General features: G+C 73.6%; 92 protein-coding genes (1 of these 92 cut by a window edge). 48 read left to right on the top strand and 44 right to left on the bottom strand.

Annotated features, from left to right (window positions below; genetic code table 11):
* Positions 1–988 carry the 5' portion of a helix-turn-helix domain-containing protein gene (locus ACFYWQ_RS11245; RefSeq protein WP_389515057.1) on the bottom strand. It extends 341 nt beyond the left edge of the window, so only the first 988 of its 1,329 coding nucleotides appear in the window; its start codon is at positions 986–988; its stop codon lies beyond the left edge, outside the window.
* Positions 989–1,228: 240 nt separating this feature from the next.
* On the opposite strand from ACFYWQ_RS11245, the gene ACFYWQ_RS11240 reads away from it, so the two are divergent.
* Both ACFYWQ_RS11240 and ACFYWQ_RS11235 read left to right on the top strand, forming a co-directional pair.
* Positions 1,229–1,849, top strand: coding sequence for a hypothetical protein (locus ACFYWQ_RS11240; RefSeq protein WP_389515055.1), 621 nt, complete (start codon positions 1,229–1,231; stop codon positions 1,847–1,849).
* A 1,253-nt stretch (positions 1,850–3,102) separates the two neighbouring features.
* Entirely contained in the window at positions 3,103–3,606 is a 504-nt protein-coding gene (locus tag ACFYWQ_RS11235; protein ID WP_389515053.1) for an ATP-binding protein, read from the top strand.
* 150 nt (positions 3,607–3,756) lie between these two features.
* On the opposite strand, the gene ACFYWQ_RS11230 is transcribed toward ACFYWQ_RS11235, so the two are convergent.
* On the bottom strand, positions 3,757–4,824 hold the full coding sequence (locus tag ACFYWQ_RS11230; RefSeq protein WP_389515051.1) for a DUF2637 domain-containing protein: 1,068 nt from the start codon (positions 4,822–4,824) through the stop codon (positions 3,757–3,759).
* 325 nt (positions 4,825–5,149) lie between these two features.
* Positions 5,150–6,007: a (2Fe-2S)-binding protein gene (locus ACFYWQ_RS11225; RefSeq protein ID WP_389515049.1), complete on the bottom strand. Its 858-nt coding sequence runs from the start codon at positions 6,005–6,007 to the stop codon at positions 5,150–5,152.
* Between the two features lie 160 nt (positions 6,008–6,167).
* Between ACFYWQ_RS11225 and ACFYWQ_RS11220 the strand changes: the two genes are divergently transcribed.
* On the top strand, positions 6,168–6,989 hold the full coding sequence (locus ACFYWQ_RS11220) for a GntR family transcriptional regulator (protein ID WP_389515047.1): 822 nt from the start codon (positions 6,168–6,170) through the stop codon (positions 6,987–6,989).
* 910 nt (positions 6,990–7,899) lie between these two features.
* Here the strand turns inward: ACFYWQ_RS11220 and ACFYWQ_RS11215 are convergent.
* Positions 7,900–8,658, bottom strand: a complete 759-nt coding sequence (locus ACFYWQ_RS11215) for a hypothetical protein (RefSeq protein WP_389515045.1) — start codon at positions 8,656–8,658, stop codon at positions 7,900–7,902.
* A 578-nt stretch (positions 8,659–9,236) separates the two neighbouring features.
* The gene (locus tag ACFYWQ_RS11210; protein WP_389515043.1) at positions 9,237–10,928 is read right to left on the bottom strand and encodes a PucR family transcriptional regulator; all 1,692 of its coding nucleotides are present in this window, start codon (positions 10,926–10,928) and stop codon (positions 9,237–9,239) included.
* 451 nt (positions 10,929–11,379) lie between these two features.
* Here ACFYWQ_RS11210 and ACFYWQ_RS11205 point away from each other — a divergent pair, with 451 nt between their 5' ends.
* The 4 genes from ACFYWQ_RS11205 (at position 11,380) to ACFYWQ_RS11190 (ending at position 16,580) form a co-directional block, all read left to right on the top strand.
* Entirely contained in the window at positions 11,380–12,270 is an 891-nt protein-coding gene (locus ACFYWQ_RS11205; RefSeq protein WP_389515041.1) for an FAD binding domain-containing protein, read from the top strand.
* The gene (locus ACFYWQ_RS11200; RefSeq protein WP_389515039.1) at positions 12,270–12,878 is read left to right on the top strand and encodes a (2Fe-2S)-binding protein; all 609 of its coding nucleotides are present in this window, start codon (positions 12,270–12,272) and stop codon (positions 12,876–12,878) included. The genes ACFYWQ_RS11205 and ACFYWQ_RS11200 overlap by 1 nt, the downstream gene beginning before the upstream one ends.
* Before the next feature lie 2 nt (positions 12,879–12,880).
* Positions 12,881–15,277: a xanthine dehydrogenase family protein molybdopterin-binding subunit gene (locus ACFYWQ_RS11195; protein ID WP_389515037.1), complete on the top strand. Its 2,397-nt coding sequence runs from the start codon at positions 12,881–12,883 to the stop codon at positions 15,275–15,277.
* 151 nt (positions 15,278–15,428) lie between these two features.
* A complete protein-coding gene (locus ACFYWQ_RS11190) occupies positions 15,429–16,580 on the top strand; it encodes an XdhC family protein (RefSeq protein WP_389515035.1) in 1,152 nt (383 codons plus the stop codon).
* Here ACFYWQ_RS11190 and ACFYWQ_RS11185 read toward each other — a convergent pair.
* Together ACFYWQ_RS11185 and ACFYWQ_RS11180 are read right to left on the bottom strand one after the other, a co-directional pair.
* Positions 16,532–17,929 (bottom strand): lanthionine synthetase LanC family protein, encoded by a 1,398-nt coding sequence (locus tag ACFYWQ_RS11185; RefSeq protein ID WP_389515033.1) that lies wholly within the window; start codon positions 17,927–17,929, stop codon positions 16,532–16,534. The two genes, ACFYWQ_RS11190 and ACFYWQ_RS11185, sit on opposite strands and share 49 nt — an antisense overlap.
* Positions 17,930–18,098: 169 nt before the next feature.
* Entirely contained in the window at positions 18,099–18,539 is a 441-nt protein-coding gene (locus tag ACFYWQ_RS11180; protein WP_389515031.1) for an SRPBCC family protein, read from the bottom strand.
* Between the two features lie 934 nt (positions 18,540–19,473).
* On the opposite strand from ACFYWQ_RS11180, the gene ACFYWQ_RS11175 reads away from it, so the two are divergent.
* Positions 19,474–20,469, top strand: a complete 996-nt coding sequence (locus ACFYWQ_RS11175) for a glycosyltransferase family 2 protein (RefSeq protein ID WP_389515029.1) — start codon at positions 19,474–19,476, stop codon at positions 20,467–20,469.
* Entirely contained in the window at positions 20,466–21,059 is a 594-nt protein-coding gene (locus ACFYWQ_RS11170) for an HAD-IIIA family hydrolase (protein ID WP_389515027.1), read from the top strand. The genes ACFYWQ_RS11175 and ACFYWQ_RS11170 overlap by 4 nt, the downstream gene beginning before the upstream one ends.
* Before the next feature lie 84 nt (positions 21,060–21,143).
* Here ACFYWQ_RS11170 and ACFYWQ_RS11165 read toward each other — a convergent pair whose 3' ends face one another.
* The 5 genes from ACFYWQ_RS11165 to ACFYWQ_RS11145 all read right to left on the bottom strand — a co-directional run bounded on the left by ACFYWQ_RS11165 (position 21,144) and on the right by ACFYWQ_RS11145 (position 29,477).
* Positions 21,144–22,592: a family 43 glycosylhydrolase gene (locus ACFYWQ_RS11165; RefSeq protein ID WP_389515025.1), complete on the bottom strand. Its 1,449-nt coding sequence runs from the start codon at positions 22,590–22,592 to the stop codon at positions 21,144–21,146.
* Between the two features lie 279 nt (positions 22,593–22,871).
* The gene (locus ACFYWQ_RS11160) at positions 22,872–23,774 is read right to left on the bottom strand and encodes a PaaX family transcriptional regulator C-terminal domain-containing protein (protein ID WP_389515024.1); all 903 of its coding nucleotides are present in this window, start codon (positions 23,772–23,774) and stop codon (positions 22,872–22,874) included.
* 53 nt (positions 23,775–23,827) lie between these two features.
* Positions 23,828–25,222: an MFS transporter gene (locus tag ACFYWQ_RS11155; RefSeq protein WP_389515022.1), complete on the bottom strand. Its 1,395-nt coding sequence runs from the start codon at positions 25,220–25,222 to the stop codon at positions 23,828–23,830.
* Between the two features lie 300 nt (positions 25,223–25,522).
* Positions 25,523–26,314 carry a S1 family peptidase gene (locus ACFYWQ_RS11150; protein ID WP_389515020.1) on the bottom strand — a complete coding sequence of 264 codons (792 nt, stop codon included), beginning with the start codon at positions 26,312–26,314 and terminating at the stop codon, positions 25,523–25,525.
* 343 nt (positions 26,315–26,657) lie between these two features.
* Positions 26,658–29,477 carry an AAA family ATPase gene (locus tag ACFYWQ_RS11145; protein WP_389515019.1) on the bottom strand — a complete coding sequence of 940 codons (2,820 nt, stop codon included), beginning with the start codon at positions 29,475–29,477 and terminating at the stop codon, positions 26,658–26,660.
* A 681-nt stretch (positions 29,478–30,158) separates the two neighbouring features.
* Here ACFYWQ_RS11145 and ACFYWQ_RS11140 point away from each other — a divergent pair.
* The 3 genes from ACFYWQ_RS11140 (at position 30,159) to gcl (ending at position 35,524) form a co-directional block, all read left to right on the top strand.
* Positions 30,159–31,835 carry an AMP-binding protein gene (locus ACFYWQ_RS11140; protein WP_389515018.1) on the top strand — a complete coding sequence of 559 codons (1,677 nt, stop codon included), beginning with the start codon at positions 30,159–30,161 and terminating at the stop codon, positions 31,833–31,835.
* On the top strand, positions 31,832–33,487 hold the full coding sequence (locus ACFYWQ_RS11135) for an AMP-binding protein (RefSeq protein WP_389515016.1): 1,656 nt from the start codon (positions 31,832–31,834) through the stop codon (positions 33,485–33,487). Before ACFYWQ_RS11140 ends, ACFYWQ_RS11135 begins: the two co-directional genes overlap by 4 nt.
* A gap of 252 nt (positions 33,488–33,739) precedes the next feature.
* A complete protein-coding gene (gene gcl / locus ACFYWQ_RS11130; RefSeq protein ID WP_389515014.1) occupies positions 33,740–35,524 on the top strand; it encodes a glyoxylate carboligase in 1,785 nt (594 codons plus the stop codon).
* Positions 35,525–35,760: 236 nt separating this feature from the next.
* Here gcl and ACFYWQ_RS11125 read toward each other — a convergent pair whose 3' ends face one another.
* The 4 genes from ACFYWQ_RS11125 to ACFYWQ_RS11110 form a co-directional block, all read right to left on the bottom strand.
* Positions 35,761–36,378 (bottom strand): TIGR04222 domain-containing membrane protein, encoded by a 618-nt coding sequence (locus ACFYWQ_RS11125; RefSeq protein ID WP_389515012.1) that lies wholly within the window; start codon positions 36,376–36,378, stop codon positions 35,761–35,763.
* Between the two features lie 235 nt (positions 36,379–36,613).
* Positions 36,614–36,862 carry a hypothetical protein gene (locus ACFYWQ_RS11120; protein ID WP_389515010.1) on the bottom strand — a complete coding sequence of 83 codons (249 nt, stop codon included), beginning with the start codon at positions 36,860–36,862 and terminating at the stop codon, positions 36,614–36,616.
* A 659-nt stretch (positions 36,863–37,521) separates the two neighbouring features.
* Positions 37,522–38,439: a 2-hydroxy-3-oxopropionate reductase gene (locus ACFYWQ_RS11115; protein ID WP_389515008.1), complete on the bottom strand. Its 918-nt coding sequence runs from the start codon at positions 38,437–38,439 to the stop codon at positions 37,522–37,524.
* A gap of 29 nt (positions 38,440–38,468) precedes the next feature.
* Positions 38,469–39,308, bottom strand: coding sequence for a TIM barrel protein (locus tag ACFYWQ_RS11110; RefSeq protein WP_389515006.1), 840 nt, complete (start codon positions 39,306–39,308; stop codon positions 38,469–38,471).
* A 332-nt stretch (positions 39,309–39,640) separates the two neighbouring features.
* Here ACFYWQ_RS11110 and ACFYWQ_RS11105 point away from each other — a divergent pair, with 332 nt between their 5' ends.
* The 8 genes from ACFYWQ_RS11105 to ACFYWQ_RS11070 all read left to right on the top strand — a co-directional run bounded on the left by ACFYWQ_RS11105 (position 39,641) and on the right by ACFYWQ_RS11070 (position 47,018).
* Positions 39,641–39,892, top strand: coding sequence for a hypothetical protein (locus ACFYWQ_RS11105; RefSeq protein ID WP_389515004.1), 252 nt, complete (start codon positions 39,641–39,643; stop codon positions 39,890–39,892).
* Positions 39,889–40,257, top strand: a complete 369-nt coding sequence (locus ACFYWQ_RS11100; protein ID WP_389515003.1) for a helix-turn-helix domain-containing protein — start codon at positions 39,889–39,891, stop codon at positions 40,255–40,257. The genes ACFYWQ_RS11105 and ACFYWQ_RS11100 overlap by 4 nt, the downstream gene beginning before the upstream one ends.
* 523 nt (positions 40,258–40,780) lie before the next feature.
* Entirely contained in the window at positions 40,781–41,293 is a 513-nt protein-coding gene (uraD, locus tag ACFYWQ_RS11095; protein ID WP_389515002.1) for a 2-oxo-4-hydroxy-4-carboxy-5-ureidoimidazoline decarboxylase, read from the top strand.
* A 2-nt stretch (positions 41,294–41,295) separates the two neighbouring features.
* Positions 41,296–41,727, top strand: a complete 432-nt coding sequence (gene uraH, locus ACFYWQ_RS11090; RefSeq protein WP_389515000.1) for a hydroxyisourate hydrolase — start codon at positions 41,296–41,298, stop codon at positions 41,725–41,727.
* A gap of 4 nt (positions 41,728–41,731) precedes the next feature.
* On the top strand, positions 41,732–42,661 hold the full coding sequence (gene pucL / locus ACFYWQ_RS11085; RefSeq protein WP_389514998.1) for a factor-independent urate hydroxylase: 930 nt from the start codon (positions 41,732–41,734) through the stop codon (positions 42,659–42,661).
* Between the two features lie 114 nt (positions 42,662–42,775).
* Entirely contained in the window at positions 42,776–44,155 is a 1,380-nt protein-coding gene (locus ACFYWQ_RS11080; protein ID WP_389514996.1) for an 8-oxoguanine deaminase, read from the top strand.
* 301 nt (positions 44,156–44,456) lie between these two features.
* Positions 44,457–45,836 (top strand): nucleobase:cation symporter-2 family protein, encoded by a 1,380-nt coding sequence (locus ACFYWQ_RS11075; protein ID WP_389514993.1) that lies wholly within the window; start codon positions 44,457–44,459, stop codon positions 45,834–45,836.
* A gap of 354 nt (positions 45,837–46,190) precedes the next feature.
* Complete coding sequence (locus tag ACFYWQ_RS11070; protein WP_389514991.1) at positions 46,191–47,018, top strand: glycoside hydrolase domain-containing protein; 828 nt, start codon at positions 46,191–46,193, stop codon at positions 47,016–47,018.
* A 164-nt stretch (positions 47,019–47,182) separates the two neighbouring features.
* Here ACFYWQ_RS11070 and ACFYWQ_RS11065 read toward each other — a convergent pair whose 3' ends face one another.
* Complete coding sequence (locus ACFYWQ_RS11065) at positions 47,183–48,619, bottom strand: MFS transporter (protein WP_389514989.1); 1,437 nt, start codon at positions 48,617–48,619, stop codon at positions 47,183–47,185.
* Between the two features lie 110 nt (positions 48,620–48,729).
* On the opposite strand from ACFYWQ_RS11065, the gene ACFYWQ_RS11060 reads away from it, so the two are divergent.
* The gene (locus tag ACFYWQ_RS11060; RefSeq protein WP_389514986.1) at positions 48,730–49,164 is read left to right on the top strand and encodes a winged helix-turn-helix transcriptional regulator; all 435 of its coding nucleotides are present in this window, start codon (positions 48,730–48,732) and stop codon (positions 49,162–49,164) included.
* Position 49,165: 1 nt separating this feature from the next.
* Here ACFYWQ_RS11060 and ACFYWQ_RS11055 read toward each other — a convergent pair whose 3' ends face one another.
* Positions 49,166–49,819 carry a hypothetical protein gene (locus ACFYWQ_RS11055; RefSeq protein ID WP_389514984.1) on the bottom strand — a complete coding sequence of 218 codons (654 nt, stop codon included), beginning with the start codon at positions 49,817–49,819 and terminating at the stop codon, positions 49,166–49,168.
* Between the two features lie 172 nt (positions 49,820–49,991).
* On the opposite strand from ACFYWQ_RS11055, the gene ACFYWQ_RS11050 reads away from it, so the two are divergent.
* Positions 49,992–50,237, top strand: a complete 246-nt coding sequence (locus tag ACFYWQ_RS11050) for a hypothetical protein (protein ID WP_389514982.1) — start codon at positions 49,992–49,994, stop codon at positions 50,235–50,237.
* Positions 50,234–52,198, top strand: a complete 1,965-nt coding sequence (locus ACFYWQ_RS11045; RefSeq protein ID WP_389514980.1) for a zinc ribbon domain-containing protein — start codon at positions 50,234–50,236, stop codon at positions 52,196–52,198. The genes ACFYWQ_RS11050 and ACFYWQ_RS11045 overlap by 4 nt, the downstream gene beginning before the upstream one ends.
* A gap of 9 nt (positions 52,199–52,207) precedes the next feature.
* Here the strand turns inward: ACFYWQ_RS11045 and ACFYWQ_RS11040 are convergent, their stop codons facing one another.
* From ACFYWQ_RS11040 to ACFYWQ_RS11030, 3 genes are read right to left on the bottom strand one after another with little or no spacing between them, the layout of a single operon-like run.
* Positions 52,208–52,813: a histidine phosphatase family protein gene (locus tag ACFYWQ_RS11040; RefSeq protein ID WP_389514978.1), complete on the bottom strand. Its 606-nt coding sequence runs from the start codon at positions 52,811–52,813 to the stop codon at positions 52,208–52,210.
* A 3-nt stretch (positions 52,814–52,816) separates the two neighbouring features.
* On the bottom strand, positions 52,817–53,023 hold the full coding sequence (locus tag ACFYWQ_RS11035; protein ID WP_389514976.1) for a DUF397 domain-containing protein: 207 nt from the start codon (positions 53,021–53,023) through the stop codon (positions 52,817–52,819).
* Entirely contained in the window at positions 53,020–53,871 is an 852-nt protein-coding gene (locus tag ACFYWQ_RS11030) for a helix-turn-helix transcriptional regulator (RefSeq protein WP_389514974.1), read from the bottom strand. The genes ACFYWQ_RS11035 and ACFYWQ_RS11030 overlap by 4 nt, the downstream gene beginning before the upstream one ends.
* A gap of 157 nt (positions 53,872–54,028) precedes the next feature.
* On the opposite strand from ACFYWQ_RS11030, the gene ACFYWQ_RS11025 reads away from it, so the two are divergent.
* Complete coding sequence (locus tag ACFYWQ_RS11025; protein WP_389514972.1) at positions 54,029–54,475, top strand: ATP-binding protein; 447 nt, start codon at positions 54,029–54,031, stop codon at positions 54,473–54,475.
* A 36-nt stretch (positions 54,476–54,511) separates the two neighbouring features.
* Here the strand turns inward: ACFYWQ_RS11025 and ACFYWQ_RS11020 are convergent, their stop codons facing one another.
* Entirely contained in the window at positions 54,512–54,970 is a 459-nt protein-coding gene (locus ACFYWQ_RS11020; RefSeq protein WP_389514970.1) for a hypothetical protein, read from the bottom strand.
* A 59-nt stretch (positions 54,971–55,029) separates the two neighbouring features.
* Entirely contained in the window at positions 55,030–56,238 is a 1,209-nt protein-coding gene (locus tag ACFYWQ_RS11015) for a pyridoxal phosphate-dependent aminotransferase (RefSeq protein WP_389514968.1), read from the bottom strand.
* An 81-nt stretch (positions 56,239–56,319) separates the two neighbouring features.
* Here ACFYWQ_RS11015 and ACFYWQ_RS11010 point away from each other — a divergent pair, with 81 nt between their 5' ends.
* Positions 56,320–56,952 carry a winged helix-turn-helix transcriptional regulator gene (locus tag ACFYWQ_RS11010; protein ID WP_389514966.1) on the top strand — a complete coding sequence of 211 codons (633 nt, stop codon included), beginning with the start codon at positions 56,320–56,322 and terminating at the stop codon, positions 56,950–56,952.
* Between the two features lie 115 nt (positions 56,953–57,067).
* Here ACFYWQ_RS11010 and ACFYWQ_RS11005 read toward each other — a convergent pair whose 3' ends face one another.
* From ACFYWQ_RS11005 to ACFYWQ_RS10995, 3 genes are all read right to left on the bottom strand, one after another.
* The gene (locus tag ACFYWQ_RS11005; protein WP_389514964.1) at positions 57,068–57,892 is read right to left on the bottom strand and encodes a hypothetical protein; all 825 of its coding nucleotides are present in this window, start codon (positions 57,890–57,892) and stop codon (positions 57,068–57,070) included.
* 44 nt (positions 57,893–57,936) lie between these two features.
* Entirely contained in the window at positions 57,937–59,199 is a 1,263-nt protein-coding gene (locus ACFYWQ_RS11000; protein WP_389514962.1) for a VWA domain-containing protein, read from the bottom strand.
* Positions 59,200–59,305: 106 nt separating this feature from the next.
* A complete protein-coding gene (locus ACFYWQ_RS10995) occupies positions 59,306–61,030 on the bottom strand; it encodes an IucA/IucC family protein (protein WP_389514960.1) in 1,725 nt (574 codons plus the stop codon).
* Between the two features lie 73 nt (positions 61,031–61,103).
* Here ACFYWQ_RS10995 and ACFYWQ_RS10990 point away from each other — a divergent pair, with 73 nt between their 5' ends.
* Positions 61,104–62,735, top strand: coding sequence for an IucA/IucC family protein (locus ACFYWQ_RS10990; protein WP_389514958.1), 1,632 nt, complete (start codon positions 61,104–61,106; stop codon positions 62,733–62,735).
* 73 nt (positions 62,736–62,808) lie between these two features.
* Here the strand turns inward: ACFYWQ_RS10990 and ACFYWQ_RS10985 are convergent, their stop codons facing one another.
* The 7 genes from ACFYWQ_RS10985 to ACFYWQ_RS10955 form a co-directional block, all read right to left on the bottom strand.
* On the bottom strand, positions 62,809–64,872 hold the full coding sequence (locus tag ACFYWQ_RS10985) for a DUF2264 domain-containing protein (protein ID WP_389514956.1): 2,064 nt from the start codon (positions 64,870–64,872) through the stop codon (positions 62,809–62,811).
* A gap of 22 nt (positions 64,873–64,894) precedes the next feature.
* Positions 64,895–65,953: a LacI family DNA-binding transcriptional regulator gene (locus tag ACFYWQ_RS10980; RefSeq protein WP_389514954.1), complete on the bottom strand. Its 1,059-nt coding sequence runs from the start codon at positions 65,951–65,953 to the stop codon at positions 64,895–64,897.
* Between the two features lie 53 nt (positions 65,954–66,006).
* Entirely contained in the window at positions 66,007–67,656 is a 1,650-nt protein-coding gene (locus tag ACFYWQ_RS10975) for an extracellular solute-binding protein (RefSeq protein ID WP_389514952.1), read from the bottom strand.
* Between the two features lie 72 nt (positions 67,657–67,728).
* Complete coding sequence (locus ACFYWQ_RS10970; RefSeq protein WP_389514950.1) at positions 67,729–68,616, bottom strand: carbohydrate ABC transporter permease; 888 nt, start codon at positions 68,614–68,616, stop codon at positions 67,729–67,731.
* The gene (locus ACFYWQ_RS10965) at positions 68,613–69,467 is read right to left on the bottom strand and encodes an ABC transporter permease (RefSeq protein ID WP_389514948.1); all 855 of its coding nucleotides are present in this window, start codon (positions 69,465–69,467) and stop codon (positions 68,613–68,615) included. The genes ACFYWQ_RS10970 and ACFYWQ_RS10965 overlap by 4 nt, the downstream gene beginning before the upstream one ends.
* Before the next feature lie 318 nt (positions 69,468–69,785).
* On the bottom strand, positions 69,786–70,805 hold the full coding sequence (locus ACFYWQ_RS10960; RefSeq protein WP_389514946.1) for a hydroxyacid dehydrogenase: 1,020 nt from the start codon (positions 70,803–70,805) through the stop codon (positions 69,786–69,788).
* Between the two features lie 100 nt (positions 70,806–70,905).
* Positions 70,906–71,532 carry an SGNH/GDSL hydrolase family protein gene (locus ACFYWQ_RS10955; RefSeq protein WP_389514944.1) on the bottom strand — a complete coding sequence of 209 codons (627 nt, stop codon included), beginning with the start codon at positions 71,530–71,532 and terminating at the stop codon, positions 70,906–70,908.
* A gap of 621 nt (positions 71,533–72,153) precedes the next feature.
* On the opposite strand from ACFYWQ_RS10955, the gene ACFYWQ_RS10950 reads away from it, so the two are divergent.
* The gene (locus tag ACFYWQ_RS10950) at positions 72,154–74,892 is read left to right on the top strand and encodes a Tat pathway signal sequence domain protein (RefSeq protein WP_389514942.1); all 2,739 of its coding nucleotides are present in this window, start codon (positions 72,154–72,156) and stop codon (positions 74,890–74,892) included.
* A 147-nt stretch (positions 74,893–75,039) separates the two neighbouring features.
* On the top strand, positions 75,040–76,164 hold the full coding sequence (locus ACFYWQ_RS10945) for a substrate-binding domain-containing protein (protein ID WP_389514940.1): 1,125 nt from the start codon (positions 75,040–75,042) through the stop codon (positions 76,162–76,164).
* A gap of 15 nt (positions 76,165–76,179) precedes the next feature.
* On the opposite strand, the gene ACFYWQ_RS10940 is transcribed toward ACFYWQ_RS10945, so the two are convergent.
* Positions 76,180–77,016 (bottom strand): hypothetical protein, encoded by an 837-nt coding sequence (locus ACFYWQ_RS10940; RefSeq protein ID WP_389514938.1) that lies wholly within the window; start codon positions 77,014–77,016, stop codon positions 76,180–76,182.
* 157 nt (positions 77,017–77,173) lie between these two features.
* Here ACFYWQ_RS10940 and ACFYWQ_RS10935 point away from each other — a divergent pair, with 157 nt between their 5' ends.
* Together ACFYWQ_RS10935 and ACFYWQ_RS10930 are read left to right on the top strand one after the other, a co-directional pair.
* On the top strand, positions 77,174–78,088 hold the full coding sequence (locus tag ACFYWQ_RS10935) for a HipA family kinase (RefSeq protein ID WP_389514936.1): 915 nt from the start codon (positions 77,174–77,176) through the stop codon (positions 78,086–78,088).
* 8 nt (positions 78,089–78,096) lie between these two features.
* A complete protein-coding gene (locus ACFYWQ_RS10930; protein WP_389514934.1) occupies positions 78,097–78,381 on the top strand; it encodes a SelT/SelW/SelH family protein in 285 nt (94 codons plus the stop codon).
* Between the two features lie 3 nt (positions 78,382–78,384).
* Here ACFYWQ_RS10930 and aceB read toward each other — a convergent pair whose 3' ends face one another.
* Positions 78,385–80,010, bottom strand: coding sequence for a malate synthase A (aceB, locus tag ACFYWQ_RS10925; protein WP_389514932.1), 1,626 nt, complete (start codon positions 80,008–80,010; stop codon positions 78,385–78,387).
* Between the two features lie 270 nt (positions 80,011–80,280).
* Positions 80,281–80,880, bottom strand: a complete 600-nt coding sequence (locus ACFYWQ_RS10920; protein ID WP_389514929.1) for an NTP transferase domain-containing protein — start codon at positions 80,878–80,880, stop codon at positions 80,281–80,283.
* A 185-nt stretch (positions 80,881–81,065) separates the two neighbouring features.
* Here ACFYWQ_RS10920 and ACFYWQ_RS10915 point away from each other — a divergent pair, with 185 nt between their 5' ends.
* Positions 81,066–81,380 carry a DUF5955 family protein gene (locus ACFYWQ_RS10915; protein WP_389514926.1) on the top strand — a complete coding sequence of 105 codons (315 nt, stop codon included), beginning with the start codon at positions 81,066–81,068 and terminating at the stop codon, positions 81,378–81,380.
* Between the two features lie 186 nt (positions 81,381–81,566).
* Here the strand turns inward: ACFYWQ_RS10915 and ACFYWQ_RS10910 are convergent, their stop codons facing one another.
* Complete coding sequence (locus ACFYWQ_RS10910; protein ID WP_389514923.1) at positions 81,567–82,364, bottom strand: IclR family transcriptional regulator; 798 nt, start codon at positions 82,362–82,364, stop codon at positions 81,567–81,569.
* Positions 82,365–82,647: 283 nt separating this feature from the next.
* Between ACFYWQ_RS10910 and allB the strand changes: the two genes are divergently transcribed.
* From allB to ACFYWQ_RS10895, 3 genes are all read left to right on the top strand, one after another.
* The gene (gene allB, locus ACFYWQ_RS10905) at positions 82,648–83,985 is read left to right on the top strand and encodes an allantoinase AllB (RefSeq protein WP_389514921.1); all 1,338 of its coding nucleotides are present in this window, start codon (positions 82,648–82,650) and stop codon (positions 83,983–83,985) included.
* 45 nt (positions 83,986–84,030) lie between these two features.
* Positions 84,031–85,155 carry an allantoicase gene (gene alc, locus ACFYWQ_RS10900; RefSeq protein WP_389514919.1) on the top strand — a complete coding sequence of 375 codons (1,125 nt, stop codon included), beginning with the start codon at positions 84,031–84,033 and terminating at the stop codon, positions 85,153–85,155.
* Between the two features lie 777 nt (positions 85,156–85,932).
* The gene (locus ACFYWQ_RS10895; RefSeq protein WP_389514917.1) at positions 85,933–86,967 is read left to right on the top strand and encodes a BTAD domain-containing putative transcriptional regulator; all 1,035 of its coding nucleotides are present in this window, start codon (positions 85,933–85,935) and stop codon (positions 86,965–86,967) included.
* Positions 86,968–87,090: 123 nt separating this feature from the next.
* Here ACFYWQ_RS10895 and ACFYWQ_RS10890 read toward each other — a convergent pair whose 3' ends face one another.
* The gene (locus ACFYWQ_RS10890) at positions 87,091–88,050 is read right to left on the bottom strand and encodes a fatty acid desaturase family protein (protein WP_389514915.1); all 960 of its coding nucleotides are present in this window, start codon (positions 88,048–88,050) and stop codon (positions 87,091–87,093) included.
* A gap of 119 nt (positions 88,051–88,169) precedes the next feature.
* Entirely contained in the window at positions 88,170–89,279 is a 1,110-nt protein-coding gene (locus ACFYWQ_RS10885; RefSeq protein WP_389514913.1) for an amidinotransferase, read from the bottom strand.
* Positions 89,280–89,675: 396 nt separating this feature from the next.
* On the opposite strand from ACFYWQ_RS10885, the gene ACFYWQ_RS10880 reads away from it, so the two are divergent.
* Positions 89,676–90,824, top strand: coding sequence for an NAD(P)/FAD-dependent oxidoreductase (locus ACFYWQ_RS10880; RefSeq protein WP_389514911.1), 1,149 nt, complete (start codon positions 89,676–89,678; stop codon positions 90,822–90,824).
* A gap of 87 nt (positions 90,825–90,911) precedes the next feature.
* Positions 90,912–91,826 (top strand): DMT family transporter, encoded by a 915-nt coding sequence (locus tag ACFYWQ_RS10875; RefSeq protein ID WP_389514909.1) that lies wholly within the window; start codon positions 90,912–90,914, stop codon positions 91,824–91,826.
* Between the two features lie 264 nt (positions 91,827–92,090).
* Here the strand turns inward: ACFYWQ_RS10875 and ACFYWQ_RS10870 are convergent, their stop codons facing one another.
* Positions 92,091–93,080: an aldo/keto reductase gene (locus ACFYWQ_RS10870; RefSeq protein ID WP_389514907.1), complete on the bottom strand. Its 990-nt coding sequence runs from the start codon at positions 93,078–93,080 to the stop codon at positions 92,091–92,093.
* A gap of 34 nt (positions 93,081–93,114) precedes the next feature.
* Positions 93,115–93,858 (bottom strand): 2OG-Fe dioxygenase family protein, encoded by a 744-nt coding sequence (locus ACFYWQ_RS10865; protein ID WP_389514905.1) that lies wholly within the window; start codon positions 93,856–93,858, stop codon positions 93,115–93,117.
* A 372-nt stretch (positions 93,859–94,230) separates the two neighbouring features.
* Between ACFYWQ_RS10865 and ACFYWQ_RS10860 the strand changes: the two genes are divergently transcribed.
* From ACFYWQ_RS10860 to ACFYWQ_RS10810, 11 genes are all read left to right on the top strand, one after another.
* The gene (locus tag ACFYWQ_RS10860) at positions 94,231–95,091 is read left to right on the top strand and encodes a hypothetical protein (protein WP_389514903.1); all 861 of its coding nucleotides are present in this window, start codon (positions 94,231–94,233) and stop codon (positions 95,089–95,091) included.
* 4 nt (positions 95,092–95,095) lie between these two features.
* The gene (locus tag ACFYWQ_RS10855; protein WP_389514901.1) at positions 95,096–95,671 is read left to right on the top strand and encodes a nitroreductase family protein; all 576 of its coding nucleotides are present in this window, start codon (positions 95,096–95,098) and stop codon (positions 95,669–95,671) included.
* 157 nt (positions 95,672–95,828) lie between these two features.
* Positions 95,829–97,025 (top strand): cytochrome P450, encoded by a 1,197-nt coding sequence (locus ACFYWQ_RS10850; protein WP_389514899.1) that lies wholly within the window; start codon positions 95,829–95,831, stop codon positions 97,023–97,025.
* A gap of 123 nt (positions 97,026–97,148) precedes the next feature.
* Positions 97,149–97,886, top strand: a complete 738-nt coding sequence (locus ACFYWQ_RS10845; RefSeq protein WP_389515929.1) for a GntR family transcriptional regulator — start codon at positions 97,149–97,151, stop codon at positions 97,884–97,886.
* Positions 97,887–98,173: 287 nt separating this feature from the next.
* Entirely contained in the window at positions 98,174–99,178 is a 1,005-nt protein-coding gene (locus ACFYWQ_RS10840) for a sugar ABC transporter substrate-binding protein (protein ID WP_389514897.1), read from the top strand.
* On the top strand, positions 99,175–100,293 hold the full coding sequence (locus tag ACFYWQ_RS10835) for an ABC transporter permease (protein ID WP_389514895.1): 1,119 nt from the start codon (positions 99,175–99,177) through the stop codon (positions 100,291–100,293). Before ACFYWQ_RS10840 ends, ACFYWQ_RS10835 begins: the two co-directional genes overlap by 4 nt.
* Complete coding sequence (locus ACFYWQ_RS10830; RefSeq protein ID WP_389514893.1) at positions 100,290–101,114, top strand: ATP-binding cassette domain-containing protein; 825 nt, start codon at positions 100,290–100,292, stop codon at positions 101,112–101,114. The genes ACFYWQ_RS10835 and ACFYWQ_RS10830 overlap by 4 nt, the downstream gene beginning before the upstream one ends.
* A gap of 100 nt (positions 101,115–101,214) precedes the next feature.
* Positions 101,215–102,363, top strand: coding sequence for an ROK family glucokinase (locus tag ACFYWQ_RS10825; RefSeq protein ID WP_389514891.1), 1,149 nt, complete (start codon positions 101,215–101,217; stop codon positions 102,361–102,363).
* A complete protein-coding gene (locus ACFYWQ_RS10820) occupies positions 102,360–102,953 on the top strand; it encodes a sugar kinase (protein ID WP_389514889.1) in 594 nt (197 codons plus the stop codon). Before ACFYWQ_RS10825 ends, ACFYWQ_RS10820 begins: the two co-directional genes overlap by 4 nt.
* Before the next feature lie 164 nt (positions 102,954–103,117).
* Positions 103,118–106,051: a DEAD/DEAH box helicase gene (locus tag ACFYWQ_RS10815; RefSeq protein ID WP_389514887.1), complete on the top strand. Its 2,934-nt coding sequence runs from the start codon at positions 103,118–103,120 to the stop codon at positions 106,049–106,051.
* 1,268 nt (positions 106,052–107,319) lie between these two features.
* The gene (locus tag ACFYWQ_RS10810; RefSeq protein WP_389514885.1) at positions 107,320–108,591 is read left to right on the top strand and encodes an SWIM zinc finger family protein; all 1,272 of its coding nucleotides are present in this window, start codon (positions 107,320–107,322) and stop codon (positions 108,589–108,591) included.
* Between the two features lie 466 nt (positions 108,592–109,057).
* Here the strand turns inward: ACFYWQ_RS10810 and ACFYWQ_RS10805 are convergent, their stop codons facing one another.
* Genes ACFYWQ_RS10805 through ACFYWQ_RS10795 form a run of 3 tightly spaced genes read right to left on the bottom strand, consistent with a single transcriptional unit; the run spans position 109,058 to position 113,276 of the window.
* Positions 109,058–110,401, bottom strand: coding sequence for an NAD(P)/FAD-dependent oxidoreductase (locus tag ACFYWQ_RS10805; RefSeq protein ID WP_389514883.1), 1,344 nt, complete (start codon positions 110,399–110,401; stop codon positions 109,058–109,060).
* Positions 110,398–111,846, bottom strand: a complete 1,449-nt coding sequence (locus ACFYWQ_RS10800) for an NAD(P)/FAD-dependent oxidoreductase (RefSeq protein WP_389514881.1) — start codon at positions 111,844–111,846, stop codon at positions 110,398–110,400. Before ACFYWQ_RS10800 ends, ACFYWQ_RS10805 begins: the two co-directional genes overlap by 4 nt.
* Positions 111,843–113,276 carry an FGGY family carbohydrate kinase gene (locus tag ACFYWQ_RS10795; protein WP_389514879.1) on the bottom strand — a complete coding sequence of 478 codons (1,434 nt, stop codon included), beginning with the start codon at positions 113,274–113,276 and terminating at the stop codon, positions 111,843–111,845. Before ACFYWQ_RS10795 ends, ACFYWQ_RS10800 begins: the two co-directional genes overlap by 4 nt.
* Before the next feature lie 343 nt (positions 113,277–113,619).
* Between ACFYWQ_RS10795 and ACFYWQ_RS10790 the strand changes: the two genes are divergently transcribed.
* Entirely contained in the window at positions 113,620–114,849 is a 1,230-nt protein-coding gene (locus ACFYWQ_RS10790) for a cytochrome P450 (protein WP_389514877.1), read from the top strand.
* The last annotated feature ends 157 nt before the right edge of the window (positions 114,850–115,006 follow it).

Below are 115,006 nucleotides of genomic sequence, written 5' to 3'. Positions count from 1 at the left end.
GGTCCATGGCGTAGGCGTGGCCCGGCGCGGGCTCCGCGCGGCCGACGACGCGGACCCGCAGCGCGGTCAGGACCACGGCCGTGGAACTGCGGCCCTGCACCGAGATCTCCACGATGGTCTCCCGCCCGTGCACGGCCCCCTGCGCCGCGGCCCACGCCGCGGCGTCCTGCGGCGCCGGGGGCGGCGGGACCCGCGCGGGCGGCTCGGCGAGGACGTAGTCGTGACCGCAGCCGAACGCCCAGGCGTGGGAGTCGGCCGTCCAGGCGAGGGGGACGGCCGCGTCCGTGGCCGTGGCCGTCGGCGCGGTGGCGTCCGGGGCGGACGGGGACGGCCCGCCGGTGCCGGGCGTGGGCGCGGGCGTGCGGGAGCGGGTGGGGGAGCCCGCCGGTGTCGGGGACGTGGAGGGTGTGGGGGAGGGGCGGTGCGGGGCCGCCGGGGCGGTCGTCCGGGACGGGCCGGCGCCGGACGGCCCGGCCCCGGCCCCGGCCCCGGCCTCGGTGGCGGGCGGGCGGTCGGCGGGCAGCCCGGACAGCGCGCCGAGCGTGGCGACGAGGGCGCACGCCAGACCGCCCAGCAGCACCGGGACGTGACGGCGGTGCCGGGCGGGGGCGGGTGCGACGGCGGTGTCCGCGGTGCGGCGCGGAGCGTCGGGCAGGTCGGGCAGGTCGGGCACGTCGGTTTCCGCCGCCGTCTCGGGCAAGGGCGGGGAGTTTGCCGTACGGGGCCGCTGTCGCGCCGCCACCGCCGCCATCCACCGGCGGTGCAGTGCGAGCCGCTCCTGCGGTGACGCCCCGCAGAACTCCGCCAGCCGCTCCACGGGCGCGAAGTCCTGGGGTACGGCCTCCCCGGCGCAGTAGCGGTGCAGTGTGGAGGTGTTCATGCCGAGCCGGCGCGCCAGGGAACCGTAGCTCCGCCCCGTCCGCACCTTCAGCTCCGTCAGCAGGGCCGCGAACTCCGCCACTTCGTCCGTACGGTCACCGGTCGACACTGTTCCCCCGCGCTCGCCCAGACCCGCCCCGGCCCGGGACGGCATCCCAGGCACTCATGTACCTGCACGTCAGACGGCCTGGGACGGTTCCATGCCGACCGGCCGGGCCCCGGAGCTTGCCGTCGGCCGGCGCGACCGCCGATGCTCTGGGTGTCGCCGCCGAACAGGCCCGGACCGACCCTCCGCGCCACCGGCGCGACGCCCTCACACCCACGCACCCACTCCGCACGGGGGACACCCATGTCCAAGCGCATCCGCACAGGCGCCCTCACCGCCCTCGCCGCCGCGGGCCTCACCCTCGGCACCGTCCTCGCCGCACCGGCCGGCGCCGTCCCGAGGACGCCCGGCTTCCTCGCGGCCCGGGACCTGCCGCCGCACCCGTCGTCGGCCTGGACGGCCGGCCGGATCACCCGCGGCGTGCCCGAAGCGGTGGAGGCGGACCGCTGCCTGGGCCGTGCGCTGCCGGGCCACGCCGCCGCCTGGCACCGTGAGTTCCGCACCGACCTGGACACGGGCGCCCGTCAGATCACCGTCGTACTGAAGGACACCCGCGCGGCGAAGAGCCTGGTCTCGCGCCTGAACCGGGACATCACTTCCTGCCCGGCGCGGATCGAGCGGGCCGACCCGGAGACCGACGCCGCCCGCAGGGACTACGGCACGCTGGACGTGGAGGAGGGCGCCCGTGTGCACGGGCTGCACACCGAGACCTCCTGGGGAGCCTCCGACATCCGGCTCCTCTCCGTCGGCCGGGACGGCCGGACCGTGACGGTCGTGGACTGGGGACAGATGGGCGACTTCGGCGACGCACCGGTGAAGGCCTTCAAGAAGACGACCACCCGCGCCGTCGACAAGCTCCACTGACCGGACGGCCACCGAAGAATCCGGACGGTTGCCGAGGAGTCGGGACGGTTGCCGAGGAGTCGGGACGGCCACCGAGGAGTCCGGACGGTTGCCGAGGAGTCGGGACGGCCACCGAGGAGTCCGGACGGTTGCCGAGGAGTCGGGACGGCTGCCGAGACGGGGACGGTCGCCGAGGAATCGGGACGGCTGCCAAGACGGTGACGGCTCCCGAGGAATCGGGACGGCTGCCGAGGAATCCGCACGGCCGCCGAGACGGTGACGGCTGCCGAGGATTCCTGACGGCCGCCGAGACGTGGACGGTCACCGCGAAATCCGGACGGCCGGCGACAAGGGGGACGGCCACCGCAGTAGGACAGGGCCGCCGCCCTCCCGCCAACGGGGGGCGGGAGGGCGGCGGCCCGTACGGGCGACGTCGACGGGTGCGGCCCGGTCGGGCACCACCGGATTCCGGCCAACTTCGCGAGCCGTGTCGGGGCGGCGGCGCGGAGGGGGGTGTCGGCGGGCCCGGCGCGCGGGCGGGGCCTCCGGCGCCCGCCGGGCCCGCCCGCCGGCGCCCGCGGAGTTCCTGGCCGAGGTCTCGCGCCCCACCTCTTCCCGGACTACGGCCGGAGCGGCAGACACGCATCGGCCGGGCGGCCCACCCCGGGCGGTCGGCACGTCCACGGGCACCTAAGCGCGACGACGCGCGGGACGGCCGCGGCCGGCGGCCCTCCCGTACCGGCGGCGCCGGTGCACTCCCCGCACGGGCACGCCCGGGCCGTCGTACGGCGGTTGCGTCGCGCGGGCCGGGGCCGCCGCCGGGCACGGCGGTGAGACGGCCGTACCCATCCGGCGGCCCCCCGGGCCCTCCGCGCAACCGCCCGTCCGTCCGCGGCCACCGCGTCGACCAGGCTCTTCCCGCGACGAGCCGTGGACGGGGGAGCGGAGGGGCCGCCCTCGGACGTCGGCCGGGCCCAAGGCCGGTGGCCCCGCGGCCCGCCCCCTCCGCCCGCCTTCCCGGGGGACGGCACCGACGGCACCCGGGCCCGGCGGCGAACGCGGCGAACGCCGCGCAAACGGCGCACGCACCGCCGTGCCCCGCGCCGGCGGTCCCGGCCGGGGCCCGGAGGAGTGGCCGGGCGAGGGCCCGGGGCCGTGGCCGAACACCTGGTCGTCGACGATCCGGCATGACTGCCCCCGGACCCACGGGGCAAGCATCCCCATGAACGTGTTCGAGCAGGGGGGAACCGACAATCGGCACGCGGGCGGGGGTCATGAAGAGGCAGGCACGAGGCAGCGGTGCGACCGTGATCGCGGACACCTCGGCGAAGCAGACGGCGGAGGACGGGCCCGACGGGGCAGACGGGGCCGACGGAGCCGAGGGGCACGCGCGGGCGTCCCAGTTGCGGCGCAGACTCGGGCGGGCGGATCTGAGAGCCGTCCCCGAGACGCGGCGGGCGCTGCGCGAGATGCTGCGGCACTGGGGCCGGGCGGGACGCACGGACATAGCGGAACTACTCACCAGCGAACTCGTCACCAACGCGCTCGTCCACACCGATCACGACGCGGTGCTGACGGCGACCGTGGGACCGGCCGGCCTGCGGGTCGAGGTACGGGACTTCGTCTCCCGCCCTCCGCAGCCGCGCCCGGCGGCCACCGACGGCGCCACGCACGGCCGGGGCCTGCTCCTGGTGCAGTCCCTCGCGGACGCCTGGGGTGTCCGGGCCCACGGGGTCGGCAAGGCGGTGTGGTTCGAACTGGAGGCGGGAGCGGCCTGAGACGACGGGCACGGCCTGAGACGACGGAAACGGCCTGAGACGACAGGAACGGCCTGAGACGACAGGAACGGCCTGAGACGACGGGACCGGGGCAACGGGAAGGGGGCGCGGCCCGCATGGCCGCGCCCCCTTCCCGTTACCGCTCACCGATCAGCCGAACTGCTGCTCCAGGTCCTTGAGCTTGCGCTCCAGGGAGTCCAGTCGCGGCAGGGCCATGGTGTCGTCCTCCGCCGTGAGGTCGACGGTGAGTGCGTCGGAGCCGTGGCGGACGGGCTGGAGGGAGGGGCGCGGCCGGACCGGCAGCTGCTCGGCCGAGTTGGCTATGGCAGGCTCCGCGGGAACGCGCTCGGAGGTGGCCCGCTCCAGGGTGGCCTGGGCCTCCAGCTGGCGGGTGCCGCCGCCACCGCCGCCACCGCGGCCGGGCCAGCGGCCGTGGCCGCGGCTGATCGCCTTCAGCTGGGCCCGCTCGACACGCTGCTGCTCGCGACGGCGCAGCTTGGTCTCCTCCTTGCGGGCCTTGTCGTCGCGGACCTCCTCGACGGCCTCGTCCAGGCTGCGCACGCCCTCCAGGAGCATCAGCGACCACGCCTTGTACGTCTCACGGGGGGCCCGCAGCCAGCGCACCACGCGGATCTGCGGCAGCGGACGGGGCACCAGGCCCTGCTCGCGGAGCGCGGCGCGGCGGGTCTGCTTCAGCGCGCGGTCGAAGAGCACCGCGGCGGACAGGGACATGCCCGCGAAGAACTGCGGAGCGCCGTCGTGACCGAGGCCGCGGGGCGCGTGGACCCAGTTGAACCAGGCGGCGGCACCCGCGAACGTCCACACCAGTATCCGGGAGCCGAGCGCCGCGTCACCATGGCTGGCCTCGCGCACCGCGAGGACGGAGCAGAACATGGCCGCGCCGTCGAGGCCGAAGGGGACCAGGTATTCCCAGCCGCCGGAAAGGCTCAGGTTCTCGCGGCCGAAGCCGACGAGTCCTCGGTAGGAGAGCGCGGCCGCCACGGCGGCGCAGCAGAACAGCAGGACGTAGGAAGCGATTCCGTAGATGGCTTCCTTGCGCCTGCGCCGCTCCTCGCTGCGCTCCCACGAGTCGTCCGCGCTGGTGTCCTTCCCCGAGGAGTTCTTGCCGCGCCGGAGCACCGCCACCGCCGCCAGCATGCCCAGGAGCAGTACGGCGCCCGGAAGCAGCCAGTTCAGCGATATGTCGGTCAATCTCATCTGGGGTCCCTTGCATTGGGATAGGGCGTAACGCCCGCCATAGTGGACCAATCCCGCCTGCCCTCAGGGGGTTTCGGGGCAAGAGGCCGCCAAGGAGGTGCAAGGGGATGCCCAGGGCGACGTTCTGCTCGAACTGCCGCGTGAGGGGCGGGAGTTGAGTTCTAATAAGACTACCCGCACGGGTGGTTCCGCGGAAAGTTCCTGCGCCGGGTGAGGGGATTGTGAAGTGCCTGTGACCGAGCGGGAGTCTCGTTCGGGTGATCTTACGGGAACCTGACGAGGGAGTCGCCCCCGGGGCGTCCCCGGACGTTTTCCTGAGGGGTGTTCAACTCGCGGCGACGGCGGTGAGCTTGGAGACGCGGTCCGCGTCGCAGGTGCGCGGGCAGGTGGCGCAGGTGTCCGCGGGGCGCACCGTGTAGAACATGCAGCAGCTCGCCCGGTCGCGGGTGGGCAGCGCCTGCCCGTCCGGTCCGGTCAGCTCACGGAAGGCGGCCGATCCGACGTACGGCCGGGTCGCCCCCGGCAGCAGCAGTTCGAGCTCGTGCCGCGCCCGCTCCTGCTCGCCCTCGCCGAGCAGATGGGCTATGTACCAGAGCCCCTCCACGACCTCGTCCGTGATCATGCCCCACAGGGCGCGGCCGCGCCGCCGCGCACGCGGGGCGAAGCCGGCCAGGACCGGCTCGTGGTGTTCGGCGACCGCCGCCCGCACCTCGGCCCGCAGCGCCTCCTCGTCCGCGACCACCCGCGCGCCGGGCAGCGCCGCGGCGGGGTCGCCCGGCAGGCAGGCGAACGAGGCGGGCGCGCGGACCGCCATCCGCATGCCCTCACCGGTGCGGTCGTACGACACGTGGGTCACGGGGAAGCGGGGCACGCGGCGGTGCAGGAACCACGGGACGGTGACGAGAAGGCAGGCGGGCCAGGCGTACCGGTGCAGTCCGAAGCTCGCGACGACGTCCGGGCGGGCCTTCTGTCCGTAGTCGCGCAGCACCTGGGCGTCGTCCCAGGCCAGGAAGGACTCCAGGGCCGGTCCGCCCTCGGCGAGTTCGGAGGCCGCGACCCAGCCGCCGCCCCGGGGCGCCGGGTCCCCGTCCTCCAGCTCCAGGACGGTGAAGCCCGGGAAGACCTCGGAGAGGCGCCGGTAGGCGTCCGTCACGGCCGAGGGGGCCGAAGGGCGTACGGGCATGCCGGGACCACCGATCCATGAGTGTCGAAGAGGTAAGCCTTACCTTACTCATTGTGGTGTGGATTTGAACTGGCGGCCAGGGGGCCTAAGGTGCTTGACGGGCGAGTAACAACCCGTCGTAATGACCCCAAGTACCGAAACGTCCCTCAGGAGGACCCCCGTGGAGCGGAGCGCGCAGGGCTTTGCCGGGACGGGGATCCCCGAAGGGTGCGGCGGACCCGCCGGCGTACCGGGCGTCCCGCGCGCGGCGGAACGCGAACGGGACGTGGCCGACGACCCCGTCGGGAACGTGTCCGCGCCCGGCGCGGTGCGCGGTGAGCACACGCACGGCGAGGTGCTCCTCCCGCGGCCGCGTCCCGTCGTCCAGCGCGCCTCCGTGCGCGGCCAGATCCTCGACGCCCTGCGCACGGCGCTCGTCACCGGCGATCTCACCCCGGGCGAGGTGTACTCGGCGCCGGTCCTCGGTGAACGCTTCGGGGTGTCCGCGACCCCGGTCCGCGAGGCCATGCAGCAACTCGCTCTGGAGGGCGCCGTCGAGGTGGTGCCCAACCGGGGCTTCCGGGTGGTCGTGCGAGGCGCCCGCGAACTGGCCGAACTGGCCGAGGTGCGCGCGCTGATCGAGGTTCCCGTGATGCTGCGGCTCGCCCGCACGGTCCCCGCCGACCGCTGGGCGGACCTGCGCCCGCTCGCCGAGGACACCGTCCGCGCCGCGGCCTCCGGCTGCCGCGCCGCCTACGCCGAGGCGGACCGGGCCTTCCACCGCGCCGTCCTGGCCCTGTCCGGCAACGACCAGCTCGTCGGCGTCGCCGAGGACCTGCACCGCCGCTCGCAGTGGCCGCTGGTCGGCGGCCCGCCCTCCCGCGGCCGCGCGGACCTCGTCGCCGACGCGGCGGAACACACGGCCCTGCTGGAGGCGCTGACGGCGGGCGACCTGGACGTGGCGCAGACCCTGGTGCGGGAGCACTTCACCGGGTCGAGCTGAACGCGCCGCCGACGGCGCCCCGGAGCGCTCGACGCGGTGAGTAACGCCATGCCCGCGTTCGCCGTGCTCGCCATCGGTCGGCCCTGAGCCCGCGACGCGGTGAGTAACGCCATGCCCGCGTTCGCCGTGCTCGCCATCGGTCGGCCCTGAGCCCTTGACGCGGTGAGCGCGGCCGCGCCTGCGTTCGCCGTACCCGCGTTCGGTGCGCCCTGGGCTCTCGGCGCGGTGAGGCGTGGTGAGCACCGCCATGCCCACGTTCGCCGTGCACGCCTCCGGCGCGTCCGCCTGCGGCGCGCTGCCGCCGGGTGGCCGCTGCCGGGCACTGTCCGCGTGGGGGCGCCGTGATGTCCCGTCGTGGTGCTCGCGCGGCGTGCGGGTGGGAGTGCGGGCAGGGCGCCGCCCGGCAGGGTCCGGCGGCCGCCGCACCTGCGGCGGCGGGTCGGTGTCGGGGTCGGCCGGTGGCCCCGTGCACGCCTTCGGCGCGTCCGCCTCGCCGTGCCCGCCGCACGACCCGCGTCCGCGTCACGGCGGACGCCCGCGCCTGTCTCGCGGCGGGCGCGGGTCGTGGGTGGCCGCTGCCGGGCGCCGTTTGCGCGGGGTCGCCGTGATGTCCCGTCGTGGTGCCCCCGCCGCGGGCGGGTGGGAGCACGGGCAGGGCGCCGCCCCCCCACGGCCCTGCGGCCGCCGCACCCGCGGCAGCGTGCCGCGGCCGGGGGCGGCCGACGGCGGGGCCTTCCGGGTGACCGCGGGCGGCCCGGCGCACGCGTCGAAGGCCGCCCGGATGCGAGAGGGACGGCGGCGCGGGTGCGTGGGCCGGGGCTGCCCGGGTGCGTGCGCCGGGGGCTGCCCGGGGCGTGGGCCGGGGCTGCCCGGACGCCTGCCGGGGCTACCTGGACGCCTGCCGGGGCCGCTACGCCGTCGCCGCCGGCGGGAACAACTCCCGTGCCAGCCAGGTCGGGACGCCGCCGAGCAGACGGAACAGCCGGCGGGCCTCCTCCCGCAGCCGGGACGCCTCCGGCTCGGTCTCCGCGTCCGCCAGGGAGGCCAGGGCCGGTGCCGTGCCCACCAGGTAGCCCAGCTCCTCCCGGATCCGCAGGGACTCGGCGAAACCGTGCCGTGCCTCGGACAGGTCGCCGTCGCGCAGGGCGAGGCCCGCGAGGTGGCGCCAGGTGAAGGACAGCAGCAGGGCGTCGGAGTGGGCCGCGGCGGCCGTGTGGGCGCGCCGGTAGGCGGTGCGGGCGGCCTGCGGGGAGCGGGCGATGTTCTCGGCGAGCAGGCCGCGCCGGAAGTCCAGCAGCGCCCGGCCCGGCGCCTCCGGAGGGATCAGCGCCGCCGCCCGCCCGAGCGCGGCCCGCGCCTCGTCGACCCGGTCGCGCACCCCGTGCACGGTCGCCGCGTACGCCAGGTGCCCGCGTTCGCAGGCGGCGGCGCCCCGCTCCTCGTCGGAGTGCGCCAGCGCCTCGGCCGACCGCAGGGCGTCCTCCGCGTCCTGCCAGCCCTGCTCGGTGTACAGGCACCGCTCCACGAGCAGTGCGGCCCGCTGGATGGCGCCCGCCGCGGTGCCCGGCGGGAGCAGGGCCGCGGCGTCGGCCCAGCAGCCCCGCGAGCGCAACCGCCATACCGCGGTCCGGAGGGGATCGTCACCAGCGGTCGTTCCGTTACCAGACATGGCGGTGTACGCCACGTTGCCCTCCCCAAGGTCCGGTCCTTCGGCTCAGCCCGGGGTCACGGGACGTGGCGCGCGCTCCCCGGGAGGGGGCGTCCTCGGCGGTGTCGCCGGCCGCCGGTGCACCGCACCGGCGCCCGCCCGCGCCCCGAGGCCGCACGCACCAAGCCCCGCTCACCGGCGTCACCAGGCACCGTCCCTCCTCGTCGGCCTGATCCGGAGGGCAGGCCCAAGCGCGCCGTCGAGCTGTGAGTGGTGGCCGCATCTCAGCACGACTGGCCCGGCCGGGCCAAGGGGGCGGGTGAAGGATTTCACAAAGTCGTGGGACTCCTGGGGCCCACAGGTTTCGGCCCCACGGCCGCCGGTCCGTGAGCCGATGCGTCAGTCGGTCCGTCCGCCGGTCCGTCAGTCGATCCTTCAGCCGACCGTCAGCCGGTCCGTGAGTCGATCCTTCAGCCGACCGTCAGCCGGTCCGTGAGCCGACCCGTCAGCCGGTCCGTCAGCCGGTCCGTGAGTCGGTCCTTCAGCCGACCGTCAGCCGACCCGCCAGTCGGTCCGTCAGTCGGTCCTTCAGCCGACCCTCAGCTCATCCGCAGCGCCAGGAAGAAGTCCAGCTTGTCCTCCAGCCGTGACAGGTCACGGCTCGTCAACTGCTCGATCCGGCCGACCCGGTAGCGCAGCGTGTTGACGTGCAGGTGGAGCCGGGAGGCGCACCGCGTCCAGGAGCCGTCGCAGTCGAGGAAGGCCTCCAGCGTGGGGATCAGCTCCGCGCGGTGGCGGCGGTCGTAGTCGCGCAGCGGGTCCAGCAGACGGGCGGTGAAGGCCCGCCGGACGTCGTCGGGCACGAACGGCAGCAGCAGCACGTGGGAGGCGAGCTCCTGGTGGCCCGCCGCGCACACCCGGCCGGGGCGGGCCGCCGCCACCCGGCGGGCGTGCCGCGCCTCCTCCAGGGCGCCGCGCAGCCCCTCCGCCGAGTGCACCGCCGCGCTGACGCCCACGGTGACCCGGCCGTCGTCGTCCAGGCCCGCCGACAGCGGTTCCCGGACGGCGGCGAGGAGGACGTCGGCCAGAACGCCCGGCTCCGGGCCGTCGTGCTCGGTGGAGACCGCCGGGAGCGGGACCAGGGCGACGGCCTCGTCCCCGATCTGGGCGACGGCGATGCGGTCGGAGGGCTCGGGGCCGGTGGTGCGCGGGTCCACCAGGACCTCCTCCAGCAGCGCCTGGGCGACCGGACCGCCCTCGATCTCCCCGCCGTCCCACTCGGCGCGCGCCACCACCACCTGCCAGTGCGGGGCGGCCCCGAGGCCCGGCAGCAGCACCGGCGCCGCCACCCGCAGCCGCGCCGCGATCTCGGCGGGGGCCGCGCCCGTCTGGACCAGCTCCAGCACCTCCTGCGCGAGCCGCCGGCGCACGGTGCGCGCCGCGTCGCGCCGGTCCCGCTCGACGGCGATGAGCTGGGTGACGCCCTGGAGCAGGTCGAGCCGCTCCTCCGCCCAGTCCCCGGCGTCCGCCTCGACGGCCAGCAGCCAGTCCGACAGCACCGTCTCCCGCACGTCCCGCACGTCCCGCGTGTCCCGGGGAGCGCGCGGGGAGCGTCCGCCGGAGCGGACGGGGAAGAGGGAGTACGTCCTCTGGCCCACGACCACCCGGTGCGGGCCGTGGCGGCCGGTGCGGGCGGCCGCCAGGTGCTCCGCCGCGAGCTGCGCGCACACCTCCGGGGCAGGCCCGGGGCCCGACACCTTGGGGCCGGCGATGAGCCGCCCGGTGGGGGAGAGGACCCAGGCGCGCAGGTCCAGGTCGGAGCCGAGCAGGTCCAGGACCACGTCGGGGCCGCCGCCCGCCGGACCCGAGGTCATCATCCGCCGGTGCCGGTCGACGACGGCCGCGAGGTCCCCGGCGCGCTCGCCGGACACCTGCCGGACGACGTGCTCGGTGATCGTCGCGAACGCCACCGACTCGTGCACCGCGAACAGCGGCAGCCGGTGCCGGGCGCAGGCGGTGACCAGGTCGTCCGGCACCGCGCCGAGCTCGGCCTCGCCGGCGGCGAGCGCCGTCACGCCGGCCTGCACCAGGATGTGCACGAAAGGATCCGAGTCCGCCGCGTCCCGCCGCCACGCCAGGCCCGTCAGCACCAGCTCACCCCCGGAGAGGTAGCGGCTCGGGTCCCGCAGGTCGGTGGTCATCACACCCCGTACGGTGCGGTCCAGCTCGTCCTCGCCGCCGAGCAGCCGCAGGCCCAGCGCATCGGTGTCCAGCAGTGCGCGCAGCCGCATTCTCGTCGCCGCCGTTCCTTGTCTCGAAATCCACGAAATCCACGAGGTCCACGAGGTCCACGAGGCCCACGTAGTCCACGAGGTCCACGAAAACCACCCCGTAGTCCACGGAAACCACGATGAGGCGTGAGGGGCCGGCCGGCCGGGGGCCGCCGGGTCGAGGAGGTCCGCCGACGGTTCCGGGCCCTCATCAGCCGCATTCTGTGCTTGCCGGGCTGTTTCCCACGTTTCCACAGGAAAGCCGGGAGGTTACTGATGGCCTCCGTTCATACGAATCTACAAGATGACCGCCCCGACCAGCGAACTCCTTCATGGTTTCGGTGACTGACCCCGGCGGAGTACACGGCGGTGTACTGACTCCACAGCGCGTGAACAGGTCATGAACGAGCCGGGTCCGCCGCACCCGACTCTGGCTCGATCCGAACCCCCGAGACCAGGAAGAGAGCCGGTCATGGACTTCCTTCGCCCCGCCAGCTGGGAGGAGGCGCTCGCCGCGAAGGCCGAGCACCCCACCGCTGTGCCGATCGCGGGCGGCACCGATGTGATGGTCGAGATCAACTTCGATCACCGGCGGCCCGAGTACCTCCTCGACCTGGGCCGCGTCGCCGACCTCCAGGAGTGGGAGGTCGGCGAGGACGCCGTGCGGCTCGGCGCCTCCGTCCCCTACACCAGGATCATGGAGAACCTGCGGGCGGAGCTGCCCGGCCTGGCCCTCGCCGCCCACACCGTGGCCTCCCCGCAGATCCGCAACCGCGGCGGCGTCGGCGGCAACCTCGGCACCGCCTCCCCGGCCGGGGACGCCCACCCCGCGCTGCTCGCGGCCGGAGCCGAGGTCGAGGCCGAGTCGGTGCGCGGCAGCCGCCGTATCCCGATCGACGCCTTCTACACCGGCGTGAAGCGCAACGCGCTGGCGCCCGACGAGCTGATCCGCGCCGTCCACATCGAGAAGGCCGACGGACCCCAGCAGTTCTCCAAGGTCGGCACCCGCAACGCCATGGTCATCGCGGTCTGCGCCTTCGGCCTGGCCCTGCACCCGCGGACCCGCACGGTCCGCACCGGCATCGGCTCCGCCGCCCCCACCCCGGTCCGGGCGACGACGGCCGAGGAGTTCCTGAACGCCGCGCTCGACGAGGGCGGCTTCTGGGACAACGGAAAGACCATCACCCCGTCGGTCGCCCGGCGGTTCGCGGACCTGTGCGCCGCCGCCTGCAACCCGATCGACGACGTCCGGGGCACGGCGCGCTACCGCCGGCACGCGATCGGCGTCATGGCCCGCCGCACCCTGACCTGGACCTGGGAGTCGTACCGCGGCACCCGCCGCGCCGTCGAGGGAGCCGCGTGATGCGTGTCCACTTCACCGTCAACGGACGACCGCAGGAGGCGGACGACGTGTGGGAGGGCGAGAGCCTCCTGTACGTGCTGCGGGAGCGCCTGGGCCTGCCCGGCTCCAAGAACGCCTGCGAGCAGGGCGAGTGCGGCTCGTGCACGGTCCGTCTCGACGGCGTGCCGGTGTGCGCGTGCCTGGTCGCCGCCGGGCAGGCGGAGGGCCGTGAGGTCGTCACGGTGGAGGGCCTGGCGGAGTACGCCGCACAGCGCTCCCGCACCACCGGCGCCCACGGCGGCGGCACCTCCCTCGACGAGGCCAGGCGCCGGGATGCCGAGAGGGACGCGGGAGCCCGGACCGCCGAGGGGGACACCGGCGCGCGGACCGGCGAGGGCACGGAACTCTCCCCCGTCCAGCAGGCCTTCATCGACGCCGGCGCCGTCCAGTGCGGCTTCTGCACACCCGGTCTGCTGGTCGCCGCCGACGAACTGCTGGAGCGCACCCCCGACCCGTCCGACGCGGACATCCGCGAGGCGCTCTCGGGCAACCTGTGCCGCTGCACCGGCTACGAGAAGATCATGGACGCGGTCCGCCTGGCGGCCGCCCGGCAGGGAGAGGCGGTCTGACGATGTCTCCCGACGGCACCCCCATCGGCGCTCCCACCAAGATCACCCAGGGTTCGCGGACCCGCGGCGGCATCGGCGAGTCCACCCTCCGCCCGGACGGCACCCTCAAGGTCACCGGCGAGTTCGCGTACTCCTCCGACCTGTGGCACGAGGACATGCTCTGGGGCCAGATCCTGCGCTCCACGGTCGCCCACGCCGAGATCGTCTCCATCGACACGGGCGAGGCGCTCGCCACCCCGGGCGTGTACGCCGTCCTGACGTACGACGACCTGCCGGCCGAGGTGAAGCACTACGGCCTGGAGATCCGGGACACCCCCGTCCTCGCCCACGGCAAGGTCCGCCACCACGGCGAGCCGGTCGCCCTCGTCGCCGCCGACCACCCGGAGACGGCCCGCCGCGCCGCCGCCAAGATCAGGGTCGAGTACCGCGAACTGCCGGTCATCACCGACGAGGCCTCCGCGACCGCCCCGGACGCGGTCCTGGTCCACGAGAACCGCACCGACCACCACTGCACCCACGTCCCGCACCCCAACATCGTCCACCGCCAGCCGATCGTTCGCGGCGACGCCGACGCTGCCGCCCGGCGGGCCGACGTGATCGTCCGGGGCGAGTACACCTTCGGCATGCAGGACCAGGCCTTCCTCGGCCCCGAGTCCGGTCTCGCCGTGCCCGAGGAGGACGGCGGCGTCCACCTCTACATCGCCACCCAGTGGCTCCACTCCGACCTGCGCCAGATCGCCCCGGTCCTCGGCCTGCCCGAGGAGAAGGTGCGGATGACGCTGGCCGGCGTCGGCGGCGCGTTCGGCGGCCGCGAGGACCTGTCGATGCAGATCCACGCCTGCCTGCTCGCCCTGCGCACCGGCAAGCCCGTCAAGATCGTCTACAACCGATTCGAGTCCTTCTTCGGCCACGTCCACCGCCACCCGGCCAAGCTGTCCTACGAACACGGCGCCACCCGCGACGGCAAGCTCACCCACGTCAGGTGCCGCATCGTCCTGGACGGCGGCGCGTACGCCTCCGCCAGCCCCGCCGTCGTCGGCAACGCCTCCTCCCTCGGCATCGGCCCCTACGCCGTCGACAACGTCGACATCGAGGCCGTCGCCCTCTACACCAACAACCCGCCCTGCGGCGCCATGCGCGGCTTCGGCGCGGTCCAGGCCTGCTTCGCCTACGAGGCGCAGATGGACAAGGTGGCGAAGGAACTGGACCTGGACCCCGTGGAGTTCCGGCAGCTCAACGCCATGGAACAGGGCACGCTCATGCCGACCGGCCAGCCCGTGGACTCCCCGGCACCGGTCGCCGAACTCCTGCGCCGCGTCAAGGCGATGCCGATGCCGCCAGAGCGCCAGTGGGAGAGCAGCGAGGGCGCCGACGTACGGCAGCTGCCCGGCGGTCTGTCCAACACCACGCACGGTGAGGGCGTCGTCCGCGGCGTCGGCTACGCGGTCGGCATCAAGAACGTCGGCTTCTCCGAGGGCTTCGACGACTACTCCACCGCCCGGGTCCGCATGGAGGTCGTCGCGGGCGAGCCCGTCGCCACCGTGCACACGGCCATGGCGGAGGTCGGCCAGGGCGGTGTCACCGTCCACGCGCAGATCGCCCGCACCGAACTGGGCGTCGACCAGGTCGCCATCCACCCGGCCGACACCCGCGTGGGCAGCGCCGGCTCGACGTCGGCCTCGCGTCAGACGTACGTCACCGGAGGGGCCGTCAGGAACGCCTGCGAGCTCGTCCGCGAGCGGGTGCTGGAGATCGGGCGCCGGAGACTCGGCTCCCACCACCCCGCCTGGGCCACCGCCGAACTGCTCCTGGAGAGCGGCAAGGTGGTCACCGACGGCGGCGAGGTCCTGGCCGACCTGGCCGACGTGCTCGGCGACGAGGCCGTGGAGGTCGAGGCGGAGTGGCGGCACCGGCCGACCGAGCCCTTCGACCCGCGCACCGGCCAGGGCGACGGACACGTCCAGTACTCCTTCGCCGCCCACCGGGCCGTCGTCGAGGTCGACACCGAGCTCGGCATGGTCAAGGTCGTCGAGCTGGCCTGCGCCCAGGACGTCGGCAAGGCGCTCAACCCGCTGTCCGTCGTCGGCCAGATCCAGGGCGGCACCACCCAGGGCCTGGGCATCGCCGTGATGGAGGAGATCATCGTCGACCCGGAGACCGCGAAGGTGCGCAACCCCTCCTTCACGGACTACCTGATCCCCACCATCCTCGACACGCCGACCATCCCCGTCGACGTCCTCGAACTCGCCGATCACCACGCCCCGTACGGGCTGCGCGGCATCGGCGAGGCCCCCACCCTGTCGTCGACCCCGGCCGTCCTCGCGGCGATCCGCGACGCGACGGGCCTGGAGCTGAACAGGACGCCGGTCCGGCCGGAACACCTCACCGGAACCGCGTGACCGACCCTCCGGGCGGCGCGACGGACAGGTCACGCCCCGCGCGCCGCCCGGAGCGCACGGACGGATCGTTCGCCTCGGGCCGGCCGGCCGGGCGTGCGTCGGCCCTGCCGTGGAACACCGTCCACAGGACCGCAGACAAGGAGACCGAGACATGCTGGACATCGCCGAGGAGCTGAACCGGTGGGTCGAGCAGGGCCGTGACTTCGCCGTCGCCACCGTCGTGGCCGTCGGCGGCAGCGCACCCCGCCGGCCGGGGGCCGCGCTCGCCGTGGACACCGACGGCACGGCGATCGGCTCGGTCTCCGGCGGCTGTGTGGAGGGCGCGGTGTACGAGCTGTGCCGGCAGGCCCTGGAGGACGGCGAGCCGGTGCTGGAGCGCTTCGGCTACAGCGACGACGACGCCTTCGCCGTCGGCCTGACCTGCGGCGGGGTCATCGACGTCCTCGTCACTCCGGTCCGGGCCGCGGACCGGGTCCGCCCGGTGGTCGCGGCCGCGCTGGCCGCCGCGGCCCGCGGCGCGGCGACGGCGACCGCCCGGATCACCGCGGGCCCGCCGGACCTCGTCGGCCGCGCCCTGCTGGTCCGCCCCGACGGCTCCCACGACGGCGGGTTCGGCGCCCACCCCGAGCTGGACCGCACGGTCGCCGCGGAGGCCCGCGCCTTCCTGGACGCCGGCCGCACCGGCACCCTGGAGATCGGCGCGCAGGGCTCCCGCTGCGGTGCCCCGCTCACCGTGTTCGTCGAGTCCTCCGTGCCGCCGCCGCGGATGATCGTGTTCGGCGCGATCGACTTCGCGTCGGCGCTGGTGCGCGTCGGCAGGTTCCTCGGCTACCGCGTCACCGTCTGCGACGCGCGCCCGGTGTTCGCGACGCGGGCCCGCTTCCCCGACGCCGACGAGATCGTCGTCGCATGGCCGCACACCTACCTGGAGCGCACCGGCGTGGACGGCAGGACCGTCCTGTGCGTCCTCACCCACGACGCCAAGTTCGACGTCCCCCTGCTCCGGCTCGCCCTGCGCCTGCCCGTCGCCTACGTCGGCGCCATGGGGTCGCGCCGCACCCACCTCGACCGCGAGGAACGGCTGCGAGAGGCCGGCGTCTCCGAGCTGGAGCTGGCGCGGCTGCGGTCACCCATCGGCCTCGACCTGGGCGCCCGCACGCCCGAGGAGACCGCGCTGTCGATCGCCGCGGAGATCGTCGCCGCCCGGCGGGGCGGCAGCGGGGTCCCGCTGACCGGCGCGCACACGCCGATCCATCACGACGTGACGCCGCTGCCGCCGGGGCGGATCGGATCGGTCGCCTGAGGCGGCACCGCGATCCGGCGCACCGTCGGCTGGTCCGGCCAGGCGAACGCGTAGTGCGGATCGCCCGACTCGCTCAGCCGGACGAAGCGCAGCAGCTCCCGCACGATGCCCGCGGTGCCCGCGCCCCAGCCGGTGCGCGCCTCCAGCGTGCTCGGGGTGACCCGGTGCTCGACGTTCGACCAGCGCGCCCCGCCGGCGTCCCGGGTGGCGCGGGCGAGCAGGTCCGCGACCAGGACACGGGCGAAGCCCGGGGCGTCGCCCTGCTCGGCCATCCGGTCGCAGGCCAGCGCCAGGACGCCCGCCGTGCCGCAGCAGCGGGCGTTGTTGTCCCAGAACCCGGGCCGCAGCCGCCGCGGCAGCCCGGAGTGCGTCACGGTGTGCCAGCAGCGGTCCGCCGACGCCTGCCAGGAGGGCTCGGCCCAGACGTCCCGCAGCAGCCGGAAGACCTGCGCGTCACCGGCCGGCCCGTGGCACCAGCCGTAGCTGTACCGCTCGATCAGGTCGGGCAGGTACTGCGGATCGGAGTGCGGCACGAGGAAGCCCTCCGGGCCCGCCTCGTCGCGGGCCACGAAGCCCGCCGCCCCGGCCCGCGCCAGCTCCGTGAAGTCCGCGCGGCCCGTGGCCGCTCCCACGGCGGCCAGCGCGTACACGATCCCGAGCGTGCCGTGCGAGAGGTGGTGCAGCCGCGCCTCCACACCGGGCCGGTGCGCCCACTGCACGCCCCCCGCGCTCTCCTCGGCCGTCCGCGTGTACGGCTCCAGCGCGAGCACCGCCAGCTCGGGGTCGCCGGCCGCGAGCGCGCCGAGGCCGATGCCCGCGTTGCCGCCCATCAGCTCGAACAGCTCGCCCCAGCGCGTCCCGTCGAAGCGCTCCCGCACCCGGGCCAGGGCCCGGTCGGCGGCCCGGCCGGACGCGGCGTCGCCCAGCTCGCGGTGGACGGCCCGCAGCACCAGCGCCACCCCGGTGCGCCCGAAGTACAGCGAGTCGTCCCGGCACTCCTCGGCCGCGACCGCCAGACCGCGGGCCGCGCGCAGGGCGGCGTCCCCGTAGACGTCGTCCCCGAAGTGCCGACGCGCCTCCAGCAGCGTCGGCACGATCCCGGCGGTGCCGTCGTAGAGCATCGCCTCGACCTCGGTGTCCGAGGGCCGGTCCGGCCAGCCGAGGCCGCCGTCCGCCGTCTGCCGCGCCACCCCCAGCAGCCAGCGCAGCCCCTCCACCGCCAGCGTCTCGACCTCGTCCACCGCCAGTGTCCCGACCTCGTCCACCGCCAGTGTCCCGACCTCGTCCACCGCCGGTGTGGCGTCCTCGTCCACCGCCGGTGCCGCCCCGCCCCTGTCCACCGCTGTCATGGCTCCACCCTGGCATGGGCCACGACACCTGCCCAGGGGGCCGGTCCGGGAGCCGCCGGGGGCGCGACGCGGCACGGAGCGGCACGCGGTGGCGCGGGCGGCACGGGCCGACACCGATGCCGATGCCGGTGAGCGGGGTCGTCGGCACCGCGTCACGGTCGGCACCGCGTCACGGTCGGCGCAGCAGACGGTTGGCCGCCCGCCCGAACACCGCCCGGCCCGCGGTCCGCAGCAGCGGATCGCACAGGGACGGCAGCGGCCGCAGCCGGAGCTCCTCGCGCCAGATGACCCGGGTCCGGCCGCCCGGCCCGGGCCGCACCTCGATCTCGGCCCAGCCCCGCACCACGCGGCCGCGCTTCTCCAGCCGGCACAGACCCGGCTCGTCCTCGGCCGGAGGACACCAGACGGTGACCTCCATCCGGTCGTCGACGGCGAACGGTCCGACCCCGGAACGGGCCACGAACACCGTGCCCACGCGGGTCGGCCCGGGGGTGACCACGGTGACGCGGGTGAGCGGCACCACGTCACCGTGCCGGGGCCACTCGGTGAGCCGGCGCCAGGCCTCCTCGAGGGGGAGCGGCGCCGTACGTTCGAACTGGAAGGTGACCACGTAGCGATCGTAGGGACTCCGGGCGGCCCGGCGGCAGGTTCCCCGACGGGTCACGCACATGGCCCAGCCGGGTGCCGGCGGCCGAGCCCCGACGAGCCCGCCTTCCCGGACACGGACGCCCGACGAAGACGTACGGGTGCCCCGGCCGGGTCGCCCGTCCCGCGGGGTCGGCGACGCACCGCCGGCCGTGACCTCCAGGGGCCCCACCGGCCCCCTCGGGGCGTCCGGCCGACTCCCGCCGTCAGGGTGTCCGATCGGCCCCCGCAGTCGAGGGCGTCCGACTCGCGCCGGCCGGGGCGTCCGGCCGGCCCTGCCCTTCGGGGTGTCCGCCGGCCTCTGCCGTCAGGGTGTGCGGCCGCCTCTTCTCCCGAGGCCTCCGGCCGGCGCTCCCCTCCATGGGGATCGAACGGCCCCGCCGTCAAGGGCGTCCGACCTCCCTGCCGTCACAGGAGCCCGCGTGGTGCCGCGCCCGCCGGTCCGCCGCCACGCGCGCCGCGGGCGTTCCCCGGAGTGCCGCTCGCCGGGAGCGGGCGCGCGACGACCCGCCCGCCCGTGCGCACGCCACCGGCCGCGGCCTCCGCCGAGCGGACGGACGGGACGGCGCTCGGCGCGGTGGGGCGGCGGACCAGCGCGGCGGCTGAGCCGGACCGGTGCGGACCGGCGCGGTGGCTGAGCCGGACCGGTGCGGACCGGCGCGGTGGCTGAGCCGGACCGGTGCGGACCGGCGCGGACCGGCGCGGCGGCTGAGCCGGACCGGCGCGGACCGGCGCGGCCGCTGAGCCTGACTCGCCCGGCCGCACCTGCCGCCACCCACCCCGCCGAACACTCCCGCACCCCGCCGCACCGCGTGGCGCGGGTTTGAGGTGGTGGTCATCTGGGACCCGGAGAGTCCGGAGCCGTCCAGCCGCCGTCCGGGGCGGAGGAAGGCGTACGCATGACCGCCTACACCGTCGTGATCCCGACCCGCGCGCGGGCCCCGCTCGCCGACTGCCTCGCCGCGCTCGCCGCCGCCAAGGGGCCCGCGCCGGCCGAGATCGTCCTCGTCGACGACCGGCCCGAGCCCGGACCGGCCCCGCTGGAGCACCCCTTGAGCGTCCTGGGAGACCTGCGCGAACGCACCACCGTGCTGCGCGGCGCCGGCAGCGGGCCCGCCGCCCGGAACGCCGGCCTGCGCCTGGTCCGTACGCCGTGGGTCGTCCTGCTGGACGACGGCGTCCAGGTCGGACCCCACTGGGGCGAGCAGCTGGCCGACGACCTGTCCGACGCGACCTTGGACACCGCCGGGGTGCAGGGCGTGCTCGCCGTGCCCCTGCCGGGCGGGCGTCGCCCCACGGACCGGGAGCGCACCACCGCGGGCCTCGCGCGCGCCCGCTGGATCGCCGCCGACATGGCCTACCGCACCGAGGCGCTCAAGCAGGCCGGCGGTTTCGACGAACGCTTCGGCCACCCCTTCCGTGAGGACACCGACCTCGCCCTGCGGCTGCTGGACGCCGGGTGGCGCATCCGGCAGGGGCGGCGCACCACCCGCTGTCCCGTTCCGCCCGCCGACCGCTGGGAGTCCCTGCGCGCCGAGCGCGGCAACGCCGACGACGCCCTGATGCGGCGACTGCACGGGCCGGGCTGGCGGCACCGGGCGTTCGCGCCGCGCGGCCGGATCCGCTCCCACCTCGCGACCAGCGCCGCGGGAGTGGCGGCCGGCGCGTACGCCGTGTCCGGCCACCGCCGGGCCGCGGCGGCCGCCGCGCTCGGCTGGGCGCTGGGCACCGGCGCGTTCGCGTGGGCGCGCATCGCGCCCGGCCCGCGCACCCGCGACGAGGTCACCGCCGTGCTCACCACGAGCGTGCTCATCCCGCCCGTGGCCGCCTGGCACCGGATGAGCGGCGGCTGGCGGCACCGCAACGCCGCGCCCTGGCAGGAGGTGGCGCCGTGAACCGCGTCCGCGTCGTGCTCCTCGACCGCGACGGCGTGCTCGTCGAGGACGTCCCGCACAACGCCGACCCCGGCCTGGTCCGCCCGGCCCCCCACGCCCGCGAGGCGCTCGGCCTGCTCCGCGCGCGGGGCGTGCGCACCGGCGTCCTCACCCATCAGCCGGGCGTCGCCCGCGGCCTGCCGACCGAGGCCGGCCTGCGCCGCGTCGACGAACGGATCGACGGCCTCCTCGGTCCCTTCGACGTCTGGGCGGTCTGCCCGCACGGCCCCGACGACGGCTGTCACTGCCGTCCGCCGCAGCCCGGTCTGGTGCTGTGGGCCGCCGGGCGCGTGTGCACGCCGCCGGAGCGGATCGCCGTGATCGCCGGCGCCCCGGACGCCGTCGAGGCCGCGTGCCGGGCCGGAGCCCACGGCATCCTCGTCCCCGCCCCGGCGGCGGACCCGCAGGAGACGGCAACCGCCGCGCACGTCGCCCCGGATCTCCTCACCGCCGTGCGCGCGGTGCTGACCGGTCCGCCGAGGCAGCATGTGCTGGCGGACGAACGGGCGATCGCACGGGCGTACCGGGAGGCCGGGGCCGAACGGCCCTGAACCCGCCGTCAGCAGCCCGTGCGCACGGCTCGGCTGAGCGTCCCGGCGGCTGCCCGCGGGCTCGGGCCCCGGAAGACCGCCGGCTCACTGGGCGTAGTACGTGGCGTCCGCCCGGTCCGTCGCGGTGCTCGGCGTCTGTACGTACAGCAGGTAGTCGTAGTGCCGGATGTAGCGGCCGGCGTAGTTGTACGACTCGTAGGAGACGCCCGCCGCGTCGGCGAGGCCCGCCCGCCGGTGGAACGTGGCGTCGGACGCGAACTGCGCCGTGCCGTCGTTCTTCTCCAGCCACACCTCGAAGTTCCGGTGCCGCAGGTAGTAGCCGGGGAAGTTGGCCGACTCCAGGGACACCGTGCCGCTGCCCGCGAGGCCGGTCACCACCCGGAACTGCGAGTCCGCGAGCGGGCTGACGTCCGCCTCGACGCGGGCGCGGTACTCCCAGTGGCGGACGAAGCGGTCGGGGACGTTGTACGAGGAGAAGCGCTGCGGGGTGACCCCGTCGGCGACCGGGATGCCGAAGTCGGGGGTGCCGTCGGCCTTCCAGTACAGCTTCTGCACGCGGGTACGGCGGTTGGGGTCGGCGAGCGGGTCGCCGGTGATGTCCTTGTAGCTGCGGTCGTGGTAGACGAGGAGGTCGGAGCCGCCGTCCTCGGACACGGTGAACGAGTTGTGGCCCGGCCCGTACTGCGAGGTCGCGTCGTTCGACCGGAACACCGGTGACGAACTCTTCGACCAGACGGCGGGATCGGTGAGGTCGGCGGTCGAGGACGCGGTCAGCATCCCCAGGCAGTAGTTGGCGTCGGTCGCGCTCGCCGAGTACGTCAGGAACACCTTGTCGCCGTGCTGGATCAGCGCAGGGCCCTCGTTGACCTTGTAGCCGACCGTCTCCCAGGACAGCGTCGGCCGGGAGATCTCCGCCGGGGTGCCGGTGATCGTCCAGGGGTTGGCCAGCCTGGCGACGAAGAGGCTGGTGTTGTTGTCCTCGGCCGGGTTGCGCTGCGCCCAGGCGAGGTAGCGGACGCCGCCCACGACGAAGGTGGTGGCGTCGAGGGAGAAGCTCTCCCAGGCGGTGCTGATCTGCCCCTTCTCCGTCCAGGTCGCGGTCAGCGGGTTGGCTCCGGTGCCCTCCAGGACGTACATGCGGATCGCCCACACGTCGTCGGTGGCGCCGGCCGCGAAGTACACGTACCACTTGCCGTCGATGAAGTGGATCTCCGGTGCCCAGATGTGGGCGCCCATGACCCCGCTGGTGTGCTTGGTCCAGATGGTGACCTCCTGGGCCGTCGACAGGCCCTGGAGGGTCGTCGCCCGGCGCAGCACGATGCGGTCGTACTCGGGGACCGTCGCGGTGAAGTAGTAGTAGCCGTCCGTGTGTCTGACGATGTGCGGGTCGGCCCGCTGCTCGGCGATCGGGTTGGTGTACGTCACGGCGGGGGAGTCGGGGACGGCGGCCCGGGCGGTGGCGCCCGGGCCGGTGAGGGCGGCCGTGAGGGCCACGAGGACGGCCAGGAGCAGCCGGACGGCGATACGTCGCAAAGGAGTTCTCCAGGGGGAGGGGAGGAGGGGGTCAGGTGGTGGGGACGAGCCGCCACTCCTCTGTCCGTGGTGTCGAACGCGGTTCGCGAATCCGGCCAGAACTTAGGCGTTGGGCATGCCCTCGTCAATAAGCTCGACACGACACGACACGCCCCGGTGCCCCTGTGGGACGCCCGCGGCACCCGCGGCACCCGCGGCACCCGCGACGCCCACGACGCCCGCGACGCCCACGACGCCCGCGACGCCCGCGACGCCCGCGACACCCGCAACACCCGCGGGTCAGTGCGCCCGGCGCACCCCGGTGGTCTCCAGCAGGGCGCGGGCCGTCCGGCGGGCGGGCTCCGCGGTCTCCTCGGCGACCCGCCGGAAGGTGTCCTGGGCGGGGCGGGCCGGCCAGGCGGGGGGAAGGTGCCGGGCGGGGAGCCGGGGGTCGGTGCGGATGGTGCCCAGCCACTCGCTGACCAGGCGCAGCCGCGTGCCGATCGGGTCGTCCCCGGCCCCGTCGCTCAGACGGGCGGTCCACCGCTTGTCGAAGGTGACGTAGCGGGCGGCGATGCTCTCCAGGTCCCAGGTGTCACGGACCATCAGGGCGATGTCGGTGGCCTCGTCGGCCCGGGCGTGGAAGATCTTGACGTGGGCGGTGAGTCCCAGCTCCGCGACCAGGGCGGAGACGTCGACGTCACCGGGCGCGATCCACAGCCCGCTGTACAGCGCGCCGAACCCGGACCAGGTCAGCCGCGAGCGCAGGTCGTGGCGCTGGCGCTTCCAGGAGTCGGGCAGGGAGAAGCCCAGCAGGGTCCAGGAGCCGTCCCAGTCGTCGTTGACGGCGCCCTGCGTCCAGATGCGGGTGCGGCCGTCCTCCAGCACGCGGGTCGCCTGCGGTGTCAGCCCGAAGTACATCCTGCGGCCCTCCCGCTGGCGCCGCAGCATGCCCCGGTTGACCATGCGGGTCAGCGTGGAGCGCACGGCCTGTTCGCCGACGCCGACGCGGCCCAGGACGTCGATGATGCTGCCCGAGTAGACGCACAGGTCCCCCTCGTCCAGCACGTGGTTGCCGAAGAAGGCGAGCAGGAGCGACTGCGGGCGCGGCTGCGGCCCGTCCGCGGTGTCGCCGTCGCCGCCCGGGGCGTCGTCGCCCGCGCCGCCGTCCTTCGAGGGGTCCAGGATGTCGTCGTCCTCCACGGTGGCAAGCGTACGGCCGTCCACCGGCGGCGCGGCGGGCGGCCGTACGGCGTTCACCGGCCGTCGGCGGTACGGGTGCCGGGCAGCACGGGGAGGTCGGCGGGGGTCTCCTCGGCGTGGGGGGCGGCGGGCTGTTCGGCGGGGTCGGCGAGGGAGGTCCGGCTGGTTTCCCGTACGCGCCAGACGGTCAGCGCGGTGACGACGGCGCCCCCGCACAGCAGCAGGGCGACGGGCGTTCCGCTGCCACTGCCGGCCACCAGGCCGCCGGCGATCATCGGGGAGAAGCCGGCGCCGATGAGGGTGGCGCCCTGGTAGCCGAGGGACGCGCCCGTGTAGCGGACCCGGGTGCCGAACATCTCGGTGAGCAGGGCGCCCAGCGGGCCGTACATCGTGGACTGGGCGACGCCGTGCCCGAGGACCACGGCGAGGATCAGCAGCCCGGGCGACCCGGAGTCGACCAGCGCGAGGACCGGGAAGGCGAGCACCGCGGAGGCGACGGCCCCGGCGAGGACGACCGGGCGGCGGCCCACCCGGTCGGACAGCGCGGAGGCGCACGGCAGGACGACCAGCGCGACACACGCCGACACGGTGAGCGCGGTCAGCACCTGCGGGCGGGCGTAGCCGATGCCGGTGGCGTACGCGATCAGGTAACTGGTCAGCAGCGACTGGGCGGTGAAGGCGCCGATGCCGACACAGCAGGCCAGCAGGACGGGACGCGGGTGCCGCAGCACCTCCAGGACCGGCAGCCGCGCCTCGCCGCGTTCCTTCTTCACCTCGGTGAACAACGGGCTCTCCACCACCTTGAGCCGGACGAAGAGCCCGACGCCGAGCAGCACCACGCTCAGCAGGAACGGCACCCGCCAGCCCCAGGCCACGAACTCGTCCCGGGGCAGGGCCACCACGAGGGTCACGACGACGGTGGACAGCAGGGAGCCGAGCGGGGCCCCCATCTGCGTGAAGCTGGACCACAGGCCGCGGCGCCGCTCCCCGGCGTGCTCGACGACCATCAGGGTGGCGCCGCCCCACTCGCCGCCGATGGCGACGCCCTGCACGACGCGCAGGGCGATCAGCAGGACCGGCGCCCACACACCGACCGTGCCGTACGTGGGCAGCAGGCCGATGAGGAAGCTCGCGCCGCCCATCAGGCCCATGGTGAGCAGCAGCATGGACTTGCGGCCGAGCCGGTCGCCGAAGTGCCCGAAGACGACGCCGCCCACCGGGCGGGCCACGTATCCGGCGGCGAAGGTGCCGAAGGCGGCGATGGTGCCGACGGCGGGGTCGGCGCCCGGGAAGAACAGCTCGCCGAAGACGAGGGCGGCGACCGTGCCGTAGACGAGGAAGTCGTAGAACTCCACGGCGGTGCCGAGCAGCCCGGAGAGGGCGACCCGGCGGAGCTGGCGGAGGCGTTCGGGGCTAGGAGGCGGTGGGGCGACGGGGGACGGGGACATCGCGGTCTCCCTTGACCGGGGGAAGGACACCGCGAAAGTAGGCTCAGAATCGACTGCCGTCAAGAAAGTGCACAACATCGAACTCGCGTCGGGCCCGCCTCGGAACCCCGCGAACACCCCTCGGGCCCGCGTCGGGCCCGCGTCGGGCCCGCCTCGGACGCGTGCCGGCACACGCGTCAGGTCGCCGAGGAACCGTGCGCGGACATGGAGAGGGGGGGGGGGGGGGGGCGGGGGGGGGGGGCCCCCCCCCCCCCCCCCCCCTGGTCGTGCACCTGAGGGGTACTCAGGAGTTCTTCCGGGTCACGAGGCGACCTGTGCCGCCACGAGGCTGGAGAAGGTGGTCAGCCGGGTGTACACACCCGGGTAACCGGCCTCCGCACAGCCCTCGCCCCAGGAAGTGATGCCTGCCAGGACGCCCCCGATGAGCAGGGGACCGCCGCTGTCGCCCTGGCAGGTGTCTACGCCGCCGGAGGTGTATCCGGCGCACACCATGTCGCTCGCGACGAAGTCGGAGCCGTAGGAGCCGCTGCAACTGGAGTCGGACACGATCGGGACGGTCGCGGTCCGCAGCTGGTTGGAGGAGCTGCCGCCCGAGGAGGTGGTCCCCCAGCCGAGGACGCGGGCCGTGGTGCCGGCCGCGTACACGCCGGTCTGGCTGGAGGTCACGTACGACGCCGGCGTGTACGACATCGACGTCGACAGGGTCAGCACGGCCACGTCGTCACCGTTGGTGGCGTCCGTGTAGTCCGGGTTGATCCAGATCTTGCTGACCCGGCTGACCGTGCCGTTGGTGCCGTTGAGGTACGTGCGGCCGCCGACGACTCTCACGCTGCTGGTGGTCTCGCCGACCATACAGTGCGCGGCCGTGACCACCTTGGTGGGAGCGACGAGCGTGCCGCCGCAGAACTGGTTCTGCGAGGCGTCCGTGATCTGCATCATGAACGGGTACGCCGTCGTGGTGGTCGTCGTACCACCGACGATCGGCTGGGGGGCCGCGACAGCGGTGGGGGCGCTGAGCAACGCCGTCGCGGCGGCGGCAGCGGTCGCGGCGACGACGGCCGCGGTCTTCTTCGCACGGGTGAGCCCGAACATGGATCTCCTTGCTGGGGGAGTTGCCGGTGGGGGGTCGCGCGGGTGTGGGGGTGTACACGGGGGCGGGCGCCCTTCCCACTCGGATGGAGCCGGGAGTGGGTGAGGGGCCGTTCCCCGTGTGACCGGGCGAGCGGCACGCCCCTTACGCTAGGGGCCGGACCCTCGTCTCCCAATGAGGGAACCCCCTAGGGGAGTTGGGGAGGGAAAACCCTCGGTCGCCGCTCGGCGAACCCCGCGCGACACACCGCGCGCGGCAAACCCCCGCGCGGGAGACCACGCGCGGCGAACCCCGCGCGGTCCACCCGTGCCGTGAGCCCGCGCTGGCAGTTAACCCGCGCAATCGCTACTTCGCGTGACGCCCCGCCGCCAGTCGGACGATGTCCACCCGCGAGCGGATCCCCAGCTTGCGGTAGACCCGGGTCAGGGTCGCCTCCACCGTCTTGACGCTGATGAACAGGCGCGCGGCGATCTCCCGGTTGGTCGCGCCCTCCATGACCAGCGCGGCGACCTGACGCTCCATCGCGGCCAGCCCCTCCAGCGCGTCCGGAGCGGGAACCGGCGCGGGCGGCTCCACCGGACCGGCCCCGCCCGCCGCGGCCACCGCCGCGTCGACCTGCCGCAGCCACGGCAGCGCCCGGCACCGCCGGAACAGCCGCGCGGCCTCCTCGTACGCCGTCGGTCCGGGCCGCCCGGTGCGCAGCCGGGCCAGCGCGAACGCGGCCCGCGCCTCCTCCAGGCCGTACCCCAGTCCCGCGAGCCGGTCCTGAGCGGACGTCAGACGCGCCACCGCGCCCTCCCGGTCGCCGCGCGCGGCCCGCACCAGCGCCTCCGCCCGGTCCAGCACGGCCAGCACACCCTCGCGGCCCAGCCGCAGCGCGTGCGCGCGGGTGACGTCGATGAGGTCCTGCGCCTCGCCCGGCTCACCGATACGGACCAGGGCCTCGGCGAGATCGCCCTGCCAGCGCCCGCGTGCCGGGTCGGTGATGCCCATGCCCTGCTCCAGCTCCCGCACCCGGCGCAGGCTGGCGACCGCGCCCGCCGCGTCCCCGGCCACCGACTGGGCGTAGCCGAGCGCGGCCAGGGCCCGGGAGAGGTACATCTGGTCGCCGTCCTCCTCGGCCCGGTCCGCGGCCTCCCGGGCCAGCGCCAGCGCCCGGTCGACATCGCCGCCGGAGGCCTCCGCGAGGGAGGTGAGCATGGCGGAGGCGCCCAGGCCGATACCGGAGTCCCGGGCCAGGCGCAGGCTGTCGCGGGCCAGGTCCAGGGCGCGTCCGCAGTGCCCGGAGCGCAGTTCGGTGTCCGCGAGGAAACGCTGGAAGTGCACCTCGCTCTCGACCATGCCGCGCCGGCGCACCTCGCGCAGCAGCGCGGTGATGGTGGAGCGGGCCTCGGGCAGCTGGTCGCTCATCAGCAGCCAGCGGAAACGCGCGGTGCCGGCGCCGTTGTGGTGGCAGGCCACGTAGGGGTCCTGAGGCTCCTTCAGCGCGCGCTTGATGGTCGCGGGCGCGTCCGGATGGCCCATCAGGGTCTCGGTCGAGGCCTGGAAGGACAGCGCCATCAGCTCGGTGCGCCGGTCACCGCCGCGCGCCGCCAGGTCGGCGGTGTGCGCGGCCTCCTGCCGGGCCTCGGCGAAGTCGCCCTCGACGACCAGCTTGCGCCAGGCCAGCCGGTAGTGGACCAGGGCGAGCAGCCGCGGGTCGTCGCCGGCGTCGGCCAGGGCCTGCGGGAACGCGGCGTCGACCTCGCCGAGGGACTGCCCGGCCGCCTCGATCACCACCTCCCACGCCCGTACCCGCTCGGCGGGCACCGTGGCCCGGGACAGCACCTCGCGCGCGACGTCCCTGGCGAGGTCCACCTCGCCGGCGGTGATGGCGTCCTCCGCGGCCTGCAACCGGTGCCCGTCCGGGCCGGGGGTGCCGTCCGGCGGGGCGTGCCGGGCCGCGAGCAGACCGAGCGAGGCCGCCACCGAAGGGGCTCCCCGGTCCCGGGCCAGCGCGGCGGCCTCGGCGAGCCGGGCGGCCACCTCCGGGTCCGTGCCGGTGGTCGCCAGGGCGAGGTTGCGGGCCCGTTCGATCGGATCGGAGGCCGCCGTGGACAGCGCGGCGTGCGCGGCCCGCCGTTCCTGCGCGGGCGCCTCCGCGTACAGCGCGGCCGAGATCAGCGGATGCGCGAACCGTACGGCGGGCCCCTCCGGTTCCGTCGCCAGCAGCCCCAGGGACGCCGCCCGGGCCGTCTCGGCCTCGGCGTTCTCCCGGCCGGCCGCGTGCAGCAGCGCCAGGGTGGGGCGGGCGCCCGCACTGGCGACGAGCAGGGTGCGGCGGGCCTCGTCGGAGAGCATGTCCAGACGGCTGAGCACCAGGGCGCGCAGCGAGGTCGGCACCGGCAGCGGCTCACCCGGACGCGGCGGGGTCGTGCTCTCGCCGAGGGCGCGGCCCAGTTCCAGGGCGAACAGCGGGTTGCCGCCGCTGGTGCGGTGGATCTCGCGGACCGTGGAGCGGGGCAGGTCGGTGTACCCGCGGTGGTCGAGCAGGGCGGAGACCTGGGCGCGGGAGAGCGGGTTGAGACGGACGGCGAGGGTGTCGGGCGGGGACGCGCGTAGATGGCGGTCGTACTCCTGACCCTCGGTCCGGACCGCGCAGAGCAGCTGGACGGGCGTGTCGCCCAGCCGGCGGGCGGCGAAGCCGAGGAGCTCGGCGCTGGCGGAGTCCAGCCACTGGAGGTCGTCGGCGACCACGAGGACGGGACCCGCGGCGGCGAGGGCGCGCAGCGCGGACAGCACGGCGAGCCGCAGGGCGAGGCCGTCGCGTTGCAGGGTCGATTCGCCGCGGCCGGTCAGGGCCGCCTCCAGCGCGGTGCGCTGGGCGGCGGGCAGCCGGTCGGAGACCTCGTCGAGGACCAGGCCGAACAGATCGGCCAGGGCCAGGAAGGGGAGGTGGGATTCGGACTCGGTGGCCGAGCAGCGCAACACGGTGCGGGCCGTCTCGCCGTAATCGGCGGCCAATGCCCGCAGCACGGTCGATTTCCCTATTCCGGCGGGGCCGTGCAGCAGCACGCTGCCGCCGCGCGCCAGCTGCTCACGGGCCGCCGTGAACAGCTCCTCCCGGCCGACGACCAGGTCGGGGCGGCGGCTGGCAGACTCCTTGAAGTCCCGTCGCACGGTCACCGCTCCCTCCGAGTGTCGTGTCCGGGGCAAATTCTAGGCATTGGCGCATTGAAATTCGGAAGGACGGCATGGTGAGGGAGACAACAACCGGCGCATGGGGCAATTCATCGAGGCGCGCCGCGAATGGACGGTCGTCAGGAACGGGCGCGCCACGGCCCTGACCGGCCGAGCTCGGCCCGCCCGCTCGCCCGGCCCGTCCGCTCGCCCTGCTTGCCTGTCCCGTCCGCCCGTCCGCCCGTCCGCCCGTCCGCCCGTCCGCCCGTCCGCCCGTCCGCCCGTCCGCCCGTCCGCCCGTCCGCCCGTCCGCTCGCCCTGCTTGCCTGTGCCGTCCGCCCGCCCGCTCGCCCTGCTTGCCTGTCCCGTCCGTCCGCCCGTCTTGCCCGCTCAGCCACCGGGCCGCCTGCCGGTACGCGCGGCTCGCGTGTCCTGCCGCCTGCCGCCTGCCGGTAGGCCCACCTCGCGCGCCGGGCCGCCCGCCGCCTCGCCCACCTCGCGCGCCGGGCCGCCCGCCCGGCCACCGCCCGCCCGGTCACCGCCCGCCCGTACGCCCTGCTCGCCCGTCGGCGTGACCGCCGCTCGCCCGCTGGCGTGCCCCCCCCGTTCAGGGGTGGTGGGATCCGTGTCACGGCTTACACGATGGCGGGGAGCCGCCGGGCGATGGTCCGGCACCTAGGAGGACAGATGGCGACGACGACGGCGACGGAACAGTTCCGCAGGGCCAGGGACTTCCTGCTGGAGCACCGCGAGGACTACGCCACGGCCCACCGGGACTTCGCCTGGCCCCGGCCCGAGCACTTCAACTGGGCCCTGGACTGGTTCGACGCCATCGCGGACGGGAACGACCGCACCGCCCTGCACATCGTCGAGGAGGACGGCTCCGAGGTCCGGCTCTCCTTCGCCGACCTCTCCGAACGGTCCGACCGGGTCGCCAACCTGCTGCGCGGGCGCGGTGTCGAACCCGGCGACCGGATCCTCGTCATGCTCGGCAACCAGGCCGAGCTGTGGGAGACCGCGCTGGCCGCGATGAAGCTGCGCGCCGTCGTCATCCCCGCCAACCCCCTGCTCGGCCCCGCCGACCTGCGCGACCGCGTGGAGCGCGGGCAGGTCCGGCACGTCGTCGTACGCGCCGCGGACACCGGCAAGTTCGACGACGTGCCCGGCGACTACACGCGCCTCGCCGTCGGCGGGGTCCCGGAGGGCTGGCAGCCGTACGAGGACGCGTACACCACCTCCGCCGAGTTCCTGCCGGACGGCCCGACCCTCGCCGGCGACCCGCTGATGCTGTACTTCACCTCCGGGACGACGGCCCGCCCCAAACTGGTCGAGCACACCCATGTGTCGTACCCGGTCGGGCACCTCGCCACCATGTACTGGATCGGGCTCCGGCCCGGCGACGTGCACCTGAACATCTCCTCGCCCGGCTGGGCCAAGCACGCCTGGTCCAACCTCTTCGCCCCGTGGAACGCCGAGGCGACCGTCTTCCTGCACAACTACACGCGCTTCGACCCGGCGCGGCTGATGGCCGAGATGGACCGCGCCCGCGTGACGACGTTCTGCGCCCCGCCGACCGTCTGGCGGATGCTCATCCAGGCCGACCTCACCCAGTTGCGCACCCCGCCGCGCGAGGCCGTGGCGGCCGGGGAGCCCCTGAACCCCGAGGTCGTCGAACAGGTACGGCGGTCCTGGGGCGTGACGGTCCGGGACGGCTTCGGCCAGACGGAGACGGCCGTGCAGATCGCCAACAGCCCCGGCCAGCCCCTCAAGACGGGCTCCATGGGCCGCCCCAGCCCGGGCTACCGGGTGGAACTGCTCGATCCGGTGTCCGGCGCGCCCGGCGCGACGGAGGGCGAGATCGCGCTCGACCTGTCGCACCGGCCGGTCGGCCTGATGACCGGATACCACGGCGACCCCGACCGCACGGCGGAGGCGATGGCGGGCGGCTACTACCGCACGGGCGACATCGGCACCCGGGACGAGAACGGGTACATCACCTACATCGGGCGCAGTGACGACGTCTTCAAGGCGTCCGACTACAAGATCAGCCCCTTCGAGCTGGAGAGCGCGCTGCTGGAGCACGAGGCCGTCGCCGAGGCGGCCGTCGTCCCGGCCCCCGACCCGCTGCGGCTCGCCGTGCCCAAGGCGTACGTCGTCCTCGCCGAGGGCTGGGAGCCCGGTCCCGACACCGCGAAGGCGCTGTTCGAGTACTCCCGCGAGGTCCTCGCGCCCTACAAGCGCCTCCGCCGCCTGGAGTTCGCGCCGCTCCCCAAGACCGTCTCCGGCAAGATCCGCCGCGTCGAACTGCGCGAGGCCACGGCGGCCGGCTCGGCCGCGGAGTACCGCGAGGAGGACTTCCGATGAGCCCGATGAGCCCGATGAGCCCGGTGAGCCCGGTGCCCCCGGCGGCCCCGCCGGCCTCCTACGCGCACGGCACCGGCACGACCCCGCTGCTCGGCGACACCATCGGCGCCGACCTGGACCGGACGGCGGCGCGGTGGCCGGACCGGGAGGCGCTCGTCGACGTGCCGTCCGGCAGGCGCTGGACGTACGCCGAGTTCGTCGCGGACGTGGACCGGCTGGCCTGCGCCCTGCTCGCGAGCGGCACCGCCAAGGGCGACCGGGTGGGCGTCTGGGCGGTCAACTGCCCCGAGTGGGTGCTCGTGCAGTACGCCACCGCCCGGATCGGCGCGATCATGGTGAACATCAACCCGGCCTACCGCACCCACGAGGTCGAGTACGTCCTCCGCCAGGCCGGGGTCACCCTCCTGTTCGCCTCCCCGGGCCACAAGTCCAGCGGCTACCGGGCGATGGTCGGACAGGTGCGGGGCAGGTGCCCGGACCTGAGGGAGGCGGTCTTCTTCGGCGACCCGGGCTGGGACGCGCTGCTCGGCCGCGCCACCCCGGCCCACCGGGCGGATCTGGCGGCGCGCGGCCGCGAGCTGTCCTGCGACGACCCCATCAACATCCAGTACACCTCGGGCACCACCGGCTTCCCCAAGGGGGCGACCCTCTCCCACCACAACATCCTCAACAACGGGTACTTCGTGGGCGAGACGATCGCCTACGGCGAGCGCGACCGGATCTGCGTGCCGGTTCCCTTCTACCACTGCTTCGGCATGGTCATGGGGAACCTGGCGGCCACCTCGCACGGCGCGTGCGTCGTGATCCCGGCCCCCTCCTTCGACCCGAGGGCCACGCTGGAGGCCGTCCAGCGGGAGCGCTGCACCTCCCTGTACGGCGTCCCGACCATGTTCATCGCGGAGCTGAACCTCCCCGACTTCGCCGCCTACGACCTGTCGTCGCTGCGCACCGGCATCATGGCGGGCTCGCCCTGCCCGGTCGAGGTGATGAAGCGGGTGGTCGCCGAGATGAACATGGCGGAGGTGTCCATCTGCTACGGCATGACGGAGACCTCGCCCGTCTCCGTCCAGACCCGCCGCGACGACGACCTGGAGCACCGCACCGCCACCGTCGGCCGCGCGCTGCCGCACATCGAGGTCAAGGTCGTCGACCCGGCCACCGGTGTCACCCGGCCCCGGGGCACCGCGGGCGAGCTGTGCACCCGCGGGTACAGCGTGATGCTCGGCTACTGGAACGAACCCGAGCGGACCGCCGAGGCCGTCGACGCCGGACGCTGGATGCACACCGGCGACCTCGCCGTGATGCGCGAGGACGGCTACGTCGAGATCGTCGGCCGTATCAAGGACATGATCATCCGGGGTGGGGAGAACGTCTACCCGCGCGAGATCGAGGAGTTCCTCCACGCACACCCGAAGATCGCGGACGTCCAGGTCGTCGGGGTGCCGCACGAGACGTACGGCGAGGAGGTGCTGGCCTGCGTCATCCCCGCGGACCGGGCCGACCCGCCGGCGCTCGACGAGGTGCGGGGCTTCTGCGAGGGCCGGCTGGCCCACTACAAGATCCCCAGCCGGCTCCAGGTGCTGGACGCCTTCCCGATGACCGTCTCCGGGAAGGTGCGCAAGGTGGAACTGCGGGAGCGGTACGGCGCCTGATCCGCCGCCGGCCCGTCGGGACCGAGCGCGTCGACGTCCGTCCGGCGCGTTCGGTCCCGCGTTCCCGGTGTGCGCGCGGACCGCTCCGTGGAGGCACATGCCTTTCGTCCGTCTCTTGACGGTCTCCCCCCACCCCCCTACATTGCTTCCAGATAGTAGAAACTGTTTTCCGCAATGCGAAATTCGTAGCGGAGGTGCTCGCCGCGGGGCGCGACGGGAGAGCGCATCCGACAGCCGAAGCTGGAGTACTCGATGGCTCGAATGACCGCTGCCCGCGCGGCAGTCGAAATCCTCAGGCGCGAGGGCGTCACCGCCGCGTTCGGTGTCCCCGGCGCGGCGATCAACCCGTTCTACGCGGCCCTGAAGGCCTCCGGCGGCATCGCCCACACGCTCGCCCGCCACGTCGAGGGCGCCTCGCACATGGCGGAGGGATACACCCGCGCCCGGCCGGGCAACATCGGCGTCTGCGTCGGCACGTCGGGACCCGCCGGCACCGACATGATCACCGGCCTGTACTCGGCCATCGGCGACTCCGTCCCGATCCTGTGCATCACGGGCCAGGCCCCGACCTCCGTGATCCACAAGGAGGACTTCCAGGCCGTCGACATCGCCTCGATCGCCAGGCCGGTGACCAAGATGGCGGTGACCGTCCTGGAGGCCGCCCAGGTGCCCGGCGTCTTCCAGCAGGCGTTCCACCTCATGCGCTCCGGCCGCCCCGGCCCGGTCCTCGTCGACCTGCCGATCGACGTCCAGCTCACCGAGATCGAGTTCGACCCGGACACCTACGAGCCGCTGCCCGTCTACAAGCCGGCCGCGACCCGCGCCCAGATCGACAAGGCGCTCGGCATGCTGAACGCCGCCGAACGCCCGCTGATCGTCGCGGGCGGCGGTGTCGTCAACGCCGACGCGTCCGACCTCCTGGTGGAGTTCGCCGAACTCACCGGCACGCCGGTCGTGCCGACCCTGATGGGCTGGGGGACGATCCCCGACGACCACGACCTGAACGCGGGCATGGTCGGCCTCCAGACCTCGCACCGCTACGGCAACGCGACCTTCCTGGAGTCCGACTTCGTCCTCGGCATCGGGAACCGCTGGGCCAACCGCCACACCGGGAAACTGGACGTCTACACCGCCGGCCGCACCTTCGTCCACGTCGACGTCGAGCCCACCCAGATCGGCAGGATCTTCGCCCCCGACTACGGCATCGCCTCCGACGCCAAGGCGGCCCTGGAACTGTTCGTCGAGGCGGCCCGCGAGCTGAAGGCGGCGGGCGGGCTGCCCGACCGCTCCGCCTGGGCCGCCGCGGCGCAGGAGAAGCGGGCCACGCTCCAGCGCCGTACGCATTTCGACGACATCCCGATCAAACCGCAGCGCGTCTACGAGGAGATGAACAAGGCCTTCGGCCCGGAGACCCGGTACGTCTCCACCATCGGCCTCTCGCAGATCGCCGGCGCCCAGATGCTGCACGTCTACCGGCCGCGCCACTGGATCAACTGCGGCCAGGCGGGCCCCCTCGGCTGGACCGTCCCGGCCGCCCTCGGCGTCGCCACGGCCGACCCGGAGGCCACCGTCGTCGCCCTCTCCGGGGACTACGACTTCCAGTTCATGATCGAGGAACTGGCGGTGGGCGCGCAGCACAAGATCCCCTACGTCCACGTCCTGGTCAACAACTCCTACCTGGGCCTCATCCGCCAGGCGCAGCGCGCCTTCGACATCGACTTCCAGGTCAAGCTGGAGTTCGAGAACGTCAACTCGCCGGAGCTGGGCGTCTACGGCGTCGACCACGTCAAGGTCGCCGAGGGCCTCGGCTGCAAGGCGATCCGCGTGACCGACCCGAACGACCTGGCCGCCGCCTTCGAGCAGGCCGGGAAGCTCGCCGCCGAGTTCCGGGTGCCGGTCGTCGTGGAGGCGATCCTGGAGCGCGTCACCAACATCTCCATGAGCGTCACCAACGACATCGGCAACGTCGTGGAGTTCGAGGAGACCGCCACGGAACCGGGGCACGCCCCGACGGCGATCAGGACGCTGAAGGTCTGACGCGCGGCGTTCTGGAGCCGTAGCGGGGGGCGTGGGAGCGGGGGAACGGGAGCGGCTCGTCGGGGGACGGGCCGCTCTTCCGCATGCCCTTCCCGTGGCGGGCGGGTTCAGACGCGGTCCGGGGCGTGCGCGCTCCTCACTCCGGGCCGCCGCCCCCGCTGCCGCAGGAGTACGGGGTTCCGCATGCCCTTCTCGTGGCGGGCGGGTTCAGACGCGGTCCGGGGCGTGCGCGCTCCTCAGTCCGGGCCGCCGCCCCCGCCGCCGCAGGAGTACGGGGTTCCGCCCGTGCCGCCGCCGCGGGGCGACCGGGAGTGGAACCCCTTGCCCGCCACCGGGACCCGGCCGACCAGTCCCGCCCGCAGGGCGAAGCGCGGGACGAGCACCCGCAGGGCCGCCTCGCCGTGCAGCGCGACGGCGAGCAGTCTGTCGTGGTCGGTCAGGCCGCGCCGCTCCGCGGGCAGGGCGTGCCGCTCCCGCAGGGCACGCACATGGCGGCGGGCGGCGCGGGTGGGGCCGAGCAGCGGGTAGCGCAGCAGGCCGGCCTCGGCCAGGGGGACGCGCATCAGGGCGACCGCCAGGCGGACGTCGGGCCGTCGCACCAACTGCCGCAGCCCGCAGGGCTCGGCGAGGGACGCGCGCACGGCGTTCTCCAGCGGCGGGAGGGGAGGCGGCGACTGTCCCGGGACCGTGTCCGCGACGAGCGGTTGCGGCGCCCTCATCGTCCCCGGCCGGCCCGCTTCCACCGCACCGCGCAGATGGAGGCCGACCACGGCGACCGTGACGGCGGCGCGCGGGCCGCCCCGCAGCAGCGCGACCTCGTGCGGCTGGAGCCGGATGTCCGTGTCCCCACTCATGGCAGACCCCCTGGAGCGGAGCCCGCCGCCCCCGTGCAGGCGGGCCCCGCGTGACCAGGATGTGCCCGGGTACGGGGGGAGTTGAAGCCCGCTGAACCGAGTTCAGAGGTTGATTTGAGGTTCGGAGGCACCGACTTGAGGCTTGGAACGCCGACTTGAGGTTCGCAACGCCGGCTTGAGGCTCGGAGCGCCGACACGAGGTCCGGACCGCCCCGGCCCGTGTCCCTCCGGCCGCCTACGGCTCGTGGTGCTGTTCGTGGTGTTCCGACAGCCCCGGCCAGTCGTCCGGGCCGCCGCCCTGCCACTCGATGAGGTCGCTCTCCTCCACCTCGATCCGGTCCAGGTCGGCCAGCCGGAGGATCTCGACGACGTCGTCGAGGTGGGTGGCGAGTCCCAGGGTGACGTCACCTGCGGTGACCCGGCGCGAGCCGTCCAGGGCCGGAGGGTGGACCACGATGTGCGGGTACTGCGTCGTATCGCCCATGCCTTCAGGCTGCTGCGGGCCGGGCCGGCGCGCACGCGGAGGGAGCCGGAGCGCGGAGAGGGTGTGGCCGTCCGGCGGCGCGAGACCGGGCGCGACGGGACGTTCGCGCCGCCGGACGGGGTATGGGGAGGCCGTCGAGGGGCCGGGACCGCGGCGGATGCGACGGAGCCGGGGTGTCCTCCCTCTGGCCGGAAGGGCACCGCGGGTCCTTCACCACCGCACTGGCTCGCACACCGCCGCGGTCCTCGCCCCGCCCGCCGCGCACCCCGCGATCACCCCTCATGCGGATCACGCGGTGGCGGCGGGTCGCGGGGGGGGGGGGGGGGGGGGGGGGGGGGGCCCGCGCGGGGGGGGGGGGGGGGGGGGGCGCGCCCGCCCGCGCGCGCCCCCCCCCCCCCCCCCCCCCCCCCGGGCCGGGGTTCAGTCCTCGTGCGGGGCGCGGACCGCTGTGGCGCGGGCGAGGGCGGTGGGTACGCGCTTCGACATCGTGGACCTTCCTGCAGAGGAAGCGGAAAGATTCTTCCGCTTCGTGGAGCCTAGGTTCGGGGTGAACCGGAGGTCAACAGTCTGTTGACGTCCGGTGGGTGGTTCCGGGCGGCGCCGCCGCCTCGGGCGCGACAGGACAGGTGTCGGCGGGGCGCCGCCCGGAGAGCGGGGTGTCAGACCTGGGCGCCGGACAGGCGCTCCACGGCCCGCAGCAGTGCGGAGTGGTCCAGGCCGCCGTCGCCCTGCGCGCGCAGGCTCGCCACGAGCTGGGCCACCACGGCGCCGACGGGCAGGGCCGCGCCGACGGCGCGGGCGGCGTCCGTGACGATGCCCATGTCCTTGTGGTGCAGGTCGATACGGAAGCCCGGCCTGAAGTCGCGGTCCAGGAAGTTGTCCTTCTTGCGGGTCAGCACGGTCGAGCCGGCCAGTCCGCCGTTCAGGACGTCCAGCGCCGCCTTCAGGTCCACGCCCGACTTCTCCAGGAAGACCACGGCCTCGGCGCACGCCTGGATGTTCACGGCGACGATCAGCTGGTTGGCGGCCTTCACGGTCTGGCCCGAGCCGTGCGGACCGCACAGCACGATGGTCCTGCCCAGCGCCTCGAAGACCGGTCGGGCCTCGTCGAAGTCGGCCCGCTCGCCGCCGACCATGATGGACAGCACCGCCTCGACCGCGCCCGCCTCACCGCCGGACACCGGCGCGTCCAGCACGCGGATGCCCTTGTCCCGCGCGGCCTCCGCCAGGCGGACGGAGGTCTGCGGGGTGATCGAGGACATGTCGATCAGCAGCGCGCCGGAGCGCGCGTTCTCCAGGATGCCGTCGGGGCCGTACGCGATGGCCTCGACCTGGGGGGAGGCGGGCACCATCGTGATCACGACGTCGGCGTCCCGGACGGCCTCGGCGATCGAGCCCGCCGCGGTGCCGCCGGCGGCGGCCAGGCGGTCCAGCTTCTCCCGCTCCAGGGTGAAGCCGGTGACGTCGTAGCCCGCCTTGATCAGGTTCTCCGACATGGGGGAGCCCATGATGCCGAGGCCGATCCAGGCGATCGTCGGGCGGGCCGGGCGGGAATCCACTGCAAGGTTGTTGCTCATGGTGAGGGGGCCTCTCGGTGACGGGATGTTCAGCGGGCGGCGCGCGCCGCGGCCGGGAGCCAGTCGAACGCCTCGGAGCTCGGACGGTCGCCCGGCTTGTACTCCAGCCCCACCCAGCCCTCGTACCCGGCCTTCGCCAGCTGGTCGAGGAGGTCCTCCAGGGGGAGCGAGCCGGTGCCGGGGGCGCCGCGGCCGGGGTTGTCGGCGATCTGGACGTGCCCGGTCACCGCCGCGTACCGCTCGATCACCGACGGCAGGTCCTCGCCGTTCATGGACAGGTGGTAGAGGTCCATCAGGAACCGGGCGTTGCCGAGGCCGGTGGCCTCGTTGACCCGGTCCACGACCTGCACGGCGGCCGGTGCCGACACCAGCGGGTACTGCGGTGACTCGGGGCGGTTCAGGGCCTCGATCAGCAAGGTCGCGCCGATCCGGTCGGCGGCCCGCGCGGCGAGCGCCAGGTTCTCCAGGGCCAACGCGTCCTGCTCGGCCGGGTCCACGCCGTCGACGCGGTTGCCGTACAGCGCGTTGAGCGCCGTGCAGCCCAGCGACCCGGCGAAACCGGCGGCCACGTCGATGTTGGCGCGGAACCGCTCCGACTCCTCGCCGGGGACCGACAGGGCGCCGCGGTCGGGTCCGGGGAGCCGCCCGGCGTAGAAGTTCAGGCCGGTCAGCCGTACGCCCGCGTCCTCGATGGCCGACCCCAGGGCGTCGAGTTCGAACCGCTCTGGCGTGGGGGAGTCGATCCAGGGCCACCACAGTTCGACCGCGGTGAAGCCGGCCGCGGCGGCGGCCGCGGGGCGCTCCAGGAGCGGGAGTTCCGTGAAGAGGATCGACAGGTTGACGTTGAAGCGCTGGTCTGCGAATCCCATCGGGTGCCGCGCTCCTTCCGTGTCGCTTACCGGGTGGGTCTTGATGGGGCCTGCTTTCCGCAATGCGGAATAAGCTTTCTGCTTATTGGAAGATTGCCGCCGGGTGTCATGGCTTGTCAAGGGGTGCGGGCGGCACTCGCGGGCCGTGCGTGCCCTCGGGGGCTGTCGCCGGCCGGAGGCTGCCGGGTCCGAGGGGCCGATGGCCGCGCTGCGTGGTCCGTTAAGGTCGGGGTCCGGGCGTCGGGAACCGGTTCACGACCGCGTGCCGGGCCCGGATCCGCCCTCCCGCCGGAGGGCGTCACGACGCGCAGGTCAGAGAGGTGTGCGGCGCGATGCGTCTGAGAGTTGAGTTCACCACCGAGCCCTTCGACCTCGACGAGGCTCCCGCGCACGCGCTGGTCGCCCGCGAGGTCGTCGAAGCCGCCGACCTCGACGCCGTCGACGTCGGCCCGTTCGGCAACACCGCGGAGGGCGGCGCCGACGCGGTCCTGAACGCCGTGGACGCCCTGCTGCGCCGGACCCTGGAGGCCGGCGCCACCCGGGTCACCCTCCAGGTCAACGTCCTCGGGGAGGGCGAGAAGTGACCGGCGCCGGGGACGAGCCCTTCATCACGGCGGTGAAGCCGCTGGTCGACGCCATGGGCGGCGAGATGCTCCCGCCGGACGAGGCCGGCCCCGACGATGTCGTCCTGGCCTGGGCGGGCGCCGACGTCGTCGCCGTGCGCCTGCCGCAGCTCGCCGACTCGCTCGACCACATCCTGGCCGCCATGGAGCGCAAGAAGGGCAAGCCCCTGGCCGACCTGGACCGCAAGGCCAAACAGGAGGTCGTGCGGACGCTCGAGGCGCGCGGCGCCTTCTCCGTCCGGCATGGCGTGGAGACCGTGGCGAGCGCGCTCGGAGTGAGCCGCTTCACCGTCTACAACTACCTCAACCGGGAGAAGGGCAACTGAGCGCGGGCGCGCTGCCGGGGGCCGGTGCTGGGGCCGGCGATGGGGTCGGCGGGGAGGCCGGTGGCGCGGGCAGTGCGCTCGGTGGTGGGGGTGGTGGCGCGGGCAGTGCGCTCGGTGGTGGGGGTGGTGGCGCGGGCGGTGCGCTCGGTGGTGGGGGTGGTGGCGCGGGCGGTGCGCTCGGTGGTGGGGGTGGTGGCGCGGGCGGTGCGCTCGGTGGTGGGGATGGTGGCGCGGGCGGTGCGCTCGGTGGTGGGGATGGTGGCGCGGGCGGTCCGCTCGGTGGCGGGCCGGTGGCGTGGGCGGTGCGCCCGGTCGCACCGGCGGCGGCAGGGGCGACGACCCCCTGCGCGCGGCCCCGGACACGCGCCCGGAGGACCGGCCGGGCGCGGCTGCGAAGCCCCGTTGCGGCCCCCGGGTTTCGTTACCCGGAATTTTCAACAAAGTGTTGACGGGGTGTTTCTGAAGGGCGTTAGCTAGCCGCAGCCCGTTCAGCACGAAGGCCCACGCGGCCACGGAGGCTCCCGTGACGTCGACTTCCCTGCCCCCGGGTCTGGCCCGGTTCAACGAACTCGAGGAGTCCGCGGCCTCCGCCGCGCTCCACGAGGCGTGCGCCTCGACGGCCTGGGCCGGCCGGCTGCTCGCGGCCCGCCCCTACGCCACCGCCGACGCCCTCTACGCCGCCAGTGACGCCGCCATGGCCGAGCTGACCGCGCGGGACCTGGCGGAGGCGATGGCCGGGCACCCGCCGATCGGCCGCCCCAAGCCGGGCGACCCGGCCTCGGCGCGCGAACAGCGCGGCATGGCCGGCGCCTCCGACGAGCTCAGGGCGGAGATGCTCGAACTCAACCTGGCCTACCAGGAGCGGTTCGGCCACGTCTTCCTGATCTGCGCCACCGGCCGCACCGGCGAGCAGATGCGCGACGCGGTCAAGGAGCGGATCGGCAACGCGCCGGAACAGGAGCGGGAGATCGTCCGCACCGAGCTGGGCAAGATCAACCGCATCCGGCTCGCCCGACTCGTCGAAGAGGACGCCTGACCATGAGCACCAGCACCACCGCCTCCGTGTCCACGCACATCCTGGACACCAGCGTCGGCCGCCCCGCCGGGGGCGTCGCCGTCCGGCTCTCCGCCCGCACCGGGCGCGAGGCCGACTGGCGGGCGCTCGGCGGTTCCACGACCGACGCGGACGGCCGGTGCAAGGACCTCCCGGCGCTGCCGGAGGGAACCACCCACGTACGGCTCGACTTCGCCGTGGAGCCGTATTTCGAGAAGAACGAGAAGAACAGCAAGAACGAGAAGAACGAGAAGAAGAAGCAAGCCGATGCGCAGCAGGACGCCCCCGCGAATCGGGACAGCGGTGCCGTGTTCTTCCCCGAGGTGGCGATCACCTTCGCCGTGAACCCCGGCGAGCACTACCACGTACCGCTGCTGCTCAACCCGTTCGGCTACTCCGTTTACCGAGGGAGCTAGCTAGATGACTGCCCATCCCCGCCCCGACCGCCCTGTCGTCCTGGGACAGAACCAGTACGGCAAGGCCGAGAACCGAGTCGTCAAGATCACGCGGGACGGCGCCACCCACCACATCAAGGACCTCAACGTCTCCGTGTCGCTCAGCGGCGACATGGAGGAGGTCCACCACTCCGGCTCGAACGCCAACGTCCTGCCGACCGACACCACCAAGAACACGGTGTACGCGTTCGCCAAGGAGCACGGCATCGAGTCCGCCGAGCAGTTCGGCATCCACCTCGCCCGCCACTTCGTCACCTCGCAGGAACCGATCCACCGGGCCCGCATACGCATCGAGGAATACGCCTGGGAACGGATCGAGCACGCGGGGGAGAGCGCGCACTCCTTCGCCCGCAAGGGCCAGGAGACCCGGCTGACGCAGATCACCTACGACGGCTCGTCCTGGGAGGTCGTCTCCGGCCTGAAGGACCTCGTCGTGATGAACTCGACCGACTCCGAATTCTGGGGCTTCGTCAAGGACAAGTACACGACCCTGCCCGAGGCGTACGACCGGATCCTCGCCACCGAGGTCTCCGCGCGCTGGCGGTTCAACTGGACCGACGACGGGCAGCCGGCGCCCGACTGGGACGCCTCCTACGCCCAGACGCGCACGCACCTGCTCGCCGCCTTCGCCGAGACCTACTCGCTCTCCCTCCAGCAGACCCTCTACGCGATGGGCACGCGGATCATCGACCACCGCGGTGAGATAGACGAGGTCCGCTTCTCCCTCCCGAACAAGCACCACTTCCTGGTCGACCTGGAGCCGTTCGGGCTGAAGAACGACACCGCCGACGGTGCCGTCTACTTCGCCGCCGACCGCCCGTACGGTCTGATCGAGGCCACCGTCCTGCGGGACGGCTGCGAGGCGCGGATCCCGGTGGACCTCACCAACCTGTAGCCCCCTCCTCTCGGCACCCGTGGCCGGGGAGCGCGTCCCCGGCCACGGCACTCGACACCCCAGGGTCCTGCCGTGCCCACTCCACTGCCGAACCTCAGCGAACAAGGACGAACCATGGCAGCAGACCGGCGTATCGTCATCGAGAACTGTGCGATCGCGACCGTCGACGCCCACGACACCGAGTACGCGGACGGTCACCTCGTCATCGCCGGCAACCGCGTCGAGTCGCTCGGCGCGGGCAGGGCCCCCGAAGACCTGACGGACGTCGACCGCCGTATCGACGCCACCGGGCACCTGGTCACCCCCGGTCTGATCAACACCCACCACCACTTCTACCAGTGGATCACCCGGGGCCTGGCCACGGACCACAACCTCTTCGACTGGCTCGTCGCCCTCTACCCCACCTGGGCGCGCATCGACGAGCCGATGGTCCGCGCGGCCGCCGAGGGATCGCTCGCAATGATGGCCCGCGGTGGCGTCACCACCGCCATGGACCACCACTACGTCTTCCCCCGGGGCACCGGCGACCTCTCCGGCGCGATCATCGGCGCCGCCCGCGACATGGGCGTGCGCTTCACCCTCGCCCGCGGCTCCATGGACCGCAGCGAGAAGGACGGCGGCCTGCCCCCGGACTTCGCCGTCGAGACCCTGGAGGGCGCCCTCACCGCCACGGAGGAGACGGTACGGCAGCACCACGACGCCTCCTTCGACGCGATGACCCAGGTCGCCGTCGCCCCCTGCTCCCCGTTCTCCGTCTCCACCGAACTGCTCCGCGAGGGCGCCGGACTGGCCCGCCGCCTCGGGGTGCGCCTGCACACCCACGGCTCGGAGACGGTCGAGGAGGAGAAGTTCTGCCACGAGCTGTTCGGCATGGGCCCGACCGACTACTTCGAGTCCACCGGCTGGCTCGGCGAGGACGTGTGGATGGCGCACTGCGTCCACATGAACGACTCCGACATCGCCGCCTTCGCCCGCACCGGGACGGGCGTCGCCCACTGCCCGTCCTCCAACGCCCGCCTGGCCGCCGGCATCGCCCGCGTCCCCGACATGCTCACGGCGGGCGTCCCGGTCGGCCTCGGCGTCGACGGCACCGCCTCCAACGAGTCCGGCGAACTCCACACCGAACTGCGCAACGCCCTCCTCGTCAACCGCCTCGGCCCCCACCGCGAGGCCGCCCTGAACGCCCGCCAGGCGCTGCGCCTCGGTACCCACGGCGGCGCCCGGGTCCTGGGCCGGGCGGCCGAGATCGGCTCCCTGGAGCCGGGCAAGCTCGCCGACCTGGTGCTGTGGAAGCTGGACACCCTCGCCCACGCCTCCATCGCCGACCCGGTGACCGCCCTGGTCTTCGGCGCGGCCGCCCCGGTCACCGCCTCCTTCGTGAACGGCCGTCAGATCGTCCAGGACGGCCGCCTGCTCACCGCCGACGAGGACGCCATCGCACGCGCCACCCGCGCGGAGGCGCGGCGGCTCGCCCGGATCGCCGCCCGGGACTGAGCGGCCCAGGACTCCGGCCGAGGGGGACGGCCCTCGACCGGACGCCGTGACCGGGGCGCGCGTGGACGCGCGCGCCCCGGGCCGGCTCACCCGCCGTCCCGTACGCCGGGACGACGCACCTCCGTCCCCCCACCCCGGGACGGCCCACCTCCGTCCCCCCTCCCCCCGGGCCGGTTCCCCCCGCCGTCCCCCGATCCCGGGGCGGTCCCCTCCGCCCCGCTTTCCGGTCCCGCACGACCGCGCACCACCTCCCAGAAACCCACGCCAGAGCTGCCGTGTATCCGACCGGAGGAGAGCCGCCGTGTCCGCCCACCCTGTCGACGAGAAACTCCCCGCCCTGAAAATGGCGACGAGTGGCCTTCAGCACGTGGCCGCCATGTACGCGGGGGTCGTCGCCCCGCCCCTGATCGTCGGCGCGGCCATCGGCCTCACCGGCACCGACCTCACCTTCCTCACCGGCGCCTGCCTCTTCACCGCCGGCCTCGCGACCTTCCTACAGACCCTGGGCATCTGGAAGATCGGCGCCCGGCTGCCCTTCGTCAACGGCGTCACCTTCGCCGGCGTCGCCCCCATGACGGCCATCGTCGCCTCCACCGAGGACAAGTCCGACGCCCTGCCGGTCATCTTCGGCGCGGTGATCGTCGCCGGACTGCTGGGCTTCCTCGCCGCCCCCGTCTTCTGCAAGGCGGTCCGCTTCTTCCCGCCCGTCGTCACCGGCACCGTGATCACCCTGATCGGCGTGTCCCTGCTGCCCGTCGCCTTCGGCTGGGCCCAGGGACCGAACCCGGCGGCGGACGACTACGGGTCGTCGACCTACCTCGCCCTGGCGGGCATCACCCTGCTGCTCGTCCTGCTCCTGCGCCGTTTCACCCGGGGCTTCGTCAAGCAGATAGCCGTCCTGCTCGGCCTGGTCGCCGGGACGCTGGTCGCGATCCCGTTCGGCGTCACCGACTTCGGCCCCGTCGCGGACGCGGACGTGGTCGGCTTCCCCACCCCCTTCCACTTCGGCGCACCGCAGTTCCAGCTCGCCGCCATCCTGTCGATGTGCGTGGTGATGGTGGTGTCGATGACCGAGTCCACGGCGGACATGCTGGCGCTGGGCGAGATCGTCGACCGTCCCGTGGACGAGCGGACGATCGCTGCGGGCCTGCGCGCCGACACCCTCGGCTCCGCCCTCAGCCCCGTCTTCAACGGCTTCATGTGCAGCGCCTTCGCCCAGAACATCGGGCTCGTCGCCATGACGCGGATCCGCAGCCGCTTCGTCGTGGCGGCCGGCGGCGGCTTCCTGGTCCTCATGGGCCTGTGCCCGGTGGCCGCCTCGCTCATCGCCGTCGTACCGCGCCCGGTCCTCGGCGGGGCGGGCGTGGTCCTGTTCGGGTCGGTGGCGGCGAGCGGCATCCAGACCCTCGTCCGGGCCGGTCTGGACAAGGACAACAACGTCCTGATCGTCGCCGTCTCCCTCGCCGTCGGCATCGTCCCGATCACCGCGCCGGAGTTCTACCACGCCTTCCCGGAGACGGCGAGGATCGTCCTGGACTCGGGCATCTCCACCGGCTGCGTGGCGGCCGTCCTGCTCAACCTCGTCTTCAACCACCTCGGCACGAGCCGCGACGCCCAGGACGTGACCCATCCGATGGAGGCGGGGGAGGAGATCGCGGGGGTGACGGCGAAAGCGCTCTGACGGCCGTCGGCCGGAGCCCGGGACGCCCGCGGGCCGGGAGCGGGGCGCCCGGCTCCCGAGCCCGCACCGCGGAGCGCCCGGCCCTGCGCCCGGCCCTGCCCAAGGCCGGACCGGGCGCTCCGCGGTGGGCTCGGGCGGGGACTTGGGCAGGGCCGACGTACTCCGGCTCACAGCTCTTGGATAGGGTCGGACCGCTTCGGACACCGGAGCCGTACCGCGCCACCGCAGGCGGCACCGAGCGCCGCGACCGCACCCCGTGGAGTGTCACCGCACCCCACGGGGTGCGACAGCACGCGCCGGCCGCCGCGGGCGCACCAGCCGCGGCCGTGGGCCGCGCGTCGAATGGGGTGGGGAATGTCAAGTCACCGGCTGTCCAGAAGAGGCCGCTACATCGCCTGGTCGACGGCGGGCGTCGTCGTGGTGGCCGGCGCCGGGATCGCGGCGCAGACCTCGATGGCGGCCACGGCCTGGCCGGCGCAGAAGACCTACACGGGCCGGGCGTTCGACACCTGCACGGCGCCCTCCCTCGCGGCGATGAAGGCCTGGAACACCGGCTTCTACGGCGCCGCCGCCGTCTACATCGGCGGCAAGAACCGCGGCTGCGCGCAGCCCAACCTGACCGCGTCCTGGGTGAAGTCGGTCAACTCCCTCGGCTACAAGCTCATCCCGCTCTACGTCGGCGCCCAGCCGCCCTGCCAGACCGGCACGAACCCGGAGAAGTTCACCGCCTCCACGGCGGCCTCCCTCGGCGCGAGCAACGCCACCGACGCCGTCGCCAAGGCCGCCGCGCTCGGCATGAAGGCCGGCAGCGCCGTCTACCTCGACATGGAGCCCTACGACATCACGGACACGGCGTGCAACGCTGCCGTCCTGACCTATGTCCGCTCGTTCACCAAGACCCTGCGCGCGAAGACCTACCGCGCCGGCTACTACGGCTTCAGCAGCTCCAGCGCCAAGGCCATCGCCACCGTGACGAACAAGACGGACCTGCCGGGCAACCTCTGGTACGCGCTGTGGGACAAGAAGAACACCACCACCACGGACTGGCCCTGGGACCCCAAGCTGTTCACCGATCACAGCCGCGGCCACCAGTACATCGTCAACAGCAAGGAAACCCGCGGCGGCTACACGATCACGGTCGACCGCAACGCCTGGGACGCCCCCGTCGCGATCGTCGGCTGACCTGACACCGACGGCCGGCAGTCACCGGCCGGCCGTGTCACCGGCCGGCCGTGTCACCGTCGGGGGTACGGCGGGGCGGAGCGGGTCCGTCCCGCCCCGCCCCGCCGTACCCCGGTGTCCCCGTCCCGGACGCTCCACCGCACCCGTGCTGCGGGACCACCCGCTCACTCCGCGGTCCGGCGCTCCCGCAGGACCGTCACCGCCAGCCCCAGCGCCGCCAGGGAGACGACCGCCGCGACCCGGAACGCCAGCCGGTAGCCGTCGGCCGTGGCCGGGACCGGGTCGGCGCCCGTGCCGAGCAGGTGCTCGGTCCGGCCCGCCGCCAGCGTCGACAGCACCGCCAGGCCCAGCGAACCGCCGACCACCTGGGTGGTGTTGAAGAGCCCGGAGGCCAGTCCGGTGTCGTCCTCCCGCACGCCCGCCATGGCGAGCCCGGTCAGCGCGGGCATCGCCGCGGCGAAGCCGACGGCCAGCAGCAGCATCGGCGGCAGGACGTCGGCCGCGTACGAACCCCCGGCCGGGACGCGGCCCAGCAGTGCCGTTCCGGCGGTGATCAGGACCAGCCCGGCCAGCAGCACCCGGTACGCGCCGAACCGGGCGATCGTGCGCGCGGACAGGCCCAGCATCAGCAGACCGAGCGCGACCGGCGCCGGCAGGAACGCCAGGCCCGTCGCCAGTGCGCCGTACCCGAGGACGCGTTGCAGGTACAGCGCGCCGATGAACTGGAAGCCGTACATCGTCGCGATCATCAGGATCTGCACGGCGTTCGCCCCGCTGAGCAGCCGCGAGCCGAACAGCCGCAGCCGCAGCAGGGGGCGGGCGGCCCGGGCCTGGCGCAGCACGAACGCGACGAACAGGACGACGGCGAGCAGCGCCAGGAGCACGGTGCCGGTGGCGCCCCGGTCGCCGGCGCCGACGATGACGTAGACGGTGAGCATGAGCGCGCCGGTGACGAGGGCCGCGCCGGGGTAGTCGGCGCCCTTGCCGAACCCGGCGCCGTGCTCCGGCGCGAGCACGCGGACGGCCGCGAGCCACGCCAGTACGCCGATCGGCACATTGATGAGGAAGATCCAGTGCCAGTTGAGGAGTTGGGTCAGCGCCCCGCCGAGGAACGTGCCGAGCGCGCCGCCCGCCGCGCCGAGCGCGCTGAACACCGCGATGGCGCGCGCCCGTTCGCGCGGCTCCGGGAAGAGCGCGACCAGCATGCCGAGGACGACCGCCGAGGTCATCGCGCCGCCCACGCCCTGGAGCGCCCGCGCCGCGATGAGCGTCGACCGGCCGGTGGCGACCCCGCACAGCACCGACGCCGCCGTGAAGACGGCCAGGCCCGCCGTGAACATCCGCTTGCGGCCCACGAGGTCGCCGAGCCGGCCGGCCAGCAGGAGCAGACCGCCGAAGGCGATCAGATAGGCGTTGACCACCCAGGCCAGACCGGGACCGCTGAAGCCCAGGTCGCTCTGGATCGCCGGCATCGCCACGGTGACGACGTTGCCGTCCAGGATCGTCATCAGCGTGCCCGCGCACAGGACGACGAGGGACGCCCAGCGGGAGTGCGTCCGGGAGGGGGGTGTCGGGGTCTGGGACTCGACCGTGGTGGACATGGCCTGCCGGCCTCCGCATTCTCCGTAGGAACCGTACGTGCCCTAGGTGCACGTCTTGTAACGGAGAACATCGTGGGTGACCATGGGGGCAGGTGTAAGGAGGCAGTCGGATGTCCCGGAGGAACACCGGTGTTACCCCGCAGGTGGTGAACGCGCATGCCTGCCCGGTGCGCGAAGTCCTTGACAGGGTCTCGGGCAAATGGAGCGTGCAGATCCTCGTCGCCGCCGCGCAAGGACCCATCCGCTTCACCGAGTTGGAGCGCGGCATCGAGGGCATCAGTCGCCGTATGCTCACCCTCACCCTGCGCAACCTGGAGCGCGACGGCCTCGTCACCCGCACCGTGCACCCGACCGTGCCGCCGAAGGTCGAGTACGCGCTCACCCCGGTCGCCCACGAGTTGTACGACACCCTGCAACGCCTGACCGACTGGGCCGAACGCAACCGGGTCTACATCGCGGAGTCCCGCGCGGCCTACGACACCGAGCACCGGCCGGACCTGGTCGACGCGCAGCCCGCCCGCCCGGCCGGGCAGCCGACCACGTAGCTCACGCCCGGCGGGGGGACGCCAGTACGTAGCGCGCTCTGGTGCGCGGGTCGGTGTGCTCGCCCGTCTGCCAGCCCGCCTCCTCCAGGGTCGCCGCGCAGCCCTGCAGTGCCGCGTCGTCCGGGCCGTGCACGGCGACGGCCTCCGGCTGCGGGGTCGCCCGCACCCGGTATCCGTCGCCGCCGTCCGGCCCGGCGGGGCGGTGTCCGGCGGCCTCCAGCGCGAGCGCGGAGGCCCGCACCAGATGCGTACGCTCCCAGCCGCACGGCCGGTCCACGGAGCCGTCCGGGTTGGTCATCCTGCGCAGTTCCAGCAGTCCCTGCCAGGCGCTGCGCACCTCACGCGCGCGCGACGGCCCGCCGTCCGGCCGCTCCTCACCACCGACGCGCGCGGCGAACACGCCGGTGTCCGCATCAGGAATTCCCGACGCGGGAGCCGCGGACCCGTCCCCACTCGGGGGAGTCCCGTCCGCCCCCTCCCGTGTCCGGTGCCCCGCCGGCGTCAGGAAGTGCTCGTGCGGCGGGCGCGGGTGCCGGAAGGCGAGCCCCCGCGCGACGAGCGCCGCGAGCTGCGCCTCCGTACCCCTCAGGCGCCCGGTGACGGGGTCGGCGGCGTCGATCACCCGCCGCTGGGCGGCGGTCGGCGGTCGGGTCATGGGCGCTCTCATTCCGGTGCCGGGGACGGTCGGTGCCGTCCCCGGCACCTCGAAGGCTCACTGACTTCGTCAGTTACCCATAGTGTTGTACATGTATCTTTGCGTGCATGGAGTTGCTGCGCGTAACCGGGTGTTGGCGATGGTGTCGGACGGCTCCGTGACTGTCGTGCGTGTGACGCACGAGGATCGGCTGGCCCGCTTCGGTGTCGGCTGGCTCAAGCGGCTGTTCGCCGTGTACGGCGTCACCGTGGAAGTGCTGCACCCCAAGAAGCTCGGCGGTCGGGACGAACTCCTCGAAGACTTCGTCTCCCTCGTGACGACGTTCGCCGGACGCCTGTACGGGATGCGTAGTGGGGAGAACCGTATGCGACTGCTGGCCGAGTCCGGCCAGCGCAGCGACCAGGACCGTGCCGCGTGAGCCGGAAGCTGCCTCTCGCCGACGGTGAGACCTCCCGCACCGCGTGCGCCCGCGCCCTCCTGCGCACGGGTGTGGACGAGAAGACCCGCGAACTCCTCACCGCTACCGCTCTGATGGAGCGTGTGGGCTGGTGCACGGGCCTGGTGACCGGGATGACCGGCACGCTGCTGGCCGAGCACTGGAACACCACCGATGTCGATGTCCTCGCAGCCGGGCAGGACGCGGGCGGGAGGAGGCTGCCGTCAAATGCGTGGATGGCGCTGCGGCGCCTCGGCTGGACCACCGCACCCGACGAGGGCGTGAAGGTCAACGACCGGATCGTCCGCATGGCCCAGGAGCAGGCCGGGCGCGTTCTGCGTTCGGCGAAGTGGCGGGCCGACGTGGTGGGCGGTGTGCTGGCCTCGTGGCCTGCCGACCCGAAGAAGCGCACCCCCCAGGAGTGGGACCAAGTGCGGGCCGCTGTACCGGGCGGTGAGTACCTGCCGTCCGGCCTCGTCCGTTCCCGCACCCGTCAGATCACCGCCTTCGAGCGTGAGCACGGGCGTCTGGCGGCCGACGTGTTCGAGCTGGAGCCCACCCCGCGTGTGCCACGCATGCTGCTGCTCGCCGCGTGCGACAGGCAGCAGGCCACCATCGAACGCTCCGCGACCGAGCCGACGAAAGCCCTCCTGCGGCTGCAACTCCCCACCCGGCCCGACCCGCAGAAGTACGAGGACTGGACGTGGGTGGAGTGCCCGATCGCGCTCCCGCCCACGGTTCCGGCCAACGCGGTGGTCCACCTGCCGACGCTGCGCGTCGCGGGTGGCCGAGTACGCGCCGACCTCGCCTACACCCACCCCGTCCCCAAGACCCGGCGCACCGGGCACACGGTCGCGCTCGGCGTGGACTGGGGACTGAACACCCTCCTCAGCGCGGGCGCGGCCCGACTCCATGATGACGGACGTATCACCGCCCTCGGCTCCGGCGCCCGGTTCCGGGCCGCCGGGGTGCTGGCCAAGCAGTACCGGCTGCGCCGCATCAGCGAACGCCTCCACGCCAAAGCCGACCACTACACGCGGCTCGCCGATCCCGCCCTGGACGCCAAGAACGCTGTGCTGGCGCAGGAGATCCGGCGCGTGTCGGAACGCCGGTCCAACCTCAACGACGCGTTGGCATGGGCTGCTGCGCGCTGGACAGTCGATCAGGCCGCTGCGGCCGGGGCCACGGTCATCTATCTGGAAGACCTTCGGTCGATGGAAGCCGGGGGCATGGGCCGCACCCAGAACACGCGCATGTCCCAGACCGTGCGCGGTCAGGTCGCCGACCGTACACGGCACCTGGCAGGCGAGGTCGGCATCGCGGTCGTGACGGTGCCGCCGAGGAACACCTCGAAGCACTGCCCGCACTGCCTCACACCGCTCAGGCACCGCAAGGCCCCCGACCGGCCCACCGTGTCGGGCTGGAAATGGGCCATCTGCCCCAGCCGTGACTGTGGCTGGCAGGGCGACCGCGACCAAGGCGCCTGGCGACGGATCGCCGCACGCGGCCTCGCCCACCAGACCAAGACCGTCGTGGGCCGCGCGAGCGGCACCATGGTGATCCGCTCAGTGGTGGACACGATGGAGGCCGCGGCCGTCATCACGGCCACCCCGAAGACCAGCCGGACGGACCGGTCGAAGACCGGCCCCACCCGGCCGCGAACCAACCGCCTCATGCCCAGGCGACGTGAGGTTCCCTCCCCGGTACGGCCCTCGGGCCGCGCCGGCCAGCGTCCGGAGGGACACGCACCAACGGACCGGCGGCGGCTGCCCCGCGCAGCCCGCCGGCACCAGGGCGTGACCACGATCAGCACACCCACCACCGGCCACCGGCCACGCGGAGCAGCACTCGGCGCGGGATTCCATCTCCACGCTCACGCTGCCCCACCACGGTGGGCAGAACCCGTGTCAGACCTTACGGTTCGCACAGGTTCGCTCAGCTGATCAGAGACGCTACGACCCGGGTCTGACATTCCAGGCGGCGATCACCGGCCGCGCGTGCTCCGTGCCCAGCCGGCACAGCGTCCCCGTGGCCAGCTGGAAGTGGGCGCCCGCGGCGGGCGGCAGCCCGAGCCGCCGCGCGGTGAGGACGCGCAGGAAGTGCCCGTGCGCCACCAGCACCACACACCCCTCGGTGTTGGCGAGCGCCGCGTCCACCTTGGCCAGCATCCGGTCGGCGCGCTCCCCGACCTGCTCCGGCGACTCCCCGGGATGCTCCGGCGGCCCCGGCGCGACGCCGTCCGTGAACAGGAACCAGCCCGGCCGCTCCCGCTGGATCTCGACGGTGGTCACGCCCTCGTACCCGCCGTAGTCCCACTCCCGCAGATCGGGGTCGACCCGCACATCGTGCACCCCGAGCCCGATCAGCTCCGCCGTCTCCCGCGCCCGCTGCGACGGGCTGACGAACGCGGCCCCGATCCGGTGCGAGCGGATCATCGGCACCAGCCGCCGCGCCTCCTCCCGCCCGTGCTCGGTGAGCGGGACGTCCGTCGATCCGGTGTGCCGCCCGGACCGCGACCACTCGGTCTCACCGTGCCGGACGAGAAAAAGATCACCCATGCGTCACAGGTTCGCACAGGTCCCGGTGTGCGCGACGAAGGCGGCCCATTCGTGGGACCCGAAGGAGAGTCGGGGGCCCTGGTCGTTCTTCGAGTCGCGTATGTGGACGGTGCCGGGGACGAAGGCGACTTCGACGCATTCGGGGCCGTCGTTGCTGCTGTAGCTGCTCTTGAACCACTCCAGTGGAGCTTCGGACGGGGTGGGCGTCATGTTTCCTCTCCCAGGACTTTCTCAATGAAGGCCAGTGACTCGCGGGGCGTGAGAGCCTGCGCCCGGATCATTCCATAGCGCATCTCCAGGATCTGGACCTCCCTGGTGTCGCTGATCAGGTGGCTGTGCAGCTGGGCCTCCGAGTGCCCCACCGTCTTGCCCTCACTGAGCTTCAGCAGTTGCAGCGAACCGGCCATGCCCGCGTGGTCCTCACGGTCCGTGGGCATCACCTGGATCTCGACATGCCTCAGCGCGCTGATCTCCAGAAGATGTTCGAGCTGCTGGCGCAACACCATTTTGCCCCCGATGGGCCGTCGCAGTGTCACCTCTTCCTGGACGAAGCTGAGGAGCGGTGAGGGCAGGCGCTCGAAGACGGACTTCCGTGCCATCCGCGCGGCGACGTGACGGTTGATCTCGTCCTCTGTGTACGTCGGCCGCCGCATCGCGTACAGGGCCTCCGCGTACTCCGGGGTCTGCAACAGACCGTGGATGTGGTGGCTGGCGTAGGCACCCAAGTCAACTGCCTGCGCCTCCAACTTCGCCAGGTCCCGCACCTTCTTCGGATACCGGGCCTCCTCCACGTCCTTCCGCAACCCGGCGATCAAGCCGCCCGCCCCGAGCACCTCGTCCGCCGCCTCCAGGAACTGCGGCTTCGGTGCCCGCCGTCCCCGTTCCACCGAGGACACCTGCTCCTCGCTGTACCGGATGGCCGTGCCCAACTCGGCCTGTGTCAGCCCCTTCCGCTCCCGGCACATCTTGATGACCTTGCCGACGGTCCGCAGTACCGCCGTCGACTCCTCGTCGCCGGTCTGCGGCTCCTCGGCGTCTCCCTGTCCCGTCGCGCCCATCCTCGGACACCTCCTCGTGCCGTTGGTCCCCAACTCCGCACCGGCCCGGCGCGTCACGCGTCGCCGTCCGGACAGAGCCGTACAGCGATCGGACAGTGACGCTGCGTACCGCCGTCGTTGCTGTTCAGAGTAGAGTCGCGCGACCACGCTGAGTGACATGAACGTGGAGATTGCCCAGACCGCCCCCACCACCCGTCACTTCACCGTCCACCTCTCCGCCACCCCCAGAGGTGCCCGCCTCGCGCGCCGGCTGGCAGCCGGACAACTCGACGCCTGGGGCTGGCCCCACGCCACGGACGCGAACGGCACGGTCGCGCTCCTCGTCGCCGAACTCGCGACGAACGCCGTACGGCACGGCCGGGAAGGCGGCCGCGACTTCAGGCTCCGCCTGACGCTCCACCCGGAGGACGCCACCCTCCGCATCGAGGTCACGGACGCCCGCCCCGACCACCGCCCACCCACTCCCGGCGCGCTTCGACCACCCGCCGCCGACGCGGAGTCCGGCCGGGGCCTCCACCTCGTCGAGGCCCTGTCGAGCCACTGGGGAGCGACCTGGGGGGACGGGTACACCAAGACGGTGTGGTGCGAGGTCGCGCTCGGGTGAGTGCCGGTGCCGTCCGTCATCCAGTGGCGCTTGAGGTCAGCGCCCCCGCCGCTGCCTCCGTTCGGTCCGCCGCTGTCTCGCGAGGCAGCGTTCTTCCTGCTGTCTGGCGACGTTGCGCGCCTTGCGCTGGGCGGCCGCGCAGTACCGGCGTGCGGCCAGGGGCGTCACCGAGCCGAACGTGAGCAGGGCGGCGGCCAGCAGCCAGTACCCCGTCGACGTACCGGTGGAGAAGACCGCCGCGCAGCCGGCGGGAGCGCCGGCGCAGAAACCCAACGTCGGTCGCCAGTCCTCCGCGTAGAGACCCAGTGCCGCGGGGATCGCCAGCAGGAACGGCGGGACGAAGAAGGCGGCGAAGTACCCACCGGCTCCGTCCGGTACCGCGCAGCCACCCCTCGGCGAAGGAGCGCAACCCGTCTCCAGCAGCCCCGCCGGCCCCCAGCTCACGGCGAACATCCCCACCGCGTTGCACACGGCCCCCACCCATGTCCACTTCATGGCCAGATCGTAGGGGCGGAGGCTGACGGTGGCGGCGCGTCGTGCACGGCACGGGAGCCCTACTGCCGGTACCCGCCCAGGAAGCGGCCGATCCGGCCGATCGCCGCCTCTAGGTCCTCCGCGTGCGGCAGGGTGAGGATGCGGAAGTGGTCGGGGGTGGGCCAGTTGAAGCCGGTGCCCTGGACGACCTGGATCTTCTCGCGCAGGAGCAGGTCGAGGACGAACTTCTCGTCGTCGTGGATCCGGTGCACCTTCGGGTCCAGGCGGGGGAACGCGTACAGGGCGCCCTTGGGCTTCACGCAGGACACGCCCGGGATCTCGTTGAGCCGCTCGAAGACGACGTCCCGCTGCTCGCGCAGCCGGCCGCCCGGCGCGGTCAGTTCGTCGATGGACTGGCGGCCGCCGAGGGCGGCCTGGATGGCGTACTGGGCGGGGGCGTTGGGGCACAGGCGCATGGAGGCCAGCATGGTGAGGCCCTCCAGGTAGTCCCTGGCGTGCTGCTTGGGGCCGGTGACGACCAGCCAGCCGGAGCGGAAGCCCGCCACCCGGTACGTCTTCGACAGGCCGCAGAAGGTCAGCACGACCAGGTCGGGCGCGAGCGCGGCGGCCGAGTGGTGCACGGCGTCGTCGTAGAGGATCTGGTCGTAGATCTCGTCGGCGAGGACCATCAGGCCGTGCCGGCGGGCCAGGTCGAGGATGCCCTCGACGATCTCCTTCGGGTAGACGGCGCCCGTGGGGTTGTTCGGGTTGATGATCACGACGGCCTTGGTGCGGTCGGTGATCTTCGACGCCATGTCGTCCAGGTCCGGGTACCAGTCGGCCTGTTCGTCGCAGAGGTAGTGGACCGCCTTGCCGCCGGCGAGCGTGGTCACCGCCGTCCAGAGGGGGAAGTCGGGGGCGGGGATCAGGATCTCGTCGCCGTCCTCCACCAGTGCCTGGACGGCCATGGAGACCAGTTCCGAGACGCCGTTGCCGAGGAAGACGTCGTCGACGTCGACCTCCAGGCCGCGGGTCTGGTAGCGCTGGGCGACCGCCCGGCGGGCGGAGAGGACGCCGCGGGAGTCGGTGTAGCCGTGGGCCTGCGGAAGCATCCGGATCATGTCCTGGATGATCTCCTCCGGCGCCTCGAAGCCGAAGAGCGCGGGGTTGCCGGTGTTCAGGCGGAGCACGCTGTGGCCCGCCTCCTCCAGCGCGTTGGCGTGCTCGATCACCGGGCCGCGGATCTCGTAGCAGACCTCGCTGAGCTTGTTCGACTGCCGGAACTCCATGCGCCCCTCCGGTATCTGGTGTTGCTTGGTTTTACCAAGTTCCAGCTTGGAAAGTCCAATGACATGTCTAGACTGCGTCGCATGTCACCTCGCCGAAGCTACGACCAGTACTGTTCCGCCGCCCGCGCGCTCGACGTCGTCGGCGACCGCTGGACCCTGCTGATCGTCCGGGAGCTGCTCGCCGGCCCGCGCCGCTACACGGACCTGCACGCCGACCTGCCGGGCGTGAGCACGGACGTACTCGCCTCACGGCTGAAGGACATGGAGCGCGACGGGCTCGCCGGCCGGCGCCGGCTGCCGCCGCCCGGGGCGGCCTACGTGTACGAACTCACCGGACGCGGACGGGAGTTGCTGCCCGTCCTGCAAGCGCTCGGGGCGTGGGGGCAGGCGGAGCTGGGGGAGCGGCGGCCCACCGACGCCGTCCGCGCCCACTGGTTCGCGCTGCCCCTGCTGCGCGCGCTGGAGGGGATGGAGGCGGGGATCGTCGAAGTCCGGTTGGAGGAAGGGGACTTCCATCTGCGCGTCGGCGCCGAGGAGGAGGCCGTGTACGGCGACGGGCGCGCGCCCGGGGAGCCCGACGCCCGCCTCACCGTGGACGGGGAGACCTGCACGGCGCTGGCGCGGGGCGAGGTGCGCCTGCTCGACGCGGTGCGCGACGGGCGGATCGCCGTGGACGGCGACGGCATCCTGGCCAAGGCGCTGCGGGAGGGATAGGCGAGAGGGGCTCAGAAGCGTGTGACCGGTGGTGTGGGCCGGACGGACGGAAGGCCCACCGCGGGTGTCGCGGTGGGCCTTCCGAGGGGACGTCAGGTGCTGCCTTCGGGGGGAGTCAGGCGCCCGGTGGCACCCTGGCCGGGCGGCCCGACCCGCGGGTGAGCGCGTAGCCGCCGATGCCGGCGAGCGCCGCCAGCACGCCGCCCACCGCCGTCCACACCCAGCGGTCCGACCACCAGCCGGACGACCAGCCGTCGTCCGGTTCGAGGCTCGACAGCACGGCGGAGTCCGAGTCGTCGTCGTCCTCCTGCGCCGCGGAGGTGACCGCGACGCCCGGCACCAGCGGCTCGGCCAGCCAACCGTCCACCGCCGCCGACCCGCCGATGTCCTTGGAGTCCACCCGCAGTTCGGCGCTCACCGGCAGACCCAGGTCGGCCGCCTTCAGGCCGACCGCCGTGAGACGGACGTAGTACGTGCCCGGCAGCGGGTCGTTCGCCCACTCCTCCGACCAGGAGCGGACCGTGCGCAGCACGCAGGCCACCTCGACGGACGCCGCGCCCTGGGCGGCGGTGCGCGTCTGGGCGCCGTACTGGCAGGCCTGACGGCGCCGCAGACCGTCGTACACGTCGATCTGCCAGGTCTGGGCGACGTGCGCGTCCGGCAGCTTCACCGTCGCCCGCACGGTGGGGCGCTGTTCCGCGTCCGCGGGGAACGACCAGTACAGGTAGTCGCCGGTGGAGGCGCTCGCGGTGGCGGTCTGCCCCTGCTCGACCTCCGTCGCCGTACGGAACGACGTACCGGCCGAGGTCGGCGCGGAGGCGTCGTCGGACGGGCTCGCCGAGGGGGTGGAGTCGGCGGCGGCCGGACCCGCGGCCAGCCCCAGCCCCAGCCCCAGCCCCAGCGCCAGCAGTGCGGTGCTCAGCACCCTTGTGCTCCGCACCCGTGTCATCCGCGCTCGTGTCATCCGCACCCGTGTGATCCCCATCAGTTGGTCCTCCACACCGCGACGCGCCAGCGCGACAGCCAGCCCCACAGCAGACCGGCGACGAAGCCGGTCAGGATCAGTGCGCCGAGCAGCCACCAGCCGCGGCCCAGGCCGAAGGAGGCCACGTCGTCCGCCTGCGACGGGCCGTCGACGACGTCCACCGTCAGCTCCAGCGGCAGGCCGGGCGTGGTCTTCACGCCGGCGCCGGCCGAGAACGAGTTGGTCACCTGGAGGCACACCGTCTCGGCCGGCGCGTCGTCCTCGTCGCTCTCCGCCGTCGGATGGCGCAGGCCGGTCGAGATCACGTCCGTACGGCCGTTGCCCGCCGCCTCGCCGCGCACGATCTCCCGGCCGTGCGTCGTGACGGCCCGCAGCAGCACCCCGTAGTCGGGGTTCACGGTCCGGTCCGCCGACACGCTCACCGAGGCGCGCAGCTCCTGGCCCGGCTCGACCTCCACCCGGTACCAGCGCTCCTGGCCGAACTCCTCGCGGTCGGTGAACAGACCCGACGTCAGCGTCGGCGCCTTCGCGCAGGAGTCCGCGCCCTGCGTGGCGACCGGGGTCACCACGGGGTCGGCCGCGCGGTCCACCAACTGGTTGACCTTGTCGGTGAGTTCGTCGGTGTGCTCGACCGAGGTGTAGGTGCCGCCGGTCGCCTCGGCGATGCAGCTGAGCTGCTGCCGCATCTTGGTGTTGGGCACCAGGCCCAGGGTGTCGATGGTCAGGCCGATGCCCTTGGCCGCGATCTCGCGGGCCACCTCGCACGGGTCGAGCGGCGCGCAGGTGTCCTCGCCGTCACTGATCAGCACGATGCGCTTGGAGCCGGTGCCGCCGTCGAGGTCGTCGGCCGCCTTCAGCAGCGCGGGGCCGATCGGCGTCCAGCCGGTGGGGGACAGGGTCGCCACCGCCGTCTTGGCCTCGGTACGGTCCAGCGGGCCGACCGGGTAGAGCTGCGCGGTGTCCTTGCAGCCCGTCTTCTGGTCGTCGCCGGGGTAGTTGGCGCCCAGCGTGCGGATGCCGAGCTGGACCTCCTCGGGGGTCGCGTCCAGCACCTCGTTGAACGCCTGCTTGGCCGCGGCCATCCGCGTCCCGCCGTCGATGTCCTTGGTCCGCATCGAACCACTGACGTCGAGAACCAGGTCGACCTTCGGCGCGCTCGCTGTGGTCTCGTCGGCGACCGCCCCGGCCGGGAACGCTATCCCGGCCGCGAGCGCGGCGAGCAGGGCACCCACGCCCGCCGCCAGCCGTTGTGTTCTGATCATCGGCGGATCCTATTGATCAGAGGTGTCCGCCCACAAAACGGGGACCGTAAACGGGGACCGCAAACGGGGACCGCAAACGGGGACCGCAAACGGGGACCGCCCCGCGTCAACCCTGACTGTGAACCAGCGGGTTGGGCAGCAGCGTCCACCGGTCGCCGGCCACCCCCGGCGACAGCCGCATCAGCGTGAGCGCCTTCACCGGCAGCGGCTCCCCGCGCAGCGCGCCGAGGTCCGGTGTGGACGGCACCTCCCGCACCGCCGTCCCCAGCACCGACCGCAGCGCGTCCCGGCCGCCGGCCGTGCCCGCCAGCGCGCCCGCCACCAGCGAGCCGAACAGCTTGCGCCGCAGCGCCGTCACGTCGTCCGTGAGGATCCGCTCCGGCAGGTCCCGCACCGGCAGCCCGTGGCGGGCCAGCCGGGCCGGGCTGACACGGATGTCGGCGAGATCCCGGTAGACCAGCCGCAGCGGCTCACCCGACGCCGACAGCACGACCAGCAGGTTCTGCCCGTGCGCCTCCAGTGCCACGCCCATCTCCAGCAGCCGCAGCCCCACGGTGAGCGCGAGCGCGGCGAACCGCGCCGTCCAGTCGGGCGACGCGGTGAGGCGCGTGGTGGTGAGGGCGCCGACCGGCACGACGTGCTCGCCCGGCCCCGCGTACGCGGCCGGCGGCTCGCGCAGTACGGCCGCGAGGTCGGGGGAGTGGGCGGTGACCGCGCCCAGCGTGCGGGTGACGTGCAGCAGCCCGTCGGTGCGCTCCGCCAGTTCCTCGCCGAACGCCGACAGCGCCGCGGAGGCGCTGATCGAGCCGATGGAGATGTCCCGCACCGAGGACGTCAGCCGGGTGCTCAACGCGGTCTTCACATGCTGCCCGTCCGGCAGCGCGAGCGTCCGCAGCGACATCAGCGGATGCGCCGCCAGCCCCTCCGGAGACGACCGCTTGAGCACGTGCTGCGCCTGCCACGGGTGCACCGGGATCACCAGCCGCTCACCGTCCCGCAGCGAGGACGGCCACAGCCCCGACACCAGGCACTCCCCGGCCGGCACCGGCAGCAGCCCCAGCCGTACCGAGGACGGCCGGTGCTCCGGCGCGTACGCCAGCTGCTCGGCCACCGAGAAGCCCGGCCGGGCCCGGCAGTTCGGGTGGTACGGGTGCCCGTCCACCACCCGCTGCTCCCACTCCCAGTCGTGCACGGCCGGCTCGGCGGTGTGCGTGGTCCGGTCGGTGGTGTGCGCGGTCCGGTCGGTGGTGTCCGAGGCCGGCTCGGCGGTGTGCGCGGTCCGGTCGGTGGTGTTCGCGGTCGACCCGAGGGTGTCCGCGGTCGACCGGGCGGTCTCCGGGGTCGGTCCGGCGGTCTCCGCGGTCGACCCGGTGGCGTGGGAGGTCCACTCCATCGAGTGAGGGACCGACGTCCCCTGCGCGGCCCGTGACAGTGCCAACGACGCCGCACTGTGGCCGAGTTCGGCCGCGAAGCCACTGCCGTGCGGCACCGCGAGGTCGCCCATCAGGCGCGCCGGATCGTCGTAGCCGACCCCCCGCCCGTGCCCCGCGCCGGACAGGTGGACGACCGTCACATAGGCGGCCGTCGTGTACGGGTCGGGGCGCGGGCCGTGCAGCCGGCGGCCGTCGGCCAGGTGCAGCACGAGGCCCTCCCGGACCTGTTCACGGCGGACGATCCACGGCAGTGGCTCATGGGCGAGCGCCCGCCACAGGCGGGTCAGCACCGCCGCGCGGGCGCCGGGCAGCGCGGCCGCGAACCGCGGTCCGAGCGCGGGACGCACGGCGGCGAGCTCGGCGCCCAACTCGGCGTCCGCGGTGGGGGGATGGTGCACGGGGGTCTCCTCGGGTACGAGTAGGACGTCGGGGCGGGCCGCGACGACAGCGATACTGAACGTCTCCGCCCGCATGAACCGTAGGGAACGAGTACAACGCGTGGACCTCATCCCCCCGCCCGTCGAGGCCGTGGCGCCGGCCGACCGCACCGCCCCCCGGGGCCCGGAAGCCCTCGCCGACGCCCACGCGGCCGCGCCGCTGCTGAACTGCCTGCTGCGCGAGGTGGCCGAGCCGCTGCCGGAGCGTGACGGACGGTTCGCGCACCGGCTGCCCTCCGGCCGTACGCTGCGCGTCCTCGGCGCCCGCCGCCCCGCCGAACCCGAGGTGTACGCGGCCGGCGCCTGGCAGCGCCTCGACCACACCGCCCTCGTCGCCCTGGTCGCCGAGGAACTGCGCCGGCACACCGGACTCGCCAACGACGAGCTCCCCGCCGAGATGCTCGCCAGCAGGGACGCGGTGGCCGCCCTGCTCACGGCACGCGCGCGGGCCGTCCCGCCCGCCGACCCCTACCTGCGGTCCGAGCAGTCCCTCGTCACCGGCCACCCCCACCACCCCGCACCCAAGGCGCGCGGCGGCGGCCCGGCCGCCGACTGGCTGCCGTACGCCCCCGAGGCGCACGCCCGGTTCCCGCTCGCCCTCCTCGGTCTGCGCGAGGACCAGGTCGTCGAGGAGGGGGACACCTCCGCGCTCGACGCCCTCGGCGAGGCCCCGCCCGGCTACCGGCTGCTGCCCGCCCACCCCTGGCAGCTCGACCTCGCCGCCCCCGCCCTCGCGCCCGCCTTCGCCGACGGCCGTCTGGTCCGGCTCGGCGCCACCGGGCCCGAGGCGTGGCCGACGGCCGCCGTGCGCACGCTGTACGCACCCGGACAGGACCTGTTCCTGAAGTTCAGCCTCGACGTGCGCATCACCAACGACATCCGCCGGCTGTGGCGCCACGACCTGCTGAAGCTGCGGCGGACCGACGCGGCCGTCACGGCGGCCTTCGCCGCCCTCGGCGGTCCGGCGGCCTGGCTGAGCGACCGCGGCTACCGCACCGCCGCGTTCGCCTTCGAGGAACTGGCAGTCCTGGTCCGCGACGGCCTGCGCGACCACGTCCTGCCCGGCGCGACGCCCCTGCTCGCGGCGAGCCTCGTGGAGGGGCCGACCGCCGGCCGCCCCGGCGGCCCGCTCTCACTCCACGGCTCACTCCACGGCTCACTCCACGGCTCACCCGGCGGCTCCCCCGACGGCCTGCCGGTCGTCGGGGCGGACCCGGGGGCCTGGTGGGAGGCGTACCTGGCCGCCGTCGTCCCCCCGACGCTGGCCGTCTTCGACGACCACGGCGTCGTCCTCGAGGCCCACCTTCAGAACACGCTCGTCGCCGTCGACGCCGCCGGCCTTCCGGTGCAGGCCCTGTTCCGGGACGCCGAGGGCGTCAAGCTGTCGGCGGACGTGCCCCGCGCCGCGGGCTGGGAGCGGCTCGTGTACTGCCTGGTCGTCAACCACCTCACCGAGATCGCGGCCGTCCTCGCCGAACGGCACCCGGGCCTGGACCCCTGGCCCGCCGCCCGCCGCGAACTGGCCCGGCACGACCTCCCCGAGGTCCACGCCCTGCTCACGGCACCCACCCTGCCCGGCAAGACGAACCTCCTGCTGCGCTGGACGGACGCGGACGGCGCCGACGCCCGCTACCTGCCCCTGCCGAACCCTCTGGCCGGCGCATGAGCTGACACCCCTGCCGGGCACCGGCACGGGCATCCGCCGGCGCGGTACCGGTGCCCCGGCGGGGAGAGCCGACCTACGACGACCGCGACCGCGCGGCGCCGGGTGTCGCGGAGGGCGCCGTGAGTCCGTGGCCGGGCACGTACTCGGTCGTGCCGTCCGGGAAGCGGACCTCCACCGTGCCGTCGTCCCCCACCCGCACCCCGGCACCGGCGTGCGCGGCAGGGAGGTCCGCGCACAGGGCCGGGTCGGCGGTGAGGACCACGAGGGTGGCCAGCAGCAGGGAGCCGCCGGGGTGACGTCGGGTCAGGACCGGGACGGCCGAGTGACGGCCGTAGGCGTTGTGCCCCTCGGCACGGACGACGTCGCCGTGACGGTCGTCGGTGGTGAGCGTGTCCGTCCAGCCCGACAGGGCTGCCACCACGCTGGTGAGGCCGTCCTCGCGGTGGACGACGGCCCAGTCCGGGCCCGTCCGCGCGGTGGGAGGCGCGTCGTCGTCGGCGACCGCCCAGCCGCCTTCGCGCACGAGGCTGCCGGCGGGTGCCTGGACGTGGTGCAGCCGTACCTCCCAGGGGCCGTGCACGACGCCGGCGGTGGTGATGCGCCGCCGTGCGTCCCCCGCGTCCCCTACGTCCCCTGCGTCCCCCGCATCCCGTGTGTCCCCTGTGCCCTGTGTGGCGGTCGCGGGCGTGTGCCAGGACGCCGCCCGGCGTCCCTCCGCGTACAGCCGATGGATACGGCCCCGGCGGGACGGCCCGGAGCCGTCCAGCAGGGCGATGTGGTTGTCGGGGCCCGGCGCCGAGCCGTCGGGCGGGGTCTCGGGGGCGGTGGCGGTGGAGTAGGCGAGGCGGTCGTAGTGCGGGGTGCCCTCGGCGGCGGCGGGAGCCGGCGGGAACCGGTCGCTGCCGTGGTTGACGAGGCGGACGATGCCGTCGGCGGCCGTGGAGTGCAGCAGCCAGCCGGGGCCGGGCAGGGCCAGACGGCGGTCGGCGGTGTCGACCGGGCCGGGTTCCTCGCGGGCCGTCCACACCGGGTGGCCGGCGGGCAGGAGCAGGCCGAGGAAGGCCTTGCTCGCCCAGTAGGGGGAGGCGGGGCCGGAGTAGGGCTGGGTGACGGGGAGGAAGGGGCGGTACCAGCCGAGGCTCAGCAGGCCGTGCTCGTCGGGCACCCCGTGGTCGGTGAAGTGCTTCAGCGCACCCGAGGCCAGGCGGCGGGTGCGGCCCGGCGGAAGCGGGGTGGCGTCGGCGAGGGCCCCGGCCCACAGGGGAGCCGCGGTCGCGTAGCGGTAGGTCAGGGAACGGCCCTGGTGGACCGGAGCCCCGTCGGAGCCGAAGAAGTGCTGGTGGGTCTCGAGGAAGCGGCGAAGGCGCGAGCGGTGGGTGGCGACCAGGGCGGGGTCGGCGCGCGGTCCGGCGATGCGCGCCCAGAGCACCGGGTAGAGGTGCAGCGCCCAGGCGTTGTAGTAGTCGAACTTCTGCCCGTCGCCGTCGGTGTACCAGCCGTCGCCGCGGTACCAGTCGTCCAGGCGGGCCAGGCCCGCGTCGATCTCGGCGCGGCGGTGCGGCGCGCCGACGGAGGCGAGGAACTCCTCGGCGACGACCTGGAAGAGACGCCAGTTGGAGTCGTTGGCGGTCGCTCCGACGAAGCCGCCGAGCCAGGCGGCGGTGTTCCGGCGTACCCGGTCGTCCAGGCGGTCCCACAGCCAGGGGCGGGTCTCGTGCAGGGCGATGGCGACGGAGGCCGCCTCCACCATGGGCTGGGACCGGTCGGTGACGGGCGGCCAGTGCTCGGGGTGCGCCGGGTCGGTGCCGGCGGCGAGGCCGGCGGCGTAGCGGTCGAGCAGGCCGGCGACGGTGGTGCTGCCGGGCCGGTCGCGGCCGTCGGCGCCGGCGATGCGGAAGGCGGCCAGCAGGAAGGAACGGGCGTAGCCCTCCACGCCGTCGGACCAGGCGCCGGAGTGGCCGGTGCGACCCGGCAGCCGGTACTGGGCGAGGCCGGGGGAGGCGTACGGGCGCAGGGCGTCGAGCAGACGGTCGGCCGCGGCTTCCCAGTGGGCGCGCGTGTAGCCGGTGAGGGGGGAGAGACGGTGGTCGGGCGCGGGCAGGAGGTCGGCGTCGGCCGACGGACGCGGCGCGGTCATGCGGAAAGGGGATCCTTGTCGGTCAGAGGTCGTGTCCCGCGGAGGGCGGCGGGGCGACGCTGTCGCGTACGACGATGTGGGTGCCGAGCAGATGACGGGTGCCCGCGGCCCGGTCGGGGTCGCGCAGGGCGAGGCGTACGGCGGCGCGCCCCAGCTCCTCGGAGGGGGTGCGGACGGTGGTCAGCGGCGGGTTGAAGTCCTCGGCGAGCGGGATGTCGTTGTACCCGACGACGGAGATGTCGTCCGGCACGCGCAGTCCGGCCTCGCCGACGGCGCGGATGACGCCGGCGGCGACCATGTCGTCACCGGCGAAGACCGCCGTGACGTCCGTCCCGCCGGCGAGCAGTTCGGTCATGGCCCGGTGCCCGGCGCCGCGCCCGAGTCCGCAGTCGACGACGTGGGCGGCCCCGGGCGGCAGGCCGTGCTCGGCCAGCGCCTTGCGGTAGCCGCTCACCCGGGCGTCGAGCGAGGTGTTGCCCGGCAGGCCGCCGAGGAAGGCGATCCGGCGGTGGCCCGCCGAGAGCAGATGGGCGGTGATGGCGTGGGCCCCGGCCTCGTTGTCGAACTCGACGACCAGGGCGGGGATGCCGGGGTCCGGCACCGGGCGGCCGCAGAGCACGAGCCGGGCGCCGGCGGCGTCCAGGGCGTGGGCGTAGTGGGCGACGCGCTCGCGGTAGGAGTCGTCCTCGACCACGCCGCCGACCAGGACCACGAGCCGGGCCCCCTCCTCGCGCATGAGCTGGACGAACTCCAGCTCGCGCTGCGGGTCGCCGCCGGTGGCGCCGACCAGGCAGAGCCAGCCGTGGGCGGCGGCCTCCGCCTCGATGCCCTCGGCGACCTGGGCGTAGAAGGGGCTGGTGACCTGGCGCAGGACGACGGCGACCATCTTGCGGCCGCCGCCGACCAGGGCGCGGGCGTGGGCGTTGGCGACGTAGTCGAGGGCCTTCGCGGCCCGCAGGACGCGGGTGCGGGTGGCCGGCGGGACCGGATAGTTGCCGCTCAGCACACGGGAGACCGTGGCGACGGAGACGCCCGCCCGTTCGGCCACCTCGCGGATCGTGACCCGTTCCTTCGCCGCCATGCCGTTTCCCGTCCCCTTCGCCGCCTGCGTGTCCGTGAGTGCCCGGCGCCCGCTCATGCGTTGGCGGCGAGTTCCTCGGCGTACTCCTCGGCCATTCTGTCGCCCCCCTGGGCGCGCCACTTCTTGACGGCGTCGTCGTAGGCGGACATCGGAGCCCGTCCGGCGATCACCGAGGTGATCGTGTCCTCCACGCCGGCCTTGAGGGTGGTCCCCTGCTTGGTGTTGGTCTCGGACTGGAGGCCGTAGGAGGCGTCGCGGATGGCGAGCGGGACCACCTTCCGCTGCCAGGAGTGCACCGCGCGCACCGCCTCCGGCCTGCCGGGCACGAACAGCACCTGCGGTCCCTCGGCCAGGTAGCGGAAGGGCAGGTTGGTGACGTTCTCCACCTCGCCCAGCTCCGTGTACTGGGGGGAGTTGTCCTTGCCGCGGGTGAAGTGGGTGCCCTCCACGCCGTAGTGGACGAGCTCCCACTCCTCGGTGCCGAAGGGCGCGGCGAGGTAGTCCAGGATGCGCAGCAGCAGCTGGATGCGCTCCTTCCCGGCCTTCTTCAGGATCGTGTAGCCGAAGGAGCGGCGGGCGGCGACGATCCCGCCGGGAGTGCCGTCGACGCTGTACGGCAGCGCGGGCGCCGGGGTGAGCAGTCCCTCGGAGTCCGGGTAGAGCGTCTGGTAGGCGCCGAAGCCGTTCTGCATGGAGGCCACGGTGCCGTTGAGGAAGAGCGTGAGCAGTTCCGGTGTGCCCATCGAGGCGGCGTCGGGGTGGTAGGAGCCGTTCTTGCGCAACTGGGCCTGGTAGGCGATGGCGGCCTTGAAGCGCTCGTCGGTGTAGTTGGGGCGGAAGGTGCCGTCCTTGTCCGCGGCCCAGCCGATGGGGGCGTTGTGCGCGGCCGAGTGCACCGCGTTGCCGAACAGCGAACCGGTGGCCGCGCCCAGGCCGTAGGTCTTGCCGCGCGTGGCCTTGCCCGCGACGGCCGCGAAGTCCTGCGCGGTCCAGCCCTCCTTCATCCCGGCGTCCGTGAGCAGGCCCTGGTTGACCCAGAGCGTGGAGCCGGGCAGCGGGCGTTCGAGGGGCACGCCGTAGATGCGGCCGCCGACGCGGCCCATGTCGCGCCAGGCGTGCGTCGGGATGCCGGCGAGGTTGGGGTAGTCGGAGACGGCGTCGCCCGACAGGTAGGGCGTCAGGTCCTGGGCGCGCCGCTGCACGAACTGCGCCTCGCGGGGCAGGACGAACCCGGAGAACATGCTGATGATGTCGGGCAGCGACTCGGGGTCGCCCGCCATCACCGTCGCCATCTTCTTCTGGTAGTCGTCCGTGGGCACGACCGTGTACTCGATCGTGACGCCCAGGGCCTTCTCCACGGCCCGCCAGTACTGGTTCTGCGCCGCGCCCTTGGGGGGCGTCCCGAAGGTGACGGACATGACCCGGACCGTCGAGCCGTCACCGGGCGTCCGGGCCACCGACCGGGTCAGGTCGGCGGGGTAGGAGGTGTAGCCGGGCTGCACGCCCTCGTCGGTGGGGGCGAGGTCCGGCTGGGCACCGGCGGTCGCCCGGTAGGCGGGCCAGGCGGCGAGCTTCTTGCCCGCGTTGGAGGTGTCGCCACCGCCCGAACCGGTGGAGCAGGCGGTCAGCAGGCCGGGGACGGCGGCCGCGGTGCCGGCCGCGGTCATGGAGCGCAGCAGGGTGCGTCGGGACATGCCGGTCATGACGATGACCTTTCTGGGGAGCGGCTCTGGAGGGTCGTACGGACCCCGCGTGCGGCGCGAGGTGATGTGCCGTCAGCTCTTGATGGCGCCGGTGAGGACGCCCTTGGTGAAGTACTTCTGGAGGAAGGGGTAGACGAGCAGGATCGGGACGGTCGCGATGACCAGGACCGCCATCTGGATCGTCTGCGGGGCGCTGACGGCGCCCTCGCCGGTGGTCGTGTCGGTCAGTTCGGTGCCGGCGATCACGTAGGTGCGCAGCACCTGCTGGAGGGGCCAGTGGTCGCTCTCCAGGTAGAGCGAGGCGTAGAACCAGGAGTTCCAGTAGGCCACCGCGTAGAAGAGACCTACGACGGCGAGGGCCGCCTTGGACAGGGGCAGCACGATCGTCCACAGCACGCGCCAGTCCCCGGCGCCGTCCAGGCGGGCGGCCTCGTACAGCTCCTCGGGGATGCCCTGGAAGAAGCCGCGCAGCACGACGAGGTTGAAGACGTTCACCAGCACCGGCAGGACCAGTGAGCCGTAACTGTCCAGCAGGCCCAGCTCCTTGACGAGCAGGAAGCCGGGGATCATGCCGGGCGGGAAGAGGAAGGTGAACAGGATGAGCAGGAGGGCGGGCCGGGCGCCGAAGACACCGGGACGGGACAGGGCGTAGGCCAGGGTGACCGTGCAGGCGAGGCTGAGCAGGGTGCCGACGACCGTGACCCCGGCGCTCACCCCGAGCGCGTGGGTGACGATGCCGCCGTCGAGGATGTCGCGGTAGGCCTGGAGCGTCGGGTCGGTCGGCCACAGCACCCAGCCGCCGTTGGCGACGACCTCGCGCTGGGAGGCCAGGGACGTCGACAGGATGACGAGGAACGGCACGCAGACCAGCAGGACCACCGCGACCAGGGCCACCGCCTTGCCGGCCTGCGTGAGGGGCTTGGGCTTCTCCATCCACCCCGGGCGGACCTGCGCGCTCACTTGTAGACCCCCTGTTCGCCGAGGCGGTGGGCGACCTTGTTGGCCGCGTAGACGAGCACCGCGCCGACCAGGCCCTTGAACAGGCCGGCCGCGGCGGCGAAGCCGTAGTCGCCGCCGACGATGCCCTGGTAGTAGACGAAGGTGTCGATGATCTCCGCGGCCTCCGGGCCGACGGCGTCGCGCTGGAGCAGCATCTGCTCGAAGCCGACGGAGAGGATTTCGCCGAGCCGCATGATGAGCAGCAGCACGACCACCGGGCGGATGGCGGGCAGCGTGACGTGCCAGAAGCGCCGCCAGGGGCCCGCGCCGTCGATCGCGGCGGCCTCGTACTGCTGCTCGTCGACCTGGGCCAGCGCCGCCAGGAAGATGATCGTTCCCCAGCCCGCGTCCTTCCAGACGACCTGGGCGACGACCAGCGGCTTGAAGGCGTCGGGATTGCCGATGACGTCGACGGTGTGGAGGCCGGCGTCACCGAGGTAGCTGTTCACCATCCCGGTGTCACCGAGCACCTGCTGGAACAGCGCGACGACGATCACCCACGAGATGAAGTGCGGCAGATAGGCCACCGACTGCACGAAGCGGCGGACGCTGGACCAGGTGAGGCTGTGCAGCAGCAGGGCGAGGGCCAGCGGGACGGGGAAGTAGAACACGATCTGGAGGAGCGCGATCCACAGCGTGTTCGCCACCGCGTCCCAGAACGCCCCGTCCTGGAACATCCGTTGGAAGTTGCCGAAGCCGACCCAGGGGCTGCGCCAGATCCCGTCGAACGGCACGTACTCCTTGAAGGCGATGACGTTGCCGACCAACGCGCCGTAGTGGAACACCAGGAAGTAGGCGATCCCCGGCACCATCAGCAGGAACAGCGTCCGGCTACGCCTTGTGTGAAAACCTTTTCGCTCGATCGGAGCGCCTGTCGAACGACGGGAGGAGTGCTTCACCGTCGATTTCCCAGGGCGCTCACGTAGCAACGCTGCCACGTAGCCTCCTCGGCTGCGGGTACGGAGTGGAAGGAAATTAAAACGTTTCCAGTGGCCGGTCAACACTTCTGACAGGGTTCACCGGATCGTGGGTGGCGGCCCGGGGCTGTGACCGGGGCAGGCGGCCCGCGCGGAGGGTGCCGCGCGGAGGGTGCCGCGCGGCGGTCGGGTGCGGGCCGGTGCCCGCCGCCCCTACGCCCGGAGGTGGGCCTCCTGCGCGGAGACGGCGTGCAGCGGTGCCGATCCGGCCGCGAGACGCCGGAGTTCGCCGAGCACGAGGCGCCCCATCGCGCGCCGCTCGCCGCCCACCGTGCCGGCCACATGGCCGGTGAGGACGGCGTTCGGCAGTGTGTAGAGCGGTGACGTCGGCGGTGGCGGCTCCTCGGCCGTCACGTCCAGTACCGCGAAGAGATCGGGACGTTCGGTCAGTACGTCGATCAGGGCGGCCTCGTCGATCACCGCACCGCGGGCGGTGTTGACGAGCGTCGCGCCCCGGGGGAGGAGCCGCAGCAGCTCACCGGAGATCAGCCCCTCCGTGCGGCCCGTGATGAGCGGGGTGTGCACGCTGACCACCCGGCAGCCCGCCATCAGGTCGGCGAGGGCGCCGACGGGCGTCACCCCCGCCTCGCGCAGGAGGGCGGCGTCCTGGTACGGATCCCACGCCCTCACCTCGGCGTCCAGCCGGCGCAGCCGGGTGGCCACCTTGCGGGCGACCGACCCGAAGGACACGAGGCCGACGGTCTGCCCGTAGATGCCCGGAATCCCGTCCAGCGGCGGCAACGCCCGTGCGGCGGCGATGTCCCGGGCCCGGCGGTGGGCGTCCTTGAGGGCGAGCACCGTCTGCGCGTACACGTACTCGGCGACGGGCTCGTTGTTGGCGTCCGCCGCCGACACGACGACGAGGTCCCGTTCCCAGACGGCGTCGGTGACCAGCTTGCGGACCGAACCCGCCGCGTGCACCACCGCGCGCAGGGCGGGCAGCGCGTCGAGCACCTCCGCCGTCAGCGCCGGCGCGCCCCACGAGGTGATCAGGACCTCCACCAGGCGGCGCCGCGGATGGGACAGGAGGGCTCCCGCGTCCGCGTCCTCGACGACCATCTCCACCACGCCGGTGAGTTCCTTCCAGCCGACGCCGCCGAAGAGGTCGTCGCGGAGCGCCGGGGTGAGCAGCGCGGCCGCCCGGGGGCGCCGCGGCGTCGCAGCCGATGACATGGGGTGTTCCTCCATCAGTCGTCAGTCCGTCAGTCCGTCAGTCCGTCAGATCCTCGGGGATCCGTCAGATCCGTCAGATCCGTCAGATCCATCAGATTCGTCAGGGGAGGGCGACGAGCCGTGTCCACGCCTCGGCGAGCAGGGCGTGGCCCCACGCCGTCGGGTGGATCCCGTCCTCGGTCACCTTCACCGGGTCGCCGGCCTCGCGCGCCGCCTGGTTCAGCAGACCGTCCGCGGCGAGCAGCGCCGCGTCGTACTCGGCGGCGAGGCGGCGCACGACCTGGATCCGTGCGTCGAGGTCCTCGCGCCAGGTCCACTGCTCGTCCCGGACGGGGACGAGGAAGGGCTCGATGAGGAGCAACCGCGCTCCCCCGTCGCGTGACCGGTCGAGCAGGGCGCGGTAGTCCCGCTCGAAGTCCCCCGCGGAGGTGGTCACCCCCGAGTCGTAGCGGCGCCACGTGTCGTTGATGCCGACCATGACGGACAGCAGGTCGGGACGGAGGTCGACGGCGTCGGCCGTCCAGCGCGCCCGCAGGTCGGTGACCCGGTGTCCGCTCACCCCGCGGTTGACGACGGAGAGGGAGGGGAGGGCGGGACGGAGCCGGTCGGCGGCCATGGCGACGTAGCCGTGACCGAGGTCGTCCGGATCGTCGGTGTCGCGTCCGGCGGCGGTGATGCTGTCGCCCTGGAACAGGACGCGGGCCGTCGCGGAGAGCTGTGTGGGCATGCCTCGTCCTCCGAGGATGGTGAGTGGAGCCGTACCGGCGCCGGTCGGTCACCGGACCACCGGGTGCAACCGGGTGCAGCAATTTGAACGATTCAGCAGCGAGTGACGTGCGCATTCTGCACGTTCCGGCGGCGGCGGACAACCGTGTGGTGTCGTGGTGACGGGTGCCGATGGGTCGTCATGTCCTCTGCGACAGGCGCTTTTCCGGTCCGGAAGGCGGTCGTCGGTCCGGAAGGAAGTCGTCGGCCGTGATCCGGAGGAGAGCCGGCGTGAGGTCGGAGAGTGCAGTTTGGTGCAGAGTCTGGTTCAAGTGAACAGGCTGGTGTAAAGATGTGAGGCGCGACGGCGCCCCAGGGACGAGCCGGACCGGAGCCGTCGCGCTGCGCGCGGAACACCGCGTACGTCACTCGCCCCGCTCACCGCCGGCGAACGCACGTCACGGCGCCGAGGACGCCTCCCGCTGCCAGGACACCGCAGGCGAGGGCCCTCCCTCGCCCACACCGCTCCCGGCACCGTTTGACCCGCCGTCCGACCCGCCGTCCGAGACACCGCCCGACCCGCCGTCCGAGACGCCGTCTCCCGAGCGCCTTCCCGCATGCTCCCCAGAAGAGGAGAACCACCGTGGGCCACCTCAGTCGCCGATCCGTCCTCACCTCGGCCGCCGGCGGAGCCGCCGCCCTCGTCGCCGCTTCGGGCGTCGCACAGGCCCGGCCCGCTTCCGTACCGCCGGCGGCTCCCGCACAGCTCGACGGCCACGACCCCGTCACCCTGCGCTGGCTGGAGAGGACGGCGCCCGCCGAACTCGCCGCCGGCACCACGTGGGGAGTGCCGTGGCCGCGCGGCGCGTTCGCCGCCGACCAGGACTTCGCCCTGACCACGGCATCGGGCGAGGCGGTCCCGGTGCAGACCTGGCCGACCGGCTGGTGGCCGGACGGCTCGGTGAAGTGGACGGCGCACGCCATCAGCGGTGCCGCGCCCCGCGACGAGACCTACCGCCTGGCGTCCGGGCCGGCGGCGCGTCCCGCCACACCCCTCACCGTGCACACCGGACGCGACCGGATCACCGTGAGCACGGGCGTCGTCGACGTGGAGTTCGCCCGGAGCGGGGACCGCGTCATCACCGCGATCCGGCGCGGCGGCACGGTCATCGCCAAGGACGGCCGCCTGGTCGCGTCCCGGCAGGACAGACCGAGCACCGAGGGCTCCCCGGTGATCCGGTCCGAGGCGTTCACCGGCTTCCTGAGCCAGGTCTCCGTCGAACAGGACGGCCCCGTGCGCGCGGTGATCAAGGTGGAGGGCAAGCACCGGAAGGGGCGGCGCGCCTGGCTGCCCTTCGTGGTGCGGTTCTACCTCTACGCCGGCTCCGACGCCGTGCGCGCCGTGCACAGTTTCGTCTTCGACGGCGACGTGAAGAAGGACTTCGTCAACGGGCTCGGGGTGCAGTTCACCGTGCCGATGCGCGACGCGCCGCACGACCGCCACGTCCGCCTCGCGGGCGACGGCAGGGGTGTGCTCGCCGAAGCGGTGCGGGGCGTCACGGGCCTGCGCCGCGACCCGGGAGCGGCGGTCCGCACGGCCCAGTACGAGGGGAGGGCGACCCCGGACACCAGCACCTGGGACACCCGCGTCACCTCCCGCCTCCCGTACGTCCCCGCCTTCGGCGACTACAGCCTGCGCCAGCTCAACGCCCACGGGTACGAGATCCACAAGCGCACCGGGACAGGGCACTCCTGGATCCGCGTCGACGGCGGCCGGCGGGCCGGCGGACTGGGGTACGTCGGATCGCCGTCCGGCGGCCTCGCCTTCGGCATGCGCAACTTCTGGCAGCTGCACCCCACCGAACTGGAGATCTCCGGTGCCGCCGGCGACGAGGCGAAGGCCACCGTCTGGATGTGGTCGCCCCGCGCCGGCGCGATGGACCTGCGCTTCTACCACGACGGCATGGGCCAGGACACCTACGCCGAGCAACTGGAGGGCCTGGAGATCACCTACGAGGACTACGAACCCGGCTTCGGGACCCCCTACGGCGTCGCCCGCACCACCGAGCTGACGTTCTGGGCGCTTCAGGCCACCCCGACGGCCGAGCGCTTCGCCGACCTCGCCGCCGCCAACGCCGCCCCGCCCCTGCTGGTCGCCGCCCCCGAACACGCCCGTTCCGCCCGGGTGTTCGGCTCCTGGACGCCCGTCGACCGCTCCGTCCCCGCCAAGGCCGCGCTGGAGGACAAGCTCGACGCCATGCACCGCTACCACCGGGAGCAGGTCGACCAGCGGTCCTGGTACGGCTTCTGGGACTACGGCGACATCATGCACAGTTACGACGGGACCCGGCACACCTGGTGCTACGACGTGGGCGGCTACGCCTGGGACAACTCCGAACTCTCCACCGACCTGTGGCTCTGGTACCACTACCTGCGCACGGGTGACGCCGAGGCGTTCCGCTTCGCCGAGGCGATGACCCGCCACACCGGCGAGGTCGACGTGTACCACCTCGGCAAGTACCAGGGCCTCGGCACCCGGCACGGCGTCCAGCACTGGGCCGACAGCGCCAAGCAGGTCCGCATCAGCAACGCCGGCTACCGGCGGTTCCACTACTTCCTCACCGGGGACGAACGCTCCGGTGACCTGCTGCGCGAACTCGTCGACGCCGACCGCGGCTTCCTCGTCCTGGACCCGGGCCGCAAGGTCAACGGCAGCGACGGCGTCTTCGACCCCGACCCCAAGGCACTGGGCGTCGGCACCACCACCGACTGGGGGGCGCTCGCGATGGCATGGCTCGCGGAATGGGAGCGGGGCGGCAGACCGATCGCCCGCACCAAGCTGCTCAACGGCGCCCGGACGATCGCCGCGCTGCCCAACGGCTGGGCACAGGGCGGGAAGATCACCTACAACCTGGCCGACGGCACGTTCTCCGGCCCGTCGGAGAAGAGCGTCTCCGTCGGCGCCCTGAGCTCCGTGTTCGGCCTGATCGAGGTCATGACCGAGCTGAACGACCTGGTGGACGAACCCGACGTGAAGGCCCAGTGGGTGAACTTCTGCCGCCTCTACAACTCCACCAAGGCCGAACAGCGCGAGGCCACCGGCTCGGACTGGGGCAGCCTCAACCTGAAACAGGCGTACTCCCGCGCCAGTGCGTACGCCGCTCGGCAACTGGGGGACGAGGCACTGGCGAAGCGGGCCTGGCAGGAACTGCGCACCGGTCACGCCGGCTACCCGGAGAACCACTCCTTCGAGCCGAAGCGCATCGAGGCACCCGCCGTGCTCAACCCGGTGGACGAGGCGTCGCTGTCGGCCAACGCCAGCGCGCAGTTCGGACTGGCGGCCATCCAGTGCCTGGCCCTGGTCGGTGACCGGATCCAGTAGCCGGCGCCATCGCCCCGCGCGCGGCCGATGCCAGCGGCCGCGCGCCGACGTGGGCCGGCGTGCGGGGCCGGAGCCGGGCCACGCCCTGCCCGGCGCAGAATGGGTCACCTTCCTTTAGGATGCTCAAGATCTGTTCAGGGAGGGGCCATGGCCGAGATGCTCGTCGCCCAGCGGCGTGAGCGGCTGCTCAGCGAGCTGGAGACGTCCGGCGGTCTGAAGGTCGTCGACCTCGCCGCACGCCTGGGCGTCTCGCGCGCCACCGTGCGCCGCGACCTGCTCGACCTGGAGGCGGAGGGACGGCTGAGCCGGGTCCGGGGCGGCGCCGTCCTGACGACGCCGGGCCCCGGCACCCCGCGGGACCCGGCGACGCCGTCCGGTGCGCCGTCCGCCGTCACCGCCGCGCCCCCGGCGGCCGAACGCACCCTGGGGCTGCTGGTCCCGTCGGCCACGTACTACTACCCGCGCGTGGTCGCCGGGGTCCAGGCCGTCGCGGCCCAGCGGGGAGCCCGTGTGGTGATCAGCCTCAGCGACTACGCCCACGGGGACGCCTTGGAACGGGTCGAGGAACTGCGGGCCTCCGGCGCCGCGGGGCTGCTCGTCGCCTCCCCCGAGGGCCACGACCTGTCGGCCGGCACGCTCGAACGGCTCGCGGCCACCGGGCTGCCGTTCGTCCTGATGGAACGCCAGCCCCACGACCCCTTCGCCTCCTGCGAGTTCGTCGCCACCGATCACCGGCAGGGCGCCTTCGCCGCCGTACGGCACCTCGCGCGGCTCGGGCACACCAAGGTGGGCCTGTTCACCAACGGCAGCCCCACCGCCGGCCTGGTACGTGAAGGACACGAGGCGGCCGTGCGGCGGCTGGAGCTGGAGGCGGACGCGCCGGTGCACGACAGCGGCCGCCCCACCATGGGCTCCGCGGAGGCCGCCGAACACTACGACCGGTTCGTCGAGGAGTGCCTGTCCGGCGGTTTCCGGGCGGCACTCGTCCTGTCGGACCACGACGCGATCGAGCTGATGCGCCGTCTGCGCGTCCGCGGACTGCGCACACCGGACGACATGGCGCTGATCGCCTACGACGACGAGATCGCCTCGCTCGCCGACGTCCCCCTGACGGCCGTGGCGCCGCCCAAGCACGAGCTGGGCGAACAGGCCGCGCGGCTGCTCCTGGACCGCCTCGACGCCCCGGATCCCGACAGCGTTCCCGTGCGCCGCCTCTTCCTCCACCCGCGTCTGGTGGTCCGGTCCTCCTGCGGATCCGCCCCGGGCGCCTGACCCGGCGACGACGGCTCACGGGGAAGCAGTGTGCTGCACCACCGAGACGGTGTACTGGTCCACGGCCCCGATCCATTGGGTCACCAGCGATCCCGCCTCCTCCCATTCGTCTCCCTGCCACCCGCTCCAGTCCCCGCTTCTCGTGGGCTGTGCCTGGTGGTCGAGGCTGTGCGAGCCGGCTTCGCCGAACGTGCGCAGGTGTGCGCGGAGTCCGGCGTCGTGGACGGCGGCGACCGCCGCTTCCGCTTCCGTGTCCATCGCCCAGACATGGGGCTTGTCGTAGGGGACGAGGCTGTCGGGGCCCGAGCCGATACCGGTCGCGACCCGCAGGGCGTCGAGGAGCGTGCCGTCCGAGGCTATCCGCGCCTGCCAGACCGACCACGTCCCGTCGGGCAGCTCGGACGAGGTGAGGGCGTGCCGATCCAGAAGGCGGGCCAGCGCGTCGCCCCGGATGATGCCGGAGGAAGGGAGACCCGCCGCGGCCAGGTCCTCCGCGAAGGCGCCGGGGACTCGCTCCGGATCGACCTCGAACAGCGACCGGCTCGCGTCGAACCGCAGCTCCGGGAGGTCCTGGTCGCCGTCCAGCAGGAGGCTGTCCATGGCGATCGTCACCTTGCCGGAGAGCGCGGCGGGGTCCAGCCAGGCGGGGTCCCTGTTCGACTCGGTCTCGTCGAGCCAGTTGCCGCCGTAGTAGGCCCCGTAGCCGGCATAGGGATCGTAGTCCGACAGAGGGCGCCCCAGCAGGACCCCGAAAGCCTGCGTCAGCGACGCTTCCCAGGCGTCGGTGGTCGCGGTTGCTGCTCCGCGATCTTCGCCCGTGCTCAGTTCCCGGGAGTATCGGTCTTCAGCCATGACGTTCATTGTTTCCGGCGCCACTGACACTCCGCCCCCAACCCGGGATTCCCCAGGTAGGCTCCTGGAAGCCCACAGTGCTCCGGGACCGGTGCTCCGGCCGCCGGCCTGGACCCGTGAGGCTGAGTAAGGTATTCGACCCGTGGAGCCTTGGAAGATGCTGCGAGAGGTTACCGCGACCCGCTATGTCGAGCCCTTGCGCTCCGGCGGTTCCGTCCCCGCCCTCGTCGAGGCCGACGACCTCGGCACGTACGTCGTGAAGTTCACCGGGTCCGCGCAGGGCCGCAAGGCGCTGGTCGCCGAGGTGATCGTGGGCGGGCTGGCGCGGGCGCTGGGGCTGCGCTTCCCCGAGCTGGTGCTGGTGCGCTTCGACCCGGCGATCGCCGAGGAGGAGCCGCACCAGGAGGTGCGGCAGCTGCACCGGGCCAGCGCGGGCGTCAACCTCGGCATGGACCACCTTCCGGGCGCCCGGGACTTCACCCCGGAGGTCGCCCGGCACTTCCGGGTGGATCCGCTGGAGGCGGGCCGGATCGTCTGGCTGGACGCCCTCACGGTGAACGTCGACCGCACCGTCCACAGCTCCAACCTGATGGTCTGGCCGACGCTGGGCACCGTTCCGCCGCGCCTGTGGCTGATCGACCACGGTGCGGCGCTCGTCTTCCACCACCGCTGGGACGGCGCCGACCCCGCGAAGGCCTACGACTTCCGCCACCACGCCCTCGGCCACTACGCCCCCGACGTGCGGGCGGCCGACGCCGAGCTGGCGCCGAAGGTGACCCGGGACCTGCTGCGGGAGATCGCGGCCGACGTACCGGACGCCTGGCTGACCGTCGAGGAGGGCTTCACGACGCCGGACGAGGTCCGCGCGGTGTACGTGGACCACCTCCACGCGCGCGTGCGGGCCTCCGCGGCCTGGCTCCCCACCGACTTCCCCGCCCGGGAGGAACTCGCCGCCGAGGAGGCCCTCCGGGCGGCACGAACCCAGCAGGGCCGCCCGGACTGGCTCAAGCGGGTCCCGGACCTGCACGGCAAACCGGCGGCGGAACAGGATTGGTCGGTGCACCTGGGATGACGGACGGGATGACGGACACGCAGCGGGTCGAGATCGAGTACTGCACGCAGTGCCGCTGGCTGCCCCGGGCCGCCTGGCTGGCGCAGGAGCTGCTGACGACCTTCGAGGCCGAGCTGACGGAGCTGGCGCTCCGGCCGGGCACGGGCGGGGTCTTCGTGGTGCGCGTGAACGACGAGGTGGTGTGGGACCGCCGCGAGCAGGGCTTCCCGGAGCCGACGGCCGTCAAGCGGGCCGTACGCGACCGAGTGGCCCCGGGGAGGTCCCTGGGCCACTCGGACACGCCGGCTCCCTGAGGTTCAGCCCTTGAGCTGCTCGTACGCCGGCAGGGTGAGGAAGTCGGCGTAGTCCTCGTCGAGCGCGACCTCGAGCAGCAGGTCGTGGGCCTGCTGCCAGTGGCCGGCGGCGAACGCCTCCTCGCCGAGTTCGGCGCGCAGGCTCCGCAGTTCCTCGGCGGCGACCGTGCGCGCCAGTTCCGGCGTGGCCTTCTCGCCGTTCTCGAACTCGACGCCCGCGTTGATCCACTGCCAGATCTGCGAGCGGGAGATCTCGGCGGTGGCCGCGTCCTCCATGAGGTTGAAGATGGCGACCGCGCCGAGACCGCGCAGCCACGCCTCGATGTACCGGATGCCGACCTGCACGGCGTTGACGAGGCCGTCGTACGTCGGCTTCGCGTCCAGCGAGTTGATCGCGATCAGGTCCGCCGCCTCGACCTCGACGTCCTCGCGCAGCCGGTCCTTCTGGTTCGGCCGGTCGCCGAGGACCTTGTCGAAGGACTCCATGGCGATCGGGACGAGGTCGGGGTGGGCGACCCAGGAGCCGTCGAAGCCGTCGTTCGCCTCGCGGTCCTTGTCGGCGCGGACCTTCTCGAAGGCGACCTTGTTGACCTCCGGGTCGCGGCGGGAGGGGATGAAGGCCGCCATGCCGCCGATGGCGTGCGCGCCGCGCTTGTGGCAGGTGCGGACGAGGAGTTCGGTGTACGCCCGCATGAACGGGGCGGTCATCGTGACCGCGTTGCGGTCGGGCAGCACGAACCGGGCGCCGCCGTCACGGAAGTTCTTCACGATGGAGAACAGGTAGTCCCAGCGGCCGGCGTTCAGCCCGGAGGCGTGGTCGCGGAGTTCGTAGAGGATCTCCTCCATCTCGTACGCGGCCGTGATCGTCTCGATCAGGACGGTCGCGCGGACGGTGCCGTGGGGGATGCCGACGTACTCCTGGGCGAAGACGAAGACGTCGTTCCAGAGGCGGGCCTCCAGGTGCGACTCGGTCTTCGGGAGGTAGAAGTAGGGCCCCTTGCCGAGGTCGAGCAGGCGCCGGGCGTTGTGGAAGAAGTAGAGGCCGAAGTCGACGAGGGCGCCGGGGACCCGGGTGCCGTCGGCGTCGGCCAGGTGGCGCTCGTCCAGGTGCCAGCCGCGCGGGCGCATGACGACGGTCGCCAGCTCCTCGTCCGGGCGCAGGGCGTACGACTTCCCCGAGGCCGGGTCCGTGAAGTCGATGTTCCGGGTGTACGCGTCGCTCAGGTTGAGCTGGCCCAGGACGACGTTCTCCCAGGTGGGGGCGGAGGCGTCCTCGAAGTCCGCGAGCCAGATCCGGGCGCCAGAGTTCAGGGCGTTGACGGTCATCTTGCGGTCGGTGGGCCCGGTGATCTCGACCCGGCGGTCGTCGAGGGCCGCGGGGGAGGGGGCCACCTTCCAGGAGTCGTCCGCGCGGACGGCGGCGGTCTCCGGGAGGAAGTCGAGGGTGGAGGTGCGGGCGATCTCGGCGCGGCGCTCCGCACGGCGGGCGAGGAGTTCGTCACGGCGCGGTGTGAACCGGCGGTGCAGCTCGGCCACGAAGGCGAGGGCCGCGTCGGTGAGGACCTCCTCCTGCCGGGGCAGGGGCTCGGCGTCGACGATGGCCAGCGGGGACGGCGCTGGTGCGGACATGAGCTGTCACTTCCTTCAGCGAGCGGGGCACCGGGTGCCAGGAGACCCGGGTGGGGCGGAGGGCACCCGTGGGCGGCGCGGGGCCGTCGCACGCGGCCGGGGCCGCCGGCGGTCGTCGAGGGCCGCCGGGAACCGCCGAGCGCTGCCGGATGCCGGCGAGTGCTTCTGGTCAGTGGATACTAGTTTCCTCATCGTGGAAGTTCAATGGTTTGTTGATGTCGAGATTCTCCGGGTCGAGGCAGAGGAGGCGCCGCGTGCCGCCCCCTTCGCTCACTCCAGGCGCGCCAGGTCCTCGGAGGTGTCGATGTCGTACGGGCTCGCCACGTCCCCGCACTCGACCAGCCGGACCGCCTCGTCGTGCGCCTTCAGATAGACGCGTGCCCCCCGGTCGCCGGTCGCACTCGACGCGACGCCCGCCCAGTGCGCGGCGCCGAACAGGACGGGATGCCCGCGCACCCCGCCGTAGGCCGCCGCCACCAGCGACGACTCGTCCTCGTACGCGGCGAGCACCCGGGCCACCGCCTCCGCCCCGATGCCCGGCTGGTCGACCAGCGACACCAGCGCGGCCCGCGCCCCCGTCCCGGCCAGCGAACCGAGCCCGGCCCGCAGCGACGACCCCATGCCCAGCTCCCACCGCGGGTTGTCCACCAGCACGCATCCGTCCAGCCGCGCCCGCTCCCGTACGGTGTCGGCGGCGGCCCCCAGGACCACGTGGACGCGCGCGCAGCCGGCCGCGCGCAGCACCTCCACCGCGTGCTCCACGAGCGGCCGCCCCCGGTGCGTCAGCAATGCCTTGGGGCGTCCGCCGAGCCGGCGCCCGCCGCCCGCCGCGAGGAGCAGCCCGGCGACCTCGTCCTCCGTGTGCGTCATACGTTCTGCATACCTGACGCGGAGACGGCCACGCGGTTTCCCAGGGCTGAATTTCGGTCCGCGCGGTGGCGCGCCGCGCGGCGGTGGCGTTTACTGACCCGCGCGTCCCGCGGTGCCCGACCAGCGCCCGGGGCGGGGCGGGGACACGAGCGCTTGTGCACGAGGATGTGCCAGGGGGGAGAGCTGTGTTGCGGAGCGTGGGGCAGAGACCGGTGACCGGCAGCGACGAGGATCCGAGGGTGGCGGAACTGCGGACCGCGGTGTCCCGGCTGCGCCGCGGACTCGCCGCGCTCCCGGCCGAGTTCCCGGACCGGGGCGTCGCCGAGGACGAGCTGGCCGCCCTCGCGGCGATGGCGGCCCACGGGACCCCGGAGATCCTCCGGCTGCGCCGCTCCCTGCTGCTGCTCGCGGGCGCGATCGGCTCGGTGAGCGCGCTGTCGCGCGGCCTGTCGGACGTCCGCGACGCCGTGGAACTGTTCGGACGGTCGCAGCGGGGGTGAGGGCGCGTGGGCCGGGCGGGGGCGAAGCCCCCGGCTGGGGCGGGCCGAAGCCCCGGCTGGGGCGGGGGCGAAGCCCCGGGCTCGGGCGGGTGGCCGGTGTCCCAGGCTCGGGCGGGTGCCGAAGCCCCGGGCTCGGACGGGGGTGTCCCGGCTCGGGTGGGGGCCGGTGTCCCCGTCGGGTGATGGCTAGGCGGCCGGGCCGGTGTTCGTCAGGGCCTCCGACAGTTCCACCGCCACCTGCTGGAGGACCGGCACGATCGTCTCCGTGGCGGCCTCGGTGACGCGGCCGGCCGGGCCGGAGATGGAGATGGCCGCCGCGGTGGGGGAGTCGGGTACCGGGACCGCGAGGCAGCGGACGCCGATCTCCTGTTCGTTGTCGTCGACCGCGTAGCCCTGGGCGCGCACGTCCCGGAGGGCGGCCAGGAAGCCGTCCGCGGTGGTGATGGTCTTCTCGGTCGCGGCGGGCATGCCGGTGCGGTGCAGCAGGGCGCGCACCTCGTCGTCCGGGAAGCCGGCGAGCAGGGCCTTGCCGACGCCCGTGGAGTGCGGCAGGACCCGGCGGCCGACCTCCGTGAACATCCGCATCGAGTGCTTGGACGGCACCTGCGCCACGTACACGATCTCGTCGCCGTCCAGCAGCGCCATGTTCGCCGTCTCGCCGGTCACCTCGACCAGGCGGGCCAGGTAGGGGCGGGCCCAGGTGCCCAGCAGGCGGGAGGCGGACTCGCCGAGGCGGATCAGACGGGGGCCGAGCGCGTACCGGCGGTTGGGCTGCTGACGGACGTATCCGCAGGCCACCAGGGTGCGCATCAGCCGGTGGATGGTGGGCAGGGGCAGCCCGCTGCTCGCGGACAGCTCGCTCAGTCCCACCTCGCCGCCCGCGTCCGCCATCCGCTCGAGCAGGTCGAAGGCGCGCTCTAGGGACTGGACCCCTCCGCCGGCGGACCTGGCGGAGTCGGTGGTGCTGGCGCTGGACGTCGGCACGGCGCGTTCCTTTCGAAACTGGCGGGAAGAGCTGAAGCCTACCCGGCGGTCGGTTGACTCCCCGCTGGTGCGTCACTACGTTCTGCCTGTCGGAATCATAATTCCGCCTTGTGGAATCGTCCAGACCGGTGCCGTGGGGGGCGCTGCGGAGAAGCGCACCCTTGACGGCGGCGCGACCGGGAGTGAAGACTCCTTCAACAGAACGTTGAATTCCGTTACGCGGAAGTCACGCGGGAGTTACTCCCGTCTTGCGGAAGCAGAACGGCGGCAGAGAGGGGTCCGGGTGTCCGACGCTGAACTGGTGCTGCGCTCGACGCGCGTCATCACTCCGGAAGGGACGCGCGCCGCCTCGGTCGCGGTCCTCGCCGGCACCATCACGGCCGTCCTGCCGTACGACGCCGAGGTGCCGTCGGGCGCCCGGCTGGAGGACCTCGGCGACGACGTCCTGCTGCCGGGCCTGGTCGACACCCACGTGCACGTCAACGACCCCGGCCGCACCGAGTGGGAGGGCTTCTGGACCGCCACCCGCGCGGCGGCGGCCGGCGGCATCACCACCCTCGTCGACATGCCGCTCAACTCCCTCCCGCCGACCACCACCGTCGACCACCTGCACACCAAGCGCCGGGTGGCCGCCGACAAGGCGCACATCGACGTCGGCTTCTGGGGCGGCGCCCTGCCCGACAACGTCAAGGACCTCCGCCCGCTGCACGACGCCGGCGTCTTCGGCTTCAAGGCCTTCCTGTCGCCGTCGGGCGTGGACGAGTTCCCGCACCTGGACCAGGACGGCCTGGCCCGGTCCCTCGCCGAGATCGCCGGCTTCGGCGGCCTGCTGATCGTGCACGCCGAGGACCCCCACCACCTCGACGCGGCTCCCCAGCGGCCCGGACCCCGGTACGCAGACTTCCTCGCCAGCCGTCCCCGCGACGCCGAGGACACCGCCGTCGCGCACCTCATCGACCAGGCGAAACGCCTCCACGCGCGCGTGCACGTCCTGCACCTGTCGTCGAGCGACGCGCTGCCGCTCATCGCGCGGGCCAAGGAGGACGGCGTCCGCGTCACGGTCGAGACCTGTCCGCACTACCTCACCCTCACCGCCGAGGAGGTCCCCGACGGCGCCAGCGAGTTCAAGTGCTGCCCGCCCATCCGCGAGGCCGCCAACCAGGACCTGCTCTGGCAGGCGCTGGCGGACGGCACCATCGACTGCGTGGTCACCGACCACTCCCCGTCGACCGCCGACCTCAAGACGGACGACTTCGCCACGGCCTGGGGAGGCATCTCCGGCCTCCAGCTCAGCCTGCCGGCCGTCTGGACCGAGGCCCGCCGGCGCGGCCACGGCCTGGAGGACGTCGTCCGGTGGATGTCCACCCGCACGGCCGCCCTCGTGGGCCTCGGCCGCAAGGGCGCGATCGAGGCCGGCCGCGACGCCGACTTCGCGGTCCTCGCCCCCGACGAGACGTTCACCGTCGACCCGGCGGCCCTCCAGCACCGCAACCGCGTCACCGCGTACGCCGGCAGAACCCTGTACGGCGTCGTGAAGTCCACCTGGCTGCGCGGTGAACGCGTCGTCGCCGACGGCGTGTTCACCGCGCCCCGGGGACGACTGCTCACCCGCGACCACTGACCACCGAACCGCACCCGCAGCGGCCGACTCCGAAAGGCACATCCCGTGACGGCGACACCCAGCTTCACCGGCGACGCGAACCCCTACGGCGGCGGCGACCCGTACGCGGACTACCGCACCGCCGACTTCCCCTTCACCCACCACGCCGACCTCGCCGACCGGCGGCTCGGCGCCTCGGTGATCGCCGCCAACGACGAGTTCTTCGCCCAGCGGGAGAACCTCCTGATCCCCGGGCGCGCGGAGTTCGACCCCGAGCACTTCGGGCACAAGGGCAAGATCATGGACGGCTGGGAGACGCGCCGCCGCCGCGGCGTGTCCGCCGACCACCCCTGGCCCACCGCCGACGACCACGACTGGGCGCTGGTCCGCCTCGGCGCGCCCGGAGTGATCCGGGGCATCGTCGTCGACACGGCCCACTTCCGCGGCAACTACCCGCAGGCGGTGTCCGTCGAGGGCACCTCGGTCGCCGGCTCCCCCGCCCCGGAGGAACTGCTGGGCGACGACGTCAAGTGGACGACGCTCGTCCCCCGCACCCCCGTCGGCGGCCACGCGGCCAACGGCTTCCCGGTGGCGGTGGAGCAGCGCTTCACCCACCTGCGCGTCAGGCAGCACCCCGACGGCGGCATCGCCCGCCTGCGCGTGTACGGCGAGGTCGCGCCCGACCCCGCCTGGCTCGCGGCCCTCGGCACCTTCGACGTCGTCGCCCTGGAGAGCGGCGGCCGCGTCGAGGACGCCTCCGACCGCTTCTACTCGCCGGCCACCCACACCATCCAGCCCGGACGCTCCCGCAAGATGGACGACGGCTGGGAGACGCGCCGCCGCCGCGACCGGGGCCACGACTGGATCCGCTACCGCCTGGCCGCGCAGGCCCGGATCCGCGCCCTGGAGATCGACACGGCGTACCTGAAGGGCAACAGCGCGGGCTGGGCGTCGGTGTCGGTGCGGGACGGGGAGGACACGGGCGAGGGCGCCTGGCGGGAGATCCTGCCGCGCACCCGCCTCCAGCCGGACACCAACCACCGCTTCGTCCTGCCGGCCCCGGCCGTGGGCACCCACGCGCGCGTGGACATCTTCCCCGACGGCGGCATCTCCCGGCTGCGGCTGTTCGGCACCCTCACGGAGGCGGGAGCGGCCGGTCTCGCGGCGCGCCACCGGGAACTGGGTGGCTGAGGACACCGTAAGGCAGCCGTGTGAGGCGCCGGACGACGGCCGGCCGAGGCACCGGGCGCCGGGATGCGGGCTCGGGCGGGATCCACGCTGATGACAGTGGACCCCGCCCGAGCCCTCGGCAATTGTGGCGCCGTTCATGAATATGGAGATCATGTCGATAAGTCTGCACGAGGGGGACATAAGGAACTGATCGGTTATGTGTCTCAGGAGGTGAGACCGTCTGTTGCGGGGATGATTACTGTTAACTACCGTTCTGTTTGCGGATTGGTCTGGGACGGGCGATCCCAGGAAATCTCTGTCGAACGGAGTGGCTCGATGAAGCTTCCACGGCCGCCTCGTCGCCCTTTCTCGACGCGATGAGTGAATCGGTGTCGATTCCGACTCGCGTCAGAGCGACGCGGTGCAGGTCAAGGTCGATATCCCTACTCTGTTCGTCCCCGTGTGTCCGGCTGCGGCCAAAGGTGTTTCCTGTGCTTTTCCAGTGAGTACCTGATTGGCGCGGAGACTTTCGGGGAGAGCCGGTTCATCCGGATCCGAATGCGAGACAGTCGCGCGCCGATTCGCTGCTGCGACGAGGTGCGTGCGAGCACCAGGACCACCGCACACGGCGGGCGCACGTCTTCCGTCCTGTTCCCGAGGCGCCTGTCCTGTTCCCGAGGCGCCGTCCGCGGACCGGCATGCCGAAGACCGCCCTGTCTGCCGATGCGCCGGCCCTGTCGTACCGGGCGACCGATCCTTCCTCAATGGTGATCACTCACTGTGTGTCCCGGAGGCTCAATGAACAGTCACCTTTCCCCTCGAGAACTGGCGTATCTGGTACAGGAGTTCCGGCAGCGAGCCGGCCTGACGCAGGACGAACTGGCAGCGCGGGCGAGCATCAGCCTCGGCGGGCTGCGGGACATAGAGCAGCAGCGGGTCGTCCGCCCCCGGGGCGGCACCCTGCGCCGGCTCGTGGGCGCGCTGGATCTGTCGCCCGTGGAGGGCCAGGAGCTGCTCCGCGTCGGACGGCAGGGGCCGCTGCTCTCCCACGACCTGCGATTACAGATTCTGGGCCCGCTGTCGGTGCTGGTCGACGGCGTCGCGGTGGAACTGCGCTCCGAGCGGCAGCGCACCCTGCTCGGCCTGCTCGCCCTGTCCCCGGGGGCGCCGGTGGGCGGCGACGCCCTGGTCGACGCGATGTGGGGTGCCCAGCCCCCGCCCACCATCGTCGAACTGGTCCGTACCCAGGTGTCCCGGCTGCGCCAGCGGATCCAGCCGAAGCGCGCGGGACACAGCGTGCTGATCGCCACGGGCGGCGGGTACGAGCTGCGCGTCAACGACGATCAGCACGATGTCCTTGCCTTCGGCAGGCTGGTGGAGTGCGCCCGCCGTGAGTGCGCCGCGGGCAGGCCCGAGTCGGCGATGGGCTTCTACCAGCAGGCGCTGGGCCTGTGGCGGGGGGAACCGCTGGCCGACCTTCCCGGGCTGCACCTGCACGCCGCGCGGGTGGCGCTGGTGCGGCAGCTGGAGAGGGTCCTGATGGAGTACGCCGACGTCGCGGCCCGGGGCGGCCACTACGAACAACTCCTCACGCCGTTGTACCGGTTCGTGGAGGCCAATCCCTTACACGAGTCAGCGCACGCCCGGCTCATGACGGCACTGGCCGGCTCGGGCCAGCGCGCGGTCGCGCTGGAACTGTTCGAGCGGCTGCGCCGCCGTCTGGCCGACGAGCTGGGCGTCGACCCCGGTGCCGAGCTGAAACTCACCCACCAGGGACTCCTCCGCGGCGCCTTCTCGTGGGAGACGCCGCAGCCGGTCGCTCCCCGGCGATGACGCCGGCCTGCGCCTAGGTCCTGTCGTCGAACTCCCGCCAGGCCCGCCCCGCGGGCGGACGACGGGAGTTCGACGACAGGACCTGGGCACCCGCGGGGCAGGCCGCCGGCTCGTCGCCGCGGATCAGGGACGCCGGGCGTCCTCGTCCGGGATCCGGTGCAGCAACGGCCTGCTCCGGTCCAGGAAGCCGAGCATCGCCGGTACGGGGCTGACGATCCGCGGCCCCGTGTCGGCCGCCGCCAGCCTCCGCTCGTACACGGCGGGCAGCTGCGACCAGTGGGTGGCGGGGCTGAGGTGGTGTTCCTGGTGGTAGCCGTCGTTGAAGGTGAGCAGGTTGTACAGGCGGCCGTAGTGGCTCACCGCGTCCGCCGTGCGACGGCTCGGGTCGGCGCCGTAATGCCGGTAGTAGTTCTGCACGTTGACCAGGACGAGCGCCGCGGAGAACGCCGGGAGGTAGCAGAACACCGTCCACTGCCACGACAGCACCGCGCAGCCGGCCAGGGTCAGGCAGTGCGCCGCGCGGTCGGCCTGCACCTGGCGCAGTTCCACCGTGCGCCGCGGCTCCCTGCGGGCCGCGAGGTCCAGCAGCCTGCCCTCGGCCGCGCCGACACGCCACAGCCGCCTCACGGCGAGCAGCTCCCGGCCACGGTCCAGCAAGGTGTCCCACGCCCCCTTGAAGATGTACGGCAGCAGCGGCGCGTGGTCACCGTCCTGTCCGTCGCGGTAGGTCGAGGTGGTGTCCCGGGTCGTGCCGTCCGGCCCGACGGGATCGTTGTTGAACCGGTGGTGGTTGCGCACATGGCTCAGCTCGTAGCTCTGCGCCGACTGCCCGATGCAGGCCGAGTTGACGACCGACGCGACGGCGTTGAGCCGGGCCGAGGTGAACCACGGCACATGGGTGAACAGATGGGACACCACGATGATGTTGTAGGCGGTCATCGCGGTCACCAGAGCCACCTGGCCGGCCCAGCCCGCGAGGGAGAAGCCGGACCACCGGGCGGCGAGCAGGATCATCACGGCCAGTTGCACGACGCTGAACCCGAACAGCACGGCGTCCTTCGGGCTGTGCCTCCACAGGGGCATCTTCCGCTGTCCTCCTCGGTCTTCACGGCCTTCTCGGTCTTTCTCGGTCTTTCTCGGCCTTCTCTGTCTGCTCCGTCTGCTCTGTCTTCGGCGGAGCCGTCCACGGACGGCGGGCACGGTCAGAGGTAGGAGCGGAGGACACCTCGGCGGCGGACGTCGAGGGTGGCGCAGTGGAACGAGCCGCCGAAGCTGTTGAAGTTGCGGAAGTCGCACGGAATGGGCGTGAGCCCGAACTTCTCCAGAGCGTTGATCATGGGCTCGTCCTGGCGCTCCACGACCACCCGGGTCTCGTCCAGCATCAGCAGGTTCATGTTGATCCACTTGCTGGTCATGTACAGCGGGTGCGCGTCGGGAATGACCGGGGCCGGCGCTTCGAGCACGTCCCAGCCCTTGAACAGGTCCGGAACCTTCGGCACGCGCTCGGGGTTGATCAGCAGCTTGCCCGGGGCGAGCGGCATCAGGGTGGCGTCGATGTGCATCGGGTGCGCGTCCTCGAACTCCAGCACGTGGATGCGGTACTCGTCACCGAGGTGCCGGCGCAGCCACTCGATGCCGAACGCGTTGGTCACGTTGCTCATCTGGGCGATGATGTCCCGCCCGCAGCGGATGAAGTCGGCGGCGTCGAACGTCGGCTCGAACTCGGTCACCACGAGGTGCGCGGAACCGTCCGTGTGCCCGTCGGCCCAGTCCTGGTCGAACTGCGCGTCGGTGAGCTCGGGCTTGGGACCGGCGCTCCACCGCGCGCCGCCGTGGAAGTACTCCTTGAGCAGCGGGCGGTAGGCGAGCGCCTCGTAGTAGCGCGACCGCCAGGCCATCGGGCACTCGATGATGTCCTCGCCGATCACCAGCAGCGTGTCGCGCGGCATGGCCGCGTACATGCCGCTGCTGCTCCAGTCGAGCGTGCTGTAGGTGGTGCGCTGCGGAATCGGTTCCGGACGCCGTACCCGCACCCCCTCGGCCTCCAGGATGTGGACGAACTCCTCCAGTTCGCGTCGGGCCGCGTCGATCCGCTCGGCCGGGAAGGGCCTGCCCGCCTGCGTGCGGAAGGTCTCGACCTGGTGCTCGGGCAGCACCGGGGGCAGCGCCATGTGCCAGGAGGGGAAGCTCGCTCCGTCGACGATCCCGACGACGACCTCTTCCAGCGGATCCCACTCGGTGTAGGAGCACACCGGTCCGGTCGGTGCCCCGCTCCGGTCGGGGGCCGGCTCGCTCGTCTGCACAACGGTCATGGGTCTTCTCCAGACTTCGTCGGGGAGGCCGTCGGCGGGACCGGCGCCGGCCACCGATCCATCGTGGCGAGGGCACGCGTCACCGTGATGGCACTCACCGGCGCGCGGCAGCGGAGCAACGCCGCAGATCAGACCGGGTGCACCGGGCCCTCGACGGGATTGCCACGGGCGTTGCGCCGCAGGCCGGGTCCCACGACGGGGCACCTCGTGCCCCCGCCGCACGGGCGGGCCGCATCCCGTACCCGGCCCACAGACGAACCGTGGACGGGAGGCTGTCCAGCCCCTTCGCCGGGGCGGCGGGCGACGCGGCCGACCACGACGTGTCAGGCCGGACGTCCATCATCGGAAGTCACCCCCGGGCGCCGGGCGCAGGGCAACAGCGAGGGAGAGCACACGGTGACACTTCCAGCGTCTGCGGACGTCGTGATCGTCGGAGGCGGCGTGATCGGCACGAGCATCGCCTTCCACCTGGCCGAAGCCGGCGTCCGGGACGTCGTACTCCTCGAACGCGCCGACCTCGGCTCCGGATCCACCTCCAAGGCGGCGGGCGGGGTGCGCGCGCAGTTCTCCGACGCGCTGAACATCCAGCTCGGCGCCCGGAGCCTGGAGGCCTACCGTGCCTTCGGCTCCCGCCCCGGCCAGGAGATCGACCTGCGGTCGCCGGGCTACCTGTTCCTGCTGTCGCGCCCCGAGGACGTCGCGTCGTTCGAGGCGGGCGTCGCCCTCCAGAACGCGCTGGGCGTGCCCAGCCGGATGATCGGCACGGCCGAGGCCCGGAAACTGTCCCCGCTGATCGAGGAGCAGGGGCTGCTGGCCGCCGCGTACTCACCCGACGACGGCCACTGCTCGCCGGAGTCCGTGGTCCTCGGGTACGCCACCGCGGCGCGCAGGCACGGAGCGCGCCTGGTGACCCACTGCGACGTGCTCGGGGTGGAGACGTCGGGAGGGGAGATCCGCGCCGTCCGGACGGACCGGGGCCGGATCGCGACCTCGACCGTCGTGTGCGCCGCCGGGGCCTGGTCGGCGGCCGTCGGGGACATGGTCGGCACCCGGCTGCCGGTGGTCCCCTACCAGCGGCAGATCGTCTTCACCGAGCCGTTCGCCCCCGAGCTGCGGATGCCGTTGACCATCGACTTCGCCTCGGCCTTCTACTTCCGGCGCGAGGGCCGCGGACTGCTGCTCGGCATGTCCGACCCGGACGAGCCGCCGGGCTTCCGGACCAAGCCGTCCGAGACCTGGCTGCCGCGGCTGACCGAGGTGATGGCCCGGCGGGTGCCCCCGCTGCTCGACGCCGGTCTCGTCGGGGGCTGGACGGGGTTCTACGAGATCACCCCGGACCACAACGCCCTCATCGGAGAGGCCGACGGCGTCGGCAGGTTCCTGTACGCCTGCGGCTTCTCGGGACACGGCTTCCTCCAGGCGCCCGCGGTCGGCGAGATCGTCCGCGACCTCGTGCTCGACCGGCCGCCCTTCGTCGACATCACCCCCCTGGACGCGGGACGGTTCACCGGCGAGCGCCTGCGCGTGGAAGCCAACTACGTGTGAGCATAAGGGCGTTGCGCCGGGATACGGTGATCGCGGACCGGAGCGCCCTCCGGTCCGCACGACGAGCCGTACAGGGAGGGGAGACGCATGCGGGGCGCTGACGTGGCTCGCTACGGGACCGTCGCGGTGGTCTGGGGTGTCTCGTTCGCGGTGCTGGCCCGAGCGGAGCGGACCTTCGGCTGGGTGGGGGCGGTCGCCTTCCGCGCCCTCATCGCCGGGGCGGTCGTGGCCGTGATCGCCCTGGCGGGCAGACGCAGACTCGACTTCGGGGCCGGCTGGTGGCCGTTCGCCGTGGTCGGCGCGACGACCGTCGCCGGCCAGCTGATCGGCGTCTCCTACGCCACCCCCCGCATCGGCTCGGCCATGGCCGCCATCTTCGTGGCCACGATCCCGTTGTTCTCCATGGTCATCGGCCACCTGTGGGGACTGGAGCGGATGACGGTGCGGGGCTGGGTCGGCCTGTCGCTCGGCCTCGTGGGCATCGTCCTGCTCGTCGGCTTCCCGGACGCGCCGGTCACGGACTCCTTCCGCCTCGGCTGCGTCGGCTCACTCGTCGGAGCGCTCTCGGCCGCCTACGGAAGCAACTACGCCCGCGCCCGGCTGCACGACGTCGGTTCCTGGGAACTGACCATCGGGTCCTTCTTCTTCGGCGGCGTGCTGACCCTGCCGCTGCTCTTCCTGGTGCCGGTGGCCGCCGCGCCCGGCCTCGTCGACTACGGGTATCTCCTGCTGCTCGGTGGCGTCATGAGCGGCGTGATGTACGTGCTCTACTTCCGGCTCGTCGCCGGAGTCGGTGCCACCCGGGCGCTCAGCGTCGAGTTCGCGGTGACGGCCGTGGCGGTGGTCGTCGGCTCGGCCGTCCTGGACGAACGGCTGTCCGCGCTGCAACTGCTGGGCACGGCGGTCGTCGTCGGCAGCTGCTCCCTGGTGCTCGGGCTGGTCCCGCGGCTGACACCCCGTCGCCCCGAGCCCGTCCCACGGCACCCTTCCCAAGTGCCCTGACCGGTCCCCGCGCACCCCGGCGGTTCCCGCGGGTCTCGGTCGTTCCCCGCGCGCCCCAGTGGTTCCGCGCACCCCGGCGGTTCCCCGCGGGTCTCGGTCGTTCCGCGCGCGCCCCGGCGGTTCCCGCGGGTCTCGGCCGTTCCTCGCGCGCCCCGTCCGGCCCCCGCGCGCCCTGTCCGGCCCCCGGTCGCCCCACCGCACGCGGGCCACGGTGTGTACGGCGGACACCGCCGTACACACCGTGGCCCCGCCGTCGCCGTGTCCCTATCCGGCCGCGCGCTGGGTGCGTGGTACGGCGAAGGAGTGCCGGTCGCCCGACCAGGCGGACCGCGGGATCACCGACTCGATCTCCCGTACGTCCGACTCCGACAGGGTGAACTCGGCGGCCGCGACGTTCTCCATGAGCCGTCGGGCGCTGCGGGTGCCGGGGATCGCCACGACGTCGTCCCCCTGCGCGAGCAGCCAGGCGAGCGCGAGCTGCCCCGCCGTCACCCCGCGCGCCTCGGCCAGTTCCTTCAGCCGCTCCACCTGCGCGGCGTTGCGGGCCAGGTGCTCACCGTGGAAACGCTGGTCGGGAAGCCGGTCGTCGTCCTGGGTCAGCGTGCCGAGGTCGAGCGTCCCGGTGAGGAAGCCACGGCCGAGCGGACTGAACGCCACCAGCCCGACACCCAGTTTGCGGGCCAGCGGCACGACGTCGTCCTCGATCTCCCGCCACCACAGCGACCATTCGTACTGCACGGCGCTGACGGGATGCACGCCGACGGCGCGCGTCAGCTCCTCCCCGCTGGTCTCGGACAGCCCGAGGTGGCGCACCTTGCCCTCGGTCACCAGCTCGGCCATCGCCCCCACGCTGTCCTCGATCGGCACCTCGGGATCGACCCGGTGCAGGTAGTACAGGTCGATGTAGTCGGTGCCCAGCCGCCTCAGCGAGGCCTCGCAGTACCGGCGGATGTCCTCGGGCCGGGCCGCCAGCCGTGCGGGATCACCGCGCTGCTCCCGGAAGATGCCGAACTTCGTCGCCACGGTCACCTCGGCGCGCCGGCCCTCGATCGCGCGCCCCACGAGGCGCTCGTTGTGGCCGGCGCCGTAGCTCATGGACGTGTCGAGCAGCGTGACGCCGAGGTCCAGTGCGCGCCGCAGGACGGCGAGGGACTCGTCGTCGTCGGCGGGGCCGTAGTCCTGGGACATCCCCATGCAGCCGAGGCCGATGGCGGGCACGGTCAGGCCCTGGTCACCCAGTCGGCGGGTGGTCATGAGAACTCCCCTTTCCTGGTCGTCGCCGGCCGGGTCATGCCAGTCGGCCGGGGAGCGCGGAGTAGTTCAGCACCAGGACGTCGCGGTGGGCGGGCCGCTCCTTGTCGACCGCCTCGATCGGGGTCACCGCGTGGTAGGTCCGCTGGTCGTCGTTGAGCAGCAGGTCACCGGGCTCGGCCAGGGTGACGGTCCGCAGCCGCTTGCCCGCCTCGTCGAACGTCGAGCTCTCCCCGCCGGTGATGTTGAGCCGGTCGACGAGCAGCGATCCGACGAAGGTCTCGCCGTCCCGGTGGCGCCCCTCCGGGGCGGGCTTGCCGATCTCCGCGCCGGCGGTGATGCGCACCGGGTGCAGTTTGATCAGCCACCGCTGGGTGTCGTCGATCGAGGTGAAGACCCGGCCCAGCCAGATCAGCAGGCCGTGCAGCAGCGGGTCCTCGGCGAAGTCCCGCGTGAGGGGCTCGTAGACGCGGTCGACACCGCCGTTGAGCCGGTTGAAGTACCGTTCCTGCCGGTACGGCTCGTGGGGCAGCGCGGTGAGTTCGCCGGTGTGCGGGTCCAGCTCGAACCGCCCGTAGCGGCGGTGGCGGTAGGTGCCGCCGTCCGCCATGAACGTGTCGAGGCAGAGGTCCTCCCAGTTCCGTGCGAAGCGGGCCCAGTCCTCGGGCCCGGCCCCGAGGACGCCGGAGAGTTCGCTTCCGGTCACCAGGTGCTCGCCGACGTCGGTCAGCGTCTGGATCACGTCGCGGGAACCGGAGTCGAGAACGATGTTGCCAGGCATGGCGATCCCTTCGGACGAGGAAAGGGCGACGCATCGATGCTGACGGGTCCGGCTGGCGGGGCGCGGGCACGTGACTGGCACCCGGGTGCCGGTGGCCGCGCTGGTGGAGGACGTGGCCGCGGACGGGCAATGGGTCCGCTACGGGGAGCGGGGGTGCGCGCCCGGCGCGAGAGCGCGGCCCGCGCGCCGACGGGCCGGCGGGCCGCGCCGGGTTCCGTACCAAGACCGTACCGTCCCCGGCGCCGCCCGGGGCCCGTGCCGCCGACGTGCGGTGTCCGGCCCGGTGGAGGAGCAGCCGGACGTCGGCTTCCGACCGGCACCGCCGGTCATCATCGGAGGGCTCCGGACTCAGCGCAGCCCCAGGGAGGAACCTTGATCGCCGAAACGGACACTCCGCGGATCACGGGTGAGGCTCTGCCCGCGGACCGGTTCACGGTGTGCGAGACGGCCGGTCGGCTCGACACCGGCAAGGTGCTCGACGTCCTGCACGGCAGACTGGCGGCCTACCGGGTGCCGGGGTTCGTCCCCGCGCGCCACTGCGCGACCATCACCGACAACTTCCTGACGTCCGGGCAGCGCACACCGCGGTACGGCGAGGGCGCGGACGGGGTGGAGGCGTACCTGGTCGGCGCCTCGCACATCGACAAGGACACCGACGCCTACCTGGCGGACGCCGCGCGCACCGCCGACGCGGTACGGGCGCTCTACCGGGACGCGGAGGACCCCGTCGAGACCTTCCTCGCCGCACTCGTGGCCGCGGGCGCCGTGGCCGGGACCCGTCCCGCCTCCCACGACGGCCGGTCCGCGGGCGGCTCGAAGGCGGTGTGCTGGAACAACACCGGCGAGTACCTCCTGCTGCCGCACGAGGACCTCGCGCAGCTGAGCGATCCGCTCCAGGCCGGGTTCGAGGTCCAGGGCGTCCGCCGCGTCATGGCCGTGAACGTCTATCCCCACGTGCCCGGCGACAGCGGTCAGCTCCGCATGTGGAACGTCGCTCCGGACGACGCCACCCGCGCCGCGCTCGGCCTCACGCACAGCGGTTACCCCTATCCCCGGGACCTGCTCGCGGACCACCCGAGCCTGGACGTCCCGGTGCGGACCGGGGACCTCTGCGTGATCAACGGGAACCTGGTGCACGCCGTCCTCGGCGGCGGACCGGACGCGCCGCGCGGCCGGCTGCTGCTCACCTGCTTCACCGGCCTGATCGGCGCCGACCTCGTCCGGTGGACGTGACGCCATGGACGTGATGACGGCCATCCTGACCCGCCGCAGCGTCCGCGCGCTCCGCGCGCCCGGCCCCTCGGACGAGGAGTTCGCCTATCTGCTCAGGGGCGCCGCGGCCGCCCCCGACCACGGCGGACTGCGCCCCTGGCGCTGGATCCTGCTGCGGGACACGGACGTGGAGGCGCTCGCCGCCCGTCCGGCCGGCGGAACGGAGCCCCGCCCGCGGGACCGGGACGCCCGCTCCACCACGAGCGCGCCGTTGAGGGCGGTGCTCGTCTTCTCGCCCGCACCGGACCAGGACGTTCCCGAGTGGGAGCAGCTGGCCGCGGCGAGTTCCGTCGCCTACGGCCTGATGCTGCTGCTCCACGCGCGGGGCTTCGGCAGCAGCTGGCGCACCGGCCGGCTGTGCGCGGGCCACGAAGCCCGGGACCTGCTGCGCCTCGGGCCGGGCGAACGGCTCCTGGGCGCCCTGGACATCGGCACCCCCGAGGCGTCGACACGGCCCGCACGCCGGTGCTGCCCGGACGTGTCCGACCGGGTCCAGCGCCTGGGACGACCCGTCGGGGCGGCGGGGACGGCCGGTGCGTGAGGCCGCCGGCGGTGCGGGGTGGGACGGGGGCCTTCCGCCGCGCACGCGGGGCCTCTCGCCGAGGCCACGGGGACGGGGGCGGGGACGGGGGCGGGGGCAGGGGCGGGCACTGATCGGTACCCTCGCGCGTTGACGCAGTGACGGCAGGGGGAACGTGATGACCGATGTGATCGACCTGGAAGCGTTCGGCGAGGAGTTCCGGCGCGACCCGCACGCGGTGTACGCGCGGCTGCGTGAGCGCGGGCCGGTGCACCGGGTGCGCCCGCCCGGATCCGACGGGGACTACGAGACCTGGCTCGTGGTCGGGTACGAGGAGGCGCGGGCCGCGCTCGCCGACCCCCTGCTGGTCAAGGACGGGGAGCGGATCGGCCTGACGCTCATGGACGCGGAGCTGGTCGGCAAGCACCTGCTGATCACCGACCCGCCGCAGCACACACGGCTGAGGTCCCTCGTCTCCCGCGCGTTCACCATGCGTCGCGTCGAGGGACTGCGCCCGCGCGTGCAGCAGATCACCGACGAACTGCTCGACGCGATGCTGCCGCGCGGCCGCGCCGACCTGGTGGAGTCCTTCGCCTACCCGCTGCCCATCACCGTCATCTGCGAGCTGCTCGGCGTCCCCGAGATCGACCGGGCGGCGTTCCGCGAGATGTCGACCGAGGTGGTCGCCCCCACCAGCGGGGACAGCGGTTACGACGCGTTCGCGCGGCTCGGCGGCTACCTCACGGAACTGATCGAGGACAAGCGGTGCGCCGGACCGTCGCCGTCGACGGACGGCGATCTGCTCAGCGACCTGATCCGCACCACCGCCGAGGACGGCGACCGGCTCTCCGCCGAGGAACTGCGCGGCATGGCGTTCCTCCTGCTCATCGCCGGCCACGAGACCACGGTCAACCTCATCACCAACACCGTCCACGCCCTGCTCACCCACCCCGCCCAGCTCGCGGCCCTGCGCGCCGACCCGGCGCTCGTCGACGGCGTGGTGGAGGAGACGCTGCGCTGGGAGGGGCCGGTGGAGAACGCCACGTACCGGTTCGCCGTCGAGCCGCTGGAGATCGCGGGCGTGGCGATCGAAAAGGGCGATCCGGTGCTGATCGGCCTGGCCTCCGCCGACCGCGACGCCCTGCGCTACGAGGACCCCGACCGGTACGACGTCCGTCGCGACCCGCGCGGCCACCTCGCCTTCGGCCACGGCGTCCACTACTGCCTGGGCGCGCCCCTGGCCCGTCTGGAAGCCCGTATCGCCCTGGCCTCCCTGCTGGAGCGGGCCCCCGCCCTCACCCTGGACGGTCCGTCCGGCGAGTGGCTCCCGGGCATGCTGATGCGCGGACTGCGCAGCCTGCCCGTGCGCTGGTAGGGGAGCGTGGCCGAGCCCCGTCGGCACGGGACTGTTTGTCCGGACAACCGAACTTCACAACTTCCCGTCAACCGGTCGCAGAGCTACGCTCGGCCCGTGCCGAAATCAGAAGTGGACCCGACCGTGCAGCTCGACCTCCGTGTGGACCGGAGCTCTCCGGTGCCGCTGTACTTCCAGCTGTCCCAGCAGCTCGAAGCCGCCATCGAGCACGGATCGCTCACCCCCGGCAGCCTGCTGGGCAACGAGATCGAGCTCGCCGCCCGGCTCGGCCTGTCCCGCCCGACCGTGCGCCAGGCCATCCAGTCCCTCGTCGACAAGGGCCTGCTGGTGCGCCGCCGGGGCGTCGGCACCCAGGTCGTGCACAGCCAGGTCAAGCGCCCGCTGGAGCTCAGCAGCCTCTACGACGACCTGGAGGCGGCCGGCCAGCGCCCCGCGACCACGGTCCTGGTCAACACCGTCGTCCCCGCGTCCGCCGAGGTCGCGGCCGCCCTCGGGGTCGCCGAGGGCGGTGAGGTGCAGCGCGTGGAACGGCTGCGTCTCGCGCACGGCGAGCCGATGGCGTACCTGTGCAACCACCTGCCCCCCGGTCTGCTCGACCTGGACACCGCGCAGCTGGAGGCCACCGGTCTGTACCGGCTGATGCGGGCGGCAGGCATCACCCTGCACAGCGCCCGCCAGTCCATCGGGGCCCGCGCCGCCACCGCCGCCGAGGCCGAGCGGCTCGCCGAGGAGCAGGGCGCGCCGCTGCTCACCATGCAGCGCACCACCTTCGACGACACGGGCCGCGCGGTGGAGTTCGGCGACCACATCTACCGCCCGACCCGCTACTCCTTCGAGTTCCAGCTGCTCGTGCGGTCCTGAGGGCGGCGCCCCCGGCGGCCGTCCGTTCTGTCCGTTCTCTTCGTTCTCTTCAGTCCGGTCTCTTCGTTCTCTTCAGTCAGGGCGATCCGGGCGAGGAGGCCTCGCGTCCGGAGGGAAGGGCCCGCGGAGCGACCTCATGTTGTCCGGACAAGGCGACCGCGTCGCGGTCCCCGGCCGTGGAGCGACCGTCCCCGTGTTCGATACTGGGGCGTTTGCGTCCGGTGAGCGATCACCGGACGGACGCGCACGACAGTTACGACAGAACACGGCAAGAAGGGCACGGCCTCGTGGCACGGTTTCGGACCTGGGCAGGGATCGCATTGGCGGGGGCGCTCTGCGTGTCCCTCGCGGGGTGCAGCAGCACCGGGGGCAAGCGCGCCGAGGACGCCCGCAAGGCCGCGGCGGCCGAGGGGAAGGCGGCGGTGGACACCCCCCGCTGGACCGTCGCGATGATCACCCACTCGGGAGACGGCGACACCTTCTGGGACATCGTCCAGAGCGGCGCCGAGCAGGCGGCCCGCAAGGACAACATCAACTTCCTGTACTCCCACGACGACGAGGCCCAGCAGCAGGCGCAGCTCGTCGACGCGGCGGTCGACAAGAAGGTCGACGGCATCATCGTCACGCTCGCCAAGCCCGACGCCCTGAAGGCCGCGGTGGCCCGGGCAGTGAAGGCGGGCATCCCCGTGGTCACGGTGAACTCCGGATCGGCCGAGTCCGAGGCGTTCGGCGCGCTCACCCACATCGGCCAGGACGAGACGATCGCCGGCGAGGCCGTCGGCGAGGAGCTGAACCGGCGCGGGAAGAAGAAGGCGCTCTGCGTCCTGCACGAGCAGGGCAACGTCGGTCACGAGCAGCGCTGCGACGGCGTCGCGTCCACCTTCACCGGCACGCTCTCCGACCTCTACGTCAACGGCACCAGCATGCCCGACGTGCAGTCCGCGATCGAGGCCAAGCTCCAGGCGGACCCCTCCATCGACACCGTCGTCACCCTGGGCGCCCCGTACGCCGACACCGCGGCGAAGGCCCGGCAGGCCGCCGGCAGCAAGGCCGAGATCGACACCTTCGACCTCAACGCCAAGGTCGCCGCCGGCCTCACGGACGGCACCCTCGGCTTCGCCGTCGACCAGCAGCCCTACCTCCAGGGCTACCAGGCCGTCGACCTGCTCTGGCTGTACCGGTACAACGGCGACGTCCTCGGCGGCGGGCAGCCGGTGCTGACCGGCCCGCAGATCATCACCAAGGACCAGGCGGACGAACTCGCGGAGTACACCGAGCGGGGCACCCGATGAGCGCGCTGCCCGACGAAAAGCTCCCCGGCAAAAGCCTCACCGACGAAAAGCGCACCGACGAAAGGCCGGCTGACGCAAAGCTCCCCGACGAAAAGCTCCCCGACGAAAGGATTCTTCAGACGTCTCCGCTGCGCCGGCTGCTCGCCCGGCCGGAGCTGGGCTCGGTCGTCGGCGCGCTCGCGGTCTTCCTCTTCTTCGCCGTCGCCGCCGACGGCTTCCTGAGCGTCGCCGGCCTCGGCACGGTCCTGTACGCGGCCTCCACGATCGGCATCATGGCCGTCCCGGTCGCGCTGCTGATGATCGGCGGCGAGTTCGACCTCTCGGCCGGCGTCCTGGTGACGTCCTCGGCGCTGGTCTCGTCGCTGTTCAGCTACCAGATGACGGCGAACGTCTGGGTGGGCGTCGGGGTGTCCCTGCTGGCGACCCTCGCCATCGGCGCCTTCAACGGCTTCGTCCTCACCCGCACCCGGCTGCCCAGCTTCATCGTCACCCTGGGCACCTTCCTGATGCTGACCGGCATGAACCTCGGCTTCACCAAGCTGATCGACGGCACGGTGTCCACGAAGACCATCGCCGACATGGAGGGCTTTCCCACGGCCCACGACGTCTTCGCCTCGACCCTGACGATCGGCGACGTCAACCTCAAGATCACCGTCCTGTGGTGGCTCGCCCTGGTCGCGGTGGCCTCCTGGATCCTGCTGCGCACCCGCGCCGGCAACTGGATCTTCGCGGTGGGCGGCAACAAGGACGCGGCCCGCGCCGTCGGCGTCCCCGTGGACCGGACCCGGATCGGCCTCTACATGGGCGTCGCCTTCGGCGCCTGGGTCTGCGGACAGCACCTGCTGTTCAGCTACGACGTCGTCCAGTCCGGCGAGGGCGTCGGCAACGAGCTGATCTACATCATCGCGGCCGTCATCGGCGGCTGCCTCATCACCGGCGGACACGGCAGCGCGATCGGCTCGGCGGTCGGCGCGCTCCTGTTCGGCATGACGAGCAAGGGCATCGTCTTCGCCGAGTGGAACCCGGACTGGTTCAAGTTCTTCCTCGGAGCGATGCTGCTCCTCGCGACCCTGCTCAACGTCTGGGTCCGCAAGCGCGCGGAGGCCACCAAGTGACGGACACGACGGAACGCGCGGCACTGGTGGAACTGTCCGGCGTCGGCAAGCACTACGGGAGCGTACGCGCCCTCGACGGCGTCTCGCTGGAGGTCCACCCGGGGGAGATCACCTGTGTCCTCGGCGACAACGGCGCGGGGAAGTCGACCCTGATCAAGATCGTCGCCGGACTGCACCGGCACGACACCGGTGTCCTCCGCCTGGACGGCGAGGAGACCACGCTGTCCTCCCCGCGCGAGGCCCTGGACCGCGGCATCGCCACCGTCCACCAGGACCTGGCCGTCGTCCCGCTGATGCCGGTCTGGCGGAACTTCTTCCTCGGCTCCGAGCCCCGCAGGGGCACGGGCCCCTTCAAGCGCCTGGACGTCGACCTCATGCGCCGCACCACCCGCGCCGAGCTCGCCCGCATGGGCATCGACCTGCGGGACGTGGACCAGCCCATCGGCACCCTCTCGGGCGGCGAACGCCAGTGCGTGGCCATTGCACGGGCGGTGTACTTCGGAGCGAAGGTCCTGGTGCTCGACGAGCCGACGGCGGCGCTGGGCGTCAAGCAGTCGGGCGTGGTCCTGAAGTACGTCGCCGCGGCCCGGGACCGCGGTCTCGGTGTCGTCCTCATCACCCACAACCCCCACCACGCCTACCTGGTCGGGGACCGGTTCGTGCTGCTCAAGCGCGGCACGATGGTGGGCAGCCACCCGCGCGACGGGATCACCCTGGAGGAACTGACGCGGCAGATGGCGGGCGGGAACGAGCTGGACGACCTGCGGCACGAGCTGGAACGCACCCCCCAGGCGCCCGGAGAACCAGCCGGCCGCCCCTGACCCGGCCGCGCCCGGCGGCACGGCCGGCGGGCGCGGCCGCGAGCCCCCTCACCTCCCCGTTACGCCACCCAGGGGGAGGGTGAGGCAGAATCGGGCCTTGATGAGCACCTACGGCAACTTCACCGCCCCCATCGGCTCCCGCCGCGCGCCGGCGCTCCGCACCGTGGGCACCCGGGAACGCCGCTCGCACCTGACCGCGCCCCGCGTGCCCACGGTCGGCATCGACATCGGCGGCACCAAGGTGATGGCGGGCGTCGTCGACGCCGACGGCAACATCCTGGAGAAGGTCCGCACGGAGACCCCGGACAAGTCCAAGAGTCCCAAGGTCGTCGAGGACACGATCGTCGAGCTGGTCCTGGACCTGTCCGACCGGCACGACGTGCACGCGGTCGGCATCGGCGCGGCCGGCTGGGTCGACGCCGACCGCAACCGCGTCCTGTTCGCCCCCCACCTGTCCTGGCGCAACGAGCCCCTCCGGGACCGCATCTCGGCCCGGCTCTCCGTGCCCGTCCTCGTCGACAACGACGCCAACACCGCCGCCTGGGCGGAGTGGCGCTTCGGCGCCGGCCGGGGCGAGGACCACCTGGTGATGATCACCCTCGGCACCGGTATCGGTGGCGCGATCCTGGAGGACGGCCAGGTCAAGCGCGGCAAGTACGGTGTCGCCGGTGAGTTCGGACACATGCAGGTCGTGCCCGGCGGACACCGCTGCCCGTGCGGCAACCGCGGCTGCTGGGAGCAGTACAGCTCCGGCAACGCCCTGGTCAGGGAGGCCAAGGAGCTGGCCGTCGCCGACTCGCCGGTGGCGTACGGGATCATCGAGCACGTCAAGGGACAGATCGGGGACATCAGCGGCCCGATGATCACCGAGCTCGCCCGCGAGGGCGACGCGATGTGCGTCGAGCTGCTCCAGGACATCGGCCAGTGGCTCGGCGTCGGCATCGCCAACCTGGCCGCCGCCCTCGACCCGTCGTGCTTCGTCATCGGCGGCGGTGTCTCGGCCGCCGACGACCTGCTGATCGGGCCGGCGCGCGACGCGTTCAAGCGGCACCTCACCGGCCGCGGCTACCGCCCCGAGGCCCGCATCGTGCGCGCCCAGCTCGGCCCCGAGGCCGGCATGGTCGGCGCCGCCGACCTGGCCCGCCTGGTCGCCCGCCGCTTCCGGCGCGCCAAGCGCCGCCGCGTGGAGCGCTCCGAGCGGTACGAGCGGTTCGCGGAGGCCGCGCGCCGGGCCCGGGACACCGTATGACGGCCTCGCTGCCGCACCAGGCCGCGCCCCCGGAGGAGCAGTCCCGCACCCCCGAGACCCGGGGGCACCAGGTCCGCCGCCGGGCGCTCACCCTGCTCATCATCGTGCTGCTCATCGGCGTCCCGGCCGGGTACCTGGTGATCTCCGCCAACCAGAGCCGCGACAGCGGCAAGGACAAGGAGGCGAAGTACTCGGCGACCGGCCTCACCGAGGGCTGGCCGTCGAAGGTCCAGCGCCGCCTGTACCAGGTGCCGGTCCCGCACCCGGCGAACAAGGTCGCCTACTACGAGACGAACAACTGGCGGACCAGCCGTCTCTACGTGCAGTTCCAGACCACGCACGCCGGCCTCGACGCCTTCCTCGCCGAGCTCGGCCTGACCCGGACCGCCCTGCGGAAGGACGAGATCACCATCGGCGAGCGCGACCGGAACGTCACCGGCTGGCGGTTCTCCGGCCCCGGCTCCCGCGACGGCGACTACTTCGGCTTCGTCCGCGAGCAGGACGACCCCGACCCGACGCTGGACGTGGTGGTGAACACCGCCAACCCGCTCTACCCCATGGTGTACGTCGTCTCCCGGACAGTCCCCTGATCGCACGGTCCCCCGATCGCGCGGTTCCCGAGCCGCACGGTCTCCGGCCGCGCGGCTGCCCGACCGTACGGCCCCGGCCCGGGCGCCGGGGCCGATTGTCAGACCCCGCCCGTAGAGTCGAAGACGACTGATCCGACACGACGGGTGGGAGGTGGACACTGCGTATGCCCAGCAGCGACACGACCGCGAGCGACATGACCGCGAGCGACGCGACCGCACGCGACATGACCGCACGCGACGCGACCGCACGCGGCGTTCGGCACCCGGCCGCCGAGCCCCCGGCCGCCGAGCCCCCGGCCGGCGAACCGCTCGGTGTGCGGCTCCCCGCCGTCTTCCTGCCCGCCCCCCTCCCACGCGACGGCCGGATCGCGTTCTGGGACCCGCAGGACGGCCCCCTGCCCGCCGCGGCCGGCGCCGACACCACCGAACTCACCGTCGTACGGCGCCATGGGTCCGGCGTCCGCCGCCGCCCCGCCCCCGCGCTGTCACTGCCGCTCGCCACGGCGCTGCCGCTCCTGGTGCGCGCCCGCCGCGACCCCGCCGCCCACCCCGCGACCGCCTGCTGGGGCGCGGCCGCCCTGCACGCGCTGCGGCTCGCCGCCCGCGGCCGCCTGCTGCCCGGCCTGACCCCCACCGGCCACGACGCCTGGCGGGCGGGCCCGCTCGACCCGGAGGACATCGCGCACCTGCGCGCGATCGCCGCGGCCCTGCCGTACGAAGGGCACGCCGTCCCGCTACCCGGCCCCGGACCGCTGTGCCTGCCCCGGCCCGAGGCCCTGATGCGGTCCTTCCTCGACGCCGTCGCGGACACCCTGCCCCGTACCCCCGCCGCGCCGTACGCCTGCGGGAAGCCCTTCGCGGACCGCCGGCCGCAGCGGCTGCCCGGCGCCCACGACTGGGCGGCGGAGGTCGCCGCCGGCATGGACGCGGGCGTCCGGATCTCGCTGCGACTGGACCTGTCCGCCCACGACCTGTTCGACGACGGCGAGGGGGCGCGCCGCGCGGGCGCCGCGATCGTCCAGGTGCACAGCCTCGCCGACCCCACCCTCGTCACCGACGCCACGGCCCTGTGGGCGGGCGAGGCGGACGGCGCCTTCGGCCCCCGCGCGCGGGTCGACGCCGCCCTCGCCGTCCGGCGCGCCGCCCGCGTCTGGCCGCCGCTCGCCCGCCTCGCCGACCAGGACGCCCCCGACGTCCTCGCCCTGTCCGAGGACGAGCTGAGCGACCTGCTGGGCGTGGCCGCGACCCGCCTCGCCGCCGCCGGGGTGGCCGTGCACTGGCCGCGGGACCTCGCCCAGGACCTGAGCGCCACCGCGGTGGTACGGCCCGCGCCGGGCTCGGCGACCGACGGCACCGGCTTCTTCGAGAGCGAGGAACTGCTCCGTTTCCGCTGGCAGCTGGCGCTCGGCGGCGACCCGCTCAGCGAGGCCGAGATGGACGCGCTCGCCGAGGCCCACCGCCCGGTCGTCCGGCTGCGGGACCGGTGGGTGCTCGTCGACCCCGCCCTCGTCCGCAAGGCCCGCCAACGCGAACTGGGACTGCTGGACCCGGTCGACGCCCTGTCCGTCGCCCTCACCGGCACCGCCGAGGTCGACGGCGAGAGCGTCGAGGCGGTCCCCGTCGGGGCCCTGGCCGTCCTGCGCGACCGCCTCACCGCCGGGGTGCACCCCGCCGACCCCCCGCCCGGCCTGCACGCCACCCTCCGCGACTACCAGCTGCGGGGACTGGCCTGGCTCCACCTCATGACCTCCCTCGGCCTCGGCGGCTGCCTCGCCGACGACATGGGCCTCGGCAAGACGGTCACCGTCATCGCCCTGCACCTGAAGCGGGCCCGCCCCGAACCCACCCTGGTGGTCTGCCCGGCCTCCCTCCTCGGCAACTGGCAGCGCGAGATCACCCGCTTCGCGCCCGGCGTGCCCGTCCGCCGCTTCCACGCCGCCGACCGCTCCCTGGACGACCTGGACGGCGGCTTCGTCCTCACCACGTACGGCACCATGCGCTCGGCGGCCCCCACGCTCGCCGCGCAGCCCTGGGGCATGGTCGTCGCGGACGAGGCCCAGCACGTCAAGAACCCGTACTCGGCGACGGCGAAGGCCCTGCGCACCCTCCCGACGCCCGCGCGCGTGGCGCTCACCGGCACCCCCGTCGAGAACAACCTGTCCGAGCTGTGGGCCCTCCTGGACTGGACGACCCCCGGCCTCCTCGGCCCCCTGAAGTCCTTCCGCGCCCGGCACGCCCGCGCGGTGGAGAACGGCGAGGACCAGGAGGCGGTGGAGCGCCTCGCGCGGCTGGTCCGCCCCTTCCTGCTGCGCCGCAGGAAGTCCGACCCCGGCATCGTCCCCGAGCTGCCGCCCAAGACCGAGACGGACCACCCCGTCCCCCTCACCCGGGAACAGGCCGCGCTGTACGAGGCGGTGGTGCGCGAGTCGATGGCCGCGATCGGGACGGCGGACGGCATCGCCCGGCGCGGCCTGGTCCTCAAGCTGCTGGGCGCCCTCAAGCAGATCTGCGACCACCCGGCCCTCTACCTCAAGGAGGAGACCCCCGCCACCGGCGACGCCCTCGCCGCCCGCTCCGGGAAACTCGCCCTTCTCGACGAACTGCTGGACACCCTGCTCGCCGAGGACGGCTCGGCGCTCGTCTTCACCCAGTACGTCGGCATGGCCCGCCTGATCACCGCCCACCTGGCCGGCCGCGCGGTCCCCGTGGACCTCCTCCACGGCGGCACCCCGGTCCCCGAGCGAGAGCGCATGGTCGACCGCTTCCAGAGCGGCGCGACGCCCGTGCTGGTCCTGTCGCTGAAGGCGGCCGGCACCGGCCTCAACCTCACCCGCGCGGGCCATGTCGTCCACTTCGACCGCTGGTGGAACCCGGCCGTGGAGGAACAGGCCACCGACCGCGCCTACCGCATCGGCCAGACCCAGCCCGTCCAGGTCCACCGCCTCATCACCGAGGGCACCGTCGAGGACCGCATCGCCGAGATGCTGGAGTCCAAGCGGGCCCTCGCCGACGCGATCCTCGGCACCGGCGAGGCGGCCCTCACCGAACTGACCGACCGTGAGCTGTCCGACCTGGTCCGGCTGCGGAGGGAGGCGTGATGGAGGAGCGGGACGCCCGCCCGGCCGACGCGGCACGCCGGGCCCTGCGCGCGGCGCGGGAACGGCCGCAGGAGCAGGAACAGGAGCCCGCACCCCGCGGGCCCCGGCCCGGTGACGCCGCCCGTGCCGCGCTGCGGCGCGCGGCGGACACCCCGCGCACGGACACGGACGGCGACACGCCCGCGAAGGACGCCGACGCTCCTTCCGCGGACGCCCCCGCGACGCGCCACGCGGCAGCCGACGAGCAGGTCCCCCGACAGCCGGCGACCGTCGCGCGACCCGGCGACGTCGCGCGCGCTGCGCTGCGGGCGGCCCGCGCACAGGCACGGCAGGGCACGGACGGGCCCGGCGGCCCCGGAGGAACCGGCGGTTCCGGCGGCCCCGGAGGCATCGGGGGGCCCGGAGGAACCGGCGGCCCCGGAGGAACCGGCGGTCCCGGCGGCCCCGGAGGAATCGGGGGGCCCGAGGGAATCGGGGGGCCCGAGGAGCCCGAGGCTCGGACCGCTCGCCGGTCCTTCCGGACGAGCGCACACGCCATGCCCGCCGCCCGCCCCGGCCGGACGCCCGACCCCGTCGCCGCCGACCGCGCGCGACACGTACGGGACTTCCTCGTGGGCGCTTTCCGGATGCCGCCGGAGGAGGAGACCGAGGCTGGGGACCTGACCGGTCCTGGGGGGCTGACCCTTTCCGGGGACCTGACGGGTTCGGAGAGCTTGACCGGGCTTAGGAACCTGAAGGTTTCGGAGAGCTCGACCGGGCCTGGGGACCTGACGGGTTCGGAGACCGGGACCGTTCCCGGGGACTCGACCGCTCCGGAGACCCTGACAGTTCCCGGGGACCTGACCGCTGCGGAGGCCCGAACCATTCCCGGGGACCTGACCGTTCCGGAGACCCGGACCGTTCCCGGGGACTCGACCGCCCTCCCGGACCCGCCCGTCCTCCCGGATCCGTCCGGCCCGGGGGTACCGGCCGGCCCTGAGGGGGGCGGGCCGTTCGAGTCGATCGTTTCTCACCCTGGGGCTTCACCCACGCCGGCCGTCGACCCCGTTCCCGCACCGCCGACCGTGTCCGAAGCCGGCTTCCGACGCGACCCCGCGCCCCGACGCGAGTCCGAAGCCCGACGCGAACCCGAACGTCAACCCCGCTCCGAAGCCGAAGCCGGGCCCGGAGCCGCATCCGGGTTCACGTCCGCATCCGGATTCACGTCCGCGTCCACGTCCGCATCCGCGTCGCAACCGTCCGGAATCCCCTCCCGCACGCCCCGTTCCATGGCCGCGCCCTCGCGGGACGGCGACCACCGGCGTACCTTCCCGGCCTTCCCGGCCCGGACGACCGGCGCGGACGGCGGCTTCGCCGAGACCTGGTGGGGCGACGCCTGGGTCACCGCGCTGGAGGAGGGCGCCCTGGACGCCGAGCGCCTCGCACGCGGCCGGCGTTACGCCGAGCGGGGGAACGTCGACGCCATCACGGTCACCCCCGGCCTCGCCCTCGCGTACGTACAGGGCAGCCGCCCCCGCCCGTACCGGGTGCAAGTGCGGCTGCGCACCCTGGACGACGACGACTGGGAGCGCTTCCTCGACGCGGCCGTCGAGCGTCCCGGCCACATCGCCGCGCTGCTCGACAAGGAGATGCCCGCGTCGCTCGCCGCGTGCGGGGTGCCACTGCTGCCCGGCCCCGGCGACCTGGAGCCGCATTGCAGCTGCCCCGACCGCGGTCATCCCTGCAAGCACGCCGCCGCCCTCTGCTACCAGACCGCGCGTCTGCTGGACGCCGACCCGTTCGTGCTGCTCCTGCTGCGCGGGCGGGGCGAACGCGAACTCCTCGACGCGCTGTCCCGGCGCAACGCGACCCGGGCCGCCCGCGCCGCCCAGGAGCGGGAGCCGGAGCCCCTGCCCGGCGTCCGCGCCACGGAGGCCCTCGCCGCCGCGCGCCCGCTCCCGCCCCTGCCGGCCCCGCTGCCCGCGCCCCCGCACCCCGGCCAGCCCCCGGCCTACCCCGCCGTCCCGGACGGCCCCGACTCCTTCGCACTGGACCAGCTCGCCACCGACGCGGCCGTCCGCGCCCACGCCCTGCTGACCACCGGCGAGGACGCGACCGGTGAACTGACCCTCTGGCAGGACGCCGTCCGCATCGCCGCGTCCCGGCCGGGCTCGGGCCTGACGGCCACCACCCGAGCCCTCTATTCCTCCCTCGCGTCGGCCGCCGGCCGTACCCCGGCCGAGCTGGCACGCGCGGTCGCCGCCTGGCACCAGGGCGGCCCGGACGGGCTCGCCGTCCTGGAGGAGCTGTGGGACCCGCCGGCCGGACGTTTCGACCGGGCCCGCCCCCTCCTCCTCGCCGCCGACTGGCCCGCCTTCCGCCCCTGGCGCAACCACCTCACCCATCCCCGCGGTCACGTCCAGCTCCGCCTGGGCCGCGACGGACTGTGGTACGCCTACGAGTCGGAGCCGGGCCACGACGACTGGTGGCCGCGCGGCACACCCGACCCCGACCCGGTGGGCGCCCTGACCGGCCTCGGAGGCCCCGCCGACACCCTCTGACCCGGCCCGGCCCCCGTCGGCGGCGGCACCTTCTCGTACGCGGCCCTCACTGAGGCCGCTTCCCGGTACGCCGCCTTCACCGTGCACCGGCGGAGGACGTCACATCCGGTCGCGCGCCCCCGACCGGCGCCCCTCCCCGGCGCCCGCCGCCGCCCCGCGTGTCGCCTGCCGACAGCCCGGCGGTCCGGCAGCCCGGCGGCCCTGCGGTCCTGCGGTCCGGCAGCCCGGCGGCCCGGCGGTCCGGCAGCCCGGGACGCGTCGGCCACCGCCCGTCCGGCACCGCCCGTCGGCCGCCGCTTCCTGGCGGCCCGGCGGTCCGGCAGCCCGGGACGCGTCGGCCACCGCTCGCCCGCCGCCACCCGTCGGCCGCCCCCGCCCGCCACCTCCCGACACCGCCCGTCCGGCGGCACGCCCGCCGCCCGCCGCCCGCGGCTTGTTGCCCGCCGCCCGCCGCCCGCGGCCGGTGTCACCGCAGACCGATGCGGACGGGGCCGCCCGTGGGCGACACGCCGTCGAGTACGCCGGCCGGGACGCGGAAGACGCGGCCGGGTGCGGCGGGCCACGCCGACGTCCTCCGTGTGATGACCCGTCCGCCCTGCCGGACGGTCACCTCGGGGAAGCGGACGAAGGTGTCCGTCCACAGCAGGAGCCGATCGCGTGCCGGGGCGGGGTCGCCCGGGCGCAGGATCTGGGGGGCGACCCAGCGGAAGGGCGCGTCGGCGAACAGCCGGACGCCTTGGGCGGGCTGCCGGCTGCCGCGCAGGTGGTCGAGGACCTGGCGGGCGACGTGCCTGCCGTCCAGGGCCGCGACGTCGGCGGTGTCGACCGGGTGCAGCAGGTTGCCGGCCGCGAAGACGCCCGGACGGCTGGTGCGCAGCGCGGTGTCGGTGAGCGGGCCGAGGGTTCCCTCGTCGAGGGCGATGCCGCCCGAGCGGGCGAGTTCGTGGTCGGGGATCCAGTCGCCGGTGAACACGACCGTGTCGCACGCGACGGTGCGGCGCCGGCCGGTGTCCAGGTGCTCGATCTCCACGGCTCGGCAGCGGCCCTGGCCGATGACGCGGGTGACGCGGCTGCGGGTGGCGACCGGGACGCGCAGCACGGTCCGTCCGGCCGCGGTGAAGGCGCCGTAGGACTCGGCCCGGGGGTACTGGCTGATCATGAGCGCCGGGGTGCAGCCCGCCGCGCGCAGGGTCAGGGCGGCGGACCAGCTGACGGGTTCGCCGCCGACGATGACCGCGCGTTCGCCGACGGGCCGGTGGTGCAGGTGGACGAGGCTCTGGAGCTGGCCCGTGGTGTAGACGCCGTGGGGGCGGTCGCCGGGGATGCGGCGTGCGGCGCGCGGACGTTCACGGGCGCCGGTGGCCAGGACGAGGGCGCGGGGGCGGATCCGGTAGCGGCCGTCGGGGCTGGTGACGTCCACGGTCATGTCGTCGACGATGGCGTCGCCGACAGTGGTGTCCCCGACAGTGGTGTCCCCGACAGTGGTGTCGCTGACGGTGGTGTCGCCGACGGTGGTGTCGTCGGACCAGCCGGTGACCATGGCGCGGGTGCGGATCTCGGCGCCGGCTTCGGCGGCCCGGCGGACGAGGTGGCGGGCGTAGGCGGGGCCGGACAGGACGCGGCGCAGATCGCGCAGCCCGTAACCGGTGTGGCCGCTGTGGCGGGGGACGCCGCCGGCGTGCTCCTCCCGGTCGACGACCAGGACGTGTCCGGCGCCCCGGCGCCGCAGTTCGGCGGCGGCGGTCAGGCCGGCGGGGCCGCCGCCGATGACGAGGACGTCGGGTGTGACGAGGTGCGGCTGGTGGGTCATCGGGTGTCCTCGTCCTTGTCCTCGCCCTGGCTGTGGCAGCCGTCGTGGGCGTGGTGCTTCTCGCGCAGGGCGGCGACCGCGGCGCCGCAGAAGGCCCCCTGGCAGCGGCCGTTCATGGCGCGGGTGCGGCGGCGCAGGCCGTCGAGGCCGCGGGCCGGGACGGGGGCGTGGCAGGCGTCGCGGATCTCGCCCTCGGTGACGCGTTCGCAGAAGCAGACGACCGTTCCGTAGGCGGGGTCGCGGGCGATGAGGCCGGCATCCTGGTAAGGGCGCCGGGTGGCCTCGCCGAGGTTGGGCATCCGCGGCGGGGCGGGGAGCGTGTCGCGGGGTTCGAGGGGCAGCCCCGCCTTCTCCAGCAGGCCGCGGCAGTGCTCGGCGATGGCGAGGGAGGCGCTCAGCCCGGTGGAGCGGATGCCGCCGACGAGGAGGTAGCGCTGCCCGGGCGTGGCCTCGATCAGGTAGTCGGAGTGGTCGACGGCCGCACGCAGCCCCGCGTAGCAGGCGGTGACCTCCTCGGCCGTCAGGCGCGGCATCAGACGCTCCCCCATGGCGAGGAGGAAGTCGAGACCGTCCTCGGACGTGGCCGTGTCCGACCGGTCCTCTAGGTCCTCGGCGGTCGGGCCCAGCATGACGTTGCCGTAGACGGTGGGGGAGATGAGCACGCCCTTGCCGCGGAAGGTGGGCACCGGCAGGACGATCCTGTCCACCAGGGGGCGGGCGAGCTTGTCGAAGACGAGCAGTTCGCCGCGGCGGGGGGTGACGGTGAAGCGGTCGTGGCCGAAGAGCCGGTCGACGTGGTCGGCGCCCAGTCCCGCGGCGTTGACGACCCACCGGGCGCGTACCTCACCGGCCGACGTGTGCAGCGTGGTCGTCTCCTCGTCCCGGCCGACGCCGGTGACGGCGTGTTCGAGGAGGAGGGTGGTGCCCCGCTGCCGGGCGTCGGTGGCCAGGGCGAGCGTGGTCGTCCAGGTGCAGATGATGGACTCGTCGGGGACGGTCAGCCCGCCGAGGGCGCCCGCGCCGAGGGCGGGCAGCACCCGGTGGATCTCCTCGGCGTCGACGATCCGGCAGTGCGTGTAGCCGTTGGCCTCGGCCTTCGCCCGGAGGCCGGGCAGCGCGTCGAGTTCCTCGTCGTTCCACGCCACGAGGACGGCGCCGGTGCGCTCGACGGGGATGCCGGTGGCCTTCGCGTAGGCGCTGAGCGCGTGGTGTCCGCGGGCGACCAGTCGTGATTCGAGCGTGCCGGGCACGGCGTCGAAGCCGGTGTGCAGGATCGCGGTGTTGGCCTTGCTGGTGCCGTCGCCCACGTCGTCCCGTGCCTCGATCAGGGCGACGGAGACGTGGTGGCCGGAGAGTTCGCGGGCGATGGCGGCGCCGACGACGCCCGCGCCGATCACGGCGACGTCGAAGACGTCACCTCGGGGGCGGTGGGGTGCGGTGGTCATGCGCGTTCTCCCTCGGCGGCGCTCGCCGTGGCGGCCTGCGCCCATGCGGTGCGGAACTCCGCGGCCCGGTCGGCGGACCAGCGGGGGTGGTGGACGGTGGCCGGCCGCCAGTCGCCGACGGCCTCTTCGAGCGTGAGTGCGGGATCGAGGGCGCAGCGCGCCAGGGCGGCCGCGCCCAGGGGGGTGGCGTGGGCGTGGGGGTAGACGTCGACGGGGACCTGCGCGATGTCGGCCTGGGCCTGCATCAGGGCGGCCGACCGGGTCAGGCCGCCGTCCGCGCGCAGCCGGGTCAGAGGATGGCCGAGATCGGCCGCGACCCGGGCGCACAGTTCCGCGATCTGCGCGGCGATCCCCTGGAGCACGGCGAGCACGAGGTGTTCGCGACGGGTGGACAGGGTCAGGCCGGTGAAGGAGGCGGTGGCCCCGGGCGCCCACCAGGGGGCGGCGAGACCGGCGAAGGCCGGCACGCACAGGACGCCCTCGGCGTCCGCCGCGGCCGCCGCGTCCAGACCGGCGGCCGACCGGACGAGGCCGAGGTCCTGGAGCCAGCGCACCGCGGACGCGACCGTGTAGACCTGCCCGTCGACGCAGTACGGGGTCTCCCCGGCCGCCCGCCAGGCCACCGAGGTGGTCAGGCCGGCGCTGGAGCGCACGGGGTCGGGACCGGTGTTCGCCAGCAGGAACGCCCCCGTGCCGTAGGTGCACTTCGCCGTCCCGGGCGTCAGACAGCCCTCCGCTACCAGGGCGGCCTGCTGGTCCACGATCAGCCCGGCCACCGGCACCTCGGGGCCGAAGGCGCGGGTGGTGCCGACGATCTCGTCGCAGGCGGCGATGCGCGGTAACCGTTCGTCCTCCAGGCCGAACAGCGCGAGGAGTTCGTCGTCCCAGGCGACCTTGTCCAGGTCGAGGAGGAGCGAACGGCTGGCGGTGGAGGCGTCGGTGACGAACTGTCCCGTCAGGTGGTGGACGAGCCAGGTGTCGGTGGTCGTCACCACGCCGTCCCGGGTGAGGTGGCGGCGCAGCCAGGCCATCTTGGGGGCGGAGAAGTACGGGTCGAGGACCAGCCCGGTGCGGGCCGCGCACCGCTCACGGTGTTCGGCCAGCTCGGCGCAGACGCTCTCGGCGCGCCGGTCCTGCCACACCAACGCCGTAGACAGCGGTGCTCCGGTGGTCCGGTCCCAGGCCAGTACCGTCTCGCCCTGGTTGGCCAGGGCCACGGCGGCGACCGGCCGGCCCGCCTCGCGCACCGCGCGGCGTCCGGCGTCGAGCACCGAGTCGAGCAGTGCCCGCGGGTCCTGTTCCACCCCGCCTCCGCTGAGATAGACCGGGCGGAGCGGCTCCTCGGCGAGGGCGACGATGCCGTCCTCGGCGTCGACGACGACGGCCTTGGTGCCGGAGGTGCCCTGGTCGAGGGCGAGGATCGCGGTCATCGGGCGGTCCCTTCTGCGGTGGGGTCGGCGAGCTCGGGACCGGTTGTATCAGCGGTGTCCAGTGCCGGGTCGAGGGGGAGGCGGCGCCCCTCGGCGCGGGCGTCAGGGCGCCCCTGCACAACCCTCTGCACAACCTCTCTGCTCAGCCCCCTGCACAGCCCCTGCACCGGTCCGCGAGGACCGCCCTCACGGCCTCCGGGCTGTCGAACGGCGCACCGCCACGCCGGGACGGTTTTCGGCCAACACGCGTGCATCGCCGAAGAGGCGACCGGGGCGGGCTGTCGCGGGTGCCTGTTGATCAATAATCTTGGCCGGTACATCCGTTACCGCCCGAGGGAGCTCCATGGCCACCGCGCAGCAGCAGGTCCCCGACATCCTCTCGCCCGAGTTCGCCGCGGACCCCTACCAGGCCTACCGCGTGATGCGCGACAGCGCCCCGCTGTTCTGGCACGAGGCGACCCAGAGCTACGTCATCTCCCGCTACGAAGACGTGGCGCGCGTCTTCAAGGACAGGGACGGCGAGTTCACCACCGAGAACTACGACTGGCAGCTCGAGCCCGTCCACGGCAGGACGATCCTCCAGCTCAGCGGGCGGGAGCACGCGGTGAGGCGTGCGCTCGTCGCCCCCGCCTTCCGCGGCAGCGACCTCCAGGAGAAGTTCCTGCCCGTGATCGAGCGCAACTCCCGTGAGCTGATCGACGGGTTCCGGCACACCGGCTCCGCCGACCTGGTGACCGACTACGCGACCCGCTTCCCGGTCAACGTGATCGCGGACATGCTGGGCCTGGACAAGGCCGATCACGCACGGTTCCACCGCTGGTACACGGCGGTCATCGCCTTCCTCGGCAACCTCTCGGGCGATCCCGAGGTCGCCGCGGCGGGGGAGCGGACCCGGGCGGAGTTCGCCGAGTACATGATCCCGATCATCCGGGCGCGCCGTGACGCCCCCGGCGACGACCTGCTGTCCGCGCTGTGCGCCGCCGAGGTCGACGGCGTGAGGATGAGCGACGAGGACATCAAGGCCTTCTGCAGCCTGCTGCTCGCCGCGGGCGGCGAGACGACGGACAAGGCGATCGCCGGCATCTTCGCCAACCTCCTCCAGCACCCCGAGCAGCTGGCGGCCGTCCGCGAGGACCGCAGCCTGATCGCCCGCGCCTTCGCCGAGACGCTGCGCTACACGCCGCCCGTGCACATGATCATGCGGCAGTCGGCCGGCGAGGTCACGCTCAGCAGCGGTGTCGTACCGGCCGGTGCCACCGTCACCTGCCTGATCGGCGCCGCGAACCGGGACGAGGGCCGCTACCGGGAGCCGGACCGGTTCGACATCTTCCGCGACGACCTGACCACGACCACCGCCTTCTCGGCGGCCGCCGATCACCTCGCCTTCGCGCTCGGCCGGCACTTCTGCGTCGGCGCCCTGCTCGCGAAGGCCGAGGTCGAGATCGGCGTCGGCCAGCTCCTCGACGCCATGCCCGACATACGCCTCGCCGACGACGCCGACCTCGTCGAACAGGGCGTCTTCACACGAGGCCCGCAGGCCGTACCGGTGCGGTTCACCCCCGCCGGGAACTGATCCCCCGCCGCCTCCCGCAGACTGCCGTCCTGCGGACTGCCGTCGCGCGTGCCGCCGTCCCGCGGACTGCCGTCGCGCGTGCCGCCGTCCCGCGGACTGCCGTCGCGCGTGCCGCCGTCCCGCGGACTGCCGTCGCGCGTGCCGCCGTCCCGCGGAC

The sequence above is a fragment of the Streptomyces sp. NPDC003247 genome, from assembly GCF_042888135.1.
Lineage (GTDB): Bacteria > Actinomycetota > Actinomycetes > Streptomycetales > Streptomycetaceae > Streptomyces.
Note: the sequence above shows the minus strand (reverse complement) of the source record. Positions and strands in the feature narration are given on the sequence as shown.

Bases quoted from the DNA above. Each gene is read 5' to 3' on its own strand.
- ACFYWQ_RS11240 (WP_389515055.1), top strand. From the start codon at position 1,229: ATGTCCAAGCGCATCCGCACAGGCGCCCTCACCGCCCTCGCCGCCGCG.
- ACFYWQ_RS11235 (WP_389515053.1), top strand. From the start codon at position 3,103: ATGAAGAGGCAGGCACGAGGCAGCGGTGCGACCGTGATCGCGGACACC.
- ACFYWQ_RS11230 (WP_389515051.1), bottom strand. From the start codon at position 4,824: ATGAGATTGACCGACATATCGCTGAACTGGCTGCTTCCGGGCGCCGTA.
- ACFYWQ_RS11225 (WP_389515049.1), bottom strand. From the start codon at position 6,007: ATGCCCGTACGCCCTTCGGCCCCCTCGGCCGTGACGGACGCCTACCGG.
- ACFYWQ_RS11215 (WP_389515045.1), bottom strand. From the start codon at position 8,658: ATGTCTGGTAACGGAACGACCGCTGGTGACGATCCCCTCCGGACCGCG.
- ACFYWQ_RS11210 (WP_389515043.1), bottom strand. From the start codon at position 10,928: ATGCGGCTGCGCGCACTGCTGGACACCGATGCGCTGGGCCTGCGGCTG.
- ACFYWQ_RS11205 (WP_389515041.1), top strand. From the start codon at position 11,380: ATGGACTTCCTTCGCCCCGCCAGCTGGGAGGAGGCGCTCGCCGCGAAG.
- ACFYWQ_RS11200 (WP_389515039.1), top strand. From the start codon at position 12,270: ATGCGTGTCCACTTCACCGTCAACGGACGACCGCAGGAGGCGGACGAC.
- ACFYWQ_RS11195 (WP_389515037.1), top strand. From the start codon at position 12,881: ATGTCTCCCGACGGCACCCCCATCGGCGCTCCCACCAAGATCACCCAG.
- ACFYWQ_RS11190 (WP_389515035.1), top strand. From the start codon at position 15,429: ATGCTGGACATCGCCGAGGAGCTGAACCGGTGGGTCGAGCAGGGCCGT.
- ACFYWQ_RS11185 (WP_389515033.1), bottom strand. From the start codon at position 17,929: ATGACAGCGGTGGACAGGGGCGGGGCGGCACCGGCGGTGGACGAGGAC.
- ACFYWQ_RS11175 (WP_389515029.1), top strand. From the start codon at position 19,474: ATGACCGCCTACACCGTCGTGATCCCGACCCGCGCGCGGGCCCCGCTC.
- ACFYWQ_RS11155 (WP_389515022.1), bottom strand. From the start codon at position 25,222: ATGTCCCCGTCCCCCGTCGCCCCACCGCCTCCTAGCCCCGAACGCCTC.
- ACFYWQ_RS11150 (WP_389515020.1), bottom strand. From the start codon at position 26,314: ATGTTCGGGCTCACCCGTGCGAAGAAGACCGCGGCCGTCGTCGCCGCG.
- ACFYWQ_RS11140 (WP_389515018.1), top strand. From the start codon at position 30,159: ATGGCGACGACGACGGCGACGGAACAGTTCCGCAGGGCCAGGGACTTC.
- ACFYWQ_RS11135 (WP_389515016.1), top strand. From the start codon at position 31,832: ATGAGCCCGATGAGCCCGATGAGCCCGGTGAGCCCGGTGCCCCCGGCG.
- gcl (WP_389515014.1), top strand. From the start codon at position 33,740: ATGGCTCGAATGACCGCTGCCCGCGCGGCAGTCGAAATCCTCAGGCGC.
- ACFYWQ_RS11125 (WP_389515012.1), bottom strand. From the start codon at position 36,378: ATGAGTGGGGACACGGACATCCGGCTCCAGCCGCACGAGGTCGCGCTG.
- ACFYWQ_RS11120 (WP_389515010.1), bottom strand. From the start codon at position 36,862: ATGGGCGATACGACGCAGTACCCGCACATCGTGGTCCACCCTCCGGCC.
- ACFYWQ_RS11115 (WP_389515008.1), bottom strand. From the start codon at position 38,439: ATGAGCAACAACCTTGCAGTGGATTCCCGCCCGGCCCGCCCGACGATC.
- ACFYWQ_RS11110 (WP_389515006.1), bottom strand. From the start codon at position 39,308: ATGGGATTCGCAGACCAGCGCTTCAACGTCAACCTGTCGATCCTCTTC.
- ACFYWQ_RS11105 (WP_389515004.1), top strand. From the start codon at position 39,641: ATGCGTCTGAGAGTTGAGTTCACCACCGAGCCCTTCGACCTCGACGAG.
- uraH (WP_389515000.1), top strand. From the start codon at position 41,296: ATGAGCACCAGCACCACCGCCTCCGTGTCCACGCACATCCTGGACACC.
- pucL (WP_389514998.1), top strand. From the start codon at position 41,732: ATGACTGCCCATCCCCGCCCCGACCGCCCTGTCGTCCTGGGACAGAAC.
- ACFYWQ_RS11080 (WP_389514996.1), top strand. From the start codon at position 42,776: ATGGCAGCAGACCGGCGTATCGTCATCGAGAACTGTGCGATCGCGACC.
- ACFYWQ_RS11070 (WP_389514991.1), top strand. From the start codon at position 46,191: ATGTCAAGTCACCGGCTGTCCAGAAGAGGCCGCTACATCGCCTGGTCG.
- ACFYWQ_RS11065 (WP_389514989.1), bottom strand. From the start codon at position 48,619: ATGTCCACCACGGTCGAGTCCCAGACCCCGACACCCCCCTCCCGGACG.
- ACFYWQ_RS11060 (WP_389514986.1), top strand. From the start codon at position 48,730: ATGTCCCGGAGGAACACCGGTGTTACCCCGCAGGTGGTGAACGCGCAT.
- ACFYWQ_RS11055 (WP_389514984.1), bottom strand. From the start codon at position 49,819: ATGACCCGACCGCCGACCGCCGCCCAGCGGCGGGTGATCGACGCCGCC.
- ACFYWQ_RS11040 (WP_389514978.1), bottom strand. From the start codon at position 52,813: ATGGGTGATCTTTTTCTCGTCCGGCACGGTGAGACCGAGTGGTCGCGG.
- ACFYWQ_RS11035 (WP_389514976.1), bottom strand. From the start codon at position 53,023: ATGACGCCCACCCCGTCCGAAGCTCCACTGGAGTGGTTCAAGAGCAGC.
- ACFYWQ_RS11030 (WP_389514974.1), bottom strand. From the start codon at position 53,871: ATGGGCGCGACGGGACAGGGAGACGCCGAGGAGCCGCAGACCGGCGAC.
- ACFYWQ_RS11025 (WP_389514972.1), top strand. From the start codon at position 54,029: ATGAACGTGGAGATTGCCCAGACCGCCCCCACCACCCGTCACTTCACC.
- ACFYWQ_RS11020 (WP_389514970.1), bottom strand. From the start codon at position 54,970: ATGAAGTGGACATGGGTGGGGGCCGTGTGCAACGCGGTGGGGATGTTC.
- ACFYWQ_RS11015 (WP_389514968.1), bottom strand. From the start codon at position 56,238: ATGGAGTTCCGGCAGTCGAACAAGCTCAGCGAGGTCTGCTACGAGATC.
- ACFYWQ_RS11010 (WP_389514966.1), top strand. From the start codon at position 56,320: ATGTCACCTCGCCGAAGCTACGACCAGTACTGTTCCGCCGCCCGCGCG.
- ACFYWQ_RS11000 (WP_389514962.1), bottom strand. From the start codon at position 59,199: ATGATCAGAACACAACGGCTGGCGGCGGGCGTGGGTGCCCTGCTCGCC.
- ACFYWQ_RS10990 (WP_389514958.1), top strand. From the start codon at position 61,104: ATGAACCGTAGGGAACGAGTACAACGCGTGGACCTCATCCCCCCGCCC.
- ACFYWQ_RS10985 (WP_389514956.1), bottom strand. From the start codon at position 64,872: ATGACCGCGCCGCGTCCGTCGGCCGACGCCGACCTCCTGCCCGCGCCC.
- ACFYWQ_RS10980 (WP_389514954.1), bottom strand. From the start codon at position 65,953: ATGGCGGCGAAGGAACGGGTCACGATCCGCGAGGTGGCCGAACGGGCG.
- ACFYWQ_RS10975 (WP_389514952.1), bottom strand. From the start codon at position 67,656: ATGACCGGCATGTCCCGACGCACCCTGCTGCGCTCCATGACCGCGGCC.
- ACFYWQ_RS10965 (WP_389514948.1), bottom strand. From the start codon at position 69,467: ATGGTGCCGGGGATCGCCTACTTCCTGGTGTTCCACTACGGCGCGTTG.
- ACFYWQ_RS10960 (WP_389514946.1), bottom strand. From the start codon at position 70,805: ATGTCATCGGCTGCGACGCCGCGGCGCCCCCGGGCGGCCGCGCTGCTC.
- ACFYWQ_RS10955 (WP_389514944.1), bottom strand. From the start codon at position 71,532: ATGCCCACACAGCTCTCCGCGACGGCCCGCGTCCTGTTCCAGGGCGAC.
- ACFYWQ_RS10945 (WP_389514940.1), top strand. From the start codon at position 75,040: ATGGCCGAGATGCTCGTCGCCCAGCGGCGTGAGCGGCTGCTCAGCGAG.
- ACFYWQ_RS10940 (WP_389514938.1), bottom strand. From the start codon at position 77,016: ATGGCTGAAGACCGATACTCCCGGGAACTGAGCACGGGCGAAGATCGC.
- ACFYWQ_RS10935 (WP_389514936.1), top strand. From the start codon at position 77,174: ATGCTGCGAGAGGTTACCGCGACCCGCTATGTCGAGCCCTTGCGCTCC.
- ACFYWQ_RS10930 (WP_389514934.1), top strand. From the start codon at position 78,097: ATGACGGACACGCAGCGGGTCGAGATCGAGTACTGCACGCAGTGCCGC.
- aceB (WP_389514932.1), bottom strand. From the start codon at position 80,010: ATGTCCGCACCAGCGCCGTCCCCGCTGGCCATCGTCGACGCCGAGCCC.
- ACFYWQ_RS10920 (WP_389514929.1), bottom strand. From the start codon at position 80,880: ATGACGCACACGGAGGACGAGGTCGCCGGGCTGCTCCTCGCGGCGGGC.
- ACFYWQ_RS10895 (WP_389514917.1), top strand. From the start codon at position 85,933: ATGAACAGTCACCTTTCCCCTCGAGAACTGGCGTATCTGGTACAGGAG.
- ACFYWQ_RS10890 (WP_389514915.1), bottom strand. From the start codon at position 88,050: ATGCCCCTGTGGAGGCACAGCCCGAAGGACGCCGTGCTGTTCGGGTTC.
- ACFYWQ_RS10885 (WP_389514913.1), bottom strand. From the start codon at position 89,279: ATGACCGTTGTGCAGACGAGCGAGCCGGCCCCCGACCGGAGCGGGGCA.
- ACFYWQ_RS10875 (WP_389514909.1), top strand. From the start codon at position 90,912: ATGCGGGGCGCTGACGTGGCTCGCTACGGGACCGTCGCGGTGGTCTGG.
- ACFYWQ_RS10870 (WP_389514907.1), bottom strand. From the start codon at position 93,080: ATGACCACCCGCCGACTGGGTGACCAGGGCCTGACCGTGCCCGCCATC.
- ACFYWQ_RS10865 (WP_389514905.1), bottom strand. From the start codon at position 93,858: ATGCCTGGCAACATCGTTCTCGACTCCGGTTCCCGCGACGTGATCCAG.
- ACFYWQ_RS10855 (WP_389514901.1), top strand. From the start codon at position 95,096: ATGGACGTGATGACGGCCATCCTGACCCGCCGCAGCGTCCGCGCGCTC.
- ACFYWQ_RS10850 (WP_389514899.1), top strand. From the start codon at position 95,829: ATGACCGATGTGATCGACCTGGAAGCGTTCGGCGAGGAGTTCCGGCGC.
- ACFYWQ_RS10835 (WP_389514895.1), top strand. From the start codon at position 99,175: ATGAGCGCGCTGCCCGACGAAAAGCTCCCCGGCAAAAGCCTCACCGAC.
- ACFYWQ_RS10825 (WP_389514891.1), top strand. From the start codon at position 101,215: ATGAGCACCTACGGCAACTTCACCGCCCCCATCGGCTCCCGCCGCGCG.
- ACFYWQ_RS10820 (WP_389514889.1), top strand. From the start codon at position 102,360: ATGACGGCCTCGCTGCCGCACCAGGCCGCGCCCCCGGAGGAGCAGTCC.
- ACFYWQ_RS10815 (WP_389514887.1), top strand. From the start codon at position 103,118: ATGCCCAGCAGCGACACGACCGCGAGCGACATGACCGCGAGCGACGCG.
- ACFYWQ_RS10810 (WP_389514885.1), top strand. From the start codon at position 107,320: ATGGCCGCGCCCTCGCGGGACGGCGACCACCGGCGTACCTTCCCGGCC.
- ACFYWQ_RS10805 (WP_389514883.1), bottom strand. From the start codon at position 110,401: ATGACCCACCAGCCGCACCTCGTCACACCCGACGTCCTCGTCATCGGC.
- ACFYWQ_RS10800 (WP_389514881.1), bottom strand. From the start codon at position 111,846: ATGACCACCGCACCCCACCGCCCCCGAGGTGACGTCTTCGACGTCGCC.
- ACFYWQ_RS10795 (WP_389514879.1), bottom strand. From the start codon at position 113,276: ATGACCGCGATCCTCGCCCTCGACCAGGGCACCTCCGGCACCAAGGCC.
- ACFYWQ_RS10790 (WP_389514877.1), top strand. From the start codon at position 113,620: ATGGCCACCGCGCAGCAGCAGGTCCCCGACATCCTCTCGCCCGAGTTC.